86 protein-coding genes, 1 tRNA gene and 1 rRNA gene are annotated in these 98778 nt (G+C 68.3%); 24 read left to right on the top strand and 64 right to left on the bottom strand.

Annotation, left to right across the window (positions count from 1 at the left end; all coding sequences use genetic code 11):
* Nucleotides 1-147 precede the first annotated feature (147 nt).
* Nucleotides 148-918, top strand: a complete 771-nt coding sequence (locus tag LVY72_RS18455) for a DUF4191 domain-containing protein (protein ID WP_237824459.1) — start codon at nt 148-150, stop codon at nt 916-918.
* Nucleotides 919-1034: 116 nt separating this feature from the next.
* On the opposite strand, the gene LVY72_RS18450 is transcribed toward LVY72_RS18455, so the two are convergent.
* Nucleotides 1035-1478: an RDD family protein gene (locus LVY72_RS18450; protein ID WP_237824450.1), complete on the bottom strand. Its 444-nt coding sequence runs from the start codon at nt 1476-1478 to the stop codon at nt 1035-1037.
* Between the two features lie 219 nt (nt 1479-1697).
* Between LVY72_RS18450 and glnA the strand changes: the two genes are divergently transcribed.
* Nucleotides 1698-3122, top strand: coding sequence for a type I glutamate--ammonia ligase (gene glnA / locus LVY72_RS18445; protein ID WP_237824483.1), 1425 nt, complete (start codon nt 1698-1700; stop codon nt 3120-3122).
* Between the two features lie 126 nt (nt 3123-3248).
* On the opposite strand, the gene LVY72_RS18440 is transcribed toward glnA, so the two are convergent.
* The 4 genes from LVY72_RS18440 to LVY72_RS18425 all read right to left on the bottom strand — a co-directional run bounded on the left by LVY72_RS18440 (nt 3249) and on the right by LVY72_RS18425 (nt 9134).
* Nucleotides 3249-4226 carry a hypothetical protein gene (locus LVY72_RS18440; RefSeq protein WP_237824448.1) on the bottom strand — a complete coding sequence of 326 codons (978 nt, stop codon included), beginning with the start codon at nt 4224-4226 and terminating at the stop codon, nt 3249-3251.
* Nucleotides 4227-4310: 84 nt separating this feature from the next.
* Nucleotides 4311-4631, bottom strand: a complete 321-nt coding sequence (locus LVY72_RS18435) for a cupin domain-containing protein (protein WP_237824440.1) — start codon at nt 4629-4631, stop codon at nt 4311-4313.
* Nucleotides 4632-4769: 138 nt separating this feature from the next.
* Nucleotides 4770-7787: a bifunctional [glutamine synthetase] adenylyltransferase/[glutamine synthetase]-adenylyl-L-tyrosine phosphorylase gene (locus tag LVY72_RS18430; protein WP_237824438.1), complete on the bottom strand. Its 3018-nt coding sequence runs from the start codon at nt 7785-7787 to the stop codon at nt 4770-4772.
* 6 nt (nt 7788-7793) lie between these two features.
* Nucleotides 7794-9134 carry a glutamine synthetase family protein gene (locus LVY72_RS18425; protein ID WP_237824430.1) on the bottom strand — a complete coding sequence of 447 codons (1341 nt, stop codon included), beginning with the start codon at nt 9132-9134 and terminating at the stop codon, nt 7794-7796.
* Nucleotides 9135-9355: 221 nt separating this feature from the next.
* Between LVY72_RS18425 and panB the strand changes: the two genes are divergently transcribed.
* From panB to LVY72_RS18410, 3 genes are all read left to right on the top strand, one after another.
* Nucleotides 9356-10192: a 3-methyl-2-oxobutanoate hydroxymethyltransferase gene (gene panB, locus LVY72_RS18420; protein ID WP_237824428.1), complete on the top strand. Its 837-nt coding sequence runs from the start codon at nt 9356-9358 to the stop codon at nt 10190-10192.
* A 112-nt stretch (nt 10193-10304) separates the two neighbouring features.
* Entirely contained in the window at nt 10305-11024 is a 720-nt protein-coding gene (locus tag LVY72_RS18415; protein WP_237824419.1) for a ZIP family metal transporter, read from the top strand.
* Nucleotides 11025-11189: 165 nt separating this feature from the next.
* The gene (locus LVY72_RS18410) at nt 11190-12590 is read left to right on the top strand and encodes a hypothetical protein (RefSeq protein WP_237824417.1); all 1401 of its coding nucleotides are present in this window, start codon (nt 11190-11192) and stop codon (nt 12588-12590) included.
* Here LVY72_RS18410 and LVY72_RS18405 read toward each other — a convergent pair.
* Entirely contained in the window at nt 12587-12751 is a 165-nt protein-coding gene (locus LVY72_RS18405) for an SPOR domain-containing protein (RefSeq protein ID WP_237824415.1), read from the bottom strand. The genes LVY72_RS18410 and LVY72_RS18405 overlap by 4 nt on opposite strands.
* Nucleotides 12752-12848: 97 nt before the next feature.
* Here LVY72_RS18405 and map point away from each other — a divergent pair, with 97 nt between their 5' ends.
* Both map and ppgK read left to right on the top strand, forming a co-directional pair.
* The gene (gene map, locus LVY72_RS18400; RefSeq protein ID WP_237824413.1) at nt 12849-13727 is read left to right on the top strand and encodes a type I methionyl aminopeptidase; all 879 of its coding nucleotides are present in this window, start codon (nt 12849-12851) and stop codon (nt 13725-13727) included.
* Nucleotides 13728-13796: 69 nt separating this feature from the next.
* Complete coding sequence (gene ppgK, locus LVY72_RS18395; protein ID WP_269092669.1) at nt 13797-14603, top strand: polyphosphate--glucose phosphotransferase; 807 nt, start codon at nt 13797-13799, stop codon at nt 14601-14603.
* Between the two features lie 16 nt (nt 14604-14619).
* Here ppgK and nrdR read toward each other — a convergent pair whose 3' ends face one another.
* Together nrdR and hisD are read right to left on the bottom strand one after the other, a co-directional pair.
* A complete protein-coding gene (gene nrdR, locus LVY72_RS18390; protein ID WP_237824404.1) occupies nt 14620-15120 on the bottom strand; it encodes a transcriptional regulator NrdR in 501 nt (166 codons plus the stop codon).
* Nucleotides 15121-15216: 96 nt separating this feature from the next.
* Nucleotides 15217-16578 (bottom strand): histidinol dehydrogenase, encoded by a 1362-nt coding sequence (hisD, locus tag LVY72_RS18385; RefSeq protein ID WP_237824396.1) that lies wholly within the window; start codon nt 16576-16578, stop codon nt 15217-15219.
* Nucleotides 16579-16712: 134 nt separating this feature from the next.
* Between hisD and LVY72_RS18380 the strand changes: the two genes are divergently transcribed.
* Nucleotides 16713-17246, top strand: coding sequence for a flavin reductase family protein (locus LVY72_RS18380; RefSeq protein WP_372463733.1), 534 nt, complete (start codon nt 16713-16715; stop codon nt 17244-17246).
* A 35-nt stretch (nt 17247-17281) separates the two neighbouring features.
* On the opposite strand, the gene dnaE is transcribed toward LVY72_RS18380, so the two are convergent.
* From dnaE to dinB, 23 genes are all read right to left on the bottom strand, one after another.
* The gene (gene dnaE, locus LVY72_RS18375) at nt 17282-20833 is read right to left on the bottom strand and encodes a DNA polymerase III subunit alpha (RefSeq protein WP_308190848.1); all 3552 of its coding nucleotides are present in this window, start codon (nt 20831-20833) and stop codon (nt 17282-17284) included.
* A gap of 34 nt (nt 20834-20867) precedes the next feature.
* Nucleotides 20868-21812 carry an RluA family pseudouridine synthase gene (locus LVY72_RS18370; RefSeq protein WP_237824394.1) on the bottom strand — a complete coding sequence of 315 codons (945 nt, stop codon included), beginning with the start codon at nt 21810-21812 and terminating at the stop codon, nt 20868-20870.
* The gene (lspA, locus tag LVY72_RS18365) at nt 21805-22428 is read right to left on the bottom strand and encodes a signal peptidase II (RefSeq protein ID WP_237824392.1); all 624 of its coding nucleotides are present in this window, start codon (nt 22426-22428) and stop codon (nt 21805-21807) included. The genes LVY72_RS18370 and lspA overlap by 8 nt, the downstream gene beginning before the upstream one ends.
* Before the next feature lie 151 nt (nt 22429-22579).
* Nucleotides 22580-23245, bottom strand: coding sequence for a DivIVA domain-containing protein (locus LVY72_RS18360; protein WP_237824378.1), 666 nt, complete (start codon nt 23243-23245; stop codon nt 22580-22582).
* Nucleotides 23246-23445: 200 nt separating this feature from the next.
* Nucleotides 23446-23757 (bottom strand): YggT family protein, encoded by a 312-nt coding sequence (locus LVY72_RS18355; protein WP_237824368.1) that lies wholly within the window; start codon nt 23755-23757, stop codon nt 23446-23448.
* Nucleotides 23758-23859: 102 nt separating this feature from the next.
* Entirely contained in the window at nt 23860-24426 is a 567-nt protein-coding gene (locus LVY72_RS18350) for a cell division protein SepF (protein ID WP_237824366.1), read from the bottom strand.
* An 86-nt stretch (nt 24427-24512) separates the two neighbouring features.
* Nucleotides 24513-25271: a YggS family pyridoxal phosphate-dependent enzyme gene (locus LVY72_RS18345; protein WP_237824357.1), complete on the bottom strand. Its 759-nt coding sequence runs from the start codon at nt 25269-25271 to the stop codon at nt 24513-24515.
* Nucleotides 25268-26005: a purine nucleoside phosphorylase YfiH/LACC1 family protein gene (locus LVY72_RS18340; RefSeq protein ID WP_237824350.1), complete on the bottom strand. Its 738-nt coding sequence runs from the start codon at nt 26003-26005 to the stop codon at nt 25268-25270. Before LVY72_RS18340 ends, LVY72_RS18345 begins: the two co-directional genes overlap by 4 nt.
* 11 nt (nt 26006-26016) lie before the next feature.
* Nucleotides 26017-27228: a cell division protein FtsZ gene (gene ftsZ / locus LVY72_RS18335; RefSeq protein WP_237824348.1), complete on the bottom strand. Its 1212-nt coding sequence runs from the start codon at nt 27226-27228 to the stop codon at nt 26017-26019.
* 229 nt (nt 27229-27457) lie between these two features.
* On the bottom strand, nt 27458-28201 hold the full coding sequence (locus LVY72_RS18330) for a cell division protein FtsQ/DivIB (protein WP_237824338.1): 744 nt from the start codon (nt 28199-28201) through the stop codon (nt 27458-27460).
* A 92-nt stretch (nt 28202-28293) separates the two neighbouring features.
* Nucleotides 28294-29721, bottom strand: a complete 1428-nt coding sequence (gene murC, locus LVY72_RS18325) for a UDP-N-acetylmuramate--L-alanine ligase (RefSeq protein ID WP_237824328.1) — start codon at nt 29719-29721, stop codon at nt 28294-28296.
* Nucleotides 29708-30856 (bottom strand): undecaprenyldiphospho-muramoylpentapeptide beta-N-acetylglucosaminyltransferase, encoded by a 1149-nt coding sequence (murG, locus tag LVY72_RS18320; protein WP_237824326.1) that lies wholly within the window; start codon nt 30854-30856, stop codon nt 29708-29710. The genes murC and murG overlap by 14 nt, the downstream gene beginning before the upstream one ends.
* Before the next feature lie 59 nt (nt 30857-30915).
* Complete coding sequence (ftsW, locus tag LVY72_RS18315; RefSeq protein WP_237824323.1) at nt 30916-32274, bottom strand: putative lipid II flippase FtsW; 1359 nt, start codon at nt 32272-32274, stop codon at nt 30916-30918.
* 31 nt (nt 32275-32305) lie between these two features.
* Nucleotides 32306-33850, bottom strand: a complete 1545-nt coding sequence (gene murD / locus LVY72_RS18310; protein WP_372463732.1) for a UDP-N-acetylmuramoyl-L-alanine--D-glutamate ligase — start codon at nt 33848-33850, stop codon at nt 32306-32308.
* Nucleotides 33832-34941: a phospho-N-acetylmuramoyl-pentapeptide-transferase gene (mraY, locus tag LVY72_RS18305; protein ID WP_237824304.1), complete on the bottom strand. Its 1110-nt coding sequence runs from the start codon at nt 34939-34941 to the stop codon at nt 33832-33834. The genes murD and mraY overlap by 19 nt, the downstream gene beginning before the upstream one ends.
* The gene (locus tag LVY72_RS18300; protein WP_237824302.1) at nt 34938-36419 is read right to left on the bottom strand and encodes a UDP-N-acetylmuramoyl-tripeptide--D-alanyl-D-alanine ligase; all 1482 of its coding nucleotides are present in this window, start codon (nt 36417-36419) and stop codon (nt 34938-34940) included. The genes mraY and LVY72_RS18300 overlap by 4 nt, the downstream gene beginning before the upstream one ends.
* 6 nt (nt 36420-36425) lie before the next feature.
* Nucleotides 36426-38039, bottom strand: coding sequence for a UDP-N-acetylmuramoyl-L-alanyl-D-glutamate--2,6-diaminopimelate ligase (locus tag LVY72_RS18295; RefSeq protein ID WP_237824300.1), 1614 nt, complete (start codon nt 38037-38039; stop codon nt 36426-36428).
* 91 nt (nt 38040-38130) lie between these two features.
* Nucleotides 38131-39912 carry a peptidoglycan D,D-transpeptidase FtsI family protein gene (locus LVY72_RS18290; protein WP_308190847.1) on the bottom strand — a complete coding sequence of 594 codons (1782 nt, stop codon included), beginning with the start codon at nt 39910-39912 and terminating at the stop codon, nt 38131-38133.
* A 54-nt stretch (nt 39913-39966) separates the two neighbouring features.
* Complete coding sequence (gene ftsL / locus LVY72_RS18285) at nt 39967-40716, bottom strand: cell division protein FtsL (RefSeq protein WP_237824298.1); 750 nt, start codon at nt 40714-40716, stop codon at nt 39967-39969.
* Nucleotides 40713-41702 (bottom strand): 16S rRNA (cytosine(1402)-N(4))-methyltransferase RsmH, encoded by a 990-nt coding sequence (rsmH, locus tag LVY72_RS18280; protein WP_237824296.1) that lies wholly within the window; start codon nt 41700-41702, stop codon nt 40713-40715. The genes ftsL and rsmH overlap by 4 nt, the downstream gene beginning before the upstream one ends.
* A 261-nt stretch (nt 41703-41963) precedes the next feature.
* Nucleotides 41964-42395, bottom strand: a complete 432-nt coding sequence (mraZ, locus tag LVY72_RS18275; RefSeq protein ID WP_237824285.1) for a division/cell wall cluster transcriptional repressor MraZ — start codon at nt 42393-42395, stop codon at nt 41964-41966.
* A 568-nt stretch (nt 42396-42963) separates the two neighbouring features.
* Nucleotides 42964-43332, bottom strand: a complete 369-nt coding sequence (locus LVY72_RS18270; protein WP_237824277.1) for an SCO2097 family morphological protein — start codon at nt 43330-43332, stop codon at nt 42964-42966.
* Nucleotides 43333-43513: 181 nt separating this feature from the next.
* A complete protein-coding gene (gene dinB / locus LVY72_RS18265; protein ID WP_443627202.1) occupies nt 43514-44758 on the bottom strand; it encodes a DNA polymerase IV in 1245 nt (414 codons plus the stop codon).
* Nucleotides 44759-44820: 62 nt separating this feature from the next.
* Between dinB and LVY72_RS18260 the strand changes: the two genes are divergently transcribed.
* A complete protein-coding gene (locus LVY72_RS18260; RefSeq protein WP_237824265.1) occupies nt 44821-45930 on the top strand; it encodes a polyprenyl synthetase family protein in 1110 nt (369 codons plus the stop codon).
* Between the two features lie 49 nt (nt 45931-45979).
* On the opposite strand, the gene LVY72_RS18255 is transcribed toward LVY72_RS18260, so the two are convergent.
* Entirely contained in the window at nt 45980-46333 is a 354-nt protein-coding gene (locus LVY72_RS18255; RefSeq protein WP_237824263.1) for an Rv2175c family DNA-binding protein, read from the bottom strand.
* A 227-nt stretch (nt 46334-46560) separates the two neighbouring features.
* Here LVY72_RS18255 and LVY72_RS18250 point away from each other — a divergent pair, with 227 nt between their 5' ends.
* Nucleotides 46561-48318 (top strand): LysM peptidoglycan-binding domain-containing protein, encoded by a 1758-nt coding sequence (locus tag LVY72_RS18250; protein ID WP_237824260.1) that lies wholly within the window; start codon nt 46561-46563, stop codon nt 48316-48318.
* Between the two features lie 24 nt (nt 48319-48342).
* On the top strand, nt 48343-50445 hold the full coding sequence (pknB, locus tag LVY72_RS18245; protein ID WP_237824250.1) for a Stk1 family PASTA domain-containing Ser/Thr kinase: 2103 nt from the start codon (nt 48343-48345) through the stop codon (nt 50443-50445).
* A 24-nt stretch (nt 50446-50469) separates the two neighbouring features.
* Here pknB and LVY72_RS18240 read toward each other — a convergent pair whose 3' ends face one another.
* On the bottom strand, nt 50470-51861 hold the full coding sequence (locus LVY72_RS18240; protein ID WP_237824248.1) for a class II 3-deoxy-7-phosphoheptulonate synthase: 1392 nt from the start codon (nt 51859-51861) through the stop codon (nt 50470-50472).
* 64 nt (nt 51862-51925) lie between these two features.
* The gene (locus LVY72_RS18235; RefSeq protein ID WP_237824246.1) at nt 51926-52816 is read right to left on the bottom strand and encodes a lysophospholipid acyltransferase family protein; all 891 of its coding nucleotides are present in this window, start codon (nt 52814-52816) and stop codon (nt 51926-51928) included.
* 134 nt (nt 52817-52950) lie between these two features.
* Here LVY72_RS18235 and LVY72_RS18230 point away from each other — a divergent pair, with 134 nt between their 5' ends.
* Both LVY72_RS18230 and LVY72_RS18225 read left to right on the top strand, forming a co-directional pair.
* On the top strand, nt 52951-53709 hold the full coding sequence (locus tag LVY72_RS18230) for an alpha/beta hydrolase (RefSeq protein WP_237824238.1): 759 nt from the start codon (nt 52951-52953) through the stop codon (nt 53707-53709).
* A complete protein-coding gene (locus LVY72_RS18225; protein ID WP_237824236.1) occupies nt 53696-54061 on the top strand; it encodes a hypothetical protein in 366 nt (121 codons plus the stop codon). The genes LVY72_RS18230 and LVY72_RS18225 overlap by 14 nt, the downstream gene beginning before the upstream one ends.
* A 19-nt stretch (nt 54062-54080) precedes the next feature.
* Here the strand turns inward: LVY72_RS18225 and LVY72_RS18220 are convergent, their stop codons facing one another.
* Entirely contained in the window at nt 54081-55100 is a 1020-nt protein-coding gene (locus LVY72_RS18220; protein ID WP_237824235.1) for an ROK family protein, read from the bottom strand.
* Between the two features lie 118 nt (nt 55101-55218).
* On the opposite strand from LVY72_RS18220, the gene LVY72_RS18215 reads away from it, so the two are divergent.
* Nucleotides 55219-57060 carry an AMP-dependent synthetase/ligase gene (locus tag LVY72_RS18215; protein ID WP_237824233.1) on the top strand — a complete coding sequence of 614 codons (1842 nt, stop codon included), beginning with the start codon at nt 55219-55221 and terminating at the stop codon, nt 57058-57060.
* Between the two features lies 1 nt (nt 57061).
* Here LVY72_RS18215 and LVY72_RS18210 read toward each other — a convergent pair whose 3' ends face one another.
* The gene (locus LVY72_RS18210; RefSeq protein WP_237824231.1) at nt 57062-58471 is read right to left on the bottom strand and encodes a mycothione reductase; all 1410 of its coding nucleotides are present in this window, start codon (nt 58469-58471) and stop codon (nt 57062-57064) included.
* Nucleotides 58472-58533: 62 nt separating this feature from the next.
* Nucleotides 58534-61974 (bottom strand): pyruvate carboxylase, encoded by a 3441-nt coding sequence (locus tag LVY72_RS18205; RefSeq protein ID WP_237824229.1) that lies wholly within the window; start codon nt 61972-61974, stop codon nt 58534-58536.
* A 234-nt stretch (nt 61975-62208) separates the two neighbouring features.
* Between LVY72_RS18205 and LVY72_RS18200 the strand changes: the two genes are divergently transcribed.
* Complete coding sequence (locus LVY72_RS18200; RefSeq protein WP_237824222.1) at nt 62209-63069, top strand: ParA family protein; 861 nt, start codon at nt 62209-62211, stop codon at nt 63067-63069.
* A gap of 89 nt (nt 63070-63158) precedes the next feature.
* On the opposite strand, the gene LVY72_RS18195 is transcribed toward LVY72_RS18200, so the two are convergent.
* The 5 genes from LVY72_RS18195 to gcvH form a co-directional block, all read right to left on the bottom strand.
* Nucleotides 63159-63752, bottom strand: coding sequence for a MerR family transcriptional regulator (locus LVY72_RS18195; protein ID WP_237824220.1), 594 nt, complete (start codon nt 63750-63752; stop codon nt 63159-63161).
* A gap of 243 nt (nt 63753-63995) precedes the next feature.
* Nucleotides 63996-64505: a bifunctional nuclease family protein gene (locus LVY72_RS18190; protein WP_237824218.1), complete on the bottom strand. Its 510-nt coding sequence runs from the start codon at nt 64503-64505 to the stop codon at nt 63996-63998.
* A gap of 11 nt (nt 64506-64516) precedes the next feature.
* The gene (ftsR, locus tag LVY72_RS18185) at nt 64517-65236 is read right to left on the bottom strand and encodes a transcriptional regulator FtsR (protein ID WP_237824461.1); all 720 of its coding nucleotides are present in this window, start codon (nt 65234-65236) and stop codon (nt 64517-64519) included.
* A 33-nt stretch (nt 65237-65269) separates the two neighbouring features.
* Complete coding sequence (locus tag LVY72_RS18180) at nt 65270-65746, bottom strand: FHA domain-containing protein (protein WP_237824215.1); 477 nt, start codon at nt 65744-65746, stop codon at nt 65270-65272.
* 100 nt (nt 65747-65846) lie between these two features.
* Nucleotides 65847-66233, bottom strand: a complete 387-nt coding sequence (gene gcvH / locus LVY72_RS18175) for a glycine cleavage system protein GcvH (protein ID WP_237824214.1) — start codon at nt 66231-66233, stop codon at nt 65847-65849.
* A 124-nt stretch (nt 66234-66357) separates the two neighbouring features.
* Between gcvH and LVY72_RS18170 the strand changes: the two genes are divergently transcribed.
* Entirely contained in the window at nt 66358-66903 is a 546-nt protein-coding gene (locus LVY72_RS18170; RefSeq protein ID WP_237824212.1) for a hypothetical protein, read from the top strand.
* A gap of 49 nt (nt 66904-66952) precedes the next feature.
* A complete protein-coding gene (locus LVY72_RS18165; protein WP_237824210.1) occupies nt 66953-67783 on the top strand; it encodes a class II glutamine amidotransferase in 831 nt (276 codons plus the stop codon).
* Nucleotides 67784-67852: 69 nt separating this feature from the next.
* Here LVY72_RS18165 and LVY72_RS18160 read toward each other — a convergent pair whose 3' ends face one another.
* The 10 genes from LVY72_RS18160 to LVY72_RS18115 all read right to left on the bottom strand — a co-directional run bounded on the left by LVY72_RS18160 (nt 67853) and on the right by LVY72_RS18115 (nt 78498).
* Nucleotides 67853-69454: an MFS transporter gene (locus LVY72_RS18160; protein WP_237824208.1), complete on the bottom strand. Its 1602-nt coding sequence runs from the start codon at nt 69452-69454 to the stop codon at nt 67853-67855.
* Nucleotides 69455-69741: 287 nt separating this feature from the next.
* Nucleotides 69742-69815: transfer RNA gene (locus LVY72_RS18155), tRNA-Pro, on the bottom strand.
* A gap of 133 nt (nt 69816-69948) precedes the next feature.
* Entirely contained in the window at nt 69949-71499 is a 1551-nt protein-coding gene (gene der, locus LVY72_RS18150) for a ribosome biogenesis GTPase Der (RefSeq protein WP_237824206.1), read from the bottom strand.
* Between the two features lie 29 nt (nt 71500-71528).
* Nucleotides 71529-72233, bottom strand: coding sequence for a (d)CMP kinase (cmk, locus tag LVY72_RS18145; protein WP_237824205.1), 705 nt, complete (start codon nt 72231-72233; stop codon nt 71529-71531).
* On the bottom strand, nt 72230-73348 hold the full coding sequence (locus tag LVY72_RS18140) for a prephenate dehydrogenase (protein WP_237824195.1): 1119 nt from the start codon (nt 73346-73348) through the stop codon (nt 72230-72232). Before LVY72_RS18140 ends, cmk begins: the two co-directional genes overlap by 4 nt.
* Nucleotides 73349-73351: 3 nt before the next feature.
* The gene (locus LVY72_RS18135) at nt 73352-74425 is read right to left on the bottom strand and encodes a pseudouridine synthase (RefSeq protein ID WP_237824193.1); all 1074 of its coding nucleotides are present in this window, start codon (nt 74423-74425) and stop codon (nt 73352-73354) included.
* A gap of 54 nt (nt 74426-74479) precedes the next feature.
* Nucleotides 74480-75100, bottom strand: coding sequence for an SMC-Scp complex subunit ScpB (gene scpB / locus LVY72_RS18130; protein ID WP_237824191.1), 621 nt, complete (start codon nt 75098-75100; stop codon nt 74480-74482).
* Nucleotides 75093-75998, bottom strand: coding sequence for a segregation and condensation protein A (locus tag LVY72_RS18125; RefSeq protein ID WP_237824177.1), 906 nt, complete (start codon nt 75996-75998; stop codon nt 75093-75095). The genes scpB and LVY72_RS18125 overlap by 8 nt, the downstream gene beginning before the upstream one ends.
* The gene (locus LVY72_RS18120) at nt 75998-76882 is read right to left on the bottom strand and encodes a ParA family protein (RefSeq protein ID WP_269092666.1); all 885 of its coding nucleotides are present in this window, start codon (nt 76880-76882) and stop codon (nt 75998-76000) included. Before LVY72_RS18120 ends, LVY72_RS18125 begins: the two co-directional genes overlap by 1 nt.
* A 188-nt stretch (nt 76883-77070) precedes the next feature.
* On the bottom strand, nt 77071-78498 hold the full coding sequence (locus tag LVY72_RS18115) for a cation:dicarboxylate symporter family transporter (RefSeq protein WP_237824173.1): 1428 nt from the start codon (nt 78496-78498) through the stop codon (nt 77071-77073).
* A 151-nt stretch (nt 78499-78649) separates the two neighbouring features.
* Here LVY72_RS18115 and LVY72_RS18110 point away from each other — a divergent pair, with 151 nt between their 5' ends.
* Both LVY72_RS18110 and LVY72_RS18105 read left to right on the top strand, forming a co-directional pair.
* Nucleotides 78650-80341: a sensor histidine kinase gene (locus LVY72_RS18110; RefSeq protein WP_237824171.1), complete on the top strand. Its 1692-nt coding sequence runs from the start codon at nt 78650-78652 to the stop codon at nt 80339-80341.
* Nucleotides 80338-81045, top strand: a complete 708-nt coding sequence (locus tag LVY72_RS18105) for a response regulator (protein WP_237824169.1) — start codon at nt 80338-80340, stop codon at nt 81043-81045. The genes LVY72_RS18110 and LVY72_RS18105 overlap by 4 nt, the downstream gene beginning before the upstream one ends.
* 34 nt (nt 81046-81079) lie before the next feature.
* Here the strand turns inward: LVY72_RS18105 and LVY72_RS18100 are convergent, their stop codons facing one another.
* On the bottom strand, nt 81080-83014 hold the full coding sequence (locus tag LVY72_RS18100; RefSeq protein ID WP_237824154.1) for an AMP-binding protein: 1935 nt from the start codon (nt 83012-83014) through the stop codon (nt 81080-81082).
* A 191-nt stretch (nt 83015-83205) separates the two neighbouring features.
* Between LVY72_RS18100 and LVY72_RS18095 the strand changes: the two genes are divergently transcribed.
* From LVY72_RS18095 to LVY72_RS18080, 4 genes are read left to right on the top strand one after another with little or no spacing between them, the layout of a single operon-like run.
* Nucleotides 83206-83874 (top strand): GntR family transcriptional regulator, encoded by a 669-nt coding sequence (locus LVY72_RS18095; protein WP_237824134.1) that lies wholly within the window; start codon nt 83206-83208, stop codon nt 83872-83874.
* On the top strand, nt 83871-85391 hold the full coding sequence (locus tag LVY72_RS18090) for an MmgE/PrpD family protein (protein ID WP_237824131.1): 1521 nt from the start codon (nt 83871-83873) through the stop codon (nt 85389-85391). The genes LVY72_RS18095 and LVY72_RS18090 overlap by 4 nt, the downstream gene beginning before the upstream one ends.
* Nucleotides 85391-86317 carry a methylisocitrate lyase gene (gene prpB, locus LVY72_RS18085; RefSeq protein WP_237824128.1) on the top strand — a complete coding sequence of 309 codons (927 nt, stop codon included), beginning with the start codon at nt 85391-85393 and terminating at the stop codon, nt 86315-86317. Before LVY72_RS18090 ends, prpB begins: the two co-directional genes overlap by 1 nt.
* Nucleotides 86318-86334: 17 nt before the next feature.
* Nucleotides 86335-87483 (top strand): bifunctional 2-methylcitrate synthase/citrate synthase, encoded by a 1149-nt coding sequence (locus LVY72_RS18080; RefSeq protein WP_237824125.1) that lies wholly within the window; start codon nt 86335-86337, stop codon nt 87481-87483.
* Between the two features lie 78 nt (nt 87484-87561).
* Here the strand turns inward: LVY72_RS18080 and LVY72_RS18075 are convergent, their stop codons facing one another.
* The 10 genes from LVY72_RS18075 to LVY72_RS18030 all read right to left on the bottom strand — a co-directional run bounded on the left by LVY72_RS18075 (nt 87562) and on the right by LVY72_RS18030 (nt 97235).
* The gene (locus tag LVY72_RS18075) at nt 87562-88089 is read right to left on the bottom strand and encodes an 8-oxo-dGTP diphosphatase (RefSeq protein ID WP_237824120.1); all 528 of its coding nucleotides are present in this window, start codon (nt 88087-88089) and stop codon (nt 87562-87564) included.
* A 5-nt stretch (nt 88090-88094) separates the two neighbouring features.
* Nucleotides 88095-89078, bottom strand: a complete 984-nt coding sequence (gene xerD / locus LVY72_RS18070; RefSeq protein WP_237824117.1) for a site-specific tyrosine recombinase XerD — start codon at nt 89076-89078, stop codon at nt 88095-88097.
* A gap of 6 nt (nt 89079-89084) precedes the next feature.
* Nucleotides 89085-89765 (bottom strand): NUDIX domain-containing protein, encoded by a 681-nt coding sequence (locus tag LVY72_RS18065; RefSeq protein WP_237824101.1) that lies wholly within the window; start codon nt 89763-89765, stop codon nt 89085-89087.
* Entirely contained in the window at nt 89766-91541 is a 1776-nt protein-coding gene (gene pyrG, locus LVY72_RS18060) for a CTP synthase (protein ID WP_308190846.1), read from the bottom strand.
* A 79-nt stretch (nt 91542-91620) separates the two neighbouring features.
* On the bottom strand, nt 91621-93348 hold the full coding sequence (gene recN / locus LVY72_RS18055; protein WP_237824079.1) for a DNA repair protein RecN: 1728 nt from the start codon (nt 93346-93348) through the stop codon (nt 91621-91623).
* The gene (locus LVY72_RS18050; protein WP_237824076.1) at nt 93345-94340 is read right to left on the bottom strand and encodes an NAD kinase; all 996 of its coding nucleotides are present in this window, start codon (nt 94338-94340) and stop codon (nt 93345-93347) included. Before LVY72_RS18050 ends, recN begins: the two co-directional genes overlap by 4 nt.
* Before the next feature lie 48 nt (nt 94341-94388).
* Entirely contained in the window at nt 94389-95195 is an 807-nt protein-coding gene (locus tag LVY72_RS18045; RefSeq protein WP_237824059.1) for a TlyA family RNA methyltransferase, read from the bottom strand.
* 6 nt (nt 95196-95201) lie between these two features.
* Nucleotides 95202-95375: a hypothetical protein gene (locus LVY72_RS18040; RefSeq protein WP_237824057.1), complete on the bottom strand. Its 174-nt coding sequence runs from the start codon at nt 95373-95375 to the stop codon at nt 95202-95204.
* Between the two features lie 65 nt (nt 95376-95440).
* Complete coding sequence (locus tag LVY72_RS18035; protein ID WP_237824054.1) at nt 95441-96421, bottom strand: HAD-IIA family hydrolase; 981 nt, start codon at nt 96419-96421, stop codon at nt 95441-95443.
* Nucleotides 96414-97235 carry a tetratricopeptide repeat protein gene (locus LVY72_RS18030; RefSeq protein WP_237824038.1) on the bottom strand — a complete coding sequence of 274 codons (822 nt, stop codon included), beginning with the start codon at nt 97233-97235 and terminating at the stop codon, nt 96414-96416. The genes LVY72_RS18035 and LVY72_RS18030 overlap by 8 nt, the downstream gene beginning before the upstream one ends.
* Nucleotides 97236-97373: 138 nt before the next feature.
* Here LVY72_RS18030 and LVY72_RS18025 point away from each other — a divergent pair, with 138 nt between their 5' ends.
* The gene (locus LVY72_RS18025; protein WP_237824035.1) at nt 97374-98372 is read left to right on the top strand and encodes a hypothetical protein; all 999 of its coding nucleotides are present in this window, start codon (nt 97374-97376) and stop codon (nt 98370-98372) included.
* A 200-nt stretch (nt 98373-98572) separates the two neighbouring features.
* Here LVY72_RS18025 and rrf read toward each other — a convergent pair.
* Nucleotides 98573-98689, bottom strand: a 5S ribosomal RNA gene (gene rrf / locus LVY72_RS18020).
* Between the last annotated feature and the right edge of the window lie 89 nt (nt 98690-98778).

Below are 98778 nucleotides of genomic sequence, written 5' to 3'. Positions count from 1 at the left end.
GCACCCGGCAGGAAGCAGCCAGCCTGCTCCCCCGCTGACCCGCCCCGCACCGGCCACAGGGCGGCCCGGACACCACCCCGGGCCGCCCATTTCCCACGCCCCCAAAGACTCAAAGCACCGAGCCATACGGGGTAGAATTGAGCCATTATGGCCAATAGCACCGATTCCCCTGCGAACTCTTCTGCGAACAGCCGGCGCGGACTCTTTTCCCGCAAGTCCGCAGCGGACAAACCCTCGAAGGCAAACAAGCAACCCGGACGCCTGAAGCAGATCGTCCAGGTCTTCCAAATGACCCGGCGCAATGATCCCAACGTGGTCTGGCTCATGCTGCTGGCCTTCGTGGCCATCGTCATTGTCTGCCTCGTCATCGGCCTGCTGATCCAGAACTGGGTCACGCTGCTGATCATCTCCATCCCGCTGGGCCTGCTGGCTGCCACCTTCATCCTTTCCCGGCGCGCCGAACGCGCCGCCTTCGCCCAGATCGAGGGCCAGCCCGGCGCCGCCGGGGCTGCGCTGAGCGTGCTGCGCCGCGGCTGGATCCTGCAGGAGCAGCCGGTGGCCGTCAACCCGCGTACCCAGGACGCAGTCTTCCGCGCTGTCGGCCGGCCCGGGGTGGTACTGGTCACCGAAGGCCCCTCGCACCGTGTCAAGCAGCTGGTGGAGGCCGAACGGCGCAAAATGAACCGCATCCTGCCCAACGTCAAGATCCATGTGATCGAAACCGGCCGCGGCGAAGGCCAGGTCGAGCTGAGCAAGGTCGCCAAGACCGTCCAAAAGCTCAAGAACGAGCTAACCAAGCAGGAAGTCGCTGCCGTGGACAAGCGTCTGCAGGCCTTGGGCAGCAACAAGCTGCCGATCCCCAAGGGCGTCGATCCGTTCAAGGCCCGCCCGGACCGTCGCGCCATGCGGGGCCGCTGACCCGGTCCGGCAGGATCCGCAGGAGCACAGTGTGGCCACCTACAGGCCAGAGGGAAGGGGAGGGACCGCCAGGCGGTCCCTCCCCTTCCCTCTGAGTATTTGTCCGGGGCCGGTGTCTAGTTACGTACCAGAACGGTGCCCATGGCCCGGTCATGCAGGCCGCGCTGATCAGGATCGAAGACCAGGGCCGGCACAACCAGGCACAGCAGCAGGGTCCTGACGATCGCGGCCAGCGGTCCCGGGGCTCCGCCGTCGAGCTTGCGCACATGGATCCCCAATAGCCGGTGTCCGAAACTGTAGCCCAAGGTGCCGACCAGCATGATCTGCTCGGCGGCGAATACCGCCAGGATCAGGAACTCATTGCCTTGATTGCCACCCGCCAGCAACAAGGCGATCAGGTAGCTCATCCCCCAGTCGATACACAGCGCCGCAACGCGCCGGCCCGGCCGGGCAATGGAGCCCGACCCGCCCTGCGGCAGCCCCAACCTGCGGCCTGGCCACTGTCCGGGCTGTACGGGCGGCCCCTCGAGCCAGGATCCTAAATCTCTTCTGTCAACCACCCCTCAAGATTACCGGCGCCCCGCACAATCCACCGCATGCCCTCCCCCGCGCCCGCGCGTGTCAGATGCCGCGGAGCGCTAGGCTGGAGGCGTTCTGTAACATGCCGGAAACAACAGTGACACCCGCGGGAAATTCCGCCCACCTAGCCTAGACACCGTTGCTGCCGCCCTGTATAGCGGCCGGCAGGATTCCCCTGAATGCGTAAGGAGCATGACTCGATGTTCAAGAATGCGGACGAAGTCCTCAAGTACATCGCCGACGAAGACGTTAAGTTCGTCGATATCCGGTTCACCGATCTGCCCGGCGTGCAGCAGCACTTCAATGTGCCGGCCAAGACGGTCGACGCCGACTTCTTCGTGAACGGCCAACTGTTCGACGGCTCCTCGATCCGCGGCTTCCAGGGCATCGCCGAATCCGACATGCAGCTGATCCCGGACGTCACGACCGCATTCATCGACCCCTTCCGCGTCGAGAAGACGCTGGCGCTGAACTTCTCCATCGTGAACCCGCGCACCGGCGACCCCTACCACCGCGACCCGCGCGGCGTGGCCGAGCGTGCGGAGGCCTATCTGGCCTCCACCGGCATCGCCGACACCGCCTTCTTCGCTCCTGAGGCAGAGTTCTTCATCTTCGACGACGTCCGCTACGAGTCCAGCCCGCAGCACTCCTTCTACGCGGTGGACTCCATCGAGGCGCACTGGAACTCCGGGCGCAAGGACGAAGGCGGCAACCAGGGCTACAAGACCCCGGTTAAGGGCGGTTACTTCCCGGTGGCCCCGACCGACAAGCAGGCCGACCTGCGCGACGCGATCTGCGTGGAACTGGACGCCGTCGGCCTCGAAGTCGAGCGTTCCCACCACGAGGTCGGCGCACCCGGCCAGGCCGAGATCAACTACAAGTTCGACACCCTGGTGCACGCCGCCGACGACCTGCTGAAGTTCAAGTACATCGTCAAGAACGTGGCCGATGCCTGGGGCAAGTCCGCGACCTTCATGCCCAAGCCGGTCTTCGGCGACAACGGGTCGGGCATGCACTGCCACCAGTCCCTGTGGCAGGGCGGCCAGCCGCTGTTCTACGACGAGAAGGGCTACGCCGGCCTGTCCGACACCGCCCGCTGGTACATCGGCGGCCTGCTCAAGCACGCCTCTGCCGTCCTGGCCTTCACCAACCCGACGGTCAACTCCTACCGCCGCCTGGTCAAGGGCTTCGAGGCCCCGGTGAACATGGTCTACTCGCAGGGCAACCGTTCGGCCGGCATCCGCATCCCGATCACCGGCTCCAACCCGAAGGCCAAGCGCATCGAGTTCCGTGCTCCGGACGCTTCCTCCAACCCGTACCTGGCCTTCGCCGCCCAGCTGATGGCCGGCCTGGACGGCATCCGGAACCGGATCGAGCCAGCCGACCCGATCGACAAGGACCTCTACGAGCTGCCCGCCGAAGAGGCCAAGGACATCCAGAAGGCCCCGGGTTCCCTGGAGGAGGCCCTGGCCGCGCTGGAGGCGGACAACGAGTTCCTGCAGGCCGGCGGCGTCTTCACCCAGGACCTGATCGACACCTGGATCGCCTATAAGCGCGAATACGAGATTGCCCCGCTGTCGCTGCGCCCGAACCCCTACGAGTTCGAGCTCTACTACGGCATCTAGGGTCAACGCCGGGAAGCAGCGGCCTTAGGCCGCCGCAACGGGTCCGCTTTGGCGGCCAGGGCACCTGCCCTGGCCGCCAAAGCGGCCCTTTCTTTGTCCGGTGGCAGCTGCGGCGGGCAGGGGCCGTCATCTGAAGGCGATGCGTTCGACCCGCAGGACGGAGGCCTCGTCGACCACCGTGACCCTGAGCCACTCGTTGACCGAGGACCCGCCCTGGACCGTGACCCTGGACAGGTTCGGCACGGCCTTGGTGATCCCATAGAAGGCCAGCCACTTGGGCAGGACCAGCGGATTGTCGCTGCGGAAGGTGTGCGAGTCCCCGTTGAAGAGGTAGACGGGCCGCCCGAAGGACACGCTCTCCGCGGCAAGGGCGCGCACCAGCGGCTGGTAGCCTGCCCGGTAGGCCGCGCCCTTGCCACTGAACATGTCTGCCTGGGTCAGCAGCACAACGGCCCGCGAATTGCTGTTTTTGGCCTGCGCAAAGACGCTGCGGACCAGGGCGATACCGGCCGTGGTCCGAGCGGCCACTTCCGCGCGCTGCGCGGCAGTCGGTGCCCGCTGCCCCAAGCCGACCCACGGCCTGAGATCGTTGCTGGAGCCGACCATATGCACGGCCCCGAAGGTGATGCCCGCACGGCTGAAGAACACATTCTCCGGATAACCGGGCTGGGGCGTGACCTCGGCGGGATTCCGTCCCAGGGTCCGGCCGGGCCGGGGAAAGAAGACGCTGCGCACGGCGGCCAGCCGGTCCAGCGGGTTTCCGGCACCCACCCGGGCCTGGTGGCAGTCGGCCCATTCATTGTCCCCCGGCGTATAGACCAGAGGATCGGCGAACTGGTCGAACCCGGATTTGATCCGGGCATAGTAGGACCCGGAGCAGTTGAGCGGAACGCTGATGTCGCCCAGGTGCGATGCCAGCTGCACCTGCGGGTCGGCATTGATTTGGCTGATGCGCTCGAGGAACACCCTCAGCTGCGGATGGCCGTAGGGCATGTCGCCGATCACGGCGAAACTGAACGGGGCAGCCGGCGCGCCGGCAGCCGGAGACAGTCCCACGGCCAGCGCCGCGCAGGCTGCCAGGATGCTCAATCCGCGGCGTCCCATCTCTCCGCCTCCACCCCGGTGACAGCATGATCGGTAACGGCCACGCTACGCCCCGGCGGCGGACGGCGCTACTGCGGGCGCAGGTCAGGTCTCAGTAACGACGGTGAGGAGCAGGACGGAATCTTCGCCGGCCTCGACCGAGTGCCGCTCCCGCGGGACCAGGGTGAGTTGGTTCTCGTTCACCGATGTCCGGCCCGAGGCTGTCACCACCGAAATGGCTCCCTCCAGCACGTAGATGGTGCCGGCCAGCGGCGCGTTGTGCTCCCCCAGTGCTGTGCCGGCCTTCAGCGCGATGATGGTCTGGCGCAGCGGGCCATCCTGCGCCACCATCACGGCGCTGCGGCCGTGCGGCGATTCCAGCGCCACCCCCAGATGCTCCCGGGCCACCAAGTCAATGTCCGTCATAGCGCCTCCCAATCCGGTTCCGCTGCCGGTCTGCGCCGGAGCACAGCCTTCCGCACGTCACAATACCTTGGCCGGGAAGTCCGTGGCGTGTTTCAAGCCGGACCGATGGAGCCAGGTCCGCAATGCCCCGGCCGGGAATCAGGCGTTCTGGCCGTAGAAGTGCCGGGTGAAGATGGCACGCGCGTGGCGGGTCACGCGCAGGTAGTCCTCCTCAAGGGTGGCCGCTTGGCCGGGCGGATACCCGCACCAGCGCGCCACGGCCTCAAGGTCCCGGCGCGAGGACGGCAACAGGTCCGAGCTCTTGCCGCTGGAGACCACGTTCCCGGAGCGGATCCTGGTGGCCAGGCACCAGCTCTCCCGCAACGTCTGCACATCATCCACCGGCAGCAGACCCGCGGCTTCGACGGCGGCCAGTGCCTCGAGCGTATTGGTGGTGCGCAACCCGGGCAGCCGGCCCGCATGCTGCAGTTGCAGGAGCTGGACCAGCCATTCCACGTCGCTGAGGGCGCCGCGGCCGAGCTTGAGGTGCCGGGCCGGATCGGCGCCGCGGGGCAGGCGCTCGGATTCCACCCGGGCCTTGATCCGGCGGATCTCACGCACATCCTCCGCACCGATCCGCTCCGGATAGCGGATCGGATCCACCAGTGCCAGGAAGTCGGCTGCCAGTTCGTCGTCGCCGGCGATGGGCCGGGCGCGCAGCAGCGCCTGCGCCTCCCAGATCAGCGACCAGCGCTGGTAGTACTCCCGATAGGAGTCCAGCGTGCGCACCATCGGCCCGTTCTTTCCTTCCGGACGCAGCGCAGCATCGATCTCCAGCGGCCGTTCGGCCAGCACCGGCGGGCTGCACGGCTGCTGGAGCAGCGCCGACAGCTGCCCAACGATGCGCAGGGCCTGCTGCTGGGCCGCGTCGGGGTCGGCCCCGGGCAGCGGACGGTGGATGTACATCACGTCGGCGTCGGACCCGTAGCCGATTTCGCGTCCGCCCTGGCGGCCCATGGCCACCACCAGCATCCGGGTGAGCGCACCCTCCTGTCCGGCTACCTCCATCTCGGCCACATGCAGGGCGCCCAGGATGGTGGCACGGTCCGCGTCGGACAGCGCCACGCCCACCTGGGTCTGGTCCAGCAGCCCGGAAGAATCGGCGACCGCCACCCGCAGCATCTCGCGCCGGCGGATCAGCCGGATCAGGCGCATGGCTTCTTTGGGCTCCGGATGCCGGGACATCTTGTACTGGATTTCCTGCCACAGCGTGCCGAAGTCCATCGGCACCAGCTCCCGGTCATTGCCCAGCCAGGCCGCTGATTCGGGCGAGACCTCTAGAAGGTCGGTGATGAACCGGCTGCTGGAGAGCACGTGGCAGAGCCGCTCCGCGGCCGAGCTGGAGTCCCGCAGCATGCCCAGGTACCAGTGTGAGTCCCCCAGCGCCTCGCTGAGCCGGCGGAAGCCGAGCAGCCCGGCGTCCGGATCCACGCCGTCGGCAATCCATTCCAGCAGCACCGGCAGCAGCTGCCGCTGCAGCTGCGCGCGCCGGCTGATCCCGGCGGTCAGGGCCTCGATATGGCGCATCGCGCCGCGCGGGTCCAGGTAGCCCAGGGCCGCGAGCCGGGCCTGGGCAGCCTCGGGGGTCAGCCGCACCTCGTCCGCGCTCAGGCCGGCGGTGGTGGACAACAGGGGCCGGTAGAAGATGTTCTCGTGCAGGGCCCGGACGCGCCGCTTGGTCTGGTGCCAGGTCTCCAGCAGGGCCTCCGGAGCAGGCCGCTGGGTGCTCAACGACCCCAGCGACGCCTTGGCCAGGGCACGCTGGGCATCCGGGGACTCCGGCATCAGGTGCGTACGGCGGAGCCGGACCAGCTGGATCCGGTGCTCCAGAACCCGCAGGTAGCGGTAGGCCGCATCCAGTTCCCGGGCATCCGCCCGGCCGATGTAGCCGGCCGCGCTGAGGGCGGCAATGGCCGACGTCGTGTCCCGCAGCCGCAGGGTCTCGTCCACCTTGGCATGCACCAGCTGGAGCAGCTGGACGGTGAATTCCACGTCCCGCAGGCCGCCGCGGCCGAGCTTGATCTGGCGGCCGCGCTCGTTGAGCGGAATGTTCTCGGTCACCCGGCCGCGCATGGCCTGGACGGATTCGACAAAGCCTTCGCGCTCCGACGAGGACCAGATCAGCGGCGCCACCGCGGCCTCGTACTGCCGGCCGAGCTCCATATCGCCGGCAATGGCCCGGGCTTTGAGCAGCGCCTGGAATTCCCAGCTGTGCGCCCACCGCCGGTAATAGGTCAGGTGCGAGTCAAGGGTGCGTACCAGCGGCCCGTCCTTGCCCTCCGGACGCAGGTTGGCGTCCACTTCCCAAAGTCCCGGTTCCGGGCCCGGGGCGCTGATCGCGCGGGTCATGCCGGCCGCCAGGGCCGCGGCGATGACGGCACCGCGGGCCTCGTCCAGACCGTCCGCCGCGAAGACGTAGACCACGTCCACGTCCGAGATATAGTTCAGTTCCGCGGCGCCGCACTTGCCCATGCCGATCACGGCCAGGCGCACTGCGGACAGTTCCTCGGCCGGGTACCGCGCGGCCAGCTCGGCCCGGGACACCGCCAGCCCAGCCTCCAGCGCCGCCGACGCCAGGTCCGCCAGCTCCCGCCCCACGGTAGGCATAAAATCCTCCGGTGAGGCAGCGCCCAGGTCCCGGATGGCCAGCTCCGTCAGGTGCCGCCGGTAGGTGGCCCGCAGCGCGGTGCAGGCCGCTATCCCGGTGACTGCGGCAATGGGCTGGGCCGCTTCCGGATCGGCACCGACGGCGGCGAGCAGGCTGCCGCGCAGCTTGCTCGCCGGCACACCTTGCGGTTCCGGGCTGACCTTCACCTCCAGCACGTCCAGCTGTTCGGGCCGGCGCAGCAGGAAGTCGGCCAGCGCTTCGGAGGCGCCGAGCAGCCGGAAGAGCGCTTCGCTGCGGCGCTCGCCACCGTTGATCAGGTCCGCCAGCTGCGGCGAGCGCGCCAACAGCCGGACCAGCGACAGCAGGGCGAGGTCCGGATCGGCCGAGAGTGCGAAGCCGTCCAGCAGCAGCTGCGGGTCGATCCCCTCCAGTTCACGTGCGGCCAGGAAGCGTCCGGCCTTCTCCAGGTCGCTGAAGCCGGTGACGATCAGCTGGCGGTTCAGGCTCATCGCGGCCTACAGGATTCCGATATTCCGCTTCAGTTCGTGCGGCGTGACCTGCAGGCGGTAGTCGTTCCATTCCGCGCGCTTGTTGCGCAGGAAGATTTCGAAGACCTGCTCGCCAAGGATGCCTGCCACGAGGTCGGACTCCTCCATCTTTTCCACCGCGTCATGCAGGCTGGACGGCAGCGGATCCAGGCCGAGCGCGCGGCGCTCGGCGCCGCTGAGGCTCCAGACGTCGTCGTCGGCCCCGGCCGGCAGGTCGTAGCCTTCCTCGATGCCCTTCAAACCTGCGCCAAGCAGCACGGCGTAGGCCAGGTACGGGTTGGCGGCTGAGTCGATGCCGCGGTACTCGATGCGCGAGGACTGTCCCTTGCCCGGCTTGTACAGCGGGACCCGGACCAGCGCCGAGCGGTTGTTGTGGCCCCAGGAGACAAAGCTCGGCGCTTCGCCGCCGCCCCAGAGCCGCTTGTAGGAATTCACGAACTGGTTGGTCACCGCGGTGAACTCGGGCGCGTGGCGCAGGATGCCGGCAATGAACTGGCGGGCCGTCTTGGACAACTGGAACTCGGCGCCGGCCTCGAAGAACGCGTTGGAATCTCCTTCGAACAGCGAGAAGTGGGTGTGCATGCCGGAGCCGGGATGCTCGGAGAAGGGCTTGGGCATGAAGGTGGCGTAGATGCCCTGCATCAGTGCCACTTCCTTGATCACGGTGCGGAAGGTCATGATGTTGTCGGCCGTCTGCAGGGCATCCGCGTAGCGCAGGTCGATTTCATTCTGCCCCGGGCCCGCCTCGTGGTGGCTGAACTCCACGGAGATGCCGACCGATTCGAGCATTGTCACCGCCATCCGGCGGAAGTCCTGGGCGACGCCGCCGGGGACGTGGTCGAAATAGCCGGCGCCGTCGACCGGCACCGGCACCCCGTCCGGGCCAAGCTGCTGGGATTCAAGCAGGTAGAACTCGATTTCCGGATGCGTGTAGCAGGTGAAGCCCATTTCGGTGGCCTTGGCGAGCGTGCGCTTGAGGACGTTGCGCGGGTCGGCCGCCGCGGGTTCACCGTCCGGAGTCAGCACGTCGCAGAACATCCGCGAGGTCTGCTCCCGCTCCCCGCGCCACGGCAGGATCTGGAAGGTGGACGGATCGGGCTGCACCAGCATGTCGGACTCGAAGACACGCGCCAGACCTTCGATCGAGGACCCGTCGAAGCCCAGCCCCTCCTCGAACGCGCCTTCGACCTCGGCCGGGGCCAGTGCTACGGACTTCAGCGACCCCAACACGTCGGTGAACCACAGCCGGACGAAATGCACGTCGCGCTCTTCGATGGTACGGAGCACGAACTCCTGCTGACGGTCCATATGCCACCTTCCGGATACGGCCACTGCTGCCGGGGCACCGGGCGGGCAGTATCCATGAACTGGGCGCTGCCGCCGGGCACGGTCAGGGGCCTGGGAACAGTATTGTTACTCCCAGCCTAATGGCCGACGCCGATATCCGCGCACGCCGCGCGGCCACGCGGCGTATGTCATGACCGGCAGCCGGTTGGAGGAAGCCGCCGCCGCGGGTTTAGGCTCGTCCCATGCCACATACTTCCACCGCCGGGACGCCGGCGCCGCAGGCCGCCGCCCGGATCCGCACCCACCACCTGCAGCAGTTCAAGGACAGCGGAACGCGTTTTGCCATGCTGACGGCCTATGAACAGTACGCCGCGCAGATCTTCGACGAGGCAGGCATCGAGGTGCTGCTGGTCGGTGACTCCGCGTCCAACAATGTCTACGGCAACGAGAGCTCGCTGCCGGTGACGATGGATGAAATGATCCCGCTCTGCCGTGCGGTAGCGCGCAGCACCCGCCGCGCGCTCGTCGTCGTCGACCTGCCCTTCGGCAGCTACGAGGCCTCCCCCGCGCTGGCGATCGAATCCTCGGTCCGCCTGATGAAGGAGGCAGGCGCCCATGCGGTCAAGATGGAGGGCGGCGCCTTCTACGCGGACCATGTCCGGGCCATGGTGCAGGCCGGCATCCCGGTCATGGCCCATATCGGCTTCACACCGCAGAGCGAACACGCCCTGGGCGGCTACCGGGTGCAGGGCCGGGGCGACGACAGCCTGCGGCTGGTCGAGGATGCCGTGGCGCTGGAAAGCGCCGGTGCCTTCGCGGTGCTGATGGAAATGGTGCCCGCCGCTGCGGCGTCGGCGGTGGACAAGGCGGTGCGCGTGCCCACCATCGGTATCGGCGCCGGCAATGCGACTACCGGACAGGTGCTGGTATGGCAGGACATGGCCGGGCTGCGCGGGGGCAGGATGGCCAGGTTCGTCAAGCAGTACGCGGACCTGCGCACCGAACTGGCCCGGGCCGCGGAGGCCTATGCCGACGACGTGCGTTCGGGTGCGTTCCCGGCTCCGGAGCATTCCTTCTAGCCGGCGCCTACCGGCCGCGGCAGCCTGCCGTGCAGCCCTTGCCATCGTCCCGGCAATTCGGGGATGATGCCTAGGCGTTGGTACTTCAGTGCCTGAGCCGAAAGGGACGCCGATGCTGTTGGCATTTGGCTGGGGTCTGCTCGCCGGCTCCTCGTACGTGCTGGGCGGGCTGCTCGCCCTGCGGTGGCGTGTCGGCAGCAGCGTGCTGCTCGGTGCCCTGACCGGACTTGGAGCCGGCGCACTGTTGTCCGCCGTCGCCTACAAACTCGTCGGCGAGGCCGGCCGGTTGGCCGGCGGCAGCGGCTATGTCGGGGTGGGACTGGTCGGCGGGGCGGCCGCGACGGCGTGGGTGGTCATCGGTGCCGTCCGTGGCCGGCGGCTGTCCGCCCCTCCGCTCCATGAGCCCAGTTACCTCGTCATCGGCCTGTCCGCGGTCGCCGAATCCATCGTCATCACCGGTGCCTTGCTCGTCGGCTACGGCATCACTGCCGCCATGCTGGCGGCGGTCTTCCTCTGCGGTGTTCCCGAGGCCATGGCCGACACCGGACCGTTGCGGCAGTCAGGTCTGTCCACCCGCCGCGTGATGGTCGGCTGGCTGGCCATGATGTTGCTGTGCGGCGTGTCCGTGGCCATCTTCATGGTGCTGCTCAGGTCCGCTCCACCCGAGATTGTTGCCTTCGTCCTGGCTTTCGCCGGCGGCGGGGTCCTGACCAACGTCACGGTGCGCATGGTGCCCGAAGGACTCAAAGACGCCGGCGCCGCGACCGGCATCGCGATCGCCGTCGGCTTCGGCCTTTCGTACGCGCTGGTCGAGATCCTGGGCGGGCACTGAGGCCGTCGGGCCCGCCCCCTGACGGTTTCATCCCTGGCCGTTTCATCCCCGACGGGTGATTATGGGAGCCGTCCCGTGCGCTTCACTGATGGTAGGAGTCGGCAGCAGGCTGCCCGGCTTCACCCGCCGCCGGGCACATGGACGATGACTGGATGGGAAACCGCCATGGACAACGCTAACCAACCATTCGATGTTGATCAGCCCCTCGGTGCCACCGAACGTGCAGAACTGGAGGCCCTGCGCCGGGAAAACGCGGAGCTGAGAGGCCGGCAGATGGAGGCTGCGGGCCGTGCTCCGCAGGGCGGCAGGCCGGGCCGGCGGGCATGGCGCTGGACCGCCTCGGTCATCCTGCTGGTCCTCACCGCCGTGCTGGCCCTCGCCTCGGTCACCGCGAACTACCTGCGCAGCGAACTGCTGGATACCGACCACTATGTGGCCACCGTGGCACCGTTGGCAAAGAATCCGACTATCCAGGCGGAAATCACCGACCAGGTGACCCGGCAGATCACCTCCAGGGTCAACATCGAAGGCATCACCCGGCAGGCCCTGACCGCCATCACCCAGTCGACGCCGAGAGTTGCCCCGCTGGTCACCGGCCTGGCGCCCGTGATCGCGGACCAGGCTACGTCGCTGATCCATGACACGGTTTCCCGGCTGGTGATGACCGACCAGTTCAACGACCTGTGGATCCAGGCCAACCGCCGCGCCCACCAGGCCATGGTCGCCGTGGCGACCGGGGAAACAAGCGGTGCTGTGAGTGTCAACCCGTCCGGCGCCGTGCAGATCTCCACCGCCGCCATCATCGACCGGGTCAAGCAGGCCCTGGTCCAGAGAGGCGTCGGATTCGCCGCGCAGATTCCATCGACCGACGCGCAGATCACCATCTTCCAGTCCCCGGACCTGATCCGGGTGCAGCGTGCCGTCGGCGCGCTGGAGAAGCTTGCAGCGGTGCTGCCGTGGCTGACCTTGGCCTGCGCCGCCGGAGCGGTATTCGCCGCCCCGCCCGGCAGCCGGCGCCGGGCACTGATGTTCGCGGGCTTGAGCCTCAGCATTGCCATGATCCTGCTGGCGCTGGGGTTGCTCATTGCCCGCAGCTATTATCTGGGCCAGATTCCCCCCGACGCGGTCTCGCCGGGTGCCGCGCAGACGCTGATCGATGCGCTGCTGGTGCCGCTGCGGACCGCCCTTCGCATGGTGTTCGTGCTCGGCCTGGTGGTCGCCCTGGCCGCCTTCCTGAGCGGGCCGTCCAGCGCGGCCAGAATGGTCCGGCGGGGATTCACCCGCGGCGCGGACTACGTGACCGGAAAGGTCAGCCCCGGGCCGGCCAGGCCCTGGCAGCGCTGGCTCGCCCGGTACCGGAGGATCCTGGAAGGCGTCATCGTCGGCATTGCTGCACTGCTGCTGGTCTTCTGGCAGTACCCCAGCGCGGCCGTGGTGATCTCGATCGCGGCCAGCGCGGTGGTGCTGCTGGTCGTAGTCGAACTGCTGGCGCGACCCGGAGTCGTCGAAAGGCAGCTGACGTCCGAAGGAATCCCAGTGGAACCGGGCCCCGGGGCCGGCCCCTAGTCCCCGTCCTCGGCGTCCCAGGCCTCGTTACGTTCCCTGACCTTTTCCAGCGCCTTTTCAGCCTCTTCGCGCGTCTCATAGGGACCGATCAACTGCGTCCAGTCCGACTGCGGGCCTTCTTCGACCTGGTGGGTCACGACGTTGAACCAGTAATTGGCCATTGGAGCGCTCCTCTTCGGTTGTGAACTGCAGGTCCTGGATCCGGTCGTTGGCCGCGGCCCGGCGCGGCGGCGGCCCAGCACCGATAAGATCGATGGTATGCCCCACATCGCAACAACAGCACCTCTGGGCTCGCTGACCCAGGGAACCGTCTCACCCGTCCTGCCCGTTCCGGCGTCGATCCCCCGCCCCGAGTACGCCTGGAAGCCCGCACCGGCTAAGTTCACCGGCTCCGAGGTCAAGGACCCGGAGACCATCGCGAAGATCCGTACCGCCGGGCGCATCGCGGCGCAGGCGATCGTCGAGGTCGGCAGGCATATCCGGCCCGGTGTGACCACGGATGAACTGGACCGGATCGGGCACGAATTCCTGATTGCGCATAACGCCTATCCCTCCACGCTGGGCTACCGCGGCTTCCCGAAGTCGCTATGCAGTTCGGTCAATGAGGTCATCTGCCACGGCATTCCGGATACGACGGTCCTCCAGGACGGGGACATCATCAACCTCGACATCACCGCCTACATTGACGGCGTCCACGGAGACACCAACTATACGTTCCTGGTCGGCGAGGTGGACGAGGAGTCCCGGCTGCTGGTGGAGCGGACCCAGGAGTCCCTGAACCGGGCAATCAAGGCGGTGGCCCCGGGGCGCGAAATCAACGTGATCGGCCGCGCCATCGAGTCCTATGCCAAACGCTTCGGCTACGGCGTGGTGCGGGACTTCACCGGCCACGGCGTCGGCGAAGCCTTCCACACCGGCCTGATTATTCCGCACTACGACGCCGCCCCGGCCTACAGCCGGGTAATCGAGCCCGGCATGGTGTTCACCATCGAGCCGATGCTCACCCTGGGCACCGTCGAGTGGGAAATGTGGGACGACGACTGGACGGTGGTCACCAAGGACCGCAAGCGCACCGCCCAGTTCGAGCACACGCTGGTGGTTACCGAGTCCGGGGCGGAGATCCTGACGCTTCCCTGATTCTCCGATAGTCTGCACGCAGCTTTGCGACCGGGAAGACCGGCCCGTCGAACCACCAATGGAGGGCACATGGGCAAGAAGAAAAAACCGGCCGGCGTCATCGGGCGGTACGGCCTGGGCATCGATATCGGCGGTACCGGTATCAAGGGCGGCGTCGTGGACCTGCGCAAGGGCAAACTGGCGTCGGAACGCTTCCGGATCGACACACCCCGGCCCGCCACCCCGCAGGCGGTGGCAGAGGTGGTGGCGCTCATCGCGGCCGAACTGGACACCCGGCCGGACGCCCCGGCCCCGGACAGCCCGGTCGGGGTGACCTTCCCCGCCATCATCAGGCACGGCGTGGCGCACTCGGCCGCGAATGTGGACAAGTCCTGGATCGGCACGGACGTGGACACGTTGCTGACCAGCAAACTCGGCAGGCCGGTGCAGATGATCAACGACGCCGACGCCGCCGGACTGGCCGAGGTCCGCTACGGGGCCGGCAAAGGCATGGACGGCACCGTCCTGGTCATCACCCTGGGGACCGGCATTGGCTCAGCCTTCATTTTCAACGGCCAGCTGGTGCCCAATGCGGAGCTCGGCCACCTGGAAGTGGACGGGTTCGACGCCGAGAGCCGGGCTTCGGCGGCGGCCCGGGAGCGGGAGGGACTGGACTGGGACGGGTACGTGCAGCGGCTGCAGCGCTACTTCTCGCACTTGGAGTTCCTCTTCTCCCCCATGCTGTTCGTCGTCGGCGGAGGCATCTCCAAGCGGAGCGAGGACTTCCTGCCCAAGCTCAAGCTCAGCACGCCCATCGTCCCGGCCGAGCTGAAGAACAACGCCGGCATCGTCGGTGCCGCGCTGCAGGCCAACCTGACCCAAGGCAAGCCGGACTGAACCGGCCGCGCCCCGGCTACTTGGCGGTCAACGGGCGCTGGGTGCCGGTGGGGCCGCGCCCGGCAGCCGCCCCCGCTTCGCTGCGCAGCTGTTCGATCGCCGCCTCGAAATCCTCCAGCGATTCGAACCCCTGGTAGACGCTGGCAAAGCGCAGGTAGGCCACCAGGTCCAGCTTCTTCAGCGGCCCGAGGATAGCCAGCCCGACCTCATGGGCGTTGATCTCCGCCGCGCCGCTGGACCGCACGGTCTCCTCGACCTCCTGGGCCAGCAGGGCCAGGTCGTCGTCGGACACCGGCCGGCCCTGGCAGGCCTTGCGCACGCCGCTGACGATCTTGCTGCGGCTGAACGGCTCGCCCGCGCCGGAGCGCTTGATCACCGTCAGGCTCGTGGTTTCCAGCGTGGTGAAGCGCCGGCCGCATTCCGAGCACTGGCGCCGGCGGCGGATCGCCGAGCCGTCTTCGGTGACCCGGCTGTCCACCACCCGCGAATCCGGGTTGCGGCAGAACGGACAATACATGCCGCACCTCCTTCGTGGGCGCCGGTTACGGCACCATCATAGGAATATGTCCACGCTGGTTACAACCGTGTAACTAGCGCAGCGGGGCCCGCATCCCTAGCTGAACCGGACGGACACTGCATCGCCGTGCGCGGGCAGGTCCTCGGCCCGGGACAGGGCCACGATGTGCGCGCCGACCTCCCGCAGCGCCTCGCGGTCGTACTCGATGACCTGGATGGCGCGCAGGAAGGTCGTCACATTCAGCCCGGAGGCGAAGGTGGCGGTGCCGCTGGTCGGCAGCACGTGGTTGGACCCGGCGCAGTAGTCGCCCAGGCTGACCGGGCTGTAGTCCCCTACGAAGATGGCACCGGCGTTGCGGATCCTCCCGGCCAGTTCCGAGGCGTCCTCGGTGTGGATCTCCAGGTGCTCGGCGGCATAGGCGTCGCAGACCTGCAGTCCCTGTTCCAGGTCGTCGACCAGGATCACGCCGGACTGCGGTCCGGAAAGCGCCTGCCGGACCCGGTCCGCGTGCTTCGTGGCCGCCACCTGCAGCGCGAGCTCCGCCCGGACCGCCTCGGCCAGCTTGACCGACGGCGTGATCAGGACCGAGGCCGCATGCGGGTCATGCTCGGCCTGGCTGACCAGGTCTGCCGCGACAAAAGCGGGCACCGCCGAATCATCGGCGAGGATGGCAATCTCGGTGGTTCCGGCTTCGGCGTCGATGCCGACCACCGACTTGACCAGCCGCTTGGCCGTCGCCACGTAGACGTTTCCGGGTCCGGTCACCACATCCACCGGCTCCAGCGCCGGACCGGCCTCGCCGGCAGGAATGCCGTAGGCGAAGGCGGCCACCGCCTGGGCCCCGCCGATGGCGTAGACCTCGTCGATGCCCAGCAGCTTGGCCGCGGCCAGGATGGTCGGGTGCGGCAGTCCACCGTATTCCTTCTGCGGCGGCGAGGCCAGGGCGAGCGACGCCACGCCGGCCGCCTGCGCGGGGACCACATTCATCACTACCGAGGACGGGTAGACGGCCAGCCCGCCCGGAACGTACAGCCCCACGCGCGACACCGGCACCCACTTCTGCCGGACCACCGCCCCGGAGGCGATTTCGACGACGGCGTCGGCCGGCCGCTGGGCCTCGGCAAAGGTCCGGGCACGGGCGATCGATTCCTCCAAGCCTGCCCGCACCGCCGGATCGAGCGAATCCAGCGCTTCGTCGAGGGCCTGTGTGGGAACCAGCGGATGATCCTGCGCCACGCCGTCGAAACGCTCGGCCAGTTCACCCAGCGCCTCGAATCCCCGGGTCCGCACATCCTTGATGATCGCCTCGACCGCGCCGGTGGCCGCGTCGAAGGTGGTGACGGCCCGCGGCATGGCGGCCTTCAGCTCGGCCGGGCCAAGGTGCCGGCCGCGCAGGTCCAGGGTGGGGAAATCGACTGGGTTTTCGGCTCGGGTCCCGGCAGCAGCGTCAGCGTTCACCCCTTTATTCTACTGACGCGCGCCGGGCCCGCCGCCACAGCCGGTAACAGAATGGGTCACGCAGCCCCCCGGCCGGAATAGGCTGGTGGACAGGACTCGGGCAACCGCCCGCCGACCAACCACCGGGAGAGCCTGTGAACGCCAGACCTGACAACCTGCCCCAGCCGGCTGCCGCCGTCGAGGAGTCCTTTTCGCAAACCTTCCGCGAGGTCTTCCGACGGCACGCCGCCGGTGTGGCCATCCTGACCGTCAACTACGGCGGCAGGCCGTACGGATTCACCGCGACGTCGGTGGCCTCGCTGTCCGTGGAGCCGCCGCGGTTCACCTTCAACATGTCCCGGACCAGTTCGTCCTGGCCGGCGGTGGCCAATTCAACCTACCTGGGGGTGCACATGCTCGGGCTGGAGAACCGGGAGCTGGCCGAGCGCTTCGCACGGACCAAGGACCGGTTCAGCGGCGACCACTGGGAAACCGGCCCGTGCGGCGTGCCCCTGCTCAAGGACGTGCCCGCCTACCTGGTGGGCAGAATCGAGGTCCGGCTGTCCTTCGAGAACAATGCCGTCGTCGTGGTGGACGTGGTGGACGGTTCGCTCGGCGACGAAAAAGCACCGCTGCTCTACCACAGCGGCAGCTACGTCCGGCCCCACCCCATCGAATACGAAATCTAGCCCCCGGCCCAAGAACCGGGGCAGCCGCTGAACGCTCAGGCGTCCAGGCAGGTGGGGCCGAGCAGGACCTTGAGGTCGCCGAACAGGGACGGGGTGGGGTTGACCCGGTAGTTGAGGCCCAGGCGCATCACCTCGACCTTGCGGGCGTGGTTCAGCCGGACCTGGACGTCGGTATTGCCCGGATGGGTCCGCAGCACATCGCCCAGCGCCGTGACCACTTCCTCGGTCGCCTTATGGTTGGCCATCGAGATCACCACCGGGCCGGCGTGGCCCTCGCTGAGGTCCGGAACGTTCAGTTCCTGGGCGTTGAGCGTCACGGCGCCGTCGTCGCGGCGCTGCAGCCGGCCCCGGACCACCACGATCAGGTCCTCGGCCAGGATCGAGGAAATCGGTCCGTAGACCTGGCCGAAGAACATCACTTCCATCGACCCGCCGAGGTCCTCGATCTCAGCCCGCGCGTAGGCATTGCCGCTGTTCTTGGCGATGCGCCGCTGCAGCGAGGTGATCATGCCGGCAATGGTGACGATGGCGCCGTCGGCCGGTCCGTCCTCGGCGATGACCGAGGTAATGGACTGGTCCGCGTGCTGGCTCAGCACGCCTTCCAGGCCCTGCAGCGGGTGGTCCGAAACGTAGAGCCCGAGCATGTCGCGTTCGAAGGCCAGCTTGTCCTTCTTCTCCCACTCGGGCAGGTCCGGGATGTCCACCGCCAGCCCGGCGTCGGCTCCGGCGTCACCGCCGCCGTCGCCCATCATGGTGCTGAACAGGTCGAACTGGTTGGCTGCCTCGTTGCGCTTGAGCACGATCACCGAGTCCACGGCCTCTTCGTGGATCATCGCCAGCGCCCGCCGCGGATGGCCGAGCGAGTCGAAGGCGCCGGCCTTGATCAGCGATTCGATGGTCCGCTTGTTGCAGACGACCGCGGGCACCTTCTGCAGGTAGTCGCTGAAGGAGGCGAACGCGCCCTTCTCCTCGCGCGCCCCCACCATGGCATGGACCACGTTGGCGCCGACGTTGCGGATGGCGCCCATGCCGAAGCGGATGTCGGTACCGACCGGGGTGAAGTTCACGCTGGATTCGTTGACGTCCGGCGGCAGCACCGTAATGCCCATGTGGCGGCACTCGTTCAGGTACATCGCCAGCTTGTCCTTGTCATCACCCACCGAGGTGAGCAGGGCGGCCATGTACTCGGTCGAGTAGTGGGCCTTCAGGTACGCCGTCCAGTAGGAGACGACGCCGTAGGCCGCCGAGTGCGCCTTGTTGAAGGCGTAGTCGGAGAACGGCAGCAGGATGTCCCACAGGGTCTTGACCGCCGCCTCGGAGTAGCCGCGGTCCTTCATGCCCTGGGAGAAGCCGGCGAACTGCTTGTCCAGCTCCGACTTCTTCTTCTTGCCCATCGCACGGCGCAGAATGTCTGCCTGGCCAAGCGAGTAGCCGGCCAGCTTCTGCGCGATGGCCATGACCTGTTCCTGGTACACGATCAGGCCGTAGGTGCCGCCAAGGATGTCCTCCAGCGGCTCGGCGAGCTCGGGATGGATCGGCGTGATGTCCTGCACGCCGTTCTTGCGCAGCGCGTAGTTCGTGTGCGCGTTGGCGCCCATCGGCCCCGGCCGGTACAGCGCCAGCACGGCGGAAATGTCTTCGAAGTTGTCCGGGCGCATCAGCTTGAGCAGCGAACGCATCGGCCCGCCGTCGAGCTGGAAGACCCCCAGGGTGTCCCCGCGCGCCAGCAGTTCGTAGGATTCCTTGTCGTCCAACGCCAGGTCCTCGAGGACCAGGTCCTCGTTGCGGTTGAGCTTGATGTTCTCCAGGGCGTCGGAGATGATCGTCAGGTTCCGCAGGCCCAGGAAGTCCATCTTGATCAGGCCCAGGCCTTCGCAGGTCGGGTAGTCGAACTGCGTGATGACCTGCCCGTCCTGCTCGCGGCGCATGATCGGAATGATGTCGATCAGCGGGTCCGAGGACATGATCACGCCGGCCGCGTGCACGCCCCACTGGCGCTTCAGGCCTTCCAGCCCCAGCGCGGTTTCGAAGACTTTGGCCGAGTCCGCGTCCGATTTCAGCAGCTCGCGCAGCTCCTCGGCCTCGCTGTAGCGCTTGGCTTCGGGGTTGTGCACGTCGGTGAGCGAAATGCCCTTGCCCATCACGTCCGGCGGCATCGCCTTGGTCAGCCGCTCGCCCACCGAGAACGGGTAGCCCATCACGCGGGAGGAGTCCTTGAGCGCCTGCTTGCCCTTGATCGTGCCGTAGGTGACGATCATGGCCACGCGCTCGTCGCCGTACTTCTCGGTGACGTACTTGATCACCTCGGGGCGGCGGCGGTCATCGAAGTCGACGTCGAAGTCGGGCATGGAGACGCGGTCCGGGTTCAGGAACCGTTCGAAGATCAGCCCGTGCTGCAGCGGATCCAGGTCGGTGATGCGCATCGCGTAGGCGGCCATCGAGCCGGCGCCGGAACCGCGGCCGGGCCCCACCCGGATGCCGTTGTTCTTGGCCCAGTTGATGAAGTCCGCCACGACCAGGAAGTAGCCCGGGAAGCCCATCTGGGTGATGACGCCGATCTCGTAGTCGGCCTGCTTGCGCACCGCGTCGGGAATGCCGGCCGGGTAGCGGTAGTGCAGGCCCTTCTCGACTTCCTTAACGAACCAGGACTCCTCGTTCTCCCCCGGCGGGCAGGGGAACCGCGGCATGTAGTTGGCCTTGGTATTGAACTCGACGTCGCAGCGCTCGGCGATGAGCAAGGTATTGTCGCAGGCCTCGGGGTAGTCCCGGAACAGCGCGCGCATTTCCGCCGGCGACTTCAGGTAGAACTCGTCGGCGTCGAACTTGAAGCGTTTGGGGTCCGCCAGCGTGGAGCCGGACTGCACGCACAGCAGCGCCGCATGAGAGGCGGCGTCCTCGGCGTGGGTGTAGTGCAGGTCGTTGGTGGCCACCAGCGGCAGCCGCAGTTCGCGGGCCAGCTTGATCAGGTCCGCGTGCACACCGCGCTCGATGTCCAGTCCGTGGTCCATCAGCTCACAGAAGAAATTCTCCGCGCCGAAGATGTCCCGGAAGTCCGAGGCGGCCTGCATGGCCTCCTTGTACAGACCCAGCCGCAGCTTGGTCTGCACCTCGCCCGAAGGGCAGCCGGTGGTGGCAATCAGGCCCGTACCGTAGGTCTGCAACAGGTCGCGGTCCATCCGCGGCTTGTAGAGGTAGCCCTCCAGCGAGGCCAGCGAGGACATCCGGAACAGGTTGTGCATGCCCTCGGTGGTCTGTGCCCACATGGTCATATGGGTGTAGGCGCCGGCACCGGAAACGTCGTCGCGCCCGCCGTCGCCCCAGCGCACCCGGGTCTTGTCGGCCCGCGCGGTTCCCGGGGTCAGGTAGGCTTCGACGCCGACAATCGGCTTGATGCCCGCGTTGCGGGCCTTGTTCCAGAAGTCGAAGGCGCCGAACACGAAGCCGTGGTCGGTGGTGGCCAGGGCGTTCATGCCCAGCTCCTCGGCGTGGCTGAACAGGTCGCCGAGCCGGGCGGCACCGTCGAGCATCGAGTACTCGGTGTGGTTGTGCAGGTGGACGAAGGAATCGTTGCCGGTCTTGGTGCTCACGTGGTGCCTCTTCTGCTGTCCTCTTGCGTAGATCCTAGACCCGGTGTTCGGCCAGGGCCTCGAGCGCGTAGGCCAGGTCCGCCGGGTAGTCGCTGGTGAACGACACCCATTCCCCGGTCCGGGGGTGGGTGAAGCCGAGCCGGCGCGCATGCAGCCACTGCCGGGTCAGCCCCAGCTCGGCGGCCAGCCTCGGGTCCGCACCGTAGGTCAGGTCCCCGGCGCAGGGGTGGTGCAGGGCCGAGAAATGCACCCGGATCTGGTGCGTGCGGCCGGTTTCCAGGTGGACCTCCACCAGCGAGGCCTTGCCGAAGGCTTCGAGCACCTCGTAGTGGGTCACCGAGGGCCGTCCGTCCTCGACGACGGCGAACCGCCAGTCGTAGCCGGGGTGCCGGCCGATCGGCGCCTCGATGGTGCCCTCGAGCGGGTCCGGCAGTCCCTGGACCAGGGCGTGGTAGACCTTCTCGACGGTGCGGTCCTTGAAGGCGCGCTTGAGCAGGGTGTAGCCGTGCTCGGTCTTGGCCACCACCATGGCTCCGGAGGTGCCGACGTCGAGCCGGTGGACGATGCCGGCGCGCTCGGCCGCGCCCGAGGTGGAAATACGGTAGCCGCGGGCTGCCAGCGCTCCCACCACCGTGGGCCCCACCCAGCCGGGCGAGGGATGCGCCGCCACTCCGACGGGCTTGTCGATGACCACGAAGTCCTCGTCATCGCCGAGGATTTTCAAATCTTCTACCTCTTCCACCACGATCTTCAACGGGTCCGGCCGCTCCGGCACCTGAACCCGGAGCAGTCCGGCCGGCGGCAGCCGGTCCGATTTTGCGACGGTCCGGCCGTCCAGGCTGACATTGCCTTCGCCCAGCAGCACCGCGGCCGCCGAGCGGGAAATGCCCAGCAGCCCCGCCAGCCCCGCGTCGGCCCGCTGGCCCGCCGTCCCGCCGGCCAGTTCGATGCTATACGTCCGGCCCGGGGTCTCAGCCATCGCCGTCCTCCGGCCGGCCCTCGCTTCCGTGGCCGCGGGCCGGAGCCCGGCGGCCGTCCATCCCGATGCCCAGCAGGGTCAGGATGCACCACAGGATGACCGCGCCGACGATCGCCGAATCGGCAATGTTGAAGATCGCGAAGTTCGGGAACGCAATGAAGTCCACCACGTGGCCCATGCCGAAGGACGGCTCCCGGAAGAGCCGGTCGGTCAGGTTCCCCAGCGCACCGCCGAGCAGGAAGCCCAGCGCGATGGCCCACCAGATGGAGCGGACCCGGCGCGCGTAGAACAGGATCGCAGCGGCCACGCACGCCATCACGATGCTGAAGATCCAGGTGTAGTCCTCGCCAATGGAGAACGCCGCGCCCGGGTTGCGGATGAAATGCCAGCTCAGCAGCGGTGGCAGCACCGGGATGGTCTGGCCCTCGACCATGGTCCCGACTACCCAGAACTTGGTCGCCTGGTCGAAAAGGTAGGCAAAGGCCGCGCAGCAGGCCAGGACGAGCACGAACTTTCCACTGCGCCGCGCCGGTGCGGGCCCTGCGGCAGCGGATCCGGCGGTCCCGCCGGCGGGCAGGTCCTCGGCAGACGGTGATTCGGGCGGAGATTCAGGCATAGTACTTCCGAAGGTAGCGGCCTGCGGCACCACAAACGCCGCAGGCTAAACGTTTGGCCGGTGACAGGAGGTGGTCCCGGCACCGGCCAACTATCTCCGGTACGGCCGCCAGGGCCGTACCGGAGTAAGGATTTCGAACTTCCAGGGGCTCCTAGGAGTTTGCCGTGTCCTTGGCATCGGCGGCAAAGGAGCCACGTGCCTCCAGGTCCCGCAGCTGCCCCTCAATGTAGGCCTTCAGGCGGGACCGGTAGTCCCGTTCGAAGCCGCGCAACTGCTCCAGCTTCCGCTCCAGCACAGCCTTCTGCTGCTCCAGCGCGCCCAGCGTCTTGCGGCTCTTCTCCTGGGCATCGTTGACCAAAGAGCTGGCTTCCATCTGCGCCTCGGCAATGATCTTGTCCCGCTGTTCCAGGCCGGCATTGACGTACTCGTCGTGCAGCTTCTGCGCCATGGCCAGCACGCCGGCGGCGGATTCGGCGACAGCGGTGTGCTGCGTGGCCGCCGGTGCCGCAGCCGAGACGACCGGGGCTGCCTGCGTCTTGGGCTGCTCCTTGACCACGGGCGCCGGCTTCTGGGCCACCGGCGCTTCCTGGGCTGCCGATGCGGCGGCGACCGGGGCGGGAACGGCGGCGGCTTCGCCGCCCTGGCGGGAGGTGGCCTCGGCGAGCTTCTTGCGCAGCTCGTCGTTTTCCTGGTTCAAGCGGCGCAGCTCGACGACGATTTCGTCAAGGAAGTCGTCGACTTCGTCCTGGTCGTAGCCCTCCCGGAACTTCGTGGGCTGGAACCGCTTGTTGACAACGTCTTCTGGCGTCAGAGCCATCTGGTCACCTCATACTGGTTCTGTGTGGATCATGGCCCCGGGGCTGGTTCGTTCACCGGACTCATGACAACGGTTGCGAATACTCTCTGTCACACTTTACAGGTACAGGAGCTTCTAGCTCAGAATAGCCTCTCGCCCACCCGCGCATCGAACGACACACGCGGCGGCGCCGAAGCGGTTCATACAGGCGGAGCGGTCGTTCAGACGACCGCCGCGGCCACGCTCTGGCCCAGTCCGGAGACCACTGCCTTAGCGATGGAAATCACGATGAACAGCACCAGGAAGGCCAGGTCCAGGGCGAAGCCGCCGATCCGCAGGGGCGGGATCAGCCGGCGCAGCAGGCGCAGGGCCGGGTCGGTGGCACCGTAAATGGCCGAAGCGGCCACCAGTGCCACCCCGCGCGGCCGCCACTGCCGGGCAAAGTTCTGCACCACTTCGAACACGATGCGCACGATCAGGGCAACCTGGAAGAGCATCAGGACGAGATACAGCAGCGCGAAGATGATGGACACGGAAGATCCACGATTCCCAACGGTAGTAGCGGAAGGGGTAAGGACATCTTGCCCCATGGCCGGGGCGTTGCGCCAGCGCGGGCGGCCGGCCCCCGCGGCAGGTCAGCTTTGGTTGAAGACGGTGGCCACCTGGTCCACCGTCTTGCGGTCCTCGCCCAGGACCTCGATGGTCGACGGCGAGAGCAGGAAGACCTTGTTGGTGACCCGCTCGATGCTGCCGTGCAGGCCGAAGACCAGGCCGGCGGAGAAGTCGACCAGGCGTTTGGCGTCCGCTTCGCCCATGTCCGTCACGTTCATGATGACCGGAATACCGTCCCGGAAGCTTTCGCCGATGATCTTCGCGTCGTTGTAGGAACGCGGGTGCACAGTGGTGATCTGCCGCAGCACGGAAGACTCCTCGCGGGTTGATGGGGCACGCTTGATCGGGGTCACGGGCGCCCGGTATTCCTCGGGGACCGGCTTCAGCACCGCCGGCGCACTCTCCGGGCGTTCAGCGCGTTCGGCGCGGCGCTCCTCGCGCAGCTCGCGGACTTCCCGCTCGTCCCGTTCCCGGCGCTCCGGCTCGGGTTCCTCGGTGCGCTCGGGCAGTTCGGCATGGTCGGACTCGTACTGCTCCTCGCCGTCGGCAAGCCCGAGATAAATCATCGTCTTGCGCAGTGCACCGGCCATGGTTGGCTCCTCACGTCTCGTCCCCGCAGCTGTTGCGACGCACGGATCGTCAAGCCCGTAGTCCTACCCGCCCGTCTCGAAAAACGCTACCCCAAGGCGGGTCTGTCGCCGAGGACATCCGATCCGACACGCAGGTGTGTCGCACCGGCGGCCACCGCCGCTTCGAGGTCCTGGCTCATGCCGGCGGAGAGCATCCGGGCGTCCGGATGGCTGCGGAGAAGCCGTGCGGAGAAGCCGGCCAGCCGGCCAAACGCCTCGGCCGGGTCCGCACCCAACGGCGCCACCGCCATCAGCCCGCCCAGGACCAGGCCCTGCGCCTGCTCGATCATCCCGGCCAGGGTGCCGATCTGTTCCGGCTCCGCCCCGCCGCGGCCTTTGCCTGCCGGCCGGGCTTCGGCCGGACGGTCGTCCAGGTCCACCTGGATCAGGCAGAGCAGGTCGGCCCGGGCCGGCGCACCGGCTGCCCGGCGGCGCTCCTGCTCGGCCGCCACGGCCTTGGACAGTGCAGCCACCAGCTGCGGTCGGTCCACCGAATGCACCGCGTGGGCGTAACGGACCACCGATTTGGCCTTGTTCGTCTGCAGCTGGCCGATGAAATGCCAGCGCAGCCCGACCGCGGCGGACTCCGCGGCGAGCTCGGCGGCCTTGGCAGCGGCCTCCTGGTCCCGGTTCTCCCCCACGTCACGGACGCCCAGCTCGGCCAGCGCCGCCACATCGGAGGCGGGAAAGTACTTGGTCACCACGATCAGCTCCGGAGCGGCCCCGGGGCGCCCGGCAGCGGCCCGGTCAATCCGCCCGCGCACCTGCTCCAGCCGGGCCGCCAGCTCGTCCTTCCGGCTGGTCACCGTGCCCCCTGCCCGGTCCAGACCAGCCCGGCGAACCGTCCGCAGCCGGAGTCCCTGCGGTACGAGAACAGTCCGGGGTCCTCGCGGGTGCAGCCGGCAACCCGGTGCACCCGGACGTCCAGCCGGCCAAGTTCCGCGGCGGCCCCTGCGGCGAGGTCCAGGGCCGGGGTGCCCCAGGAGGTTTCCGCGGCCAGCTCGGGCAGCTGCCCGCAGGCCTCGGCCTGCATGGCTGCGGGCACTTCGTAGCACCGCCCGCAGATGGATGGACCGATCCAGGCCTGCAGCCCGGTCCCGCCGGCCGCCTCCAGCCCGGCCACGGTGTTGGCCAGGATGCCGCCCAGCAGGCCGCGGCGGCCGGCGTGGGCTGCCGCCGTGATCCAGCCGCCGCCCGGCGCCCGGGCCGCGAAGAGCACCGGAAGGCAGTCGGCCACCAGCACAGCCAGCGGAACGCCGGCATCGGCACAGAGCAGCCCGTCCAGTTCCTCACTGCCGTCGATCGGCGCGTCCCCCGCCTCAACGGTTCCCACCCGGGCCGAATGGACCTGGTTCATGAAGCGGAGGGCGCCGGGCCGGACGCCCATCCGTTCCTCGAGCCGGCGGCGGCGTCCAGTGACCGCAGCGGAATCGTCACCGACGTTCAGGGCCAGATTGCCGGCCTCGGCGCCGGTGAAGGCAACCCGCAGGCCTTCCGCACCCTCCTCGCGCCACCAGAATCCGTCCGGCGAGCCACCCACCTGCTCCGGTCCTACTTCAGGAAGTCGGGGACGTCGAGGTCGTCACTGCGCCCGGCACTCAGATCCGGCTCGACCACGGCCGGCAGGTCCACCTCGAAGCCGCCGTCGGCAGGGATCACCGACGGGCTCTGGCCCTGCGCCCCGTGGCCCCAGCCGCTGTTCTTTGCCGAAGCGGCGGCGAACTGCGCCGAGGCAGGCTGGGCCACCGGCTGCGGAGCGACGGTCGGCACCGCCGGCATGGCGCCGGTCTTCGGTGCCTGCGGTGCGCTGGTGACGTCCACCTGGTCGAAGCCGGCGGCGATGACGGTGACGCGTGCCTCGTCGCCGAGCGCGTCATCGATGACCGCGCCGAAGATGATGTTCGCCTCCGGGTGGGCCACTTCCTGGACCAGCCGCGCGGCCTCGTTGATTTCGAACAGGCCCAGGTCCGAGCCGCCCTGGATGGACAGCAGGACGCCATGGGCGCCGTCGATGGATGCTTCCAGCAGCGGGGAGGCGATGGCCAGCTCGGCGGCCTTGACCGCACGGTCCTCGCCGCGGGCCGAGCCGATGCCCATCAGGGCCGAACCGGCACCCTGCATGACCGACTTGACGTCGGCGAAGTCCAGGTTGATCAGGCCCGGGGTGGTAATCAGGTCGGTGATGCCCTGGACACCGGAGAGCAGCACCTGGTCGGCGGACCGGAAGGCATCAAGCATCGAGACGTTGCGGTCGCTGATGGACAGCAGGCGGTCGTTCGGGATGACGATCAGGGTGTCCACTTCGTCACGCAGGGTTTCAATCCCGCTCTCGGCCTGGTTCGAGCGGCGGCGGCCCTCGAAGGTGAACGGCCGGGTGACGACGCCGATGGTCAGGGCGCCCAGCGAGCGGGCGATGCGCGCCACCACGGGTGCGCCTCCGGTGCCCGTGCCGCCGCCTTCACCGGCGGTCACGAAGACCATGTCCGCACCGCGCAGGACCTCCTCGATCTCCTCGGAGTGGTCTTCGGCAGCCTTGCGGCCCACTTCCGGATCCGCGCCGGCACCGAGACCGCGGGTCAGTTCACGTCCGACATCAAGCTTGACATCGGCGTCGCTCATGAGCAGAGCCTGCGCGTCGGTGTTGATCGCAATGAACTCCACTCCGCGGAGACCAACCTCGATCATGCGGTTGACGGCATTCACCCCACCGCCGCCGATGCCGACGACTTTGATGACGGCCAAGTAATTCTGCGGTGCTGCCACGTCCTGTGTCCCTTGTTCGAATCTGTGCACTGATCGATGCCGACGCCGGCCGGTTCCCTCAAGGTTCCGGCCTGCCAGCTTACCCGGATAACGTTAACCCTCAACTTGAAGGTTAGAGTTATGTCAAGTAACTTCTATCCGAGACGCTAAAGGCAAGCCCTGCCTCATGCAATCACCCGCCCCGCGTGTCGGATCAACTTGCCGATATTTCCGGCCGTCGTCATCCTGGTCACCGCGTCACCGGCCGGGTTGGCGTGCTCACGTCGAAGACCTGGACCGGGACCTCGGGATCCGCCTTCAGCAGTGCCTCCAGCACCTTGGCCTTCAGCTCCCGTTGCTCCGCATTGCCCCACAGCACCGAGGTGCCGTCCTTGAGCTGGAGCTGGACCGAGTCCACGGAGTTGGCCGAGGCATGGTCCAGCCGGGCCAGGACCTTCGGCGGCAGCGCGCCGAGCACGGCGGTGATGGTCCGGAAGACGTCCGGGTCCTTTTTGGCCTTGGCCGCATTGATCAGCGGCAGCTTGGCCGCCTGGCGGGACTTCACGCTCGCCAACTGCCGGCCCTCCTCGTCGACCAGCGCGTAGCGCTTGCCCGCCTTGAGCAGGGCCACCGGCACCCGCTCGGTGATCCGCACGGCCAGTTCCGACGGCGGCCGGGCCTCGACCTTCACATCCGCCACGGCAGGCACACCAGCCAGCAGCGACCGCACGTCCGACTCGGCGATCTGCGGCAGCGGCTTGCCGGCCAGCGGCGCCAGCAGTTCGTCGATTTTTCCAGCCGGAACCAGGCCGGTGCCCTGCACCGAGATGGTCTTCACCGCCAGCAGCGGTGAGAACACCAGTACGCCGATGGCCCCGGCGACCAGCACGAGGACAACCGCCACACCAACCCAGATCCGCCGGCGGATCTTCCGGCCCGGAGGCTCCGGGAACTGCAGCACCGTCGGTGCCGCCGGCTGGTCACGCGCGACCATACGGCCAGGCGCCGGCGCCTGACCGGACCCCGGCGCCTGTTCCGGCACGGTGCCGGACCGTGCCGCCGGCGGCCGGTGCGGCTTGCGGCTGCTCACGCGCGGCCTGCTGGGGCACCTTCCAGTGCCTGCACGATCTGCGGCCCGTACTGGGTCACGTCCCCGGCCCCGACGGTCAGGATGATGTCCCCGGGCCGGGCCCGCCCGGCCACGGCGGCCACGGCGGCGGCCGGATCCGGTTCATAGCCGCCGGGCACCTGCAGTTGCTCGGTGATCAGCGCGCTGGTCACACCCGGGACCGGGTCCTCGCGCGCCGCATAGATGTCCAGCACCGTTACCGAATCGGCCAGCGACAGCGCCCCGGCGAATTCGGCGGCGAACTCACGGGTGCGGGAAAACAGGTGCGGTTGGAACAGCACATGCACACCGGCGTTTCCGGCCACCGCGCGGGCGGCCTGCAGGGCGGCGGCCACCTCGGTGGGATGGTGGGCATAGTCATCGAAGACCCGCACACCCCGGCCCTCTCCCCTGGCCTCGAACCGCCGCGCCGCGCCGGTGAATTCCGCCAGGCCCGCCGCCGCCTCGGCCGGCGTCAGCCCGGCCTGGAGCCCGACGGCGAAGGCCGCGGCGGCATTGCGGATGTTGTGTTCGCCCGGCACCTGGAGCTGCAGCCGCTGCTCGCCGCCCGGGAAGGCGAGCGTACTGGTGCTCGAGGTGGCCGAGAAACTGCCCGGGATGATCCGCACCTCGGCCGCGGCATCGTAGCCGTAGCCGACCACCCGGGGGCCGGCAGGACCGGCGGCCGTGCGTTCGGCCAGCGCGCGGGCGCCCGGATCGTCCTGGCAGGCCACCAGCACGCCGCCGGCAGGCAGCAGCGCGGCAAACCGGTCGAAGGAGCGGTGCACGGCCTCGGCGGTGCCGTAGAAGTCCAGGTGGTCGGCCTCCACATTGGTGACCACGGCGATGCGCGGGCGGTAGTTCAGGAACGAGCCGTCGGATTCATCGGCCTCGGCCACGAAGTACCGGCCGGATCCGTAGTCGGCATTGACCCCCAGCGCGGCCACGTCCCCGCCGATGGCGAACGAGGGCTGCAGCCCGGCGTGGCGCAGCATCACGGTGATCATCGACGTCGTCGTCGTCTTGCCGTGGGTGCCGGCCACCGCAATCAGCTCCTGCGACCCCATGGATGCCGCCAGCGCCACCGAGCGGTGGACAATGGCCAGCCCCGCGGCCGCCGCGGCCTGCAGTTCGGGGTTCGTCGGCCGGATCGCCGTCGAGACCACCACCGTGTCGGCGCCGCCCAGGTGGGCCGGATCGTGCCCTACGTGGACCACCGCGCCGAGCCCGCGCAGCTGCTCAAGTACCTTCGAGTCCTTGGCGTCCGACCCGGAGACGGGCACGCCGCGGGCCAGCAGGATGCGGGCCACCGCGGACATGCCGGCACCGCCCAGGCCGATGAAATGCACCCGGCCCAGGTCCTCGAAGGCCAGCGCATCGGTGCTGTGGAAGTCAGCGGAGTTCATTGGTGTCCTTTCCGGTGCTGCCGTGTCCGGCCCTGCTGTAGCCGGCGGCGCTGAAGACCATCGCCGCCATCCGTTCGTCGGCGTCCCGGATGCCCAGCGCACGGGCGGCTGCGGCCATCGCGGCCAGCCGCTGCGGGTCCTGCAGCAGCGGGACGAGCTGTCGGCCAACCCAGTCCGGCGTGAATTCCCGGTCCGCCACCAGCACCGCGCCCTGCGCCTGCACCAGGCCGGCGGCGTTCAGGGCCTGTTCCCCGTTGCCATGCGGCAGCGGCACCAGCACCGCGGGCACGCCCACGGCCGCGACCTCGCACACCGTGGCCGCCCCGGACCGGGCCAGCAGCACGTCGGCCGCGGCATAAACGTCCTCCATCCCGTCCACGTACTCCACCTGGCGGTATCCCGGGGCCGCCAGCAGTGCCCCGGAAGCGTCCAGCAGCTGCTTGCCGCGGCCGGTAATGTGCAGCACCTGGACCCCCGCCGCGGCCAGCGCCGGCAGCGAGGCGCTGATGGTGCCGTTGATGCTGGCTGCCCCGGAGGAACCACCGGTCACGATCAGCGCCGGCCGGCCCGGCTCCAGGCCCAGCTTGGTCCGGGCGGCGTCCCGGACGGCGTCCCGGTCCAGCCGGGCGATTTCGGTGCGCATCGGCATGCCGACCCACTGCGCGTGCGGCAGCGGAGTGTTGTCGAATGCCGCCGCCACGTGCCTGGTCAGCCGCGCGCCCAGCCGGTTGGCCAGGCCGGGGCGGGCGTTGGCCTCGTGGATCACGATCGGCACACCGCGCCGGCGGGCCGCGAAGTACAGTGGCGTGCTCACGTAGCCGCCGACCCCCACGACGACGTCCGCTGCGGCCTCGTCGATGATCGCGCCGGCCTGCCGCACGGCGGCGGACAGGCGCCCCGGCAGCTTGAGCAGGTCCGCGGACGGGCGGCGCGGCATCGGCACCCGGTCGATGGTGGCCAGCTTGAAGCCGGCGGCGGGAACCAGCCCGGTCTCCATGCCTGCCGCGGTGCCCACGGCCAGTATTTCCGTTTCCGGCGCGCTGGCCCGGATGGCCCGGGCAATCGCCAGCAGGGGGCTGATGTGGCCGGCGGTGCCGCCGCCGGCCAGCACCACGGACAGGTTCTGGTTCGTCATCTCTTGTTGTTGCACCTTAGCTGGTTTGTTGGTGGGAACTGGTTGTCAGGTTGGGTCGGTCAGGGCCGGGCCACGGGGCGCCCGGCTGCCGCGCGCCGCAAGGCACCGGCCAGTCCGCGCCGGACAGGGCCCTGGCGGTCCGGTCCCGGCGGGGTTCGGGCAAAGGACAAGAGTACACCGACCGCCGCGAGGGTAAGGGTCAGGGCCGAACCACCGTAGGAGATGAATGGCAACGGCACGCCGATGACCGGCAGCAGCCCGGTGACCACGCCGATGTTCACGAACGCCTGGCCGATGATCCAGACCATGATGGACCCGGCCAGGATCCGGACGAACGGGTCCGGCTGGCGCAGCACGGTCCGCACCAGGGCAATGGCCAGGATGCCGAAAAGCGCTACGACCACGAGCGTGCCCAGCAGGCCGAGTTCCTCGCCGATGATCGCGAAGATGTAGTCGTTGTGGGCCTCCGGGATCCAACTGTATTTCTGCCGGCTCTGGCCCAGCCCCACGCCCCACCAGCCACCGGAAGCCAGGGCAAACAGGCCGTTGCACGACTGCATGTTCAGCCCGGTGGTGTCGTCGCAGCTTTGGTCCATCCACATGGTGATGCGGCTGAGCCGGTTCGGGTTGGTGATCGCCAGCAGCAGCACGACCGCAGCGGCCCCGCCCCCGGCCGTCGCAAACAGCTTCATCGGCGCACCGGCGATGAACAGCGCTCCGGCCATGATGAACAGGATGATCATCGAGGTGCCCAGGTCGTTCCCGAGCAGCACCAGTCCCACCACCAGTGTGCCCACCGGGAAGAGCACAGGAACGACGGCGTGCTTCCACTGGGACAGCATCGGCCCCTTGCGCGCCAGGACGCCGGCCATCCACAGGCTCAGGCCCAGCTTGGCCGCTTCCGAAGGCTGCGCCGTCATGCCGCCGGGAAGCTTGATCCAGTTCCGGTTGCCGTTGACGTCCTGGCCCAGCGGGGTGAACACCAGCAGGAGCAGCAGCACGGAGAGCCCGAGCGCGGGCCAGGCCAGTGTCTTGAAACGTGCCACGGAGAACCGGGACAGGACCAGCATGAGCACAATGCCCAGCACGGCGAACATGCCCTGCTTCAGGAACAGTCCGAAGGGCGACTGCCCCTCGGCAATCGACTCCACGGCCGAAGAGGAGAGCACCATGAGCAGCCCGATGGCGGTCAGCGCCAGCGTGGTGCCCAGGATCAGGTAGTAGGTCAGGCCCGAGGGCTGCCGGCCGGTCCCGTCCACGAAGTCCAGCAGGTGCTTCAGCCGTTCCACCGGACGGCTCCGGTGCGGCGCGGCGGTGTTGTCCAGCGGCCGGCGCGCCGCCGGCCGCGGTGCTGCCGGTTGCCGTGCCGGCGGTTTGCGTGCTGCCGGCTTGCGCGCCGTGCCGGGGGTGGTGGCCACTGTTGCTCCTCTGCTTGCCGTCCGCAGCCTGCTAGCGCTCCTGCGCCGGTCCCTCCTCCAGCCGCCGGACTGCTTCGATGAAGGCGTCGCCGCGGTGGGCGTAGGAGGTGAACTGATCCATGGACGCGGACGCCGGCGCCATCAGCACGGTATCCCCGTCGGCGGCGATCCGGGCCGCGGCGGCCACGGCGCCTGCCATGACCTCCTCGCCGTTTCCGGTGGCCTGTCCGTTTTCAGTTTCTCCCGGCGGCACGCTGATCACCGGCACATCCGGGGCGTGTCGCTGCAGCGAGCCGAGCAGCCCGGAGCTGTCCCTGCCGATCAGGACGACAGCCTTCAGCCGTCCGGCATGGCCGCTGACGAGGGCATCGTAGTCCACGCCCTTGGACAGGCCGCCGGCGATCCAGACCACCGGGTCGAAGGCGCTTAGCGAGGCCGCCGCCGCGTGGGGGTTGGTCGCCTTGGAGTCGTTGATCCAGCGCACGCCCTCGATCGTGGCTACCTGCTGGATGCGGTGGGCGCCATGCTGGAAATTGCGGATACCGGCCTGTACCGCCGCGGGTTCGACGCCGTAGGCGCGTACCAGCGCGGCGGCCGCCAGCGCGTTCGCCACCAGGTGGCGCGGCACGACGTCGCCGAGGTCGCTGACGGCGCCCAGTTCCGCGGCTGAACGCCGGCGGTCCTCGATAAACGCACGGTCCACCAGCAGCCCGTTCACCACGCCGAGCATGCTCACCGCGGGAATCCCCGTGGTGAAGCCGACGGCACGGCAGCCTTCAACGACGTCGGCCTCCTCAACCATGGCCTCGGTTTCGCGCTGCTCGGCGTTGTACACACAGGCGATCTGGGTGTTCGCATAGACCTTGGCCTTATCTGCCAGGTAGTTCTCGAAGGAGCCGTGCCAATCCACATGGTCCTGCGCCACGTTCAGGCAAACGCTGGCCAGCGGCGAGAGCGAGGAGGACCAGTGCAGCTGGAAGCTGGAGAGCTCCACCGCGATCACGTCGTAGCCGACGGGGTCCCGGATGGCGTCCAGCACCGGGGTGCCCACGTTGCCGGCGGCGATGGCCCGCAGCCCGGCGGCCTGCAACATGGATTCGGCCAGCCCCACGGTAGTGGTCTTGCCGTTGGTGCCGGTGATCGTCAGCCAGTCCGCGGTCCGCCGGCCAGCCCGGTGGCGGACCCGCCAGGCCAGCTCCACGTCGCCCCAGATCGGGATGCCGGCCCGGGCCGCCTCGGCCAGCAGCGGCTGCTGCGGGCTCCACCCGGGCGAGGTCACCACCAGCTCGGCCGGCTCGCCGCCGACCAGCGGCAGGGCCGCGGTGTGTTCCTGGCCCAGAAGCACTTCGTGTGCGCCGACGATCCGGAGCGTGTCGGCCTTGGCCAGCGTCTCCTCGTTCTCGCGGGCATCCACCAGGACGACCCGTGCCCCCAGCTCGATCAGGGTGTCGGCGGCCGAGAAGCCGGACAGGCCGATGCCGGTCACGACCACCCGCAGTCCCGCCCAGTCCGCGTCCCAGCTGACCAGGGATTCCAGCCGGCTGCTGTTTGTCCCGGTCATAGCCCGACCACCCATTCAGCGTAGAAAATGCCCAGTCCGACGGCCACACACAGCCCGGCAATGATCCAGAAGCGGACCACCACCGTGACCTCGGCCCAGCCCTTGAGTTCGAAGTGATGCTGCAGCGGGGCCATCTTGAACACGCGCTTGCCGCCGGAGAGCCGGAAGAACCCTACCTGGATGATTACCGACATGGTGATGATCACGAACAGTCCGGCCAGGACGACCAGCAGCAGTTCGGTACGGGACAGGATGGCCAGGCCGGCGATGGCGCCGCCGATGGCCAGCGAACCGGTATCGCCCATAAAGATCTTCGCCGGCGAGGTGTTCCACCAGAGGAAGCCGACCAGCGCCCCGACCAGGGTCACCGAGACCAGGGCCAGGTCCATCGGGTCCCTGACTTCGTAGCACACCTCGCCGGTGACCTTGACCGAGCCGCAGCTCTGGTTGAACTGCCAGATGCCCATCAGCATGTAGGCGGCGAAAACCATGACCGCGGCCCCGGCCGCCAGCCCGTCCAGCCCGTCGGTCAGGTTCACGCCGTTGGTAGCGGCGGTGACAATCAGGTTGGACCAGATGATGAACAGCAGCGTTCCCACCAGGGTTCCGGCGAAGGCCAGGTCCAGCCAGGGGATGTCCCGCACCAGCGAGATGTTCATGGATGCGGGGGTCCGGCCCACTGAATTCGGGAAGTTCAGCGCCATCACGGCAAAGAGCACGCCGACGATGCCCTGCAGGATGATCTTGCTCCGTGCCCGCAGCCCGAGGCTTCGCTGCTTGGAGATCTTGATGAAGTCATCCAGGAAACCGACCAGTCCCATACCCGCGGTCAGCAGCAGCAGGACGCCGCCGGAGACCGTCGGGCCCGGATGGGTGCTGTCCGCGAGCCAGAGCACCAGGTGCGTGAGGAAGTAGGACACGACGACGGCGCCCACGATGACCGCCCCGCCCATCGTGGGCGTACCGCGCTTGGTATGGTGCGTGGTCGGCCCGTCATCGCGGATGAACTGGCCGTAGCCCTTGTTCACCAGCAGCTTGATGAACAGCGGCGTGCCCACCAGGGACAGGAACAGCGCCATCGCTCCGCCGACCAGGAGGGCAATCATGAACGTCCGCCTTCCCGGGCTGCGCCAGCGGCTGCGACCTGGTCGCCCAGGTACCGCAGTCCGGCCCCGTTGGAGGACTTGAAAAGCACCAGGTCCCCGGGCCGCAGCTGCTCCTGCAGCACGTCGAAGGCCTCGTCGGCCGTCTCCACATACATCGATTCATCCCCCCAGGATCCTTCCAGCACCGCGGCATTGTGCATCGCCTTGGCCCCGGATCCCACCACGATCAGGCGGGAAATATTCAGCCGGACCACGATCCGGCCCAGCGCATCGTGCTCCTGGATCGAGTCGTCGCCCAGTTCGAGCATCTCGCCCAGCACAGCCCAGGTGCGCCGGCTCCGGCCCAGTTCGGCCAGCGTCCGCAGGGCCGCACGCATGGACTCGGGGTTGGCATTGTAGGCATCATTGATGATCGTCACGCCGTCGGGACGCTCGGTGCGCTCCATCCGCCAGCGGCTCTGCGGCCCGCGCCCGTTCAGGCCCGCAGCAATCAACGCGGCGGGGATTCCCAGTGCCCAGGCCGCCGCCGCGGCGGCGAGCAGGTTCGCCACATGGTGGCTGCCGATCAGGCCGGACACCAGATGCTCCTCGGACCCGTCCGGGAAGCGCAGGGTGAAGTCGGGGTGGCCCTCGGCGGTGGTGCGGACATCACAGGCACGCAGCACCTGGCTGCGTCCGCCGTCGTCGTCCGGTGCGAAGCCGGCGTCGGTGGTGAAGTACAGCAGGCGGGCGGAGGTCCGGGCGGCCATCGCGCGCACCCGCGGGTCGTCGGCGTTCAGCACCGCGGTGCCGGCCGGCGCCAGCGCCTCGACCAACTCGCCCTTGGCCCGGGCGATATTCTCCACGCCGCCGAATTCGCCCGCGTGAGCGGTACCGACGCCGAGCACGACGCCGACCTCCGGCTTGACCATCCGGGCTAGGTACTCGATGTGCCCGATCCCGGTCGCCCCCATTTCGGACACCAGGTAGCGGGTGGAGAGGTCGGTGTTGAACACCGTCAGCGGCACGCCGACCTCGCCGTTGTAGGAACCCACCGGGGCTACGGTCGGGGCTGCCTGGGCGAGGATCCCGGCCAGCAGGTCCTTGGTGGTGGTCTTGCCGGCACTGCCGGTAATCCCCACGGCCTCCAGACCTGCGGCCGCCCGCACACGCTCCAGCACGGCGGCGGCCAGGTCGCCCATGGCCAGGACGCTGTCCGGCACCACGACCTGCGGCAGGAGCCGGCCATCCTCGGCGCGGATCTCGCGTTCGGTCAGGGCCAGCGCGGCGCCGGCCGCGAAGGCGGCGGGCACGTAGAGGTGGCCGTCGGACTCCTCCCCCGGCTTGGCGACGAAGAGGCCGCCGGGAAGCACTTCCCGTGAATCAGTAGTGGCCGACGTCACGCTGATCGACGCGGCGCCGGCCGCACCGCCAGCCGTCTCCCCCATGGCTTTTCCGCCGGTAATAGCGGCAATTTCGGCTGCAGTTAGTTCAATCATGTCGACTCAGGACTTTACCGCGTCGGCGTTGGGCACTTCGAATCCATGCCGCTGCAGGGCCTGCCGCAACTCCACCCGGTCATCCAGCGGCAGGTTCTCGCCATTGACCTCCTGCCACGCCTCGTGGCCGCGGCCGGCCACCAGCACGGTGTCGCCGGCAGCGGCCAGTTCGACGGCGCGGTCGATCGCCTCGGCCCGCGGGAAGACCTCGAGGATGTCGGTGTCCAGCTGCCCGCGGCTGCGGGCTTCGAGCGCTCCGGCCAGTACCTGGCTGCGGATCGCCGCGGCGTCCTCGCCGTGCGGATCGTCGTCGGTGATCACGACGACGTCGGCCAGCCGGGCGGCAATGGCGCCCATCAGGGGGCGTTTGGTGGCATCACGTTCACCGGTGGCACCGAACACGACGATCACCCGCGCGCCCGCCTCGGGCCGGCGGACCGAGGCGAGGGTGCGCTCGAGCGCATCGGGGTTGTGCGCGAAGTCGACGATCGCCGCAGGCTGCTCGCCCACCAGCTGCATCCGGCCCGGCACCGCGATGGTGAACGGGTCGTGCTCGTCCAGGGCCCGCTGCAGCATCCCAAGGTCCACCCCGGAGGCCAGCACCATGACGGTGGCCAGCGCCGCATTGGCCACGTTGAAGCTGCCGGGTAGTCCGGTGCGCAGCCGGAGCCGGGCGCCGCCGGGGCCATGCAGCTCGAATCGGTGTCCCAGCCCGTCCCGGACCACTGCCTGGACGCTCCAGTCCGCTGCCCCCGGCCCGTCGGCGCCTCCGTCCGTGCTCAGCGTCACCGTCGGCACGGCCGCCCGGGAGGCCAGCTCGCGGCCCCATTCGTCGTCCACGCAGACGACGCCGCACCGGGCCCGGTCCGGGGTGAACAATGACGCCTTGATCTCGAAGTACTCTTCCATGCTGCCGTGCAGGTCCAGATGGTCCTGGGTCAGGTTGGTAAAACCGGCCACGTCGAAAACCACGCCGTCCACCCGGCGGTAGGACACCGAGTGCGAGGAAACCTCCATCGCGGCCGCGTCCAGCCCCCGCTCGCGCATCAGGGCCAGCAGCCCGTGTACCTGTGGAGACTCCGGCGTGGTCAGCGCGCTGGGGATGGGTTCCCCGCCGGCCAGGATCTCGATGGTGCCGATCAGCCCGGTGCTCCTGCCCAGCGCGCCCAGCAGCGAGTTGACGAAGTAGGTGGTGGTGGTTTTGCCGTTGGTGCCGGTGACGCCGAACAGCACCGGCCGCGGACCCTGCTCCGGCTGGCTGTCGTAGACCACCGCGGACAGCGGCCCGACCAGGGACCGCAGGCCGGCAGCCAGCAGTACCGGAAGGCCGCCGAGGTCCTGGCCGGCAACCAGCCGGGCGCCGTCGTCATCCGTGAGCACCGCCACCGCACCGGCAGCGGCGGCAGTGCCCGCGAACTGCGCGCCATGGAACCTGGCCCCGGGCAGCGCCACGTACAGGTCCCCGGGCTCGACGCTGCGCGAATCGATGGACAATCCGGTCACGCTGCTGTCCCAGTCCACCTCGGCGCCGGCAGCCGGACGCATCCGCGGCAGGCCCAGGCGCCCCAGGACGGCGTCGAGGCCGCCCAGCGGGACGGCACGGACCGCCTCCGGACGCATGGGCGAAGTGGACCGGCGGGATGGGCTGGGCGAGGGCAAAGACTTCTCCGGTTTCGTGTGTGCTGCTAATCGTGGTTGCCGCCGGCAGGTACTACTCGTCCCCGATCGGCAGCTTCACCGGCTTGGTCGTCGACGGCGGCACGTTGTAGGTGCTGAGCACCTGGGCCATGACCTTCTTGAACGGCGGACCTGCCGTGAGCGAGAAGACTCCGCCCTTCGGACGCTGGATGGTGGCCACCACCACGTATTCGGGGTCCTCCATCGGAGCCATCCCGGCCATCGAAATGGTGTAGCCGCTGAAGCCGCCGTCGTCGGAGGGGGCCTCGGCGGTGCCGGTCTTGACGCCAACCCGGTAGTCATCCACTTTACCCGGCAGGCCGCCGCCCTGGGTCGAGACGGTCTCGAGCATGTCCTGGACCTGGTTCGCGGTCTTCTTCGAGACCACCTTGATGCCCTTCTTGCGCGGCAGCTGGTGCACGGTGCCGTCCGGGTCGATGTAGCTGTCGATCAGCCGCGGCTCCATCCGCACGCCGTTGTTGGCGACCGCCGCGTAGGCCATGGCGGTGTGCAGCGCCGTCTGGGCCAGGCCCTGGCCGAACAGCACCGTGTATTCCTGGCGCCCGTCCCAGGCCTCCGGCTTGGCCAGCAGGCCCGGGGTCATCCCGGACAGCCCGATGTCGTACTGCTCGCCGATGCCGAACTTGCGCAGGTAGTCGTAGCGCTGCTGGCGGGTCAGATGCTGGCCGATCATCACCGTGCCGGTATTCATGGACTTGGCGAAAATGCCGGCCGTGGTGCGCTGCACCGTTCCGTGCGCGACCGCGTCGGTGAACTTCTGGCCGTTGACCGTATAGGTCGGCGGGATCGTGTACATCGTCGTCGGCGTGGTGATGCCCTCTTCGATCGCCGCGGACATGGTGATCATTTTGGTGGTCGAACCTGGCTCGAAGGCTTTGGTGACCGAGAACGGCTCGCGCTGCTCCACCGGCGTGGCCCCCGGATCGTTCGGATCGGGGGTGGTGGACTCGGCCATGGCGATGATGTCGCCGGTCTTGGCGTTGACCACCACGATGGTGCCGTACTCGGCCCCGTAGTCCTTGACCTGGGCGGCGATGGTCTCCTGGGCGAACCACTGCACGTCGGAGTTCAGCGTCAGCCGGACGCTGCTCCCGTCCTTGGCCGGCACCTCCTCATTGGTGGCCACCGGGATCCGGATGCCGTCGGCGCCGATCTCGAAGGTACGCTTGCCCGGGGTTCCGGAGAGGACCTTGTCCTGGGTGGCTTCGATCCCGGCCAGCGGCCTGCCGTCCGACCCCATGAACCCGATGATGGAGCCGGCCACTTCGCCGTCCGGATAGTTGCGCAGGGTCGTCTCCTGCGCCAGCAGCCCCGGGAAGGACAGCGCCTCGACCCGGTTCTTCACCTCCGGTGTCACCGCCTTGGCAACATAGTTGAACGGACGGTCCCCGAGCACGGCTTTGGAGACGGTGTCGGTCTTCTGGCCGAGCGCCTTGGCCAGGGCGGCGATCGCGTCTGTGATCTTTACGTCCTCGGACTGCTTGGTCTTGGGGTTGAACCACGTGTAGTCCTTGACCAGCCGCTGGTCCACGACGATGTCGAAGCGCTGGACACTGCGGGCCAGCACATTGTTGTTGGCATCCAGGATTTGCCCACGCAGGGCCGGGATCTCCGAGGTGCGCAGCCGCTTCTCCACTGCGGCCTGGGCCATCCCGGCGGTGTCCAGCCCTTGGAGCTGGAAAAGCCTGCCGCCGAGTACCACCAAGGCCACCAGCAGCAGGACCAGGCCGATCCTTACCCTGGCGGCCATGACCGCGGACCTGCCCTCCCGCTCCGGGTCCTGCGCTTTAGCCAAGTCGAGTCCTATACCTTCATGCTGTGGTTGCCTCCGGTGCCTGCTGCCGCCGCGCTACTGCCCCGCGCGCTGCTGCGGCGCAGGGATCGTCCCGCCGTTCAACTCCGCCTCGGTGAACTTCCGGGTGCCCGCACCCTGGCCGTTCCGGGCCGACGACGCCGGCGCCTGCGTTTCCGTCTTCTTCCCGGCTTTGGCAGCCGTCCCTGCCTGGCCGGAATCCGCCGCCGTGGCCTTGCCGGCCTTGCTGGAACCGGACTGCGCCGGTTCGGCCGCCGCCGAAGCCTGACCCGGCACCTCGGGACGAGCCACCAGCCGGTTCGGCGCCGTGTCGGCACCGGCAGCCTGCGGCTGGCCCGACACCTTCATCTTCTGCAAATCGATGGACCCGACCGAGGGCGAGACCACCATGCCGAGCCTGGCCGCCTCGGCCGCCAGGTTCTGCGGGGCGCGGTGGTTCTCCAGTTGCTGGGTCAGCTTCTCGTTCTGCTGCTCCAGGCTGACCTGCTGGCCGCGCAGCTCGACGATCTCGTACTGACCGCCCGAAACCGAAATGTTGAGCATCAGGACGCAGCCCAGCGCCGCCACCAGCACGGCGAAGCAGAACAGGACGAAGGGCACGCGGCGCCGCGCCGGGGCGCCGGCGACCAGCGACAGCGGGGTGCGCCGGGTCTCCCCCAAGCCGCTTGGGGAAACGTTTCCACGCTGCCGCGCGCCGCCCAGCACCCGGGCATTGTTCCCCTGGACCGCGTTCCCGTAGACCGCAGCCTGGCCGGCGGACCGTGCGTTCATCGCTGCTGCACTCATGAGGCGCTCCTGTTCCGTATCCGTTCGACTGCCCGCAGCCGGGCCGATGCCGCCCGCGGATTCTCGTTGATTTCTTCCTCCGAGGGCACCTCAGTGCCCTTGGTGAGCCTTTTGAACTGTGCCTTGTGCTCCTCCAGTTCCACCGGGAAGCCCAGCGGGGCGGAGGAGCGGGAACCGGCTGCGAAGTGGCCCTTGACGATCTTGTCTTCCAGCGAGTGGTACGACATGACCACCAACCGGCCGCCAAGGGCGAGGGCATCCATGGCAGCCGGGATGGCCCGGTCCAGCACATGCAGTTCCTCGTTGACCTCGATCCGCAATGCCTGGAAGGTCCGCTTGGCAGGATGGCCCCCGGTCCTGGCGGCCGCCGCCGGCACCACCTTGCGGATGGCCTCCACTAACTGGCCGGTGGTGGTGAAGGGAGCCGCGTCCCGGGCAGCGACGATGCCGGCCGCGATCCGCCCGGCGAACTTCTCCTCGCCCCACATCCGGATGATCCGGACCAGGTCGTCCTGGCTGTAGCTGTTGACCACATCGGCCGCGGTCATGCCGCGGCTGGTGTCCATCCGCATGTCCAGCGGCGCATCGTAGGAGTAGGCGAAGCCCCGCTCCCGCTCGTCCAGCTGCAGTGACGACACGCCCAGATCGAACAGCGCGCCGTCGATTCCATCCACGCCCAGCTCTGCGGCGACCTCGCCGATCTGGTCATAGACCGCATGGACCAGGTCCGTGCGGTCTTGGAATTCGGCCAGCCGCGCGCCGGCCAGGGACAGTGCCTGCTCGTCGCGGTCGATGCCGATCAGGTGCAGCCGGGGAAAGCGGCGCAGCATCTCCTCGGAATGCCCTCCCATGCCCAGGGTGGCGTCGACGACGACGGCCCGGCCGGATGCTTCAACGGCGCGTTCGATGGACGGGGCCAGCAGGTTGACGCAGCGCTCGCGCAGCACCGGAACGTGCCGTTCGGCGGTGGGGCGTTCATCGCTCATCTGCGCCTGGTCCTCTCCGGCCTGCTGCCTGTACCGCCGGCCGGCGGCACCATCGATGTTCTGGGGGGGGTTGCCTCTGAAAAGTCCTTTAAGCGTGCAGATTCTTGGACCAGATCCCCATCCGCGCCTGGTGTGCCTGGCCTGGCTCCGGGGAAGGTGAGCCAGGACGGGGACGCCGGGCGGCTGGAGATCTCATTCAAGAATCCTGCGCTGTCCTGCTATGGGTTCCGACGGTGCGGGTCCGGCCGGGGCCGGGCATCGTCAGAAAATTCCGGGTATTGCATCTTCGTCCGTTTCGGAGAAGGCCGCTTCCTTCTCCTCCAGGTACGCGTTCCAGGCCGAGGCGTCCCAGATCTCGGCGCGGGTACCCGCTCCGATCACTGCAAGTTCACGGTCCAGCCCTGCATAAGCACGCAGCGCGGACGGAATCGTGACCCGGCCCTGCTTGTCAGGGATTTCATCGGAGGCTCCGGACAGAAAAACCCGAATGTAATCACGTGCCTGCCGCGACGAGATTGGCGCCTGCTGCATCTGCTCGTGAACCCGTTCGAATTCCTTCTGACTGAAGACGTAGATGCAACGCTCCTGGCCTCGTGTCAGTACAAGGCCGTCGGCCAGCTCCTCTCGGAATTTGGCAGGGAGAATCAGGCGGCCCTTTTCATCCAAACGGGGCGAATGCGTTCCAAGGAACATCGCCACCGCCTTGACTCAAAAGGAGACCGTCGACCCCCTGCGTCCACCACTACCCTCTGATGTCCTCCACTTTACTCCACCAAGCACCCCGGTCAACACGAAACACCCCATTTGACCTCGCGTTTCATACCGTTTTGGTAAACGTTTATCCGCCAGCACGCGGCCATCCCGCGGTGGAGCAAAGTGGAGGGAAATCCGCACGGTGGAGCAAAGTGGAGGCACTCCGGAGGCGACGCCGCACCGGGGTGGGCAGCAGGGGGCCGAAGGCCGCCTGCACGGCGCCGAGGTGCATGGCCCACGGACGTTGGTGACGGGGATCGGCAACCGGGAAAATCATCCGCCACTGCCGCCACGGCAAGCCCGGCGACCTGGTCCCAGCGGCCTGCACCCGGATCCGGCCCGACGGGAAGATGGGCCTACGCCTGGCGACGCTTAAACGACGGAAGACCCGCAGTCTGCGGGTCTTCCGTCGTGGACTTGAACAGCGGCTGCGCGGTTCTGCGACGCAGGGAATGCAGGGTGGATGCCTCCCGGTTCCGCCGGCAGGGCCGGCGGCACGGACACCTGGTCAGCGGTCCTCGCCGTTGCGGCGCTGGTCCCAGCGGTCCTCAAGGTTGGACATAAAGCCGCCCTTGGCCGATGATGAGCGACGTGGCCCGGCGGGCTGCCCACGGGCGGGACGGCGGGTGGTGGCCCAGTAGACCCCGGCACCCATGATCAGGAAGCCCAGAACGCCGACAGCGATGATCTGGTTCCAGATGCCGATCAGGAGAACAAGGATGCCGGCAACTGCCACCAGGGACCCGACCACGATATGGCGCGTGGACAGGGACCGGCTCCCGGCAGCCTCCATGTGGCTGGCAAATTTGGGGTCGTCAGCATGGAGCTGCTGCTCCAGCTGGTCCAGCAGCCGTTGTTCATGCTCTGAGAGTGGCATCAGAGCCTCCTTATTCCCTAATTCCCTACGAGTTTTACCCTTGCGTGAGTCATCTACCGGCTCAACGATCTCTGCAGGCGAAGAGTTCCTTGATCCACCCCCGGAACCACCCCGGACGCCAATGTTTTCTTACCACTAAGAATAGATTGCAAAGCCTCCAACGGAAAGCTGGCACACCGGGCTATGGCGTTGCTTCCGGTGGATCCGGACGCCGGCCGGATGTCTTCAACAATGCGGCCGGCAGCACCCCTGCGTCGCCGTACTTCCGGTTGACCTTATCCAGCGCCTGCTCGGCACTGCGCCACTGGTCCTCGCTGCCGTCGAAGGTCAACTGCCGGCCCGCGCCGTCGGAGGGTTCCAGCTGCTCGGCCCGCAGTCCCACCAGCCGCACACGCTGGGGACGGGGCCCGAGCGCCTCCAGCAACTGGAGGGCAGCGGCATACAACTGCTGGGCGCTGTCTGCCGGTTCCGGCAGCCGGCGCGACCTATTAATAGTGGTGAAGTCCGCGTAACGCAGCTTCATCGCCACCGTCCGGCACTGCATACCGGAGGCGCGAAGCCTGCTGGCCGTCCGGTGGGCCAAGCGCAGCAGTTCCCGCCGCAGCTGCCCGGTGTCCGCCACGTCGTCGTCGAAGGTCTCCTCGGCACCGATGCTCTTTTCGATCCGCTCCGGCGTGACCGCCCGGTCATCGATCCCCCAGGCCAGCCGATGGACATGGTCCCCGGCCGCCCCCAGCAACTTGTGCAGGGCCGAAGGCGGGGTATGGGCCAGGTCCGCTACCGTCCGGATACCAAGCCTCGCCAAAGTTTCCCGGGTCTTCGCGCCGACGCCCCACAGGGCGCCGACCGGCAGCGTGTGGAGGAACTCGACGGTGCGGTCCTGGGGAATCAGCAGCAAGCCGTCCGGCTTGGCCTGGGTCGAGGCGATCTTGGCCACGAACTTGGTCGCTGCGATGCCGACAGTGGCGGTGATCCCCAGCTGGTCCCGGATCGTCCCGCGGACCAGCGCGCCGATCTGCAAGGGATCGCCCAGCCGCCGCTGCGAGCCCGAGATGTCCAGGAAGGCCTCGTCCACGCTCAGCTGTTCAACCTGCGGCGTCAGGTTCCTGAATACTTCCATCACCCGGGCCGACATAGCCCGGTATTTGGCCTGGTTCGGCTCGATCACCACTGCCTGGGGGCACAGCCGCCGGGCCCGGGCCATCGGCATGGCCGAACGCACCCCGAACCGCCTGGCCTCGTAGGACGCCGAAAGCACCACGGCCCTGCCGGATTCGGAACCCACAATGACGCAGCGGCCCCGCAGCTCGGGACGTTCCAGCAGTTCCACGGAGACGAAAAACGCGTCCATGTCGACATGCATGATGTTGCAGTTCGCCGAACTGCCGGAATTTCCCTGCGCTTGCTCCGCCAATCCGTTGCCCACCTCTTAATGGTAGGTGCCGGCACCGACCGACCAGTTCCCTCCTGCTCCCGTAGACTGGCGGGATGGACCAACTTCGCCCCACGCTGGCCCCAAGCACCGCCGCCGAACAGACCGCATACCGCCAGGACCTCACCGACGGTCTGGCCGGTTTCCTGGATTCCAAGCGCGTCGCGCTGCATGAGGTAGCACCGGAGGCCGGGACCCTGGTGGATGCGATTGCGGACTTGACCCAGGGCGGCAAACGGATGCGGGCGCTGCTGGCCTACTGGGGATGGCGCGGCGCCGGCGGCGGCGCGGCAGCGGAGCAGGCAGTCCGCGCCGGTGTCGCGCTGGAATTGTTCCAGGCGGCCGCGCTGATCCACGACGACATCATTGACCGGTCGGACACCCGCCGCGGCAAGCCCAGCGTGCACCGGCAGTTCGAGGGCCTGCACCTGCGCCAAAGCTGGTCGATGGACGCGGAGCGCTACGGCGTGGCCGCCGCGCTGCTGACCGGGGACCTGTGCCTGTCCCTCAGCGAGGAAGCCTTCAACTCGGTCGGGCCCGAGGCCGGCAGCGGCACCGAAGCGCGCCGCATCTTCGACCAGATGCGCACCGAAGTGATGGCCGGCCAGTACCTCGATGTCCTCGAAGAGGTGGCCGGGCCGTCCCGTCCTGCGGAGACGGCGGTGGACCGGGCTCTTCAGATCCTGCGCTTCAAATCGGCCAAGTACTCCACGGTGCACCCGCTCTGCCTCGGCGGCGCCCTGGCCGGCGGCGGACCGGACCTGCTCCAGGCCTATGCCCAGTTCGCCCTGCCACTGGGAGAAGCCTTCCAGATCCGCGACGACGTCCTGGGCGTCTTCGGCGATCCGGCGGCCACCGGCAAGCCGGCCGGGGACGACCTGCGCGAGGGCAAGCGCACCGTCCTGATTGCGCACACGCTGAAAACCTGTTCCGAAGCCGAGCGCCGGTTCCTCGACGAACACCTGGGCTCTTCGCTCCTGGCCGATTCAACTATCGAAGAACTGCGCGCTCTCATCGTCCGCTCCGGCGCCTTGGCGGCCGCAGAACAGATGATCGAGGAACTGACTGCGGCCGCGTATCAGCGGCTGGACGGCCTGCCGGTCGACCCCGAGGTTGGCGGCGCCCTGCGCGCCCTGGCCGACGCCGCCGTCCGCCGCACCTCCTAGCCGGGCCGCCCCGCAGGTATCAGACGCCGGGTGTCAACGCCGGGCCGGGTCACCAGGCCAGGGCCTGGGCCCGGCGCCTGATCTCGGTCTTGCGCCCTGCCTGCAGCGCATCGATCGGACGGCCGGGGAGGGACTCGTCCGCCGTGAAAAGCCAGCGGAGGATTTCCTCGTCGCTGAACCGGGCATCCCTGAGCACCGAAATCGTGCCCTTCAGGCTCTCGAGCACATGGTCGTCCACCAGGAAGTCCGCCGGAATGCAGCGGATGTTGCCCTCCCCCACGCGGGCGGCCAGCACCGTGTGGTCGTCGATCAGGCTGTGGACCTTCTTCAGCGGCAGCCCCAGGCGCTCGGCGACGTCCGGAATCGGCAGCCAGTCGGTTATCAGTTCTTCAAGTTCACTCACTTAACAAGGTTGCCACGGCCCGGGCGTCCGGAGCCATTCGCCCATCCGACACGCCGCCTTCGGTTCTGGATCTTCCGCGCAAGCTTTTGTGTTATGCAGCGATAGTGTAGATTCACAAGAGTCTCAGTTGTCACATCAACAACAGAGGCACCATGCATTACACCCGCACTGTCCGGTACCAGCCAACCGGCCCGGCTTCCGCCGCCGACCCACGTGAGGAACCATCGATGTCTGACCAGCGACCGACCATCAGTCCGATCAGCACCCAGGCGATGCCCGGCGGCCAGCCGTCACGCATGTTCCTTTCGGCTGCCGCCACTGCTGCGATCCCCGCCGTCGTACTATCCTCCGCTGCACTGGCCCTTCCTGCGCAGGCAGCCGAGCAGGCCCCGCGGATGGCGCTGCAGCCACGGCTGGCGGACGGGACCTCCGGGCCGCTGCTGGCCCGCATGGTTCCGGCCTCCCAGGTCGCCGCGCAGCTGCCCTCGATGCTCCGACCGGCCAGCAGCGCGGTTCCGGCGAACTACATCGTGCGTTCCGGCGACACAGTCAGCGCGATCGCAGCCCGCTACGGGCTAAGCACCTCCAAGGTACTCAGCCTCAACGGACTGCGGACCAGCTCGATCATCTACCCGGGCCAGAAACTGAAGCTCACCGGCACTGCGGCCCGGTCGGCGCAGACCACCATCAAAGCCTCGTCCAAGGCGTCCGGCTACACGGTCAGGGCCGGGGACACGCTCTCGGGCATCGCCTCCCGCCACGGCATCTCGCTGTCGAAGCTGCTCGCGGCCAACGGGCTGAAGACCAGCTCGATCATCTACCCGGGCCAGAAGCTCAAGCTCACTGGAGCCGCCAAGGCTCCTTCGTATGGGGCCGCCGCCAGCCTGAACAAGTCCACCTCGATGTCGTCCAGCTACACGGTCAGGGCCGGGGACACGCTCTCCGGCATCGCCTCCCGCCACGGCATCTCGCTGTCGAAGCTGCTCTCGGCCAACGGGCTGAAGACCAGCTCGATCATCTACCCGGGCCAGAAACTCAAGCTCACCGGCAAAGGCGCAGGCACAGTCACAGCCGCCGCCAAGCCGGCGGCACAGGCGGCCACCGTCTCCGGCAGCTACACGGTCAAGACCGGCGACACCCTCTCCGGCATCGCCGCCCGCAACGGCACCACCCTGGCCAAGCTACTCTCCGCCAATGGCCTGAAATCCAGCTCGATCATCTACCCGGGCCAGAAGCTCAAGCTCACCGGCAAGAGCACGGCCGCCACGAGCGCAACACCGGCAGCCAACGCCGCCAGCGACGGTGCGTCCGCGGCGACGAACGCCACCTACACCGTGCGGGCCGGGGACACGCTCTCCGGCATCGCCGAGCGGCTGGGCATGGGCCTGAGCCAACTGCTCGCCGCAAACGGCCTGAGCAGCTCCTCGACCATCTACCCGGGCCAGACGCTGAAAGCCTCCGGCGGCACCACCAGCGCAGCCTCCTCCGCCATCGAACCGCTGGTGCCGAGCACGTTCCTGCACTACACCTACCCCGAGTCAGTGGTGGCGGACGCCAACAAGAACAAGGCGCTGCTGCTGTCCACTCCGCAGCCGACCCAGGCGCAGATGCAGCAGATCGTGCGTGACACCGCGGTGGCGATGGGGGTGGATCCGGCCCTGGCCCTGGCCTTCGCCTACCAGGAGTCAGGCTTCCAGCAGACCGCCGTCTCCCCCGCCAACGCCATCGGCACCATGCAGGTCATTCCGTCCTCGGGCGAATGGGCCTCGGATCTGGTCGGCCGGAAGCTGAACCTGCTGGACCCGTACGACAATGCCGCCGCCGGCGTCGCCATCATCCGCTCGCTGGTGCGCACCAGCGACACCCTGGACATCGCGATCGCCTCCTACTACCAGGGCCAGTACTCGGTGACCACCCACGGCATGTATTCGGACACCAAGGCCTATGTGAAGGCTGTGAAGGCGCACATGAAGAACTTCCGCTAGGCCCGGACGGCTTAGTATCTAAGAGTGCAGGAACATGTAGCAGATCCGCTGGCCGGTGCCATCGTGGACGGGCGCTACCGGATCATTTCGAGGCTGGCGCGCGGTGGCATGTCCACCGTCTACCTCGCCACGGACAACCGGCTGGACCGGCCCGTGGCACTGAAGATCCTGTATCCGCACCTGGCCGCGGACCGCTTCTTCCTGGAACGCTTCGAACGCGAAGCCAAATCCGCGGCGCGGCTGTCGCATCCACACGTCGTCGGCGTGCTGGACCAAGGCTACGACGGCGACATCGCCTATCTGGCGATGGAATATGTGCCCGGCCATACGCTGCGGGACACGCTCAACGAAAAGGGCGCCTTGACGCCCCGGCTGGCGCTGGCGCTGCTGGATCCGGTGGTGGAAGGACTCGCCGCGGCCCATCAGGCAGGATTGGTGCACCGGGACGTGAAGCCCGAGAACGTGCTCATGTCCTCGGACGGCCGGATCAAGATCGGCGATTTCGGCCTGGCCCGCGCAGCCTCCGCCAGCAACAGCACGGCCACGCTGATCGGCACCGTGGCTTACATCGCTCCCGAGCTGGTGTCCAACGCCGCCGCCGATGCACGCAGCGACATCTATTCAGTGGGCATCATGCTCTTCGAAATGCTCACTGGCCGGCAGCCCTTCACCGGTGAATCCTCGATCCAGATCGCCTACCAGCACGTCAACTCGTCCGTTCCGCTTCCCTCGAGCGTGGTGCCGGGCCTGGCCCCCGATCTTGACGAACTGGTCCAGTGGTGCACGGCCCGGGATCCTGACCAGCGCCCGCACAGCGCCACGGCTTTGCTCGGCGAGCTGCGCCACATCCGGACCACGCTCAGCGACCGCGAGCTGGATTTCCGCGCCGCCATGGCCGGTCCGGCCGTGGGCGGTGTTCCGGGATCGGACACCGGGCGCCTCGGCACGCAGCCGATCAACACCCTTCCCGCGGCAGCTGGGGCTGCGGCGGCCGATGACCACAGCGAGGACCCGAACCGGACCACCGTGATTGCGCCGAGCTATCAGCGCACGACGGCGATCCCCCGCACCCCGCTGCCGCAGGGTCCCGTCCGGCCGCAGGTGCCGGACGGGACCCTCCCGGCCGTACCCGGCGCCGCCCGTCCCCGGGGCTTGAGCAAGCGGCAGGAGCGGGCCTGGGAACGCGAGCGTGCCCGGCAGGCCCGGCGTCCGGCCGTTGCCTTGCGGCCGGGGAACCGTCGCCGCCGCGGGGTGGTCTGGGCGGTCGTGCTGACCCTCCTGGCAGTGCTGGCGGCCACCGCCGGCTGGTTCTTCGGCATGGGTCCCGGGGCACCGATTTCCATTCCGGATGTGACCGGCCGCTCGTCGGCCGATGCCCAGGCCCTGCTGCAGCAGCGCGGGCTGGAGTTCTCGCTGAACGAGGTATTCGACGAGCAAATCGAGCGCGGGCTGGCCGTCGGCACCGTTCCCTCCCCGCCCGCCCAGGTGCGCTGGTTCGAGCCGGTCACCCTGATCGTTTCCAAGGGACCGGAACTGTTCGAGGTGCCCAAGGTGCTGGGCCTGACCGAAGAACAGGCGAAGGCCAAGCTGCAGGCAGCGAACCTAACCGCGGGCCAGATCACCCGCGAGTACCACGCGTCGGCGCCGGCCGGCAGCATCCTGGGCCAGGATCCGTCCGCCGGCGAGCACCTGCGCCGGGGCAGCGCGATCGACCTGACCGCCTCGGCCGGGCCTGAGCCCTTCGACGTGCCCGACGTGACCGGCGAAAGCGTGGAGGATGCGACGTCCGACCTGCAGCGGGAGGGCCTGAAAGTCTCGATCGCCCAGGATCGCGTCTACGACAGGGAGGTCGACGCCGGCAAAGTCGTTTCCCAGTCGCCGGCGTCAGGCACCGTGGTCCCCGGCGACACGGTCACGCTGACCTTGTCCCTGGGGCCACGCATGGTGGACGTGCCCAGCGTGGTCGGCCAGTCGGTCCGCGACGCCCGGCGCACGCTCGAGGACCTCGGCTTCGAGGTGGACGTGCGCAACTTCTTCTTTGGCGGCGATGACGCCACCGTCCGGTCGCAGGATCCCGACGGCGGGACCGCGCCGGAAGGCAGCGTCATCACACTGCGCGCTTTCTGACCCAGCGCTCAGGCGCCTGTCTGCTCAGGCGCCTTTCTTCGCTGCCAGCGAGCCGGCGACCAGGAACGCCATTTCCAGGGACTGCATATGGTTAAGCCGGGGGTCGCAGACGGACTCGTAGCGGTCCACGAAGGCCTCCTGGTCGATGGGGTCGGAGCCACCGAGGCATTCGGCGACGTCGTCCCCGGTCATTTCCACGTGCAGCCCGCCCGGGAACGTGCCCAGGCCCTTGTGCACCTCGAAGAACCCGCGGACCTCGTCGATCACGTCGTCGAAAATGCGCGTCTTGTAACCGTTGGGCGAGGTCACGGTGTTGCCGTGCATCGGGTCGGTCACCCAGAGGACCTGGGCGCCGCTGGCGGTTACCTTCTCGACCAGCGGCGGCAGCTTCTCCCGGATGTTCCCGGCTCCCATCCGCGTGATGAACGTCAGGCGCCCGGGCTCCCGCTGCGGATCGAGTTTCTCGATCAGGCGCAGGGCGTCGTCCGCGGTGCTGTTCGGGCCGAGCTTGACGCCGATCGGGTTGCGGACGCGGGAGAGGAAGTCCACGTGCGCCCCGTCCAGCTGCCGGGTCCGCTCGCCGATCCAGAGGAAGTGGCCCGATGTGTCGTACGGCAGGCCGGTACGGGAATCGATCCGGGTCAGCGCCCGCTCGTAGTCCAGCACCAGGGCCTCGTGGCTGGCGAAGAATTCCACCCGCTTGAGCGCGTCGAAGTCCGCGCCGCACGCATCCATGAACTTGACCGCGCGGTCGATCTCCCGGGCCAGCGACTCATAGCGCGAGTGCGCCGGATTGGCCATGAAACCCCGGTTCCAATGGTGGACCAGCCGCAGGTCGGCGAAGCCCCCCTGCGTGAAGGCACGGATCAGGTTCAGCGTGGAGGCGGAGGTATGGTAGGCCTTGACCATCCGGGCGGCGTCATGGGCGCGCGATTCCGGGGTGAAGTCGTAACCGTTGACCATGTCGCCGCGGTAGGCCGGCAGGGTTTCGGTTCCGCGGGTTTCGTCGTTGGAAGAGCGCGGCTTGGCGAACTGGCCGGCCATCCGGCCCATCTTGATGACGGGCAGGGAGGCACCGTACGTCAGGACCACGGCCATCTGCAGGATGGTGCGGACCCGGGCACTGATCTTGTCCGCGGTGGCACCATCGAAGGTTTCGGCGCAGTCGCCGCCCTGGAGCAGGAACGCCTTGCCTTGGGCCGCGGCGGCCAGCCGGCCGCGCAGCACATCCACCTCGCCGGCGAAGACTAGCGGCGGCAGGACCGCGAGCTCGGCCACCGAGGACCGGAACACCTCACTGTCCGCCCACGTGGGCTGCTGGACCGCGGGAAGGTCGCGCCAGGCATCGAGGCCCGGATAGTCGGCGGCGCTGGGGACCGGTGCGGACGAGAGGGTGGTTGCGGAGAGGTCAGTCACAACTTAATGCTAGCCCAGCGGCGGTGGCTGTCCGCCCGGGCCGTAACGCTTCCCGCCGCCGCTGTCACATTTCCGGCGTGCGTCCTGGATCTTGCTCCGGCGGCCGGGGAGCCTGGCCGGCCGGCGGGGCGCCGCCGATTTCGGTGATCGCTCCGGGAGCCTTCCCACCCGCTCCGGTTCCGGCCTGGTCCGTCTGGCCGGCCTGCTCCGGGCTGAGCCTGACCGCGTCCCGGGCCCGCTGCTGCTGGGCCGTCCGGCCGGTTTTGCCGGCCTTGCGTGCCGCCAGCTGCGCCTTCACTGTGGACGCGTACACGTCGACGTACTCCTGGCCGGACAGCCGCATGATTTCGTACATGATCTCGTCGGTAACCGCCCGCTGCACGAACCGGTCCTCGGCCAGGCCCTCGTACCGGGAAAAGTCCAGCGGCTTGCCGATGATCGTGCCCACCCGGCGGATATTCGGAATCCGGCGCCCGATCGGCTGGACCTTGTCGGTGCCGATCATGGCCACCGGGATCACCGGTACGCCGGTGCGCAGCGCCAGCTTGGCGACACCGGTCTTGCCGCGGTAGAGCCGGCCGTCGGGGCTGCGGGTGCCCTCGGGATAGATCCCGAGCAGCCCGCCCTGGGCCAGCGCATCGGCCCCCGCCAGCAGCGAGTTGGCCGACGCCGAGCCGCCGGAACGGTCCATCGGCAGCTGGTTGGTCATGCGGAAGAAGGCCGCGGTCAGCCGGCCCTTGATCCCCTTGCCGGCGAAATACTCTGCCTTGGCCAGGAAGACCACCGGCCGGGTCACCGCCACCGGCAGGAAGATCGAGTCGGAGAAGGACATGTGGTTGCTGGCCAGGATCGCCGGCCCCTCGGCGGGAACATTGTCCAATCCCTTGATCCAGGGCCGGAACAGCAGCCGGACGATCGGTCCGATGAAGATCGTCTTCATTACCCAATAGAACACGAGGGGCCTTCCGGTTCCGGTTGCGGCGGGCTGGCTGCATTTTCCTCACCAGAATAATCGATCGGGACGCCGCCCCGGCCAGGCGGCACGGACCGGCGTAGTCGCACGGTGGTGCAGGATGACACGATAGAGGCATGACTTCCATCCAGCCTGCCCGGACTCCGGCGGCCGGCAGCCGCAACGGCGCCATCGGCATTGTGCTCGGCCATGGCTTCACCGGTTCCCCGCACAGCATCCAGGGCTGGGCCGACTACCTCACGGAGCAGGGCTTCACCGTCGCCGTGCCGCTGCTGCCGGGCCATGGCACCCGGTGGCAGGACCTGGTCCGCACCCCGTGGCAGCAGTGGTACGACGCCTATGAACGCGCCTGGGACGAGCTGGCCCGCGAACGCTCCGCCGTCTTCGCCGCCGGCCTGTCCATGGGCGGAACGCTGGCGCTGCGGCTGGCCGCGCGCCGGCCGGTGGCCGGCGTCGCCGTCGTCAATCCGGCACTGAGCATCGCGGATCCCGCCGCGCGCTATGCCGGCCTGCTCAAATACGCCGTCCGCAGCGTGAAAGCCATCGGCAACGACATCAAGCGCCCGGGCATGGATGAACAGGCCTACCCGCGTACTCCTGTGGCCGCAGTGCACCAGCTGCGCCGGTTGATCGCCGATACCGCCGCCGCGCTGCCGGCCGTCACCGCCCCCACCTTGGTCTTCCGGTCCGCCGTCGACCATGTGGTCCCGGCTTCGAGCGTGGAACTGATCCGCCGCCGGATCGGCGGCCAGCTGGAAGTGGTCCCGCTGCCGGACAGCTACCATGTGGCCACGCTGGACAACGACGCCGAAACGATCTTTGCCCGCACTGCCGGGTTCCTGGCCGCAGGGAGGCCCGCAGATGACCGAGCCTGAGCGGTCCCGGGAGGAGGCCGAATGGCTGGACCTGGTGGCCCGGCTCGAATCCACGGACAGCGAACTGGTCCCGGAGCCCGGGCCACGGGACTACACCGCCGCTGACGACGACGACGAAGGTTACGTGCCGCCGGAACCGGCGCCGCTGGGCGCCGGGGAACCGCTGGTGGTGCTGGCCTGGCTCATGGTGGCCGGCGGACCGGTCGGGCTGCTGTTGATTGCCATGTTCTGGCGCGGTGTGCCCATGGCGGCCGTGCTGGGGATCATCGTGCTGGTCATCGCCGCGGCAGGATACCTGGTCTCGCGGCTGCCGTCGGAACGGGACGGGTACGACGACGGAGCAAAAGTCTAACTGGGCAAAGGCCTGGCAGCTAGAACCTGGACAGGTCCGCGGCGCCCACCAGTCCTGCCCCGGCCCCGAGGACTGCCGGGCGGACCGGAGCCTCGGGACGGTAGCCGCGGCCGGCCAGATTGCGGGCGAAGGCGTGCCGGGCCGGCTCCAGCAGCAGGTCCCCCGCTTCGCACAGCCCGCCGCCGATCACGAACATCCCGGGATCCAGCGCGGCAGCAAGGTTGGCCAGCCCAAGGCCCAGCCACTCACCGGCGTCCTCGAGCAGTTCCCTGCTGGCCGCGTGTCCGTCCAGCGCGAGCGCGGTGATCATGGCCCCGGTAATGGCGTCGGCCTGGCCGCCGGCAGCGCGCAGCCATTCCAGCGCGACCGGCGAATTAGCCTCCGCCAATTCGCGGGCCTCCCGGCCCAGCGCGTTGCCGGAGGCATACTGCTCCCAGCAGCCCCGGTTGCCGCATTCGCAGCGGTGGCCGTGCGGCACCAGGACCTGGTGTCCGTATTCCCCGGCCACGCCCCAGTTGCCGCGCTCGATCCGGCCGTCGGTGACCATGGCCCCGCCGATCCCGGTCCCCAGGGTGATGCACACCAGCCGGCGCTGGCCGCGCCCGGCGCCAAAGCGCCATTCCGCCCAGGCGGCGGCGTTGGCATCGTTGGCCACCACGACCCGGCGGCCGAGCAGCGCCTGCAGGTTGGCCCGCAGCGGTTCGTGCCGCCAGGCCAGATGCGGGCTGAACAGGACGGTACCGCCGTCCAGATCCATCCAGCCCGCAGCACCGACCCCTACCGAGCCGACGGCGTAGCTGTCAGCGAAGGCACGGACCAGTTGAGCGATGACCCGTTCCACTTCGGTCGGATCGTCCCCGGGCGTCTGCCGCACCTCCTGCGCCAGCACCTGCCCCTCGCCGTCGACGACACCGGCAGCCACCTTGGTGCCGCCGATATCCACGCCGATGGCCAGCCGCCCGCTGGCCGCCCCGGGCCGTGGGTGGCGGTGCTGCAGCACGGTGGGGATCCGCCGCCGGCGGCGCTGTCTGGAGTCCATCGACTTATCCTACGAGGTCGCGGCCGTTACCGATTTGTTGGCCGGCGTCCGGCCGCCACGCGGTCAAACCTTATACGCTGGGGGCAATCCCTGCGGGGCCCCGAGCAAAGGAGCGATCGTGCGCGAATTCAGCGTGCCTGTCATGGTGGATGTCCCGCGAGGGTCCAACATCACCGATCTGCTCGCCGGTCAGGCCGCACTGGCCTCGGATCCGGCGCTCTTCTCCCGCCGCGACAGCCACGGCAGCTGGCAGGACATCAGGGCCAGCGAGTTCCTCTCCGATGCCAAGGCACTGGCCAAGGGACTGGTGGCCAGCGGTATTGCGGCCGGAGACCGGGTAGGCATCATGGCCGGCACACGGTACGAGTGGAGCCTGGTGGATTTCGCCATTTGGTTCGCCGGGGCGGTTTCAGTCCCGATCTACGAGACCTCTTCCCCCGCGCAGGTCGCCTGGATCCTGGACGATTCCGGCGCCGTCGGAGTGTTCGCCGAGGGTCCTGCGCATGTGCAGCGGATCCGGACCGCGGTGCGCAGCGAGGCACCGGACGCCCTGCGCCACATCTGGCAGCTGGACGGGGCCACCCTCGATGCGCTGGGCGAAGCCGGCGTGAACGTCGCCGAAACCGTGATCGAGGAACGGCGCAGGCTGGCCGGCCTGGGCGACCTGGCCACGATCATCTACACCTCGGGCACCACCGGCCGGCCCAAGGGCTGCGAACTCACGCACGGGAACTTCGTGGAACTGGCGGTCAATGCCGCCGCGGCGCTGCCCGAGGTCGCCCACGAAGGTGCCCGGACGATCATGTTCCTGCCGCTGGCCCATGTCTTCGCCCGTTTCATCTCCGTGCTCTGCGTCGCCGCCGGCGTCACGGTGGCCCACACCTCCGATGTGAAAAACCTGCTGCCGGACCTGCAGAGCTTCCGGCCTTCCTTCATCCTGGCCGTGCCGCGGGTGTTCGAGAAGGTCTACACCTCCTCGCAGCTCAAGGCCGAGGACGGCGGAAAAGGCAGGATCTTCCGTGCGGCGGCGGATACAGCCGTCGCCTGGTCGCAGGCCTCGGCCGCCGGCCGGGTCCCCTTCCTGCTCAAGTGCCGGCACCGGCTCTTCGACAAGCTCGTGTACCACAAGATCCGCGAGGCCATGGGAGGCCAGGTGCGCTACGCCGTCTCCGGCGGCGCACCCCTGGGCGAACGGCTCGGGCACTTCTTCCACGGCGTCGGGCTACTGGTCCTGGAAGGCTACGGGCTGACCGAGACCACCGCGCCGGTGTCGGTCAACACCCCCCGCCTGGTCAAGATCGGCACCGTCGGATCGCCGCTGCCGGGCAACGCGGTGCGGATCGCCGACGACGGCGAAATCCTGGCCAAGGGCGTGTGCGTCATGCGCGGCTACTACAACCGTCCCGATCTGACCCAGGAGGCCTTCGCCGACGGCTGGTTCCGTACCGGGGACCTGGGCGCCCTGGACGAGGACGGCTTCGTCCGCGTCACCGGACGCAAGAAGGAAATCATCGTGACGGCGGCGGGGAAGAATGTCGTTCCGGCGCTGCTGGAAGACCGGATCCGGGCCCACCCGCTGGTGTCGCAGTGCGTGGTCATCGGCGACCAGCGGCCATTCGTCTCGGCGCTGATCAGCCTTGACGAAGAGGCACTGCCCGGCTGGCTGCAGCGCCGCGGCCTGGCCGCAGCCGGCCCGGCCGACGCCGCCGGGCTCGAACCGGTGCTGGCGGAACTCCAGGCCGCCGTGGACGAGGCCAACGGGACAGTCTCGCAGGCGGAGGCGGTACGGAGCTTCCGGGTAGTACCCGCCGACTTCACCGAAGCCTCCGGGCACCTGACGCCGTCGCTCAAGATCAAGCGGGCGAAGGTGCTGCAGGACTATGCCGACCTCGTGGACACCATCTACCGTGTCGCGCCTTCCCACCGCTCGCAAGCTCGCGGCGGGGACCCCCGGCGCTAGCTTAGCCCCCAGGGGGCAGGTCCAGCGACAACAGGGCGTTCTCCACCACCTCGGTCAGCGCCGGATGGATCCAGTACTGCCCGCGCGCCATGCTGTGCACGTCCAGGCCGAAGGTCAGGGCCTGGATCAGCGGCTGGATCAGCGTCGCGGCGTCATGGCCCATGATATGCGCCCCCAGCAGGCGGCCGGTGGCCTTCTCCGCCACCAGCTTCACGAATCCCTCGGTGTCCTCCATCGCCCAGCCGTAGGCGGTGGAACCATACTCCTGCACGGCGGTCACGATCTGGCCGCCGGCAGCCTGCGCGCGGGCCGCCTGCTCGGTCAGGCCCACGCTGGCGATCTGCGGCCGGGTGAAAACGGCCGAGGGAACGAAACGGTGGTCGCTGCGGCGCAGCTGCTCCGGATGCTCCAGGTTGTGGACCACCGTGCGGGCCTCGTGGTTGGCCACATGCTTGAGCTGGAAGGGGTTGCTGATGTCGCCAAGCGCCCAGACATCCGGCAGCGGGACGCCGCCGGACAGCACCCGCTGGTAGCCGTCCACGGCAAGCCGGCCGTCCCCGGTCAGGTCGAAACCGGCCGCCGCCGCATCCAGGGTGTCCGTATTGGGCACCCGGCCAAGGGCCACCAGCACGATGTCGGCATCGACGGTCTGTGAACCGGCGCCCTCCGACGCCGCGAAGACCGCGCGCACTCCGGTGCCGTGTTCCTCGATGGCCGACAGTGTCCAGCCCAGCCGCAGGTCCCAGGACCGTGCGGCGGCCTCGGTGAAGCGCTCCGAGACCAGGGCGTCCTCGGACTTGAGCAGCGGTGCGGAGCGGTTGACCTGCGTGACCTCGGCGCCGAGGCCGGAGAACACGGCCGCGAATTCGGCAGCCACGAACCCGCCGCCGACCACCAGGACGCGCTCCGGCAGCTGATCGATGCGCATGACGGTATCCGAGGTGTGCACCTGGGGCAGGTCGATGCCCGGCACCTGCGGCAGCACGGCGCGGGAACCTGCGGCGACCACGACATGACCGGCCTCGATGGCATGCCCGCCGGCGGTGACCAGCGATTTCGGCCCGGTGAAGCGCGCGAAATCCTGGTACAGGGTGACATTCTCGAGCTCCTCGTCCCGGTAGCGCCGCCCGGCTTCGGAGATGGCGTCGATCCGGCCGAAAATCCGGTCCCGCATCTGCTGCCAGCGCACCTTGTCGAGCCGGAGGTCGACGCCGAGCGGCCCGGCCTGTCCGGCGGCCGCCGCCAGCTGGGACGGATACACGAACATCTTGGTGGGGATGCACCCGACGTTCAGGCAGGTGCCGCCGAAGGTCCCGCCATCGACAATGGCGACCTTCCTGCCGTCCCAGTAGGGGGTCACCAGGGAGTTGCCTGAGCCGGAGCCGATGATGGCCAGATCGTAGTACGTCACAGCCCTCCACTATACCGGCGGCCCGAAGCGGCAAACCGCCCCGGGCCGCCGGTCCGGCTAGACTACTCCGCCTGCAGCGGGCCGACGACCACCAGCAGGTCCCCGCCCTGGACCTGTTCGACGGCGGAGACGGCCAGCCGCGAGATGGTCCCGCCCACGGGCGTGGTGATGCCCGCCTCCATCTTCATCGCCTCGATGGTCGCCACAGTGTCCCCGGCCTTGACCGTGTCGCCAACCTTCACGGTGACGGTGACGGCACCGGCGAAGGGGGCGGCCACGTGGCCGGGCTGGTTCGGGTCCGCCTTCTCGGCAACCTTGACATCGGACTCGACCGAGCGGTCCCGGACCGCGACGTTGCGCTGCTGGCCGTTGAGCGTGCACACCACCGTTCGCATACCCTTCTCGTCCGGCTCGGAGATGGCCCCGAGCTTGGCGATCAGCTTCACGCCGCGTTCGAGCTGGATGATGTGCTCGGTGTTGTGCTGCAGGCCGTAGAGGTAGTCCCGGGTGTCCAGCACGGACACGTCCCCGTAGACTTCCCGGGTCTTCTCGAAGTCCCGGGTGGGTCCGGCGAACAGCAGCCGGTTCAAGGTGGCGCGGCGCTGTGCCGAATCACCCTGGAGCGCGGCCGTGTCCTCGGCGCTCAGTTCCTCGTCGCGCACCTTCACGGTGCGGCCGGCCAATGCCTTGGTCCGGAACGGCTCGGGCCAGCCGCCGGGCGGGGTGCCCAGCTCGCCGCCGAGGAAACCGATGACCGAATCCGGGATGTCGAATTTCTGCGGATTCTCGGCGAACTCGCCCGGGTCCACGTTGGAACCGACCAGGGCCAGGGCCAGGTCGCCGACGACCTTCGAGGACGGGGTGACCTTGACCAGCCGGCCGAGCATCCGGTCCGCGGCCGCGTACATGTTCTCGATGTCCTCGAACCGCTCGCCCAGGCCCAGGGCCATGGCCTGCTGGCGCAGGTTGGACAGCTGCCCGCCGGGGATCTCGTGCAGGTAGACCCGGCCGGTGGGCCCGGGCAGTCCGGATTCGAACGGCGCGTAGACCCGGCGCACGGCCTCCCAGTAGGGTTCGAGCGAACTGACTGCGGCCAGGTCCAGGCCGGTGTCCCGTTCGGTATGGGCCAGGGCGGCCACGAGGGCGGACGCCGACGGCTGGCTGGTGGTGCCGGCCATGGAGGCGCTGGCGGTATCCACGGCGTCGACCCCGGCCTCGACGGCGGCCAGCAGGGTGGCCATCTGGCCGCCGGCCGTGTCGTGGGTGTGCAGGTGCACCGACAGGTCGAACCGTTCGCGCAGGGCGGTCACCAGCTTGGCCGCGGCCGCCGGGCGCAGCAGGCCCGCCATGTCCTTGATGGCCAGGATGTGCGCGCCGGCATCGACGATCCGCTGGGCCAGGTCCAGGTAGTAGTCCAGCGTGTACAGCGTCTCGTCCGGGTCCAGCAGGTCCCCGGTGTAGCACAGCGCCACCTCGGCAACCGCGGTTCCGGTCTCGCGCACGGCGCGGATCGCCGGTTCCATCTGGGATACGTCGTTGAGCGCATCGAAAATCCGGAAGATGTCGATGCCGGTGGCCGCGGCTTCCTGCACAAACGCCGCGGTGACTTCCTGCGGGTACGGCGTGTAGCCGACGGTGTTGCGCCCGCGCAGCAGCATCTGCAGGCAGATGTTCGGAATCGCCTTCCGCAGCGCGGCCAGCCGCTCCCACGGATCCTCGCCCAGGAAGCGCAGCGCGACGTCGTAGGTAGCCCCGCCCCACGCCTCCACCGAGAACAGCTGCGGCATCAGGGCCGACACTGCCGGTCCGGCGGCGACCAGGTCGCGGGTGCGCACCCGGGTGGCCAGCAGCGACTGGTGGGCGTCCCGGAAGGTGGTGTCGGTGACCGCCACCGCAGTCTGGGCCCGCAGCGCAGCGGCAAAGCCTTCCGGGCCCAGCTGCTGCAATTGCTGGCGGCTGCCGCTGGCCGGCACCACGGACAGCACCCCGGTGACCGCCGAAGCGGCCCGGGCTGCGGCAGGCAGTTTCTCCGCCGGGTCGACGGCCACCTTCAGCGTGCCGTTAGGCCGGTTCACGGTCACGTCCGCCAGGTAGGTCAGGAGCTTGGTGCCGCGGTCGGCGGAGACCCGGGCCTTGAGCAGTTCGGGACGTTCGTCAATAAAGCTGGTGGCGACGTTGCCGGCCACGAACTCCGGATCGTCCAGCACCGCCTGCAAAAAGGCGATGTTGGTCGAGACGCCGCGGATGCGGAACTCGGCCAGCGCGCGGCGGGCCCGCGCCACCGCGGTGCGGTAGTCCCGGCCCCGGCAGGTGAGCTTGACCAGCATCGAGTCGAAGTGCGGGCTGATTTCCGCGCCCGCGTAGACAGTGCCACCGTCCAGCCGCACGCCCGCGCCGCCGGCGGAGCGGTAGGCAGTGATCTTGCCGACGTCGGGGCGGAAACCGTTGGCCGGGTCCTCGGTAGTGATCCGCGACTGCAGCGCCGCACCCTTGATCGACACCGAGTCCTGGGACAGGCCCAGGTCCGCCAGCGACTCCCCCGCCGCGATCCGCAGCTGCGCCTGGACCAGGTCCACGTCGGTGATTTCCTCGGTCACCGTGTGCTCGACCTGGATCCGCGGGTTCATCTCGATGAACACATGCTGCCCGGCCCGCTCGCCCACGGTGTCCACCAGGAATTCCACCGTGCCGGCGTTGACGTAGCCCAGGGCCTTGGCGAACTTCACCGCATCCCGGTAGAGGGCCTGCCGGATGTTCTCGTCCAGGTTCGGCGCCGGGGCGATCTCGATCACCTTCTGGTGCCGGCGCTGCAGCGAACAGTCGCGCTCGAACAGGTGCATCACATTGCCCTGCCCATCGGCCAGGATCTGCACCTCGATGTGCCGCGGACGCAGCACCGCCTGCTCCAGGAAGACCGTGGGGTCACCAAAGGCGGTGTCCGCCTCGCGCATCGCCGAGGCCAGCGCCTCCGGCAGCGCCTCGCGGGTGTCCACCCGGCGCATCCCCCGCCCGCCGCCGCCGGCCACCGCCTTGACGAAGATCGGGAAGCCGATCTGCTCGGCCTCGGCCAGCAGCTCGTCGGCATCCGACGACGGCGCCGAGGACTTCAGCACCGGAATCCCTGCCTTGCGCGCCGCATCCAGCGCATGGACCTTGTGGCCGGCCAGCTGCAGCACCTCGGCCGGCGGACCCACGAAGGTGATCCCAGCCGCCTGGGCCGCCCGCGCCAGGTCCGGATTCTCGGACAGGAACCCGTAGCCCGGGTAGATCGCATCCGCGCCGGATTCCTTGGCCACCCGCACGATCTCATCCACGTCCAGGTAGGCCCGCACCGGGTGGCCTTCTTCGCCGATCAGGTAGGCCTCGTCAGCCTTCTGCCGGTGGATGGAATTGCGGTCCTCGTGCGGGAAGACGGCCACCGTCTTCGCACCCAGCTCGTAGGCTGCGCGGAAGGCCCTGATGGCGATCTCGCCGCGGTTGGCCACAAGGATCTTCGAGAACATAGTGCTCCTGCGTCGTCGCGGATAGATGGATATGCTGCAAGTCTCAGTGGCGGCAGCACCGCCTATCAAGCCAGTGTCGCACACATCACATCGCCGGCCGGCTATGTTACTCAGTCCCCCACACGCCCCGGCCAAAGCCCCGGAACCAGCGGCGGCGCACCTATGATGAATACGGGAAACAGGGGGCGCAGCCCCGCAGGACAAGCAGCAAGACGTTAGGTTTCGGTTCTAAACGTGCAAGTAGTGAGCATCAGCAGCCTCAAGGGCGGCGTCGGGAAAACCTCGGTCACCTTGGGGCTCGCGTCGGCTGCGTTGGCCGCAGGCATCCCCACCCTGGTCGTTGACCTGGACCCACATGCCGATGCCACCACGGGTCTGGGTGTGCGCCCGTCCCGGCAGGACGACATCGGCCGGATGCTCAGGAATCCCCGCCGTGCGGATCCGGCATCGCACGTGGCGCCGAGCGGCTGGGTGGCCACGGCCAAGCAGGAGCATTCGCCCGGCCGGCAGGTGCTGGACGTAGCTTTCGGATCCGCCTACACCGGCATCTACGACCGCCCGGACCTGCGCCGCCGGGATCTGGTCCGGCTGGTCAAGGTGCTCTCCGACGTCACCGGCTATGCGCTGGTGCTGATCGACTGTCCGCCGTCGCTGAACGGGCTGACCAGGATGGCCTGGATGGCCAGCGACCGGGTCCTGCTGGTGGCCGAACCAAGCCTGTTCTCGGTGGCCGGCACGGAACGGACCATGCGGGCACTGGACCTGTTCCGCGAGGAGTTTGCCCCGGATCTGGTCACCGCCGGCGTGGTGGCCAACCGGGTCCGTGCCGGTTCCAGCGAACACATGTACCGGATGGCGGAGATGCGCACGATGTTCGGGGAGCAACTGCTGGAACCGACCATCGCCGAACAGGCGAACTGGCAGCAGATCCAGGGTGCCGCCCATTCGATCCATCAGTGGCCGGGTGAATCGGCGCGGCAGGCCGCGGCCACCTTCGATGAGCTGCTCAAGCACTTCACGGACTCCGGCCGCCGGCGCCGCCAGCCGGCCCAGCCGGAGGCCAAACTGGCCGAGGCCGGCTCGACCTCGGGCTGAGCCGTTCCCGGCCGGAACCGGGTGAGGGAGGCAACCGACGCTGGTTGCCTCCCTCACCCGTATTCAGTTCATTCGTCCGGCTGCAGCCCTTAGCTGATCCGGCGCGCTGCCCGGCGGCGGCTCAGTTCATCCTCCGGGAACTCCTGCTCCATCGCATGTTCGCTGGGCAGTTGTGCCAGGCTGCCCTCGACTTCCCGCCAGACGCGTCCAACGGCGATGCCGAACACGCCCTGGCCGCCCTGGACCAGGTCGATCACTTCGTCCGCCGAGGTGCACTCATATACACTGGCGCCGTCGCTCATCAGCGTGATCTGGGCCAGGTCCTCCACTCCGCGTTCGCGCAGGTGCTCGACTGCGGTGCGGATCTGCTGCAGCGATACACCGGTATCCAGCAGCCTTTTCACGACCTTAAGAACCAGGATGTCCCGGAACCCGTACAGCCGCTGCGTACCGGAACCGGAGGCGCCGCGCACGGCAGGCTCGACCAGGCCCGTACGGGCCCAGTAGTCCAACTGACGGTAGGTGATGCCGGCGGCTTTGCACGCCGTCGGGCCTCGGTAGCCGGCATCTTCATCCAGAACCGGAAGGTCCTCGGTGAACAACAATCCTTGCGCGCTGGCCGGTACGGCTGCGCCCCGTTTCATGGCGTGCGAGGCTTTCCCTGCATCACCTTTAGGACTCACGTGAACCCTCCTTGTAGAAGTTCCCCCCGGGTAAGTCAGCACCGCCTGCATCAACACGGTTTGAACTAAGTGTGCTCTCAGATGACTGCCGGTGCAACGGGAACTGTATTCTTCGACGTTAGAACGGCGGGGGCCCGCGGTCAAAGACGCTGGGACTTTCAGCTGCGGCGTGTCGCGCGGTGTGTCGGCCGGGAAGCGCACCCGGGGCCTTGACAACCGCGGAAACCGGGAAATTTCGAGCCGCTACTTCTCGAAATCCTCCGGTTCGACGTCGGCCAGGAATTCACGGAACTGGCGCAGCTGTTTTTCCTCGTTCTCGTTCTCGCCCTCGCCACTGCCATCCTCGTCGTCGTCGACCGCCTCGGCGATCTTGACGCCGGCGTCTTCCATGACTTCCTCGGCGCAGTAGATCGGGCAGGGCACACGCAGGGCGACCGCCAGCGCATCCGAAGCCCGCGAGCTGACGGTATTGCCGCCGTCGAACACCAGTTCGGCATAGAACACGGTGTCCCGCACGGCCACCAACCGCACCTCGGTGACGGCCCGGCCAAGCTCACGGACCACATCGACCAGCAGATCATGCGTCATGGGCCGCGGCGGCGTGATGCCCTGCTGGGCAAAGGCGATGGCACTGGCCTCCGGGGCTCCGATCCAGATCGGGATGTGGCGTTCGCCGTCCTTTTCCTTCAACAGGACCAGCGGCTGGTTGGAAGGCAGTTCGATCCGCACTCCCACAACCTCGACTTCGAGCATGGCTCCTCCGATCAGCGGTCCAACCTGGCAATATCGCCGTTCACCAAGGCACTGTGCAGCCTCAGGCACAGTCCGCTGATTTCCTTTGCTGTCTCGGCCGCACGGGCCTTGGAGGCCACGTCCCGGCGGGACGCCAGCGGTGCCACTGCGCCCTCGACCAGGTCCATCTGCCGGTCCGCCGCAGCCCGGAAGCTGCGCAGGTGGCGGGGTTCGATGCCATGCGCCTGCAGTTCGACGCAGGCCTTGACCACACCGAGCGCGTGCTCGTCGTAGCCGGACTCCTGCTGGTGCAACAGGCCGTAGCCGAGCAGGTCCGCCATCAGCTCCTGGCCGGCACCCGCCTTCGCGCCCAGTTCGGCCAGGCTCAGGGCCCGGCCCCGGTCGGCGAGCTCCCGGGACAGTTGCTCCGAGACCACGCGGGGAGTCAGTGCCATGCCGCCAGGCAGGGCCTCGGGCCGTTCGCCCCGGTCGATGGCGTCCAGGTAGTCCTTAATCACCTTCAGCGGCAGATACTGGTCCCGCTGCAGGGCCAGGACGAAGCGCAGCCGCTCGACGTCCAGGTCGGTGTACTTGCGATAGCCGGCGGGCGTACGCTGCGGCGAAATCAGGCCCTTCTCCTCGAGGAACCTGATTTTCGACGCGCTGATCTGCGGAAAATCCCCGCTGAGCTGCTGCAGGACCTCCCCAATATTCAGGACTCCGTTCCGATGGGAATCCCGTCCGGTGCCCAGCGCACGCCGAGCCGGCTGCGAGGCAGGCACTGCCTAGTCCTGCCCCTTGGGGACGGCAGCGCCCGCGTAGTAGGTCAGGCGGAACTTGCCGATCTGGACCTCGTTGCCGGTGCGCAGTTGCAGGCTGTCCACCCGGTCGTTGTTGACGTAGGTGCCGTTCAGGCTGCCCGAATCCACCACCATGAAGCCCTCAGCATTGCGGCGGAATTCGGCGTGCTTGCGCGAAACCGTGACATCGTCCAGGAAGACATCTGCCTCCGGATGGCGGCCGGCGGTGGTGACATCCTGGTCCAGCAGGAACCGGGCGCCCATGTTCGGTCCGCTGTGCGCGATCAGCAGCGCGGAACCTGCCGGCAACGCGTCGACGGCGGCTTCCTCTTCCGCGGACAGCTGCGGCTTTCGGGCAGGGGCCGCCGTCCGCGGCGGCATACTGATGGAAGTGGTCTCCGGCACAGGCTCCGAAGCGGCCGCGTCTTTGCCGCCTGCTGCATTATGCTCTGGCCCCACCATCAAAATGTCCTCCCCTAGGAATAGCGTCGAAAGCGGCCACCCGGCCCGGACCGGGTGGCCATTAGTTGTTTACGGCTGGCTAATAACGGCCCCGGTAGCTCTAGCCTACCTGCTGTTCGTACTCGGAGGCACTGAGCAGCGAATCGACCGCGTCCGCTTCCGCCAGCCGGATTTCGACCAGCCAGCCATCCCCGTAGGGATCGGAGTTGATCAGCGCCGGATCCGTGTCCAGGGCCTCGTTGCGGGTCACCACTTCCCCGCTTACCGGGGCGTAGATGTCGCTGACGCTCTTGGTGGACTCGACCTCACCGACGACATCGTTGGCCACGATACTGGCACCGTTCTCGGGCAGCTGCACGTAGACCACGTCGCCCAACGCGTCCTGGGCAAAATCGGTGATGCCCACACGCACCACGCCATCATCGTCCGTGGGCGCTACCCATTCATGTTCGGCGGTGTAGTGCAGATCTGCGGGGACGTTGCTCATCTGATGCCTTTCTCGCGCCGTTATTTCTGAGCTGATGCTGCTCGGTGGCGGCAAAGGTCCGCACCACCGCTGAAAGTATAGGCATACCGCCGTCCCAGCCGCCCACATCTGCCATCATGGCGGTATGGGCTTCGAAGCGGGCTTCACCGAGGACCGCCCCAAGGTCCCGTGGCAGACCCGGGCGGCGCCGGCGGCCCTGCTGCTGGTGCCCGTGATGCTTGCCGGTGCCGCTATATCCACGCCGCTGCCGGTGTGGTGGGCCACCCTGATCGGCAGCCAGGTGGGCGGGGATCAGATAGGCGGGGACCCTGGCGGCAGCATCCTGGCGGGCATGTGCTACGGCTTCACCTTTACCTTGCTCCCCCTCCTGCTGGCGTGGCGGGCCCGCGGCGACCGCCTCGGCGGGGCGTGGAAGGCAGCGATCCTTGCCGCAGCACTGGTGCTGGCCGCACCGAACCTGCTGACTGCAGGCATCGCCGCCGGCCCCTCCGGCAGCGCCTATCAGGCCCGCCGGATCTTGGGCGTCCAGGCGGCCTGGTTCACCACGTGGACACTGTATTCGGCCATCGCAGCTGCCCTGATGTTCACGGCAACCGTAGTGTTGTGGACAGCATGGCGCCGCGGCAGAACCTTGGAGCGAGCCGGCCGGAAGATCATCCGGCGGGGATGATCCGCCGTCTGCCCTGGCATGGTGCAATCGCTTCGGAAGGGACGATAACATGTGCCGCTGGCTCGCATATTCCGGCTCACCAGTGAGTGTGGGCGACCTCCTCTATAAACCCACCAATTCGCTTGTCATTCAAAGCAAGCATTCCCGGATGGGCGCCGAAACCACCAACGGGGACGGCTTCGGCGTCGGCTGGTACGGAGCGTTGGCCGAGCCCGGCATGTTCCACAGCACGGAGCCGGCCTGGAACGACCGCAACTTGCACGAACTCGCCTCGCACGCAAGGTCCGGCCGGGTCTTCGCGCACATCCGTGCCTCCACCGGTTCGGCGGTCCAGCAGACGAACTGCCACCCGTTCCGCCATGGCAACTGGCTGTGGATGCACAACGGACTGATCAGGGATTTCGCCACGGTCAAGCGCGATCTGGTCTTCGCCGTCGCTCCCGAGCTCTACCCCGGGATCGAGGGCTCGACAGACTCCGAGGTGTTCTTCTACCTGGCGCTGACCTTCGGCTTGGAACAGGACCCGCCGGCAGCGATCGCAGCCGCCGTCGGACTCATCGAAGAAACCGGACGGCGCCACGGCGTCGAACACCCGATCCAGATGACGGTGGCAACGACCGACGGCAACGCCACTTGGGCCGTGCGCTACTCCAGCGAAGGCCAGTCCCGGACACTCTTCCACAGCACCGATATCTCCACGCTGCGCGCACAATACCCGGACTACCCGCTCCTGCACGGGCTTTCCGACGATACCCGGCTGGTGGTTTCCGAACCCCTGGGGGATCTTCACGGAGCCTGGCAGGAGGTGCCGGAGTCCAGCTGCATCACGGTGAGGGGCGGCGAGGAAGAGCTGCAACCGTTCAAGCCCGCAGCTCCCTAATCCGTTATCCCGCGAAGCGACCGGCCCTGTGCCGGCCCCTTCGCCGTCGGCCCAGTCTCCGGATCCGGCCTAGGTCCCGGTGGCGGCGGAACCTGCATCCTCCGCGTGGTAGCGGCGCAGGAGCTCCTGCTCGACGTCACGGCGCGGGAACATAAAGAAGACGAGCAGAGCACCCAGCACGATCGCGATGAGGCCCGCCAGATAGGCCCAGTCGTCGCCCGCCAGGAATGAAGCCTTCGCCGCGGCGATGATCTGGTCGGCGTACTGCGGATACTGCTGCGCGGTCACCTCGGCCGATGCGAACGACTTAGTCAGCTCGGCCTGTACGTTGGCGGACACCTGGTCGGCGTCGGGCGAGGCCGCGATGGTGGCGAAGAACGCCGAAGCATAACCGGCGGTGAGCAGGGCGCCGAGGATCGACTGCATGATCGCCCCACCGAGGTCGCGTTGGAGGTCCGCAGTACCGGACGCCATGCCCGCGCGGCGGACCGGTACGGAACCAGTCAACGAGTGCGACGCCGGGGTTCCGGCGAAGCCGACCCCGATACCGATCAGGGCGTACGCGATCCCGACCTCCCAGTAGCTGCTGTCCTCCTGCCAGAGCAGGAGCATCGCGAGGAAGGCGAGGAACAGGAACACGTAGCCGATGAGCAGTGTCGTCCGGGCGCCGTGGGACTCCACCAGCTTGGCCGAGCGGGGGGCCACGAGCACCATGAACAGGACGGCCGGCAGGAACGCGGCGCCGGCCTCGACCGTGGAATAGCCCAGCACGTTTTGGAGGTACTGCTGCGAAATGAAGGCGGACCCCATCAGCGAACCGAACACGATGATGCCGGCGCAGGCAGCCACCCAGAAGGTACGGCGGCCTGCGATGTGCAAGTCGTACAACGGGTTGGGTGCGCGCCGCTGGCGGAGGACGAACGCCAGCGTCGCCGCGAGCGCAATCAACGCCAGCCCCAGCACCAAGGTCCCCTTGCCGGGCACCGGAGCGAAGTTGATGGCCAGGACCAGGCCCGCGACGAGCACCACCGAGAGGATGCCGCCGAGGTTGTCCACCGGCTCGGTCGACTCGTTGACGTGGGCGGGAACGAACAACCACGCCATGATGAGTGCCACCACGGCCAGCGGCAGCGTCACCAGGAACACCGACCCCCACCAGAAGTGTTCCAGCAGGGCACCGGCGGTCAGCGGCCCGAGCGCCGATATGGCCCCGCCGAGCGCCGACCACAACGCGATGGATTTCGTCCGCGGCGGCCCCGCCCACAGGGCGGTGATCAGCGCCAGAGTGGTGGGATAGGCCATGCCGGCCGACAGGCCGCCGAGGATGCGTGCCAGCACCAGCACGCTGTCGTCCCAGGCGTACGCCGCGAGCAGGCAGGCGGGCACGGAGAGCAGGATGCCCAGGAGCAGCAGCAGCTTGCGCCCGTACCGGTCGCCGACCGCGCCGAAGTAGAGCACCGACGCCGCGAGCCCCAGGGAGTAGCCGACCGCGATCAGGTTGAGCGTGGTCTGCGAAGAGTCGAACGCCTTCCCGATCGAGGGCAGGGCGACGTTGGCCACGGATAGGTTCAGGTTGGCTACGCCGGCGACGATGATCAGGGACGCTAGAACGAGCGGGGCCCGCGCCGGGGCCTCGCGCAGCACGTCGCCTTGCGCTTCACCTCTCGACATGGAGACCTCCAGACAAAAGTTCCGCCTGATGAAGTCTTGTCCGATCCGCTTCGGTGTGCCTCATCCCCTTGGGATGACCTGGAGGGCCAGCCGGCGCCCCACCCCCGGCCCCCTCCCCCGTGAACTTGGGCGGGATAGATGCTGTTATCCGGCCGCATTACTGCATCTATCCCGCCCAAAATGAGTGGGGAGAGGTGAGGTGTGGACTGCGGCGGCCGCACACATCGTCTGGAAACGGCTAAAGGCCGCCAACCAGTATTTCTACTCGTCGACGGCCCTTCTCTTTGTCGGGTTGACAGGATTTGAACCTGCGACCCCCTGACCCCCAGTCAGGTGCGCTACCAAGCTGCGCCACAACCCGAAACCATTGCCCGTCACGGCCCTTGGGCCGTCCGAAGCAACTAGATAACAATAGCCGATGGGCGGGCCGATTCGAAAATCGGCCCGCCCATCGGGTGTGTCCGGGTTTTGCCCTTCGGCTGCTTCCTGCGCGGCTATTTCTTGCGCGGTCGTTTTTCGCGCACGCGCATGCTGATTTCGATCGGGGTCCCCTCGAAGCCGAAGGTCTCGCGCAGCCGGCGGGTGATGAAGCGGCGGTAGCCTGGATCCAGGAACCCGCTGGTGAACAGCACGAACTTCGGCGGCCGGCTGGACGCCTGCGTGCCGAAGAGGATGCGCGGCTGCTTGCCGCCGCGCACCGGGTGCGGGTGCGCCGCCACGAGCTCGCCCAGGAAGGCGTTCAGGCGCCCGGTGGGAATGCGCTTGTCCCACGACTCCAGCGCCTTGTCCAGGGCCGGCACCAGCTTGTCCTTGTGCCAGCCGGTCTTGGCCGAGAGGTTCACCCGCGGGGCCCAGTCCACATGCGCCAGGTCCTGCTCGATTTCGCGCTCCAGGTACCGCCGGCGGTCGTCGTCGAGCAGGTCCCACTTGTTGAAGGCCAGCACCAGGGCTCGGCCGGAGTCGATGGCCATCTGGAGGATGCGCACGTCCTGCTCGGCCAGCACCTCGTCAACCGCCAGCAAAACGACGGCGACCTCGGCCTTGTCCAGCGCCGACTGGGTCCGCAGCGAGGCGTAGAAGTCCGCGCCCTGCTGCATGTGCACCCGGCGGCGGATACCGGCGGTGTCCACGAAACGCCAGGTGCGCCCGCCCAGTTCGATCATTTCGTCTACCGGATCGCGGGTGGTTCCGGCCTGCGGATCCACCACTACCCGCTCGCTGCCGGCCAGCTTGTTCAGCAGCGAGGACTTGCCCACGTTCGGCCGGCCCAGCAGGGCCACCCGGCGGGGGCCGCCGGTGCGGGCGATGCCGCCGTAGGCAGAATGCTCGGGCAGCACCTCCATGACCGCGTCCAGCATGTCCGCGGTACCGCGCCCGTGCAGCGCGGAAACCGGATACGGCTGGCCGAAGCCCAGCGACCACAGGGCCGCCGAGTCGGACTCCTGGACCATGTCGTCCACCTTGTTGGCCACCAGGATGACCGGCTTCTTCTTGCGCCGCAGCATCCGGACCACTGCCTCGTCGGTGGCCGTGGCGCCCACGTTGGAATCGACGACCAGCAGCACGGCGTCGGCCATGTCCGCGGCGATCTCGGCCTGGTCCGCCACCCGGGCGTGGATGCCCTTGGCATCGTGTTCCCAGCCGCCGGTGTCCACCAGCGTGAAATTCCGCCCGTTCCAGGTCGCCGAGTAGCTCACCCGGTCCCGGGTGACACCCGGAGTGTCCTCGACCACGGCCTCGCGCCGGCCGATGATGCGGTTGACCAACGTGGATTTGCCCACATTCGGCCGCCCGACAATGGCCAGCACCGGATCCAGCTGCAGCTCGGCATCTTCGCCGGCTTCCTCGAACCGGCCCTCGAGCAGGGCGGCGTCCTCCTCGTCCAGCTCGTAGTCGGCCAGCCCGGCGCGCAAGGTGGCCGCGCGCTGCTCGGCCGCCTCGTCGTCGAACTCCTCGAGGTGTTCGGCGATATGGTCCTCGCCTTCGGGCTGGTATTCGTCGCCGAAGTTGTCCTCGCCGGGATTGCCGGATTGGTTCGCGCTCATGGTTGGGGTGCCCTTCTGGCTGGGGGTGGTCAGCGGGTGGCCCGGCGGATAACCGCCAGCACCGCGTCGACCGTTTCATCAAAGTCAAGATCGGAGGAATCCACCGTGAACACGCCGTCGGCGGCCTCGTGGAAGTTCACGACGGCGGAGTCCTTGGCGTCCCGGGCCAGCACCTGTTCCTGCAGGGCCTCGGCGCTCTGGGTGCCGCCCAGCTGCAGGCCGCGGCGGCGCAGCCTGGACTCCTCGCTGGCGGTCAGCAGGATCCGCACCTCGGCATCCGGGGCCACCACGGTGGTGATGTCGCGGCCCTCGGCCACGATCCGGCGGCCGGAGTCAGCGATGATCTGCTTCTGCCGGCGGATCAGTTCGGCGCGGGCGCCCAAGGTGGTCGCCACGGCACTGACAGATTTGGAGATCTCCGGTTCGCGGATCGCCTCGGTCACGTCGCGGCCGCCCACGGCCACCTGCTGGCGGTCCGGGTTGGTGCTGATGCCCAGGTCCACTTCCTCGCAGGCGTTTTCGACGGCGGCAGCGTCCTCCAGGTCCACGCCGGTGGCCAGGCAATGCCAGGTGACCGCCCGGTACATGGCGCCGGTGTCCAGGTACGCGGCCTTGAGGCGGCGCGCCGTTTCGCGGCTGACACTGGATTTGCCCGATCCGGACGGGCCGTCGATGGCGACGACCAGAGGCTTGCCCCACCGGAACGTCGTCATATCCGTTTCAGCCACACTCATTGCAATACCTTCCATCCGTGCGTGCTCAAGTAATCGACCAGCTGCTGGCGCTTGCCGGGCAGGACCGAAATTTCCACCATACCCACATCCTGTCCGGCGGAGTGGTCCAGGCGCAGGTCTTCGAGGTTGATGCCCTCCTCGCCGATCTCGGTGAGCAGGCGGGCGATCTGCCCGGGCCGGTCGTCCACCAGCACCGTCAGCCAGGCGAAGGCCTGCGGCGGACCGCCATGCTTGCCCGGGATCCGGGCCTGGCCGGCATTGCCCTCGCTGATCAGTTGGGCCAGGTCCAGCCGGGCGCCGTCGGCCTCGGGATGCTCCAGGGTGTTGATCAGCCGGTTCAGGTCCTCGCGGACCCCGTACAGGTGCGTGACCAGCCGCGGGGCGTTGGCCCCGAGGATCTGTACCCACAGGGCCGGATCACTCGCGGCGATCCGGGTGACGTCGCGCAGTCCCTGGCCGGACAGCGACAGGGCATGCGCCGGGGTGTCCTGCAGCCGGCTGGCCAGCAGCGAGGACATCACCTGCGGCAGGTGGGAGATCAGCGCCACGGCGCCGTCGTGCTCCTCGGCCGACATCTGGGACACCAGTGCGCCCAGGTCGATCGCCAGTTCGCGGGCGGTCTTGACCGCCTCCGGGGCAGCCAGGTCGGACGGGCAGAGCACCCATGGCATGGAGGTGAACAGCTCGCCGCGGGCGGCCACCGGTCCGGACTTCTCCCGTCCGGCCATCGGGTGGGTGCCCACGTAGCGGGCCAGGTCCTGCGCCGAGAGCGCCGTGTCCTGCCGCAGTTCGGCCAGCACCGCGGCCTTCACGCTGGCGATGTCGACGACGACGGCGTCCGGGTACCGGCGCAGCGCCTCGGAGACCACGCGGGCGGTCACGTCCGGCGGCGCGGCGACGACGACGAGCTGCGGCGCAGTGCGGTCCTCCGGGGCCAGGATGCGGCCGGCACCGATGTCCTGGGCTACGGCCTGGGCTGACGGCGACGGGTCGGACAGCAGCACTTCGATGCCGCGGGCGCGCAGGCCCAGTCCAATACTGGTGCCGAGCAGCCCGGTGCCGAGCACCAGCACCGGCCCGGCCAGGTGGGTGGCATGGTTGTTGGTTACGGTCACCGGCTACATCCCGACCAATGCGAGCAGGTGGCCGACCTCCTGGCGGCCCAGCGCCCGGATGCTGCCCTGGCGCTGGTTGCCCAGGCCAATCGGACCAACCTGGATGCGCACCAGGCGCTCCACCGGGTAGCCGACGGCGTCGAACATGCGGCGCACGATCCGGTTCTTCCCGGAGTGCAGCACCACTTCCACGAGCACGTGGCCGGGCACCGAGTCCTTGAGCTTGAAGCTGTCGACCGTGGCGATGCCGTCCTCCAGTTCGATCCCCTGCTTCATCTGCGCGCCGATGCCCTGCTCCATCGGCCCGCGGACCTGGACCAGGTAGGTCTTGGGCACCTCGTAGGACGGGTGGGTCAGCCGGTTGGCCAGTTCGCCGTCGTTGGTCAGCAGCAGCAGACCCTCGGTGTCCTGGTCCAGCCGGCCCACATGGAACAGGCGTTCGCCCCGGTGCTTCTTCAGGAAGTCGCTGATGCAGCGGCGTCCTTCGGGGTCCTCCATGGTGGAGACCACGCCCCGGGGCTTGTTGAAGACCAGGTACTTCAGCGACTCGTCTGTCTGGATCCGCATGCCGTCCACATGGATGACCGCCTTGGCCGGATCCAGGCGCACGCCCAGTTCGCGCACCACGGCGCCATCCACCTCGACGCGGCCGGCCTCGATCATTTCCTCGCAGACCCGGCGGGAGGCCACGCCCGCGGAGGCCATGATCTTCTGCAGCCGCACGCCCTCGGGGTTGTGCACGTCCGAGGTTTCCCCGTGCCCGGTACGCACCTGCTTGGGACGGTTGCGCACCGGTCCGAGGTTCTGCCCGAACCGTTCCTGGCCGTACGCCCGGGGCCCTGCCGGCTTGCCGCCGGTCCGCGCCGCCTTGCCGGCCTTGCCGGGTTCAGGTTTGCCGGCCTTGCCTGCTCCCGGCTTGCCGGTTCCGGATTTCCCGGCTCCGAATTTCCCGGCTCCGGATTTTCCGGACGGGAAGCCGGACCTATTCGAGGAGCTAGTGGAGTTCGTGGACTTGCGCGGCCCGTTGCCGCCGCGGGGGGTGTTGCGGCCGGAACCTGAGCGGGGCGCGTTGGTCATGGTGGATCCTTAGGTTGGAAAACTGTTCTGCTGCCCTTGGACGGTCCAGGGACGTCAGGGAACCAGGTCGTCGAAGTCGCCCAGGTGTTCCAGCCCGGGCAGATGCGGGGCCAGTTCGGGCAACTCGGAGAGGTTTCCTATCCCTAATCTTTCCAGAAAATAAGCAGTGGTCCGATACAGCACCGCTCCGGTCTCCGGATGGGTGCCCGCTTCGGCGATCAATCCGCGCTGCAGCAGGGTGCGCACGACGGAGTCCACGTTCACTCCGCGGATGGCCGAAATCCGTGCCCGGGCCACCGGCTGGCGGTAGGCGATCACGGCCAGGGTTTCCAACGCTGCCTGCGTCAGCCGGGCGGTCTGGCCCTCCCGGACGAAGCGCGAAACCACCGGTGCGAATTCGCTGCGGGAGAAGATCCGCCAGCCGCCGGCGATGCTGCGCAGCTCGAAGCCGCGCGGCACCTGCGTCCGGCGGCCGTCATACTCGTCCTGCAGCTCGCGCAGCAGCATCCGCACCCGGACCGGGGAAAGACCCAGCGCCTCCCCCAGTTCGACGTCGGTGGCCGGTTCGTCGATCACCATCAGTACCGCTTCGAGCGCGGCCTTGGCGCCACCGGGCAGGCTCGCCAGGTCCGGCATTGCCTCGCCGGGTCCGGCCGTGCCGCTGTCCTCAGCCATTGCTCTCCTCTGGTTCCGCTTCCGGTTCCGCTGCTGGTTCCGCCGGGGCCTCGTCGTATTCTTCGCTGAGCCGTTCGGTGCTCCACGCTGAATCCGGCCCGATCCAGCGCACCGTCAACTCGGCCAGCGGGGACTGCTGGTCGAAGGCCACCACCGCCTCGCGGAAGAGTTCCAGCAGAGCCAGGAAACGTGCCACCACGATCAGTGTGCCCTCGGCGTCGGCGGTCAGCACAGCGAAGCTCTGCGGGCCGCCGGTGCGCAGCCGTTCGGCCAGGATGCCTGCCTGTTCCTTGACGCTGACCTTGGGCGCATGCAAATGGGCCAGGCCCACCTCGGTGGGGGCCGGCGGCTTCGGCTCCATGGCCTTGGCCGCCAAGGCGGCAAACGCGTGCGGCGAGGTCCGCCAGATCAGTTCGGGCAGCAGGGCCGCGAACTGCGGTTCCAGGGACACCTGCCGGGGAAAGCGCGCGGCTTCTCCCGCCAGCCGGCTGCCCATCATGGCGGCAATACCCTTGAAGGCCTTGTACTGCAGCAGCCGGGCGAAGAGCAGGTCCCGGGCCTCGAGCAGGGCAACGTCCTCCTCGTTCTCCACTTCGCCGGACGGCAGCAGCTTGGCCGCCTTCAAATCCAGCAGGGTGGCGGCAATCACCAGGAATTCGCTGGCCTCGTCCAAGGCCCAGTCCTCGCCCTGGGCGCGCAGCCGGCGGATATAGGAAATGAACTCGTCGGTGACCTGGGCCAGGGCGACCTCGGTGATGTCCATTTCATGCTTGGCGATCAGGCCCAGCAGCAGGTCGAACGGGCCGGTGAAATTCTCCAGCGTGACCTCGAACCCCCGCGCCGTTGCGTCCGCGGCCGGTTCCAGCGGCTCCTCCGCCACCGGCCCCGGCCCGTTCATCAGGGAGCGCCGCCGCGGCTGATCAGTTCGCGGGCCAGCTGGCGGTAGGCCTCCGCACCGGCATGGGTGGCGGCATAGGAGGTGATCGGCTCCGCCGCGACCGTAGCGTCGGCGAACTTGATGGTGCGCTTGATGACGGTCTGGAACACCTTGTCCCCGAAGGCCTCGACCAGCCGGCCGATGACTTCGCGGCTGTGCAGCGTCCGGGCGTCGTACATGGTGGCCAGCACTCCGTCCACCTGCAGCCCCGGGTTCAGCCGGTCCTGGACCTTGTCGATGGTTTCCACCAGCAGGGCCACCGCACGCAGCGCGAAGAACTCGCAGATCAGCGGGATGATGACGCCGTGGGACGCGGTGAGCGCGTTGACCGTGAGCAGGCCCAGCGACGGCTGGCAGTCGATCAGGATGACGTCATACTCATCCGATACCCGGCGCAGCGCGCGCTCCAGGACCTGCTCGCGGGCCACCTCGTTGACTAGCTGCACCTCGGCCGCAGACAGGTCGATATTCGCCGGCAGCAGGTCGATGTTCTCGAACTCGGTGGTCAGGATGGCCTCGCGGATATCCGCTTTGCGGTCCATCAGCACGTTGTAGACGGTCATTTCCAGCTCGTGCGGATTGGTGCCGAGCCCGGCGGACAGGGCACCCTGGGGATCGAAATCCACCAGCAGGACCCGCCGGCCCGCTTCGGCCAGGGCTGCGCCGAGATTGATGGTGGACGTCGTCTTGCCGACGCCGCCCTTCTGGTTGACCATGGCGATCACCCGGGCCGGACCGTGGGAGGATAGGACGGGCGGTTCGGGAAAGTCGGTCAGCGGACGGCCGGTCGGTCCCAGCACAGCCTCTTCCGGCTCCTGCAGAATGGTCGAACCCTGTTCGCTCATCACCTATGTATCCCAGCTTCCATCATTGCGCGGCTGCTCTTCCTCGGGTCAAGATTACAGCTACCTGCAGGCATCGTGCGGATATCGGCAGAACGCCCGGCGAGCCTTCAAGCTCAGGTTGAACTACAAGGTTTAAACTGCGGCGGCGCACGCCCGGTCCGGACGTGCGCCGCCGCACCGCTGCCGCGTTAGCGTGCGGCGGTGACCAGACGGCTGCTGTCCGCCGGCACCGGCTCCCCCGACACAGCATCTTCCAGCCCAATGTCTTCCGGCGCGTCGTCGGCCGGGCCGTGTCCGGCGTTCATGGTGGCCTCGTCGAAGGGCAGCCGGCCGGCCAGCACCTCGTCCACGCGGCTGCGGTCGATTTCCTTGGTCCAGCTGCCAATGAGTACCGTGGCCACGGCATTGCCGGTGAAATTGGTCAGCGCCCGGGCCTCGGACATGAACCGGTCGATGCCCACGATCAGCCCCACCCCGTCGACCAGGTCCGGCCGGTGCGACTGCAGCCCGCCGGCCAGCGTGGCCAGTCCGGCGCCGGTGACCCCGGCGGCGCCCTTGGACGCGATGATCATGAAGACCAGCAGCGAGATCTGCTCGCCTAGGGCCAGCGGCTTGTTCATGGCCGAGGCCACGAACAGGGCCGCCATGGTCAGGTAGATCGCGGTGCCGTCCAGGTTGAACGAATAGCCGGTCGGCACGGTGACGCCGACCACCGGCTTGGACACCCCCAGGTGCTCCATCTTCGCGATCAGCCGGGGCAGGGCCGCCTCGGAGGACGAGGTGGAGAAGATCAGCAGGTATTCGCGGCCCAGGTACTTCATCAGCTTGAAGATGTTCACGCCGGTAAACAGCTTCAGGATGCCGCCGAGCACCAGCACGATGAACAGGATGCAGGTGATGTAGAAGGCGATCATGAGCGTGGCCATCCCGACAATCGCATTGACGCCGGTGGCGCCGACGACGGCGGCAATGGCACCGAACGCGCCGACCGGGGCCAGCCACATGATCATGATCAGGATCCGGAACACCAGCGCCTGGATGTGCCCGATGGCGCGCAGGACCGGCTTGCCGGCCGGGCCCATCTTCTGCAGCGCGAAGCCGACCAGCAGGGCCACGAAGAGCGTCTGCAGGATATTGCCCTCGGTCAGCGCGGACAGCAGCGAGGTCGGGATAATGCCCAGGATGAAGTCCGAGGTGCCGTGGCCCTCGGACGGTTCCGCTGCATAGGCAGCCCCGGCCAGGTTCAGGCCTTCGCCGGGGTGGATCAGGTTGCCGACCACCAGTCCGATGGCCAGGGCGAAGGTGGACATGATCATGAAGTAGAGCAGGGCCAGGCCGCCGACCTTGCCCACGGTGGCGGCCTTGGCGATCGACCCGACGCCCAGCACGATGGTGCAGAAGATGATCGGGGCGATCATCATCTTGATCAGGGCGATGAAGCCCGTGCCCAGCGGCTTCATGGCCTGCCCCGCCTCCGGCGCCACCAAACCGAGGACGGCGCCCAGCACCACCGCGGCGATGACGGCAATGTAGAGGTAGTGCGTCCTGTCCTTCCTGCGCTTTGGCTGCGCCGGAGGAACCTTCTGCGCTGATGCTTCGGAAACAGACGATGCCATGGGAGGGCTCCTGGAATGGTCTACGCTGGCCGGGACCCTCCCGGCCATGCCCACTATGTTCCGGGTCACAGTGGGCGCGATCACTATTGAGTTCATACTGTTCACTGGCAGGCACGACAACGGATAGGAGGCGCGGGTGGGGAAATGGAGCGTGGCAGCCCGCATCTTCGCCGGCCAGCTGCTGCTGGTCGTGCTGATCACAGCGGCGGTGTCCACCGTGCTGTTCCTGGATGCGCGCCAGCAGAGCTATGACCGGACGGCACAGCGGATGCTCTCGGTGTCATCGGCGATAGCCGACAATCCGTTCGTCCTCAAAGCCGTCCAGTCGCCGTCGCCCACAACGGCGCTGCAGCCCTATGCCGAGGCCGTCCGACGCGACGCCCCGGTGGACTTCATCACCATCATGGCTCCGGATGGCACCCGTTTCACGCATCCTGATCCGCAGCAGATCGGGCGTAAATACATTGGCAGCATCGACTCCGCACTGCGGGGCCAGCCGGCAACCGAGGAGTTTGCCGGCGCCCTGGGACCTTCGATCAGGGCCATCGTCCCGGTCAAGGACGCGGCCGGAACGGTCAAGGCCCTGGTCGCCGCCGGCGTGACCGTCACCAATGTATCCGTGGCAGCGAATGCGCGCCTGCCCTTTGTCATCCTCACTGGCGCGGGCCTCCTGGTCCTGTCCTCCACGGCGTCGTGGCTGCTCAGCAAATACCTGCGCCGGGTCACCCTCGGCTGGGGTCCGGAGCAGCTCTCCAGCATCTTCGTTTCCTACGATTCGCTGCTGCATTCGGTGCGTGAAGGCCTGCTGATGGTGGACAACCAAGGCCGCCTGGTGCTGTACAACGACCATGCGGCCCGGCTGCTGGGACTGCCGCTGCGCGATCCTGGCAGTCCCCCGATGGAGGTCGCCTCGCTGCCACTGCCGCAGGACCTCCGCCAGCTGCTGCTCAGCGGCCGCCCGGCCCGCGACGAGCCCTACGCCACCGAGGACAGGATCCTGGTCGTCAGCCAGGATCCTGCGCTGCGCGCCAGCCGGCCCGGCCCCCGGGCGGCGAAGCCGGCCACCGCAGAACAGCGGCTGGGCACCGTGGCCATCCTGCGGGACCAGACCGAAATCCAGTCCCTGGCCGGAGAGGTCGAATCCATGCGCACTTTGGCCGGCGCCCTGCGGGCCCAGACCCATGAACATTCGAACCGGCTGCACACCATCGTCTCGCTGATCGAACTGGGCCGCGGCGACGAAGCCCTGCGGTTCGCCGCGCGCGACCTGCAGCAGTCCCAGCAGCTCACGGACGAGGTGGTGGCCGCCGTCGACGAGCCATTCATCAGCGCACTGCTGGTGGGCAAGGCGGCGCAGGCGAACGAGCTAGGCATCAACCTCACCATCACGGCCGGCAGCACCGGCCCGGCCGGCACAGCCGCGCCTGCCACCGGCAAGGGACTGGACCCGGCGGACCTGGTCACGATCGTGGGCAATCTGCTGGACAACGCCTTCGACGCCGTCAGCGCGCCGGCTGCCGGTGCCCCGGCTTCCAGTCCCGGTCCGGCCCCGGAGAAGGAGGTTTCCGTTGATTTCCTGAGCACGCCGGACCGGCTGTGGATCGAGGTTCGCGACAATGGACCGGGGCTCTCCGGCGAGGCGCTGGAAAAGGCTTTCGAGCTGGGTTACAGCACCAAGCCCGCCGGCACCCAGGGGCGCGGCATCGGGCTGGCCCTGGTGCGCCAGGCGGTCAGCCGGCTGCACGGGGAAATCACCGTGGCGCACGACGACGGTACCGTCTTTTCGGTCGGCCTGCCCTTGCGCGGGCATCCGGCCCCGGCACCGGAAGGCGGGCAGGCATGAGCGGCCGCATCCGTGTGCTCGTGGTGGAGGACGAGGAGATTGCCGCGGAAGCCCACGCCGAGTACGTGCGCCGCCTCGATGGCTTCGAGGTAGCCGCCGTGGCGCGGACCGGCTCCGACGCACTGGCACTGCTCGGGCTTTCCCAGTCCCGGCAGGCGGACCAGGTGGCGGTGGACCTGGTCCTGCTGGACATGAACCTTCCGGACTTCCACGGACTGGACATCCTGCGCAGGATCCGCGGAGCGGGCCTGCCCGTGGGGGTCATCGCCGTCACGGCGGTGCGTGAACTGCCGATGGTGCGCAAGGCGATTGCCTCCGGCGTCGCCCAGTACCTGATCAAGCCCTTCACCTTCGCGGCCTTCAGCGACAAGCTGCACCATTACCGCCAGTTCCGCGAAAGCTTGGCCCAGCACGGCGGAGACACCACCCAGACGGCGGTGGACATGGCTTTTGCGGCCCTGCGCACGCCGGGTCCGGCAACGATGCCGAAGGGGCTTTCCGAAGACACGCTCGGCAGCGTCATCGACCTGCTCAAGGCCGGCGACCGGCCCGTGTCCGCCGTCGAAGTCAGCACCGGCCTCGGGATCTCCCGGGTGACCGCCCGGCGCTATCTGGAGCACCTCGCGGAGCAGAACACGGTGCTGCGCACGCCGCGCTACGGAACCCGCGGCCGCCCCGAATTCGAATACCAATGGCGGCGCTGAGATTGGGTGCCGTGATTTGGCGCTGCCGCGCCGGTTACGGCCGGAGCACGCGCAGCAGGTCCTCGAGCACCGAGGGGTCCTCGATCGTCGACGGCACACTGTACTCGTCGCCGTCGGCCATCTGGCGCATCGTCTTGCGCAGGATCTTGCCCGAGCGGGTCTTGGGCAGCGCCTGGACCACCTGGACGTCCTTGAAGTCGGCCACCGGCCCGATGTGCGACCGGACCAGTGCCACCAGTTCCTGCCGCAGCTGGGCCTCGCCGATGTCCGCCCCCTGCTTGAGCACCACGTAGCCGCTGGGACGCTGCCCCTTGAGCGGATCCGCCACCCCGATCACGGCGCATTCGGCCACCGACGGGTGCATGGCGACCGCCTGCTCCATGGCGCCGGTGGAGAGCCGGTGTCCGGACACATTGATGACGTCGTCCGTGCGGCCCATGACGAACAGGTAGCCGTCTTCGTCCAGGTAGCCGGAATCCCCGGTGGTGTAGTACCCGTCGAAAATCGCCAGGTAGGACTGGATGAAGCGCTCATCGTTGCCCCAGAGGGTGGCCAGGGTCCCCGGCGGCAGCGGCAGCTTGATCACGATGTTGCCCTCGACCCCGGCCGGGACCGGCTCACCGGCCCCGTCCAGCACCATCACCTGGTAGCCGGGCACCGGCACTGACGGGGACCCGGGCTTCAGCGGAAGCTGCTCCAGGCCGACGGGATTCGCCGCGATGGCCCAGCCGGTCTCGGTCTGCCACCAGTGGTCGATCACCGGAACCCCCAGTGCGGCACCGGCCCACTGGCAGGTCTCCGGGTCCAGCCGCTCCCCCGCGGCGAACAGGGTGCGCAGGCTGGAGATGTCGTAATCCTTGACCAGGGCGCCCTCCGGGTCCGCCCTGCGGATCGCGCGCAGCGCCGTCGGAGCGGTGAACAGCACGTTGACTTTATGGTCCTGGACCACCCGCCAGAAGGCGCCGGCATCCGGAGTGCCCACGGGCTTGCCCTCGTAGAGCACGGTAGTGGCCCCGGCCAGCAGCGGACCGTAGACGATGTAGGAATGCCCCACCACCCAGCCCACGTCCGAGGCCGTGAACATCACGTCACCGGGACCGACGTCATAGATGTGCTTCATGGACCAGGCCAGGGCGACGGCGTGGGAGCCATTGTCACGGACCACACCCTTGGGCGCCCCGGTGGTTCCGGAGGTGTAAAGAATGTACAGCGGGTCGGTGGCGGCCACGCTCACCGGACCTGCCGGTTCGGCTTCGGCCGCCAGCCGGTCCCAATCGTGCCACTGTACAGCGTGCGCAGTGCTGTCAGCATGTGCAGTGCCGGCAGCCTGGCTGCCGCGGTACTCGTCGACCGTGTGCTGGAACCCGGCGCGGGCCTTGACGATCACGTCCGACACCCGGTGGCCGGCGAGCGCGAGCGCCTCAGCCACCGCCGGCAGGTATTCGATCCGGCGTGACGGTTCGATCCCGCCGCTGCAGGTGACGATGGCGGCCGGACGCGCGTCGTCGATGCGGGCGGCCAGCTCGCGCGGGGCAAAGCCGCCGAACACCACCGAGTGCACGGCACCGAGCCGGGCCGTTGCGAGCATCGCGACAATGGCTTCGGGCACCATCGGCAGGTAGATCACCACCCGGTCGCCGCGGCCGATCCCGCGGGCGGCCAGCACACCGGCGAAAAGTTCCACTTCCCGCAGCAGTTCGGCGTAACTGTAGCTGCGCCGGGTACCGAGCATGGCCGAGTCGTAGACCAGCGCGGTGGCATCCCCCCGCCCGGCAGCGACGTGGCGGTCCAGGGCATTGACGCTGGTGTTGAGCATGCCGTCCGGAAACCAGCGGTAGAGGGGCGCCGCACTGTCGTCCAAGGCCTGCCGCGGAGCAACATCCCAGTCGACGGCGGCCGCCGCCTGAAGCCAGAACCGTTCCGGTTCCCGGCAGCTGGCTTCGTACACGCTCTGGTAGCTGGACTCCACGGGTAGCTCCTTCGGCTAGCGATTGTGATGCAGCTCATATTATGCGGCCTGAGGGGTCGAAACAAGAGTTGTGTATACATAGTTGGGATTTTTCTCGAGTTTTATTCGCACAACCCTTGCTGATAGGGATTTTGTGTATACACTCGAGTTAGCGGCTGTGAAAGCGCCGCAGACTATCAATGGAGGCCTTCATGCGTGCCAGCGACCGCGCCTACCAGGCGCTGCGCGATGACATCGTCGAATGGCGCCTGCCGCCGGGAACCGTGCTCGGCGAGGTCGAGCAGGCCGAACGGCTGGGTGTCTCCCGCACCCCGCTGCGCGAGGCCCTGGGCCGGCTCACCGCCGAAGGCCTGGCGGCGCCGCACAGCGGCCGCGGCGTCGTCGTCACCGCAATTTCCCTGGATCATGCGGTAGAACTGTTCGAGCTGCGCAGCGCCTTGGAATGCCAGGCCGCGTCGCTGGCAGCCCGGCGCGGCAAGCGGGAGCAGTTCCGCAGCCTGCAGCAGGAGTTCGACTCTGCCGCGGCGCTGCTGCGCGGCGACGACCCGGACCGGCACCGCTACTACGAACTCGTTGCCCGCTTGGACACCGACATCGACGAGGCGGCGGCCAACACCTACCTGAGCCAGGCGCTGAAGAACCTGCGTGTGCACCTGGTCAGGATCCGGCGGCTGGCCAAGGACAACCCGGACCGCCTGCTGGCGTCGGCCACCGAACATGCCAACATTGCCGGCGCCATCGCCGAGGGCGACGGCCAGCTCGCCGCCGCGGCCACGTTGCTGCACCTGCACAACAGCCTCGACCATCTCAAATCCACCCAGCAATCAACCCCGCAGTCATCCGAGAGGACAGCTTCATGACCATCACCCACAAGGTCCGCGTCTACCGCAGCGAGGAGAACCTCCCGCGCGAAGAGCAGCTCGCCTACAAGATCGCCCAGGTCGCCGCCGACCCGGTCGAGGTCACCGACGAGGTCACCGAGATGGTGGTCAACCGCATCATCGACAATGCCTCGGTAGCCATCGCCTCGCTCAACCGCGGCCCCATTGTCGCCGCCCGGGCCCAGGCACTGAGCCACCCTGTGTCGACCGGCGGGCAGGGAGCCGGCGTCTTCGGCGTCGGGCAGAAAACCTCCCCGGAGTGGGCTGCCTGGGCCAACGGCGTGGCCGTGCGCGAACTGGACTACCATGACACCTTCCTGGCCGCCGAATACTCGCACCCCGGGGACAACATCCCGCCGGTGCTGGCCGTTGCCCAGCACACCGGCGCCAGTGGCCGGGACCTGGTCCGCGGCATCGCGACCGGCTACGAAATCCAGGTGGACCTGGCCAAGGCCATCTGCCTGCACAAGCACAAGATCGACCATGTGGCCCACCTCGGCCCCTCGGCGGCCGCCGGCATCGGCACCCTGCTGGGCCTCGACGTCGAAACCATCTTCCAGGCCGTGGGCCAGGCGCTGCATACAACCACGGCGACCCGGCAGTCCCGCAAGGGCGAGATTTCCACCTGGAAGGCCCACGCCCCGGCCTTCGCCGGCAAGATGGCAGTGGAAGCCGTGGACCGTGCCATGCGCGGGCAGACCTCCCCCGTGCCGATCTATGAAGGCGAAGACGGCGTCATCGCCTGGCTGCTGGATGGGCCCGATGCCTCCTACGAGGTGCCGCTGCCGGCCCCGGGCGAAGCCAAGCGCGCCATTCTGGACACCTACACCAAGGAACACTCGGCCGAGTACCAGGCCCAGGCCCTGATCGACCTGGCCCGCAAGCTGCACCGCGAGCATCCCGGACTCGCCGACCCGGCCAACGTGGAAAAGATCGTCATCCACACCTCGCACCACACCCACTATGTGATCGGCTCCGGCGCCAACGACCCGCAGAAGTACGATCCGAAGGCCTCGCGCGAGACGCTGGACCACTCCATCCCCTACATCTTCACCGTCGCGCTGCAGGACGGTGCCTGGCACCATGTTGATTCCTACAGCCCCGACCGGGCCGGCCGGGCGGACACCGTCGAACTCTGGCGCAAGGTTTCCACGCTGGAGGACCCGGAATGGACCCGCCGCTACCACTCGCTGGACATCAGCGAAAAGGCCTTCGGCGGCCGGGTCGAAATCACGCTGGCCGACGGAAGCACCGTGGTGGACGAGATCGCGGTGGCCGATGCCCATCCGCTCGGCGCCCGGCCCTTCGCCCGCGGACAGTACGTCAACAAGCTGCGCACCCTCGCCAAGGGGGTCGTGGACGACGCCGAGATCGACAGGTTCCTCGCCGCCGTCGAGCGCCTGCCCGAACTCGCCGCCGGCGAACTGGACCAGCTGAACATCCAGGCCGCGGACGGGGTCATCGACCTGTCACAGGGCCCGAAGGGACTCTTCTGATGCTGTACTCCACCACCACCCCCGAACAGAAGCGGGCCGCGCTGCGCGCCATGCTCGCCTCGGGCACGATCGTCCAGTTCCCCGGCGCCTTCAACCCGCTCTCGGCGAAGCTGATCCAGGAAAAGGGTTTCGACGGCGTCTACATCTCCGGCGCCGTGCTGGCCAACGACCTGGGCCTGCCGGACATCGGACTGACCACCCTGACCGAGGTCGCCACCCGCGCCGGGCAGATCGCCCGGATGACCGACCTGCCGGCCCTGGTGGACGCGGACACCGGCTTCGGCGAGCCGATGAACGTGGCCCGCACGGTGCAGGAACTGGAAAACGCCGGACTGGCCGGCTGCCACATCGAGGACCAGTTCAACCCCAAGCGCTGCGGCCACCTGGACGGCAAGAACGTGGTGGACACCGACACCGCCGCCAAGCGGATCCGCGCCGCAGCCGACGCCCGCCGGGACCCGGACTTTTTGATCATGGCCCGCACCGACATCCGCGCCGTCGACGGCCTGGCCGCCGCGCAGGACCGTGCCCGGGCCCTGGTGGATGCCGGGGCGGATGCGATCTTCCCCGAGGCGATGGCCACCGTGGCGGAGTTCGCCGCGATCCGGGACGCGGTCGACGTGCCGATCCTGGCGAACATGACCGAGTTCGGCAAGAGCGACCTGTTCACCACCAAGCAGCTGGCCGACGCCGGCGTCAACATGGTGATCTACCCGGTCACCCTGCTGCGGATCGCCATGCGTGCCGCCGAACGCACCCTCGAGGCCCTCAAGGCCGAGGGAACACAGGAAGCCGAGGTACCGAACATGCTCACGCGTGCGCGTTTGTACGAATTGGTGGATTATGAAGCGTACAACCACTTCGATACCTCGGTCTTCAACTTCCAGGTGCCCGGCCGGCCTGCCCAGTCCCTAGGCACGAAATGAATCAGCAAGGAGCAGTCATGACTACCGAAACAACTGCGCCCGCTCCGCAGATCCATAAGGGGCTGGCCGGCGTCGTGGTCGACACCACACGCATCTCCAAGGTCAACCCGGAGACCAATTCGCTGCTGTACCGCGGCTACCCGGTGCAGGAACTGGCCGCCAAGTGCAGCTTCGAGGAGGTGGCCTACCTGCTCTGGAACGGCGAACTGCCCGACGCGGAGCAGCTGTCCGTCTTCACGCAGCGTGAGCGCGCCCAGCGGGCGCTCGACCCGGTGGTGAAGTCCGTGATCGATACACTGCCGCTGACCGCGCACCCGATGGACATCTGCCGCACCGCCGCCTCCGTGATGGGTGCCCGCCACCCGCTGGCAGAGGATTCCTCGCCCGAGGCCAACCTGGCCAAGGCGATGGACCTGTTCGCCGCCTTCCCCGCCATCGTCGCCTATGACCAGCGCCGGCGCCGCGGCCAGCAACCCGTGGAGCCGCGCGAGGACCTGGGCTATGCAGCCAACTTCCTCTGGATGAGCTTCGGCGAGGAGGCCGCCGACGACGTGGTGGATGCCTTCAACGTCTCGATGATCCTCTACGCCGAACACTCGTTCAACGCCTCCACGTTCACCGCCCGGGTGATCACCTCCACGCTCTCCGACCTGCACTCGGCGGTCACCGGCGCCATCGGCGCACTCAAGGGCCCGCTGCACGGCGGCGCGAACGAGGCCGTGATGGAGACCTTCGAGCAGATCGGCATGGACGGGGACAACCTCACCGAGCGGGCCACCGCCTGGCTGGAGGATGCACTGGCCAGCAAGAAGAAGATCATGGGCTTCGGCCACCGGGTCTACAAGCACGGCGACTCCCGGGTGCCGACCATGAAGGCCGCGCTGGACCGGATGATCCTGCACTATGACCGCCCGGACATCAGCGAACTCTACGACGCGCTGGCCGCCGGGATGCACCAGCGCAAGAACATCGAGCCGAACCTGGACTACCCCGCCGGGCCGGCCTACCACCTGATGGGCTTCGACACGCAGACCTTCACGCCGATCTTCGTGGCCGCCCGCATCACCGGCTGGACCGCCCACATCATGGAACAGCTCGAGGCCAACTCGCTCATCCGCCCGCTGAGCGAATACAACGGCCCCGACCAGCGCTCCGTCGAGCCCTAGCCACTACCCCACCTGCTCCCCCCATCGACAGTTGACGCCCTTCCCAAGCTGGGAAGGGCGTTAACTGTCGATGGGGGGCTACCGGGGCAGGGGCAGGACGGCTGCCACTGTTTCGTTGTCCCGGTTGAGCACGATGCGCAGCTGCGGCGCGGAGCCGGTCAGTGCCAACGGCAGCCAGTTGCCGGCGTCGTGCCACATGTCCGCCAGCGGCAGGGCATCGACCCGGTACCAGGCCGGAACAATCTCGTCGGACTCGGCAGGCTCGCCTTCCCAGCGCCTGGCCACGAACAGGTCCGTGTCCATGTTCCAGTCAGGATTGGCGGGGAAATCGAAGAAGATCCGGCCGGCCCGCTCCAGGTGCTCGGGGCGGACCAGCACGCCGGTTTCCTCGAACACCTCCCGGCACGCCGCTTGGAGGCTGCTCTCTCCTGCTTCCAGCTTGCCGCCGACGCCGACGACCTTGCCCGCGCCGAATCCGGCCTTCTTGCGTCCAAGCAGCACGCTCAGCCCGGCAGTATCGCCATCCACAGTGTCGCCATCCACAATGTCGCTGCGCAGTAGGAAACAGAGTGCGACGGCGATCGGCCCGGCGCCGGGATTGCGCATCCGGATCAACCCTGCGCGCGGGGATGTGCCGCGGCGAAGACTTCGCGCAGGGTGTCGGCCGTGACCAGGGTGTAGACCTGGGTGGTGGTCACCGAGGCATGGCCGAGCAGCTCCTGGACCACGCGCACGTCCGCCCCGCCTTCCAGCAGGTGTGTGGCAAAGGAGTGCCGCAGGGTGTGCGGCGAGACTTCCTGGACGATGCCGGCCTTCTCCGCCGCAGCCTTCAGGATGGTCCAGGCGCTTTGCCGGCTCAGCCGCCCGCCGCGGGCGTTCAGGAACAGGGCAGGCGTACCGCGGCCCTTGGCTGCGATCCCGGGCCGGGCCCGGACCAGGTAATTGTCCACGGCTTCGGCCGCGTAGGAGCCCAGCGGCACCACGCGTTCCTTCGACCCCTTGCCGAACAGGCGGACGATGGCCGGTCCCGCCCCGTCGCGTTCCACCGCGACGTCGTCCACGTCCAGCCCCACGGCCTCGCTGATCCGTGCCCCGGTGGAGTACAGGAATTCCAGTAGCGCCCGGTCGCGCAGCCCGGCCGGGGTGTCGGTGCCCACGGACTCAAGCAGCCGCGTCACCTCGGCCACGGAGATGGCCTTGGGCAGGCGCTTGCCCGGCATCGGCGGATGAACGTCCGTCGCGGCGTCGCCGGCGGTGATGCCTTCGAGCACCCAGAACTTGTGCAGTCCGCGGACCGCGACGATGGCCCGGGCCGCCGACCGCACGCTCAGCGCCGCCCCGCCGTCGGCGCCGTCGGTCAGTGCCTGCGCGAACGCAGTGACGTCATGGCGTGTGATCTCCTGCGGGGCGCCGATGCCGCGCTGCTGCAGGAAGCGCAGGTAGCGGTTCAGGTCCCGCCGGTAGGCGGCCAGCGTATTGGCCGCCAGTCCGCGTTCAACCCCCATGTGCTGCAGGTAGTCCTCCGCGGCTCGGACCAGCGGGCCCGTCCCGTCCGGACCGGCGGCAGCGCCGGCCACGGTCCCCGTTGCTGGCATCGGTGCTCAGGCCCCGTGCTGTCCCGGCGTGGCCCAGGTATGGCGCTGCGAGGGGTGCTCCGGCCAGGGGGCATCCGCCGGGCGCAGACCGCTGAATCCGGTCCGCGCTGCCTCGGCCGCCGCGAGGACACCCACGACGGCAGACGGGTTGTGCAGGCGTCCGCCGAGCACCCCATTGACCGCCTCCTCGAGACTGACCCAACGGTGCTCGATCTCGGCTTCCTCCTCGGTGCGCACATGCCGCTGGTCCTCGGGCACCTCGGCGAGCTCCCGGGCCAGATAGATCCGGATGGCTTCGCTGGACGAGCCGGGTGAATTGAAGAAATCCACCAGCACATCCCAGCGCTGTGCCGTCAGGTCCGCTTCCTCGGCCAGTTCCCGCGCTGCGGCAGCAGCGAAGTCCTCGCCGTGAACGTCCAGCAACCCGGCGGGGATTTCCCAGAAGGACATCCGTGCCGGCTGCCGGTACTGCTTCAGCAGCAGGACACGGCCGCGCTCGTCCATGGCCAGCACGGCGACGGCGCCCGGGTGCGCGATGTAGTCGCGGACCAGGACGTCGTCACCGCTGCCGGACAGGCTGAAGGTATCGCTGACCACGTCCCAGATGCGGCCCTCGTAAACGGTGCGGGAGTCGATCAGCTTCCGCGGATCCGGCTGGTCGGTGAGGTCCCGCGGCCCGTCAGCCATCTAGGCGCCGGCCTCGGCGGCTGCCGGCTCGGCGGATTCCGGCTCTGTGGCTGCCGGCTCGGCAGCAGCCTTCTTGGCCTTCGGCTTGCCGTGGTTCAGGGCCGCGGCAACCAGACCGGCGAACAACGGATGCGGCCGGGTAGGACGCGAGCTCAGTTCCGGGTGCGCCTGGGTGGAAACGTAGTACGGATGCACTTCGGCCGGCAGTTCGACGAACTCGACCAGTTTGCCGTCCGGAGACGTACCCGAGAAGACCAGGCCCGCATCCGCCAGCTGACCGCGGTACTTGTTGTTGACCTCGTAGCGGTGCCGGTGCCGCTCGCTCACCTCGGTGGTCCCGTAGGTGGTTGCGACTACCGACCCGGGTACCAGGGTGGCGTCGTAGAGACCCAGCCGCATCGTGCCGCCCAGGTCGCCGCGCCCTTCGACGATCTCCAACTGCTCTTCCATGGTGGCGATCACCGGGAACTCGGTGTCCGGGTCGAATTCGGTCGAGGAGGCACCGGCCAGGCCAACCACGTTGCGGGCGTATTCCATCACCATGGACTGCAGACCCAGGCACAGACCCAAGGTCGGGATCTTGTGCTCGCGGGCGAACTTCAGCGCACCCAGCTTGCCTTCGAGGCCGCGGATGCCAAAGCCGCCGGGCACGCAGATGGCCTGCACGCCGGCCAGCGACGTAGCGGCGCCTTCCTCGGTGGCGCAGTCGTCCGAAGGGACCCAGCGGATCTTGACCTTGGTCTTGTTGGCGAAGCCGCCGGCGCGCAGCGCCTCGGTGACGGAGAGGTAGGCGTCCGGCAGGTCGATGTACTTGCCGACCAGGGCAACCTCGACCTCGTGGCGCGGGTTGTGGACGGCCTCCAGCAGCCGGTTCCACTTGCTCCAGTTCACGTCCTTGAACTTCAGGTCCAGGTGCTGGACGATGTACGCGTCCAGGCCCTGGGCATGCAGCGTCTTGGGAATGTCGTAGATGCTCGGTGCATCCGGGCAGCCGATCACGGCGTCGACGTCGACGTCGCACATCCGGCCGATCTTCTCGCGCATCGGCTGCGGGACTTCCCGGTCCGAACGGATCACGATCGCGTCCGGCTGGATGCCGATCGAGCGCAGCGCCGCCACGGAGTGCTGCGTCGGCTTGGTCTTCAGCTCCTGGGACGGGCCGATGTACGGCACCAGCGAGACATGCAGGAAGAAGACGTTGGAGCGGCCGATATCCTGGCGCACCTGCCGGGCGGACTCCAGGAACGGCTGGGACTCGATGTCGCCCACCGTGCCGCCGATTTCGGTGATGATGACATCCGGGGCCTTCTTGCCGCCGGCGGGTTCCGCGGGCAGGCGCATCCGGCGCTTGATCTCGTCCGTGATGTGCGGGATGACCTGGACCGTGTCGCCGAGGTACTCGCCGCGCCGCTCCTTGGCGATCACCGTGGAATAGACCTGGCCGGTCGTCACGTTGGCCGAGCCGTCCAGGCTTTCGTCCAGGAACCGCTCGTAGTGTCCGATATCCAGGTCCGTCTCGGCGCCGTCATCGGTCACGAAGACTTCGCCGTGCTGGAAGGGGTTCATGGTCCCCGGATCCACGTTCAGATAGGGATCCAGCTTCTGCATGGTGACCGAGAGTCCGCGGGCCCGGAGCAGGTGGCCGAGGCTCGATGCCGTCAGCCCCTTCCCGAGGGAGGACGCCACGCCGCCGGTGACGAAGATATGTTTGGTCGTCTGCGACGACTTGGGAAAACGGGAATTAGTTCGCTGCACCACGGAATTCGAGCCTATCACCTTTCCGGCGGCCCCGGGGTCCGATGCCGCGCTGCCTGCTGCCGATCGTACCCTCTTTGCCCATGGACTTTACCCATGGTCACAGACTCTGCCTGGCCCCTTCGATCAGTTCCAGGGCATGTGCGCGGGCGGATTCGGATTCCTCCTGGCCGGCGAGCATGCGGGCCAGTTCGGTGATCCGCTCCTCGTCGGTCAGCAACGTCACATCGCTGGCCGTGACGCCCTCGCTGCCCTTCTTCCCCGCCGGGGCCGAGGTTTTGAAGACCCGGATGTGCTGGCCGGCGAAGGCTGCGACCTGCGGCAGGTGCGTCACCACAATCACTTGGACGTATTTGGCGAGCATGGCCAGCCGGCGGCCGATTTCGACGGCGGCCTTGCCGCCGACGCCCGAATCCACCTCGTCGAACACAAAAGTCGGCACCGGATCAACCGCGGCCAGGACCACTTCGATGGCGAGCATCACGCGCGAGAGTTCACCGCCGGAGGCGCCCTTGCCCAGCGGCCGGGGCGCCGCTCCCGGATGCGGCTTGAGCAGGAAGGAGATGCTGTCCGCACCGTGGGCGGACAGCTCCGCCGGTTCGATCCCGATGGTCAGCTGCGCGTTGGCCATGGCCAGCGCCGCCAGCTCCTCCCCCACCCGGGCCGCCAGCTCCCCGGCGGCCTTTTGCCGCAGCGAGGTCACCGCGGCCGACTGTTCCTTCAGCCGCTCCGCCAGCTCCCCAATCTCCGCCTCCAGCCGCTCGATCCGGGAAGAGTCGTCGGTCAGCTCGTCGAGGCGCTGGCGCGCGCCGCTGCTCCACTCGAGCACCTCGTCGATGCTGGGGGCGTACTTGCGCACCAGTTTGGCCAGGTCCGCGCGCCGGTTCTCCACCTCTTCGAGCCGCCCCGGACCCTCGGTGTCCAGCGCCGCCGCGTAGCTGGCCAGTTCGTGGGCCACGTCCGCGAGCACATAGCCCACCTCCGCCAGCCGCTCGGCGGCTTTGCCCAGCTCCGGGTCCTCGTCGCTGGCCTGCTCCAGGCTCCGCCTGGCCGCCTCGACCAGAGTGACCGCGTCAGAGGACTCGCCGTAGTCTTCCTCGGCCACCAGGGCCTGATGGGCCAGCGTGGCCGCCGCCCGCAGCTGCTCCACGTTGGCCAGCTTCAGTGCCTCGGCCTTCAGGGCCTCGTCTTCCCCTGGCTGCGGGTCCACGCCGTCGATCTCCTCCAGGGCCAGCTGCAGGCTTTCGGCCTCGCGCAGCCGCTCCCGGGCTGCCGTGCGCAGCGCCTCGAGCTCGGCGCTGGCGTCGCGCCAGCGGTGGTAGGAGCCCTGGTACGCGGCCAGGGCCTTTGCCAGCGCAGGACCGGCAAACTTGTCCAGCGCCTCACGCTGGGCCGCCTGGCTCTTGAGCCGGAGCTGGTCGGACTGGCCGTGGACCGCCACCAGCTGTTCGCCCAGTTCGGCCAGCACCCCCACCGGAGCGCTGCGGCCGCCCACGTGCGCGCGGCTGCGTCCGTCGGCATTGACGGTGCGCGCCAGCATCAGCTCGGCCGCGCCGTCGAACTCCTCGATTTCGGCGCCCGCTTCGGCTGCCCTGGCCAGGGCCGGGCTGTCCGGCGTCAGCCGGACGATCGCTTCGGCAACGGCCGATGGCGCGCCGGTGCGGACCGCGCCTGCGTCGGCCCGCGCACCGAGCAGCAGGCCCAGCGCGGTGACCACCATGGTTTTGCCCGCGCCGGTTTCGCCGGTCACCACGGACAGGCCGGGCCCCAGCGGCAGCGTGGCCTCGGTAATGACACCGAGGTTCCGGATACGGATTTCCTCGATCACGGCCGGGTCTCCTCCCGCGGCTGGAGGTGGTGTGGTTCCACCGTGTGGACTTCGGGCACGGGCATGGTGGGCTTCCGGGCTTCGCTTTCCTTGACCGGCCCGCGCCAGCCGGTAGTCGGCAGTTCGAATTTGCGCACCAGGCGCTCTGCAAAGGGCGTCTGCCTGGTCCGGGCCAGGCGCACAGGCTGGTCCGACTTGGTCACTTCCACGCGCGAACCCGGCGGCAAATCCAGGCTGCGGCGGCCGTCGCACCAGAGCACGCCGTTGGCATCGGTCCGGCTCAGGATCTCCAGTGCCATCACGGAAGTCGGCGCCACGACCAGTGGCTTGGCAAAGAGCGCATGGGCACTGATCGGGACCATCAGCAGCGCCTGGACCTCGGGCCACACCACCGGACCTCCGGCGGAAAAGGCGTAGGCGGTGGAACCTGTGGGCGTAGCCATCACCACACCGTCGCAGCCGAACGAGCTGATCGGCAGCGCATCCACCTCCAGCACCACCTCCAGCATGCGCTGGCGGTCCGATTTCTCCACGGTTGCTTCATTCAGGGCCCAGGTATGGGCGATTTTCTGCTTGTCCAGCCAGACCTGGACGTCGATGGTCATACGCTCTTCCACCGTGTAATCGCGCTCGACGACCCAGCGCACCGTCTGCGCCAGGTCAGCCCGCTCGCTTTCGGCCAGGAAGCCGACATGGCCCAGGTTCACGCCCAGCAACGGCACATCGGAGCCGCGGACCAGCTCGGCCGAACGCAGGATGGTTCCGTCTCCGCCCAGGACCATCCCCAGGTCGACCTTTTCCAGGGACAAGTCCTCGTCCAGGACCTCGGTGGGACCTGCCAGCTCACCGTACGCCTGCCGGATCTGGTTGATCTCCTGCCTGCGCATCACCGGCACCAGCCCGGCCGCCCGCAGCTGCACGCAGGTCTCCTGCGCCGCAGCCATGGCATCCTGCCGGCCGGTGTGGGTGAGAATTAGGATTCGCCTGCTCATGCGCTCACTTTCAATGGCTTGTGCCCTGGTCGCCGCGGATGTTCTGCCTCACTGCGGATACTGCCTCATGGCTTCCCGCACCTCGGCCTCCAGTTCCATACCGATCCTAGGCACCGGCTGTGACAACGGCATCCTAAGCCAGAGGAAGAATTCGACATTGCCGTCCTGGCCGGGCAGCGGACTGCGGGCCAGGCCCCGCACCTGAAGCCCGGCGCCGACGGCGCTGCGTACCACGCCTTCGACGGCGCGCCGCCGTTCTTCCTCGGAAGTCACGACGCCGGTGTGGGCCAGGTTTTCACGGCCCACCTCGAACTGCGGCTTCACCATCAGCACCAGGTCCCCGCCGGGATCGGTGGCCCGGCTCAGTGGCCCGATGACCAGGGTCAGCGAGATAAAGGACAAGTCTGCGACGGTCAGTGCGGCGGGGCCGCCGATGGTGGCGCTGTCCAAGTAGCGCACATTCAATCCCTCGAACAACTGCACGCGTGCGTCCGCCCGCAGCTGCGGCACCAGCTGGCCGTGGCCGACGTCGACCGCGGCCACCTCGCGCGCGCCGGCACGCAGCAGCACGTCGGTGAAACCTCCGGTGGAGGCACCGGCGTCCAGGCAACGCAGCCCCTCCGGGCGGATTTCGGGGAAAGCTTCCAGGGCGCCGGCAAGCTTGTGCCCGGCACGGCTGACATAGTCCGGTCCGGCACTGGCCACCAGCAGGTCGTCGCCCGGCCCGACGGCGAAGGCCGGCTTCGTCAGCACGGTGCCCGCCCGGCTCACCAACCCGCCGGCTATCAGCTTGGCCGCATGGGTGCGGGACCGGGCGAGACCACGGGCCACGAGTTCCTGGTCGAGACGCGGCATGCCGGATCAGTCCGTCCCGGCGTCAAGGTCCGCCAGCAGGTCGTCGTGGATCTGGTCGTAACGCTCCGCCTGGCCCGACATGGATAGCTCTGGCAGTTCGGACAGCTCCGCGAGGATGCCATCTACGCTCTCGTCCCCGGTCGGGTCCGGCTGGGCTGGCCAGGCCACTGGCGTATCCATGCGTGCTGCTCCCTTCAGGCTGTTTCCTCCAGTCTAACGAGTAGCAGGCAGCCACCCGGCCAGCGCTATGGCACCAGTTCGGGGCGGCGGACGGTGTCCGCTTCCGGATTGGCCTGCCACCAGGCCGCGCACGCACAGCGCCAGGTATCGAGGTTGTCCCTGCTGCCGGAAAGCCGCAGCCGGCCCGACTCCACGACGGCCGCGGACTTTCCGCACCGGAAGGCACCGCCGTCGGCAGTGACCGCCGGGTACGGCAGGTACAGCTCGCCCAAGTCCGCCAGCAGGTAGCGCGGGCGCTCTGCGGTCCGGGCGGCCAGGATTGATTCGACGGTGTCCACCCCGGTCAGTACGGCGGCCGTGTCCATCCCGGCGTTGTTGCCGCCCAGGATGTCGGTGTCCAGCCGGTCGCCGACCACCAGCGGGCGCCTGGCACCAAGGCTGGCGGCAGCGGCCTCGAACAATGTAGCTTCCGGCTTGCCGGCCACCAGCGGCTCCGCCCCGGTCGCCGCTTGGACGGCGGCCACCAGCGCACCGTTGCCGGGGGCGATGCCGCGGTCGCGGGGAATCGTCATGTCGGTATTGGTGGCCACCCAGACAGCGCCACGGGCAATCGCGAACGATGCCTCGGCCAGGTCCTTCCAGCCGACCGAAGGATCGAAGCCCTGGATGACGGCGGCCGGATCATCAGCGGCCGACCGCACCGGCACCAGACCCTGTTCCTCCACCATCTCGGCCAGGAAGTGGCTGCCGGTGACCAGCACGCGCGAACCTGCCGGCACCTGCCGGGCCAGCAGGAGCGCCCCGGCCCAGGCGGATCCGAAGACCTGGCCGGGCGCCGCAGGTGCCCCGAGGCTGCGCAGGTGCGCTGCCACTTCCTCCGGGGACCGGGAGGCGTTGTTCGTGATGTAGCCGAGCGCGGTCCCGGTTTCGGCCAGCTTGTCCAAGGCCTCGACGGCGCCGGTAATGGCGCCAGGCCCGGCGTAGACGACGCCGTCCAGATCCGAGAGCAGCGCGTCGTAACCGGAGATCAGCGGGGCATCAGTCATCACTGCCGGCAGCCTGCCGGTCCCCAGCCGCTGCGCTCTCGGCGGGCTCATCCGCGGACTCCGCAACGGATTCTTCCGCGGCAGCAGAGTCCGCTGCTGGTTCTGCCGCAGCCGGTTCTGCTACGGCAGCCTCTTCTGCTACAGGCTGGCCGGCCGGGCCGTCAGACTGCTCGGCTTCCGCCTGCTCATCCTCCGGGCGGCTGGGATGTTCGTCCCTGGCTTCCTCGTCCCTGGCATCCTCGTCGCCGACGAGGTCCAGGATGTCGGGTTCGGCAAAGTCCCCCACGCCCAGGGCACTATCGGCAACGAGCGCCTGCCGGCGCCACGTGGCGGCGTCCTCATGACGTCCCACGGCTTCCAAGGCGTCTGCATACGCGCGGAAAAGCCGGGGACTGAAGGAAAAGGCACGGTTCATGTCCAGCTGAGGAATTTCCAATGCAGCGACAGCCGCCTCGTGTTCGCCCAGGTCGGCCCGTGCACCGGACACCACCATGGCCAGCTCCACCTTTCCCGCATTGTCCAGGGATTCAGCGTCCTCGGACCGGGCCAGTTCCAGCGCGCGGTCCGGACGACCCAGACCACGTTCGCAGTCGGCCATCAGCGGCAGGTGTTCGTTGGAACCGCTGATCCGGCGGAACGTGCGGAATTCTCGCAATGCCTCACCATAATGGCCTGCGGCATAGGCGGTCAGTCCAACGGCTTCACGGACCGGCGCCATGCGTCCACCCCGGCGGCTGGCGGCCAAGGCGTGCTGGAAGGCCAGCTCCGGCTCGACGTCCATGAGCCTGGCAGCCATCACGAGGTGCTTGGACACCCACTCGGCGTTCTTCGATTCCAGGGTCTTCAGCTGTGCGCGGACGACACGGTCCAGCTCGGCACCGGTGATGTCGTCGTCGATGTCGGGTGATTTCGGACGGTCTGAGCGGTTGGCGCTGCGAAGGTCCGTGGGGTTGTGTGGGCGCTGCGGCGCCCTGCCGTCGTCCCTGCCGTCGCCGCGGAACTCAGGCCGGTCACCGTACTCGCGGCGCGGGCCACGCGACTCAGAACCGCGGTCTTCGCGGGGACGGTAGCCCTGGCCGCCGCGGTCGTCACGGCGCTCATCACGGTCCTGACGGGGCCGGTCACCATAGTCACGCCGCGGACGATCACCATACTCGCGGCGCGGACCGCGCGACTCATAACCCCGGTCATCACGGCGCTCCGGACGGGGCCGGTCACCGTACTCGCGGCGCGGGCCGCGCGACTCAGAACCGCGGTCTTCGCGGGGACGGTAGCCCTGGCCGCCGCGGTCGTCACGGCGCTCATCACGGTCCTGACGCGGTCGGTCACCATACTCGCGGCGCGGACCACGCGACTCATAACCCCGGTCGTCACGGCGCTCCGGACGAGGCCGGTAGCCCTGCCCACCGCGGTCGTCGCCGCGCTGCGGACGGGGCCGGTCACCATACTCACGGCGAGGACCACGGGATTCGTAGCCGCGCTCTTCGCGGGGACGGTAGCCCTGCCCACCGCGGTCATCACGACGGAAATCACGGCTGTCTTCACGGCGGTCCGGGCGGTCCTGACGCGGTCGGTCACCATAGTCACGCCGCGGACGATCACCATACTCGCGACGCGGACCGCGCGACTCAGAACCCCGGTCATCACGGGGACGGTTGCCCTGGCCACCCCGGTCATCACGACGATCCTGGCGGGGCCGGTCACCGTACTCGCCGCGCGGACGAGACTCGAAGTCGCGACGGTCCTCACGGGGACGGTAACCCTGCCCACCACGTTCCGACCCGGACCGGCCCTCGCGGGAACGATAGCCACGCGGGTCGCCGCCCGAGTTGTTCGTTCCCCGGTATGCACCGCCCTTGTCGTATGCACCGCCCTTGTCGTCTCGTCCACCACGACCATGGAATTCAGCCATGCCGGAAGCTCCTTTCAGCGGGCCGGGCATCCCAGGTAGCTCCTGGGCCGTCAAACGCTATGATGATGAAAATTAATTTGGAAGTCATTGCTCGGAAACCGCTCCGTGCCATCGATCTATTCTAGTGCAGTCGTCTGCAAGTGCAGGCCGGAACGGCTCTGATACGGCTGTGATGCCACTAACCCGGTAGAAACAGCAAAGGCCCCGCCAACATTGGCGGGGCCTTTGCTCTAACGATTGTCCGGCGGTGTCCTACTCTCCCACACCCTCCCGGGTGCAGTACCATCGGCGCTGCGGGTCTTAGCTTCCGGGTTCGGGATGGGTCCGGGCGTTTCCCCCGCGCTATGGCCGCCGTAACCCTTGCATCCGTTCACCGGCACAGCCGGCTGGATAAATCTTGGGGCTACAGCCAATTGCGGCTGTCGTTTGCTCTATTCAGTTTTCA

The sequence above is a fragment of the Arthrobacter hankyongi genome (genome assembly GCF_022012395.1).
GTDB lineage: Bacteria > Actinomycetota > Actinomycetes > Actinomycetales > Micrococcaceae > Crystallibacter > Crystallibacter hankyongi.
Note: the sequence above shows the minus strand (reverse complement) of the source record. Positions and strands in the feature narration are given on the sequence as shown.

Coding starts and splice junctions, on each gene's coding strand:
- LVY72_RS18455 (WP_237824459.1), top strand. CDS start 148: ATGGCCAATAGCACCGATTCCCCTGCGAACTCTTCTGCGAACAGCCGG.
- glnA (WP_237824483.1), top strand. CDS start 1,698: ATGTTCAAGAATGCGGACGAAGTCCTCAAGTACATCGCCGACGAAGAC.
- LVY72_RS18440 (WP_237824448.1), bottom strand. CDS start 4,226: ATGGGACGCCGCGGATTGAGCATCCTGGCAGCCTGCGCGGCGCTGGCC.
- LVY72_RS18435 (WP_237824440.1), bottom strand. CDS start 4,631: ATGACGGACATTGACTTGGTGGCCCGGGAGCATCTGGGGGTGGCGCTG.
- LVY72_RS18430 (WP_237824438.1), bottom strand. CDS start 7,787: ATGAGCCTGAACCGCCAGCTGATCGTCACCGGCTTCAGCGACCTGGAG.
- LVY72_RS18425 (WP_237824430.1), bottom strand. CDS start 9,134: ATGGACCGTCAGCAGGAGTTCGTGCTCCGTACCATCGAAGAGCGCGAC.
- panB (WP_237824428.1), top strand. CDS start 9,356: ATGCCACATACTTCCACCGCCGGGACGCCGGCGCCGCAGGCCGCCGCC.
- LVY72_RS18415 (WP_237824419.1), top strand. CDS start 10,305: ATGCTGTTGGCATTTGGCTGGGGTCTGCTCGCCGGCTCCTCGTACGTG.
- LVY72_RS18410 (WP_237824417.1), top strand. CDS start 11,190: ATGGACAACGCTAACCAACCATTCGATGTTGATCAGCCCCTCGGTGCC.
- LVY72_RS18405 (WP_237824415.1), bottom strand. CDS start 12,751: ATGGCCAATTACTGGTTCAACGTCGTGACCCACCAGGTCGAAGAAGGC.
- map (WP_237824413.1), top strand. CDS start 12,849: ATGCCCCACATCGCAACAACAGCACCTCTGGGCTCGCTGACCCAGGGA.
- ppgK (WP_269092669.1), top strand. CDS start 13,797: ATGGGCAAGAAGAAAAAACCGGCCGGCGTCATCGGGCGGTACGGCCTG.
- nrdR (WP_237824404.1), bottom strand. CDS start 15,120: ATGTATTGTCCGTTCTGCCGCAACCCGGATTCGCGGGTGGTGGACAGC.
- LVY72_RS18370 (WP_237824394.1), bottom strand. CDS start 21,812: ATGGCTGAGACCCCGGGCCGGACGTATAGCATCGAACTGGCCGGCGGG.
- lspA (WP_237824392.1), bottom strand. CDS start 22,428: ATGCCTGAATCTCCGCCCGAATCACCGTCTGCCGAGGACCTGCCCGCC.
- LVY72_RS18360 (WP_237824378.1), bottom strand. CDS start 23,245: ATGGCTCTGACGCCAGAAGACGTTGTCAACAAGCGGTTCCAGCCCACG.
- LVY72_RS18350 (WP_237824366.1), bottom strand. CDS start 24,426: ATGGCCGGTGCACTGCGCAAGACGATGATTTATCTCGGGCTTGCCGAC.
- LVY72_RS18330 (WP_237824338.1), bottom strand. CDS start 28,201: ATGGTCGCGCGTGACCAGCCGGCGGCACCGACGGTGCTGCAGTTCCCG.
- murC (WP_237824328.1), bottom strand. CDS start 29,721: ATGAACTCCGCTGACTTCCACAGCACCGATGCGCTGGCCTTCGAGGAC.
- murG (WP_237824326.1), bottom strand. CDS start 30,856: ATGACGAACCAGAACCTGTCCGTGGTGCTGGCCGGCGGCGGCACCGCC.
- murD (WP_372463732.1), bottom strand. CDS start 33,850: ATGGGTGGTCGGGCTATGACCGGGACAAACAGCAGCCGGCTGGAATCC.
- mraY (WP_237824304.1), bottom strand. CDS start 34,941: ATGATTGCCCTCCTGGTCGGCGGAGCGATGGCGCTGTTCCTGTCCCTG.
- LVY72_RS18300 (WP_237824302.1), bottom strand. CDS start 36,419: ATGATTGAACTAACTGCAGCCGAAATTGCCGCTATTACCGGCGGAAAA.
- LVY72_RS18295 (WP_237824300.1), bottom strand. CDS start 38,039: ATGCGTCCGGAGGCGGTCCGTGCCGTCCCGCTGGGCGGCCTCGACGCC.
- ftsL (WP_237824298.1), bottom strand. CDS start 40,716: ATGAGTGCAGCAGCGATGAACGCACGGTCCGCCGGCCAGGCTGCGGTC.
- rsmH (WP_237824296.1), bottom strand. CDS start 41,702: ATGAGCGATGAACGCCCCACCGCCGAACGGCACGTTCCGGTGCTGCGC.
- mraZ (WP_237824285.1), bottom strand. CDS start 42,395: ATGTTCCTTGGAACGCATTCGCCCCGTTTGGATGAAAAGGGCCGCCTG.
- LVY72_RS18270 (WP_237824277.1), bottom strand. CDS start 43,332: ATGCCACTCTCAGAGCATGAACAACGGCTGCTGGACCAGCTGGAGCAG.
- LVY72_RS18260 (WP_237824265.1), top strand. CDS start 44,821: ATGGACCAACTTCGCCCCACGCTGGCCCCAAGCACCGCCGCCGAACAG.
- LVY72_RS18250 (WP_237824260.1), top strand. CDS start 46,561: ATGTCTGACCAGCGACCGACCATCAGTCCGATCAGCACCCAGGCGATG.
- LVY72_RS18230 (WP_237824238.1), top strand. CDS start 52,951: ATGACTTCCATCCAGCCTGCCCGGACTCCGGCGGCCGGCAGCCGCAAC.
- LVY72_RS18225 (WP_237824236.1), top strand. CDS start 53,696: ATGACCGAGCCTGAGCGGTCCCGGGAGGAGGCCGAATGGCTGGACCTG.
- LVY72_RS18220 (WP_237824235.1), bottom strand. CDS start 55,100: ATGGACTCCAGACAGCGCCGCCGGCGGCGGATCCCCACCGTGCTGCAG.
- LVY72_RS18205 (WP_237824229.1), bottom strand. CDS start 61,974: ATGTTCTCGAAGATCCTTGTGGCCAACCGCGGCGAGATCGCCATCAGG.
- LVY72_RS18190 (WP_237824218.1), bottom strand. CDS start 64,505: ATGCTCGAAGTCGAGGTTGTGGGAGTGCGGATCGAACTGCCTTCCAAC.
- LVY72_RS18180 (WP_237824215.1), bottom strand. CDS start 65,746: ATGGTGGGGCCAGAGCATAATGCAGCAGGCGGCAAAGACGCGGCCGCT.
- gcvH (WP_237824214.1), bottom strand. CDS start 66,233: ATGAGCAACGTCCCCGCAGATCTGCACTACACCGCCGAACATGAATGG.
- LVY72_RS18170 (WP_237824212.1), top strand. CDS start 66,358: ATGGGCTTCGAAGCGGGCTTCACCGAGGACCGCCCCAAGGTCCCGTGG.
- LVY72_RS18165 (WP_237824210.1), top strand. CDS start 66,953: ATGTGCCGCTGGCTCGCATATTCCGGCTCACCAGTGAGTGTGGGCGAC.
- LVY72_RS18160 (WP_237824208.1), bottom strand. CDS start 69,454: ATGTCGAGAGGTGAAGCGCAAGGCGACGTGCTGCGCGAGGCCCCGGCG.
- der (WP_237824206.1), bottom strand. CDS start 71,499: ATGAGCGCGAACCAATCCGGCAATCCCGGCGAGGACAACTTCGGCGAC.
- cmk (WP_237824205.1), bottom strand. CDS start 72,233: ATGAGTGTGGCTGAAACGGATATGACGACGTTCCGGTGGGGCAAGCCT.
- LVY72_RS18135 (WP_237824193.1), bottom strand. CDS start 74,425: ATGACCAACGCGCCCCGCTCAGGTTCCGGCCGCAACACCCCCCGCGGC.
- scpB (WP_237824191.1), bottom strand. CDS start 75,100: ATGGCTGAGGACAGCGGCACGGCCGGACCCGGCGAGGCAATGCCGGAC.
- LVY72_RS18125 (WP_237824177.1), bottom strand. CDS start 75,998: ATGAACGGGCCGGGGCCGGTGGCGGAGGAGCCGCTGGAACCGGCCGCG.
- LVY72_RS18120 (WP_269092666.1), bottom strand. CDS start 76,882: ATGAGCGAACAGGGTTCGACCATTCTGCAGGAGCCGGAAGAGGCTGTG.
- LVY72_RS18115 (WP_237824173.1), bottom strand. CDS start 78,498: ATGGCATCGTCTGTTTCCGAAGCATCAGCGCAGAAGGTTCCTCCGGCG.
- LVY72_RS18105 (WP_237824169.1), top strand. CDS start 80,338: ATGAGCGGCCGCATCCGTGTGCTCGTGGTGGAGGACGAGGAGATTGCC.
- LVY72_RS18095 (WP_237824134.1), top strand. CDS start 83,206: ATGCGTGCCAGCGACCGCGCCTACCAGGCGCTGCGCGATGACATCGTC.
- LVY72_RS18090 (WP_237824131.1), top strand. CDS start 83,871: ATGACCATCACCCACAAGGTCCGCGTCTACCGCAGCGAGGAGAACCTC.
- prpB (WP_237824128.1), top strand. CDS start 85,391: ATGCTGTACTCCACCACCACCCCCGAACAGAAGCGGGCCGCGCTGCGC.
- LVY72_RS18080 (WP_237824125.1), top strand. CDS start 86,335: ATGACTACCGAAACAACTGCGCCCGCTCCGCAGATCCATAAGGGGCTG.
- LVY72_RS18075 (WP_237824120.1), bottom strand. CDS start 88,089: ATGCGCAATCCCGGCGCCGGGCCGATCGCCGTCGCACTCTGTTTCCTA.
- xerD (WP_237824117.1), bottom strand. CDS start 89,078: ATGCCAGCAACGGGGACCGTGGCCGGCGCTGCCGCCGGTCCGGACGGG.
- LVY72_RS18065 (WP_237824101.1), bottom strand. CDS start 89,765: ATGGCTGACGGGCCGCGGGACCTCACCGACCAGCCGGATCCGCGGAAG.
- LVY72_RS18050 (WP_237824076.1), bottom strand. CDS start 94,340: ATGAGCAGGCGAATCCTAATTCTCACCCACACCGGCCGGCAGGATGCC.
- LVY72_RS18045 (WP_237824059.1), bottom strand. CDS start 95,195: ATGCCGCGTCTCGACCAGGAACTCGTGGCCCGTGGTCTCGCCCGGTCC.
- LVY72_RS18040 (WP_237824057.1), bottom strand. CDS start 95,375: ATGGATACGCCAGTGGCCTGGCCAGCCCAGCCGGACCCGACCGGGGAC.
- LVY72_RS18035 (WP_237824054.1), bottom strand. CDS start 96,421: ATGACTGATGCCCCGCTGATCTCCGGTTACGACGCGCTGCTCTCGGAT.